At 66.9% G+C, this 115,343-nt stretch carries 76 protein-coding genes and 2 pseudogenes (2 of these 78 only partly in view); 33 read left to right on the top strand and 45 right to left on the bottom strand.

Annotation, left to right across the window (positions count from 1 at the left end):
- The 4 genes and pseudogenes from ACRXBZ_RS02800 to ACRXBZ_RS02815 all read right to left on the bottom strand — a co-directional run.
- Nucleotides 1-498: the 5' portion of an HAD family hydrolase gene (locus ACRXBZ_RS02800; RefSeq protein WP_433877629.1), read on the bottom strand. Its footprint begins 174 nt before the window's first position; only the first 498 of its 672 coding nucleotides appear in the window; it begins with the start codon at nucleotides 496-498; its stop codon lies off the left edge, out of view.
- The gene (locus tag ACRXBZ_RS02805; protein WP_433883787.1) at nucleotides 495-1,166 is read right to left on the bottom strand and encodes an ATP-grasp domain-containing protein; all 672 of its coding nucleotides are present in this window, start codon (nucleotides 1,164-1,166) and stop codon (nucleotides 495-497) included. The genes ACRXBZ_RS02800 and ACRXBZ_RS02805 overlap by 4 nt, the downstream gene beginning before the upstream one ends.
- Before the next feature lie 60 nt (nucleotides 1,167-1,226).
- Nucleotides 1,227-1,468, bottom strand: a pseudogene (locus tag ACRXBZ_RS02810) (hypothetical protein); the annotation flags it as partial.
- Complete coding sequence (locus ACRXBZ_RS02815) at nucleotides 1,465-1,641, bottom strand: VOC family protein (protein WP_433877630.1); 177 nt, start codon at nucleotides 1,639-1,641, stop codon at nucleotides 1,465-1,467. The gene ACRXBZ_RS02815 and the pseudogene ACRXBZ_RS02810, both read right to left, overlap by 4 nt.
- A gap of 328 nt (nucleotides 1,642-1,969) precedes the next feature.
- Here ACRXBZ_RS02815 and ACRXBZ_RS02820 point away from each other — a divergent pair, with 328 nt between their 5' ends.
- From ACRXBZ_RS02820 to ACRXBZ_RS02835, 4 genes are all read left to right on the top strand, one after another.
- Nucleotides 1,970-2,650 (top strand): DUF1326 domain-containing protein, encoded by a 681-nt coding sequence (locus ACRXBZ_RS02820; RefSeq protein ID WP_433877631.1) that lies wholly within the window; start codon nucleotides 1,970-1,972, stop codon nucleotides 2,648-2,650.
- 3 nt (nucleotides 2,651-2,653) lie between these two features.
- Nucleotides 2,654-3,487: a DUF2182 domain-containing protein gene (locus ACRXBZ_RS02825; RefSeq protein ID WP_433877632.1), complete on the top strand. Its 834-nt coding sequence runs from the start codon at nucleotides 2,654-2,656 to the stop codon at nucleotides 3,485-3,487.
- A gap of 10 nt (nucleotides 3,488-3,497) precedes the next feature.
- On the top strand, nucleotides 3,498-3,710 hold the full coding sequence (locus tag ACRXBZ_RS02830) for a hypothetical protein (protein WP_433877633.1): 213 nt from the start codon (nucleotides 3,498-3,500) through the stop codon (nucleotides 3,708-3,710).
- A 1,165-nt stretch (nucleotides 3,711-4,875) separates the two neighbouring features.
- Nucleotides 4,876-5,049, top strand: coding sequence for a hypothetical protein (locus tag ACRXBZ_RS02835; protein ID WP_433877634.1), 174 nt, complete (start codon nucleotides 4,876-4,878; stop codon nucleotides 5,047-5,049).
- Nucleotides 5,050-5,127: 78 nt separating this feature from the next.
- On the opposite strand, the gene ACRXBZ_RS02840 is transcribed toward ACRXBZ_RS02835, so the two are convergent.
- The 3 genes from ACRXBZ_RS02840 to ACRXBZ_RS02850 form a co-directional block, all read right to left on the bottom strand.
- Nucleotides 5,128-5,259, bottom strand: a complete 132-nt coding sequence (locus tag ACRXBZ_RS02840) for a hypothetical protein (protein ID WP_433877635.1) — start codon at nucleotides 5,257-5,259, stop codon at nucleotides 5,128-5,130.
- Nucleotides 5,260-6,086: 827 nt separating this feature from the next.
- Nucleotides 6,087-38,576 (bottom strand): DUF8616 domain-containing protein, encoded by a 32,490-nt coding sequence (locus ACRXBZ_RS02845; RefSeq protein WP_433877636.1) that lies wholly within the window; start codon nucleotides 38,574-38,576, stop codon nucleotides 6,087-6,089.
- A gap of 296 nt (nucleotides 38,577-38,872) precedes the next feature.
- On the bottom strand, nucleotides 38,873-40,147 hold the full coding sequence (locus ACRXBZ_RS02850) for a YrhB domain-containing protein (RefSeq protein WP_433877637.1): 1,275 nt from the start codon (nucleotides 40,145-40,147) through the stop codon (nucleotides 38,873-38,875).
- 432 nt (nucleotides 40,148-40,579) lie between these two features.
- Between ACRXBZ_RS02850 and ACRXBZ_RS02855 the strand changes: the two genes are divergently transcribed.
- On the top strand, nucleotides 40,580-40,894 hold the full coding sequence (locus tag ACRXBZ_RS02855; protein ID WP_433877638.1) for a hypothetical protein: 315 nt from the start codon (nucleotides 40,580-40,582) through the stop codon (nucleotides 40,892-40,894).
- Nucleotides 40,895-41,292: 398 nt separating this feature from the next.
- On the opposite strand, the gene ACRXBZ_RS02860 is transcribed toward ACRXBZ_RS02855, so the two are convergent.
- Genes ACRXBZ_RS02860 through ACRXBZ_RS02905 form a run of 10 tightly spaced genes read right to left on the bottom strand, consistent with a single transcriptional unit; the run spans nucleotide 41,293 to nucleotide 53,365 of the window.
- Nucleotides 41,293-41,949 carry a GntR family transcriptional regulator gene (locus ACRXBZ_RS02860; RefSeq protein WP_433877639.1) on the bottom strand — a complete coding sequence of 219 codons (657 nt, stop codon included), beginning with the start codon at nucleotides 41,947-41,949 and terminating at the stop codon, nucleotides 41,293-41,295.
- Between the two features lie 4 nt (nucleotides 41,950-41,953).
- Nucleotides 41,954-43,669 carry a thiamine pyrophosphate-binding protein gene (locus ACRXBZ_RS02865; RefSeq protein WP_433877640.1) on the bottom strand — a complete coding sequence of 572 codons (1,716 nt, stop codon included), beginning with the start codon at nucleotides 43,667-43,669 and terminating at the stop codon, nucleotides 41,954-41,956.
- A complete protein-coding gene (locus ACRXBZ_RS02870) occupies nucleotides 43,666-44,829 on the bottom strand; it encodes a M20 metallopeptidase family protein (RefSeq protein WP_433877641.1) in 1,164 nt (387 codons plus the stop codon). Before ACRXBZ_RS02870 ends, ACRXBZ_RS02865 begins: the two co-directional genes overlap by 4 nt.
- Nucleotides 44,826-45,734 (bottom strand): LLM class flavin-dependent oxidoreductase, encoded by a 909-nt coding sequence (locus ACRXBZ_RS02875; protein WP_433877642.1) that lies wholly within the window; start codon nucleotides 45,732-45,734, stop codon nucleotides 44,826-44,828. Before ACRXBZ_RS02875 ends, ACRXBZ_RS02870 begins: the two co-directional genes overlap by 4 nt.
- Complete coding sequence (locus tag ACRXBZ_RS02880) at nucleotides 45,731-47,545, bottom strand: hydantoinase B/oxoprolinase family protein (protein WP_433877643.1); 1,815 nt, start codon at nucleotides 47,543-47,545, stop codon at nucleotides 45,731-45,733. Before ACRXBZ_RS02880 ends, ACRXBZ_RS02875 begins: the two co-directional genes overlap by 4 nt.
- The gene (locus ACRXBZ_RS02885) at nucleotides 47,538-49,574 is read right to left on the bottom strand and encodes a hydantoinase/oxoprolinase family protein (protein ID WP_433877644.1); all 2,037 of its coding nucleotides are present in this window, start codon (nucleotides 49,572-49,574) and stop codon (nucleotides 47,538-47,540) included. The genes ACRXBZ_RS02880 and ACRXBZ_RS02885 overlap by 8 nt, the downstream gene beginning before the upstream one ends.
- Entirely contained in the window at nucleotides 49,571-50,374 is an 804-nt protein-coding gene (locus tag ACRXBZ_RS02890) for an ABC transporter permease (RefSeq protein WP_433877645.1), read from the bottom strand. The genes ACRXBZ_RS02885 and ACRXBZ_RS02890 overlap by 4 nt, the downstream gene beginning before the upstream one ends.
- Nucleotides 50,371-51,201 carry an ABC transporter permease gene (locus tag ACRXBZ_RS02895; RefSeq protein WP_433877646.1) on the bottom strand — a complete coding sequence of 277 codons (831 nt, stop codon included), beginning with the start codon at nucleotides 51,199-51,201 and terminating at the stop codon, nucleotides 50,371-50,373. Before ACRXBZ_RS02895 ends, ACRXBZ_RS02890 begins: the two co-directional genes overlap by 4 nt.
- Nucleotides 51,198-52,262, bottom strand: a complete 1,065-nt coding sequence (locus ACRXBZ_RS02900; RefSeq protein WP_433877647.1) for an ABC transporter ATP-binding protein — start codon at nucleotides 52,260-52,262, stop codon at nucleotides 51,198-51,200. Before ACRXBZ_RS02900 ends, ACRXBZ_RS02895 begins: the two co-directional genes overlap by 4 nt.
- A complete protein-coding gene (locus ACRXBZ_RS02905; protein WP_433877648.1) occupies nucleotides 52,262-53,365 on the bottom strand; it encodes an ABC transporter substrate-binding protein in 1,104 nt (367 codons plus the stop codon). The genes ACRXBZ_RS02900 and ACRXBZ_RS02905 overlap by 1 nt, the downstream gene beginning before the upstream one ends.
- 306 nt (nucleotides 53,366-53,671) lie before the next feature.
- Here ACRXBZ_RS02905 and ACRXBZ_RS02910 point away from each other — a divergent pair, with 306 nt between their 5' ends.
- The 6 genes and pseudogenes from ACRXBZ_RS02910 (at nucleotide 53,672) to ACRXBZ_RS02930 (ending at nucleotide 58,239) form a co-directional block, all read left to right on the top strand.
- Nucleotides 53,672-53,893: a hypothetical protein gene (locus ACRXBZ_RS02910; protein ID WP_433877649.1), complete on the top strand. Its 222-nt coding sequence runs from the start codon at nucleotides 53,672-53,674 to the stop codon at nucleotides 53,891-53,893.
- A gap of 450 nt (nucleotides 53,894-54,343) precedes the next feature.
- Entirely contained in the window at nucleotides 54,344-54,469 is a 126-nt protein-coding gene (locus tag ACRXBZ_RS02915) for a hypothetical protein (RefSeq protein WP_433877650.1), read from the top strand.
- 32 nt (nucleotides 54,470-54,501) lie between these two features.
- On the top strand, nucleotides 54,502-55,029 hold the full coding sequence (locus tag ACRXBZ_RS02920; protein WP_433877651.1) for a hypothetical protein: 528 nt from the start codon (nucleotides 54,502-54,504) through the stop codon (nucleotides 55,027-55,029).
- Nucleotides 54,995-55,147: pseudogene (locus ACRXBZ_RS42135) on the top strand (hypothetical protein); the annotation flags it as partial. The gene ACRXBZ_RS02920 and the pseudogene ACRXBZ_RS42135, both read left to right, overlap by 35 nt.
- A gap of 175 nt (nucleotides 55,148-55,322) precedes the next feature.
- Entirely contained in the window at nucleotides 55,323-55,829 is a 507-nt protein-coding gene (locus ACRXBZ_RS02925; RefSeq protein WP_490885419.1) for a response regulator transcription factor, read from the top strand.
- 97 nt (nucleotides 55,830-55,926) lie between these two features.
- Nucleotides 55,927-58,239 (top strand): LuxR C-terminal-related transcriptional regulator, encoded by a 2,313-nt coding sequence (locus tag ACRXBZ_RS02930; protein ID WP_433883788.1) that lies wholly within the window; start codon nucleotides 55,927-55,929, stop codon nucleotides 58,237-58,239.
- 80 nt (nucleotides 58,240-58,319) lie between these two features.
- Here ACRXBZ_RS02930 and ACRXBZ_RS02935 read toward each other — a convergent pair whose 3' ends face one another.
- The 4 genes from ACRXBZ_RS02935 to ACRXBZ_RS02950 all read right to left on the bottom strand — a co-directional run bounded on the left by ACRXBZ_RS02935 (nucleotide 58,320) and on the right by ACRXBZ_RS02950 (nucleotide 62,789).
- The gene (locus ACRXBZ_RS02935) at nucleotides 58,320-59,036 is read right to left on the bottom strand and encodes a GntR family transcriptional regulator (protein WP_433877652.1); all 717 of its coding nucleotides are present in this window, start codon (nucleotides 59,034-59,036) and stop codon (nucleotides 58,320-58,322) included.
- A 104-nt stretch (nucleotides 59,037-59,140) separates the two neighbouring features.
- Complete coding sequence (locus ACRXBZ_RS02940) at nucleotides 59,141-60,835, bottom strand: dihydroxy-acid dehydratase (RefSeq protein ID WP_433877653.1); 1,695 nt, start codon at nucleotides 60,833-60,835, stop codon at nucleotides 59,141-59,143.
- A gap of 40 nt (nucleotides 60,836-60,875) precedes the next feature.
- On the bottom strand, nucleotides 60,876-61,739 hold the full coding sequence (locus tag ACRXBZ_RS02945; RefSeq protein ID WP_433877654.1) for a cyclase family protein: 864 nt from the start codon (nucleotides 61,737-61,739) through the stop codon (nucleotides 60,876-60,878).
- 126 nt (nucleotides 61,740-61,865) lie between these two features.
- Complete coding sequence (locus ACRXBZ_RS02950) at nucleotides 61,866-62,789, bottom strand: carbon-nitrogen hydrolase family protein (RefSeq protein ID WP_433877655.1); 924 nt, start codon at nucleotides 62,787-62,789, stop codon at nucleotides 61,866-61,868.
- Nucleotides 62,790-62,920: 131 nt separating this feature from the next.
- Here ACRXBZ_RS02950 and ACRXBZ_RS02955 point away from each other — a divergent pair, with 131 nt between their 5' ends.
- The 4 genes from ACRXBZ_RS02955 to ACRXBZ_RS02970 all read left to right on the top strand — a co-directional run bounded on the left by ACRXBZ_RS02955 (nucleotide 62,921) and on the right by ACRXBZ_RS02970 (nucleotide 68,488).
- Entirely contained in the window at nucleotides 62,921-63,676 is a 756-nt protein-coding gene (locus ACRXBZ_RS02955) for an SDR family NAD(P)-dependent oxidoreductase (RefSeq protein ID WP_433877656.1), read from the top strand.
- Nucleotides 63,677-63,707: 31 nt separating this feature from the next.
- Nucleotides 63,708-64,730 carry an ABC transporter permease gene (locus tag ACRXBZ_RS02960; RefSeq protein ID WP_433877657.1) on the top strand — a complete coding sequence of 341 codons (1,023 nt, stop codon included), beginning with the start codon at nucleotides 63,708-63,710 and terminating at the stop codon, nucleotides 64,728-64,730.
- A 49-nt stretch (nucleotides 64,731-64,779) separates the two neighbouring features.
- A complete protein-coding gene (locus tag ACRXBZ_RS02965; RefSeq protein WP_433877659.1) occupies nucleotides 64,780-65,934 on the top strand; it encodes a substrate-binding domain-containing protein in 1,155 nt (384 codons plus the stop codon).
- Between the two features lie 61 nt (nucleotides 65,935-65,995).
- A complete protein-coding gene (locus ACRXBZ_RS02970; protein WP_433877660.1) occupies nucleotides 65,996-68,488 on the top strand; it encodes an ATP-binding cassette domain-containing protein in 2,493 nt (830 codons plus the stop codon).
- A gap of 124 nt (nucleotides 68,489-68,612) precedes the next feature.
- On the opposite strand, the gene ACRXBZ_RS02975 is transcribed toward ACRXBZ_RS02970, so the two are convergent.
- Nucleotides 68,613-70,391 carry a reverse transcriptase/maturase family protein gene (locus ACRXBZ_RS02975; RefSeq protein ID WP_433877661.1) on the bottom strand — a complete coding sequence of 593 codons (1,779 nt, stop codon included), beginning with the start codon at nucleotides 70,389-70,391 and terminating at the stop codon, nucleotides 68,613-68,615.
- 911 nt (nucleotides 70,392-71,302) lie between these two features.
- Between ACRXBZ_RS02975 and ACRXBZ_RS02980 the strand changes: the two genes are divergently transcribed.
- Nucleotides 71,303-72,055, top strand: a complete 753-nt coding sequence (locus tag ACRXBZ_RS02980) for an aldo/keto reductase (protein ID WP_433877662.1) — start codon at nucleotides 71,303-71,305, stop codon at nucleotides 72,053-72,055.
- A 211-nt stretch (nucleotides 72,056-72,266) separates the two neighbouring features.
- Here the strand turns inward: ACRXBZ_RS02980 and ACRXBZ_RS02985 are convergent, their stop codons facing one another.
- From ACRXBZ_RS02985 to ACRXBZ_RS02995, 3 genes are all read right to left on the bottom strand, one after another.
- Nucleotides 72,267-73,043 carry a GntR family transcriptional regulator gene (locus ACRXBZ_RS02985; RefSeq protein WP_433877663.1) on the bottom strand — a complete coding sequence of 259 codons (777 nt, stop codon included), beginning with the start codon at nucleotides 73,041-73,043 and terminating at the stop codon, nucleotides 72,267-72,269.
- 17 nt (nucleotides 73,044-73,060) lie between these two features.
- Nucleotides 73,061-74,563 carry a tryptophan synthase subunit beta gene (gene trpB / locus ACRXBZ_RS02990; protein ID WP_433877664.1) on the bottom strand — a complete coding sequence of 501 codons (1,503 nt, stop codon included), beginning with the start codon at nucleotides 74,561-74,563 and terminating at the stop codon, nucleotides 73,061-73,063.
- A 74-nt stretch (nucleotides 74,564-74,637) separates the two neighbouring features.
- A complete protein-coding gene (locus ACRXBZ_RS02995; RefSeq protein WP_433877665.1) occupies nucleotides 74,638-74,907 on the bottom strand; it encodes a helix-turn-helix domain-containing protein in 270 nt (89 codons plus the stop codon).
- Nucleotides 74,908-74,994: 87 nt separating this feature from the next.
- Here ACRXBZ_RS02995 and map point away from each other — a divergent pair, with 87 nt between their 5' ends.
- Entirely contained in the window at nucleotides 74,995-75,819 is an 825-nt protein-coding gene (gene map, locus ACRXBZ_RS03000) for a type I methionyl aminopeptidase (protein ID WP_433877666.1), read from the top strand.
- 58 nt (nucleotides 75,820-75,877) lie between these two features.
- On the opposite strand, the gene ACRXBZ_RS03005 is transcribed toward map, so the two are convergent.
- A complete protein-coding gene (locus ACRXBZ_RS03005) occupies nucleotides 75,878-76,078 on the bottom strand; it encodes a cold-shock protein (RefSeq protein WP_168589343.1) in 201 nt (66 codons plus the stop codon).
- Nucleotides 76,079-76,752: 674 nt separating this feature from the next.
- On the opposite strand from ACRXBZ_RS03005, the gene ACRXBZ_RS03010 reads away from it, so the two are divergent.
- The 3 genes from ACRXBZ_RS03010 (at nucleotide 76,753) to ACRXBZ_RS03020 (ending at nucleotide 81,389) form a co-directional block, all read left to right on the top strand.
- Nucleotides 76,753-77,277, top strand: a complete 525-nt coding sequence (locus tag ACRXBZ_RS03010) for a hypothetical protein (protein WP_433877667.1) — start codon at nucleotides 76,753-76,755, stop codon at nucleotides 77,275-77,277.
- A gap of 6 nt (nucleotides 77,278-77,283) precedes the next feature.
- The gene (locus ACRXBZ_RS03015) at nucleotides 77,284-80,130 is read left to right on the top strand and encodes a M48 family metallopeptidase (RefSeq protein WP_433877668.1); all 2,847 of its coding nucleotides are present in this window, start codon (nucleotides 77,284-77,286) and stop codon (nucleotides 80,128-80,130) included.
- Nucleotides 80,131-80,558: 428 nt separating this feature from the next.
- On the top strand, nucleotides 80,559-81,389 hold the full coding sequence (locus ACRXBZ_RS03020; protein WP_433877669.1) for a helix-turn-helix transcriptional regulator: 831 nt from the start codon (nucleotides 80,559-80,561) through the stop codon (nucleotides 81,387-81,389).
- A 27-nt stretch (nucleotides 81,390-81,416) separates the two neighbouring features.
- Here the strand turns inward: ACRXBZ_RS03020 and ACRXBZ_RS03025 are convergent, their stop codons facing one another.
- The gene (locus tag ACRXBZ_RS03025; RefSeq protein ID WP_433877670.1) at nucleotides 81,417-82,091 is read right to left on the bottom strand and encodes a CE1 family esterase; all 675 of its coding nucleotides are present in this window, start codon (nucleotides 82,089-82,091) and stop codon (nucleotides 81,417-81,419) included.
- Between the two features lie 508 nt (nucleotides 82,092-82,599).
- Between ACRXBZ_RS03025 and ACRXBZ_RS03030 the strand changes: the two genes are divergently transcribed.
- Nucleotides 82,600-83,505 (top strand): FG-GAP repeat domain-containing protein, encoded by a 906-nt coding sequence (locus ACRXBZ_RS03030; RefSeq protein ID WP_433877671.1) that lies wholly within the window; start codon nucleotides 82,600-82,602, stop codon nucleotides 83,503-83,505.
- Nucleotides 83,506-83,847: 342 nt separating this feature from the next.
- On the opposite strand, the gene aroF is transcribed toward ACRXBZ_RS03030, so the two are convergent.
- The 5 genes from aroF to ACRXBZ_RS03055 all read right to left on the bottom strand — a co-directional run bounded on the left by aroF (nucleotide 83,848) and on the right by ACRXBZ_RS03055 (nucleotide 93,997).
- A complete protein-coding gene (gene aroF / locus ACRXBZ_RS03035; protein WP_433877672.1) occupies nucleotides 83,848-86,964 on the bottom strand; it encodes a 3-deoxy-7-phosphoheptulonate synthase in 3,117 nt (1,038 codons plus the stop codon).
- Nucleotides 86,964-87,899 (bottom strand): GHMP family kinase ATP-binding protein, encoded by a 936-nt coding sequence (locus ACRXBZ_RS03040; RefSeq protein ID WP_433877673.1) that lies wholly within the window; start codon nucleotides 87,897-87,899, stop codon nucleotides 86,964-86,966. Before ACRXBZ_RS03040 ends, aroF begins: the two co-directional genes overlap by 1 nt.
- Nucleotides 87,896-89,404, bottom strand: coding sequence for an argininosuccinate lyase (locus ACRXBZ_RS03045; RefSeq protein WP_433877674.1), 1,509 nt, complete (start codon nucleotides 89,402-89,404; stop codon nucleotides 87,896-87,898). The genes ACRXBZ_RS03040 and ACRXBZ_RS03045 overlap by 4 nt, the downstream gene beginning before the upstream one ends.
- Nucleotides 89,401-92,559, bottom strand: a complete 3,159-nt coding sequence (locus ACRXBZ_RS03050; RefSeq protein ID WP_433877675.1) for a non-ribosomal peptide synthetase — start codon at nucleotides 92,557-92,559, stop codon at nucleotides 89,401-89,403. The genes ACRXBZ_RS03045 and ACRXBZ_RS03050 overlap by 4 nt, the downstream gene beginning before the upstream one ends.
- 202 nt (nucleotides 92,560-92,761) lie before the next feature.
- Nucleotides 92,762-93,997: an MFS transporter gene (locus ACRXBZ_RS03055; RefSeq protein WP_433877676.1), complete on the bottom strand. Its 1,236-nt coding sequence runs from the start codon at nucleotides 93,995-93,997 to the stop codon at nucleotides 92,762-92,764.
- Nucleotides 93,998-94,144: 147 nt separating this feature from the next.
- On the opposite strand from ACRXBZ_RS03055, the gene ACRXBZ_RS03060 reads away from it, so the two are divergent.
- Nucleotides 94,145-94,729, top strand: coding sequence for a GNAT family N-acetyltransferase (locus ACRXBZ_RS03060; protein WP_433877677.1), 585 nt, complete (start codon nucleotides 94,145-94,147; stop codon nucleotides 94,727-94,729).
- 129 nt (nucleotides 94,730-94,858) lie between these two features.
- On the opposite strand, the gene ACRXBZ_RS03065 is transcribed toward ACRXBZ_RS03060, so the two are convergent.
- A complete protein-coding gene (locus tag ACRXBZ_RS03065; RefSeq protein ID WP_433877678.1) occupies nucleotides 94,859-95,497 on the bottom strand; it encodes an RNA-guided endonuclease TnpB family protein in 639 nt (212 codons plus the stop codon).
- Between the two features lie 455 nt (nucleotides 95,498-95,952).
- On the opposite strand from ACRXBZ_RS03065, the gene ACRXBZ_RS03070 reads away from it, so the two are divergent.
- Together ACRXBZ_RS03070 and ACRXBZ_RS03075 are read left to right on the top strand one after the other, a co-directional pair.
- A complete protein-coding gene (locus ACRXBZ_RS03070; protein ID WP_433877679.1) occupies nucleotides 95,953-96,249 on the top strand; it encodes a hypothetical protein in 297 nt (98 codons plus the stop codon).
- Entirely contained in the window at nucleotides 96,246-96,527 is a 282-nt protein-coding gene (locus ACRXBZ_RS03075; RefSeq protein WP_433877680.1) for a hypothetical protein, read from the top strand. The genes ACRXBZ_RS03070 and ACRXBZ_RS03075 overlap by 4 nt, the downstream gene beginning before the upstream one ends.
- Nucleotides 96,528-96,711: 184 nt before the next feature.
- Here ACRXBZ_RS03075 and ACRXBZ_RS03080 read toward each other — a convergent pair whose 3' ends face one another.
- From ACRXBZ_RS03080 to ACRXBZ_RS03120, 9 genes are all read right to left on the bottom strand, one after another.
- Nucleotides 96,712-97,137: an Imm1 family immunity protein gene (locus ACRXBZ_RS03080; protein WP_433877681.1), complete on the bottom strand. Its 426-nt coding sequence runs from the start codon at nucleotides 97,135-97,137 to the stop codon at nucleotides 96,712-96,714.
- Nucleotides 97,134-97,370 carry a DddA-like double-stranded DNA deaminase toxin gene (locus ACRXBZ_RS03085; RefSeq protein WP_433883789.1) on the bottom strand — a complete coding sequence of 79 codons (237 nt, stop codon included), beginning with the start codon at nucleotides 97,368-97,370 and terminating at the stop codon, nucleotides 97,134-97,136. The genes ACRXBZ_RS03080 and ACRXBZ_RS03085 overlap by 4 nt, the downstream gene beginning before the upstream one ends.
- 25 nt (nucleotides 97,371-97,395) lie before the next feature.
- Complete coding sequence (locus ACRXBZ_RS03090) at nucleotides 97,396-97,905, bottom strand: hypothetical protein (RefSeq protein ID WP_433877682.1); 510 nt, start codon at nucleotides 97,903-97,905, stop codon at nucleotides 97,396-97,398.
- A gap of 87 nt (nucleotides 97,906-97,992) precedes the next feature.
- A complete protein-coding gene (locus tag ACRXBZ_RS03095; protein WP_433877683.1) occupies nucleotides 97,993-98,823 on the bottom strand; it encodes a protein kinase family protein in 831 nt (276 codons plus the stop codon).
- A gap of 251 nt (nucleotides 98,824-99,074) precedes the next feature.
- Nucleotides 99,075-100,181, bottom strand: a complete 1,107-nt coding sequence (locus ACRXBZ_RS03100; protein WP_433877684.1) for a radical SAM protein — start codon at nucleotides 100,179-100,181, stop codon at nucleotides 99,075-99,077.
- Between the two features lie 432 nt (nucleotides 100,182-100,613).
- A complete protein-coding gene (locus ACRXBZ_RS03105; protein WP_433877685.1) occupies nucleotides 100,614-100,799 on the bottom strand; it encodes a helix-turn-helix domain-containing protein in 186 nt (61 codons plus the stop codon).
- Entirely contained in the window at nucleotides 100,799-101,365 is a 567-nt protein-coding gene (locus ACRXBZ_RS03110; protein WP_433877686.1) for a hypothetical protein, read from the bottom strand. The genes ACRXBZ_RS03105 and ACRXBZ_RS03110 overlap by 1 nt, the downstream gene beginning before the upstream one ends.
- Nucleotides 101,362-101,691: a hypothetical protein gene (locus ACRXBZ_RS03115; protein WP_433877687.1), complete on the bottom strand. Its 330-nt coding sequence runs from the start codon at nucleotides 101,689-101,691 to the stop codon at nucleotides 101,362-101,364. Before ACRXBZ_RS03115 ends, ACRXBZ_RS03110 begins: the two co-directional genes overlap by 4 nt.
- Nucleotides 101,684-101,896 (bottom strand): hypothetical protein, encoded by a 213-nt coding sequence (locus ACRXBZ_RS03120; protein ID WP_433877688.1) that lies wholly within the window; start codon nucleotides 101,894-101,896, stop codon nucleotides 101,684-101,686. Before ACRXBZ_RS03120 ends, ACRXBZ_RS03115 begins: the two co-directional genes overlap by 8 nt.
- 433 nt (nucleotides 101,897-102,329) lie before the next feature.
- Here ACRXBZ_RS03120 and ACRXBZ_RS03125 point away from each other — a divergent pair, with 433 nt between their 5' ends.
- Nucleotides 102,330-103,553 carry an NsdA family TPR-like regulatory protein gene (locus ACRXBZ_RS03125; RefSeq protein WP_490885438.1) on the top strand — a complete coding sequence of 408 codons (1,224 nt, stop codon included), beginning with the start codon at nucleotides 102,330-102,332 and terminating at the stop codon, nucleotides 103,551-103,553.
- Here the strand turns inward: ACRXBZ_RS03125 and cutA are convergent.
- On the bottom strand, nucleotides 103,544-103,861 hold the full coding sequence (gene cutA / locus ACRXBZ_RS03130; RefSeq protein ID WP_433877690.1) for a divalent-cation tolerance protein CutA: 318 nt from the start codon (nucleotides 103,859-103,861) through the stop codon (nucleotides 103,544-103,546). The genes ACRXBZ_RS03125 and cutA overlap by 10 nt on opposite strands.
- A gap of 481 nt (nucleotides 103,862-104,342) precedes the next feature.
- Here cutA and ACRXBZ_RS03135 point away from each other — a divergent pair, with 481 nt between their 5' ends.
- Nucleotides 104,343-104,609 carry a transposase gene (locus tag ACRXBZ_RS03135; RefSeq protein WP_433883790.1) on the top strand — a complete coding sequence of 89 codons (267 nt, stop codon included), beginning with the start codon at nucleotides 104,343-104,345 and terminating at the stop codon, nucleotides 104,607-104,609.
- A 26-nt stretch (nucleotides 104,610-104,635) separates the two neighbouring features.
- On the opposite strand, the gene ACRXBZ_RS03140 is transcribed toward ACRXBZ_RS03135, so the two are convergent.
- Together ACRXBZ_RS03140 and ACRXBZ_RS03145 are read right to left on the bottom strand one after the other, a co-directional pair.
- On the bottom strand, nucleotides 104,636-105,631 hold the full coding sequence (locus ACRXBZ_RS03140; protein WP_433877691.1) for an ATP-grasp domain-containing protein: 996 nt from the start codon (nucleotides 105,629-105,631) through the stop codon (nucleotides 104,636-104,638).
- Between the two features lie 2 nt (nucleotides 105,632-105,633).
- Nucleotides 105,634-107,322 (bottom strand): class I adenylate-forming enzyme family protein, encoded by a 1,689-nt coding sequence (locus tag ACRXBZ_RS03145; protein ID WP_433877692.1) that lies wholly within the window; start codon nucleotides 107,320-107,322, stop codon nucleotides 105,634-105,636.
- Nucleotides 107,323-107,532: 210 nt separating this feature from the next.
- Here ACRXBZ_RS03145 and ACRXBZ_RS03150 point away from each other — a divergent pair, with 210 nt between their 5' ends.
- From ACRXBZ_RS03150 to ACRXBZ_RS03180, 7 genes are all read left to right on the top strand, one after another.
- Nucleotides 107,533-108,903: a phenylacetate--CoA ligase family protein gene (locus ACRXBZ_RS03150; protein WP_433877693.1), complete on the top strand. Its 1,371-nt coding sequence runs from the start codon at nucleotides 107,533-107,535 to the stop codon at nucleotides 108,901-108,903.
- Nucleotides 108,904-109,203 carry a chorismate mutase family protein gene (locus ACRXBZ_RS03155; RefSeq protein WP_433877694.1) on the top strand — a complete coding sequence of 100 codons (300 nt, stop codon included), beginning with the start codon at nucleotides 108,904-108,906 and terminating at the stop codon, nucleotides 109,201-109,203.
- 129 nt (nucleotides 109,204-109,332) lie between these two features.
- Nucleotides 109,333-111,510, top strand: a complete 2,178-nt coding sequence (gene pabB / locus ACRXBZ_RS03160) for an aminodeoxychorismate synthase component I (RefSeq protein WP_433877695.1) — start codon at nucleotides 109,333-109,335, stop codon at nucleotides 111,508-111,510.
- Complete coding sequence (locus ACRXBZ_RS03165) at nucleotides 111,507-112,382, top strand: prephenate dehydrogenase/arogenate dehydrogenase family protein (RefSeq protein WP_433877696.1); 876 nt, start codon at nucleotides 111,507-111,509, stop codon at nucleotides 112,380-112,382. The genes pabB and ACRXBZ_RS03165 overlap by 4 nt, the downstream gene beginning before the upstream one ends.
- Nucleotides 112,379-113,623: an aminotransferase class I/II-fold pyridoxal phosphate-dependent enzyme gene (locus ACRXBZ_RS03170; RefSeq protein ID WP_433877697.1), complete on the top strand. Its 1,245-nt coding sequence runs from the start codon at nucleotides 112,379-112,381 to the stop codon at nucleotides 113,621-113,623. Before ACRXBZ_RS03165 ends, ACRXBZ_RS03170 begins: the two co-directional genes overlap by 4 nt.
- Nucleotides 113,620-114,486 carry a N5-glutamine methyltransferase family protein gene (locus tag ACRXBZ_RS03175; protein WP_433877698.1) on the top strand — a complete coding sequence of 289 codons (867 nt, stop codon included), beginning with the start codon at nucleotides 113,620-113,622 and terminating at the stop codon, nucleotides 114,484-114,486. Before ACRXBZ_RS03170 ends, ACRXBZ_RS03175 begins: the two co-directional genes overlap by 4 nt.
- A 356-nt stretch (nucleotides 114,487-114,842) precedes the next feature.
- Nucleotides 114,843-115,343, top strand: partial view of an amidohydrolase family protein gene (locus ACRXBZ_RS03180; protein WP_433877699.1) — the beginning only. 2,589 nt of this gene lie beyond the right edge of the window; 501 of the gene's 3,090 nt are visible here — the first part of the coding sequence; its start codon is at nucleotides 114,843-114,845; its stop codon lies off the right edge, out of view.

A 115,343-nucleotide genomic window follows, 5' to 3' on the forward strand; every position in this document is an offset into this window, starting at 1 on the left:
GACGTATCGCTCCGGTGGAAGGTTTGTCACGCGAGCGACCTCCTGGAACGCCCGGATGTGCGGCTTGCCGTACTCGGCACCCAGCGCTGCGGTCATGACGATCGTCGGGCACCAGTTGGCCAGACCGAGCGCGCCGGCTTTGGCGCGCTGGCTGCTGAGCGGTCCGTCGGTCACACAGGCTAGGCGGGTACCGGCATGGTGATGTTCCAGCCAGCCCAGGGCATCTGGGAGCAATCGGATGTCGGGTCGGTGTTCCCGATAGGTGCGGACCAGTTGCGGGACCAGCGCGGGATCCCGGTCCAGGCCGATAACGCGCAGGGCACGATCGATCGTGTCGCCCCGCACTCCGTCGAGGAACAGCTGCCACGCAGCCTCCGCGAATCCGCCCAGACCGGGCAGCCGTCCGATCGCGGCGAAACCACTTCTCACGTAGTCCCGTTCGAGATAGAGCGTGTCGTCGATGTCGAATACGACGCACAAATCGCGGTGATCGGTCACAGCCCGACCTCCGATGCCTTGACGAAAACCGCCTCGTCGTACCGGAACATGGCCAGCCCGGCGCTCGGCCGGGCTTCGGCCCAGGTCGGTGGCAGTCCCGCGACCTCCTCCACGGTCCACTTCGGAAAGTCCGCACCCGCCTGCCAGCTAAGCGGATACCCACCGCCGAAGCGCGGATTGATTTCGATCGCGGACATGGTGGGGCCGTCGACGGCCACCTGCACGTTCAACGCACCATATGCGCCAGGAAGCTGCTCGACCACCCGGCGTACCAGGTCCTGGAGCTCCGGGTTCTCGACCGTGACGGCCTTCTGCACCTCCCCGCCGCGGACTTCGAGCCGGCGGCGCGCCAACACGCACCGACAACGACCGCTGCGGTCCACCCAGGCGTCGACGGTGTGTTCGTGGCCCTGCGCCACGTCCTGGACGATGAGGTCCGGCTCGTGGTGGAGCGTCTCGAGCTCGCTCCACGAGTCGATCCGGCGCACCCGGCTGGAGGCCGATCCCGCCACGGGCTTAACGATCCACGGTGGTCGCCAGTGCTGAGGTGATCCGAGAACCTCGTCCAGCGAGGCGGTGCGGACGGTCGGCACCGAGTTCTCGGTGAACCACCGGAACGTCCGGAGCTTGTCGGCGGCGATTTCAATGGCCTGCGGTGCGGAAACCATCACGGTAGTTCCGATCGCGGCGAAGCGGTGTCGGTGCGCCGAGTAGACAGCCAGTTCCGGGTCGATCGTGGGCACGAGCAGGCCGATGTCGTACCTGCGGCACAGGTCGAGCATGTGCGGACGAATGCATCGCTGTCACATGGCGGTACGACTTCGAAGTGGTCGGCGAGCATCCCTGCTGCGGAAAGCGGTGATCGGTCCACCGCCACTACGGTTCCCGCACCGAACAGCGAGTGCAGCACCTCCTGGAAGATCTGCACCAGCGCACCACGCCGGCCGGCCGACGAGACGAGCACGTTCATGACGCACCCACCTCCCTTCGAATTGGTTCGAAGACCGTGTGGTGGAAACCGCCGGTCGTCTCGTCCTCGTCGAGCACGGGTTGCGCACCGAACAGGGCGATGTACCAGCGCGTGCTGCGGTCGAGGTCGGTCACAGTGATCGCCACGTGGGCGATCGACGGAAACGCAGGCATGGGCTTCCTCCTCGTACCAAGCTCATTGCGATGTCGGCGATTGTGTCCGCCGCCGCGCAGGTTCGCCGCCTCAGTGCTTGTCCCGCGCCCGGCCGTACCGAGTCCGTCGCATACGTGCCCAGAACGTGCTGGATCGGGGCGATGCCGGTGCTCGGTGTTCGGACAAGCGGGTGTTGAGGCCCCAGGGGGTGATGGGCGCACCACCCAGGGGGCAAGATCGCGGCATCGATATTCTCCGGATCGAGTACGACACGATCGTGGATCGTGGTGGGGCAGAAGGCCTCTGGCTGCCCCTGGTCGTGGGATTTTTAATTGAGGTGTCGCCGCGGTGGCGCCTTGTGACGTCGTCCTCGTTCATGAGTGGGTGTTGCTGCCCGCGGCGGGCGATTGGGTGCTGCGTCGGGAGGAGTGCGATATGGGATTCACCGTCGAGGGCGATTACTTCGAGGCTTGCAGCTGTGCGGTCAGCTGTCCCTGTGTCTTCCTCGGACCGGCGACGGAGGAGGCTTGTGATCTTTTCTGCGCCTGGCGGGTCGAGCGCGGCGAGAAAGACGGCGTCGATCTGGCGGGGTTGAACGCGGCGCTCGCGGTGCACACGCCGAAGCAGATGACCGACGGGAATTGGCGGGTGGCGCTTTACCTCGATGACCGCGCGTCCTCGGAGCAGCGGGAGGCGCTCGGAGCTATCTTCTCCGGGCAGGCTGGTGGTCATCTGGCGAATCTGGTACCCCTGATCGCCGAAGTAGCCGGCGTGGAGGCCGTTCCCATCGAGTTCGAGTCGTCGAACGGCAAGGGATCGGTCCGGGTCGGCAGTGTGCTCACGGTGCGGGCGGAGCAGAGCGTCGGCATGGACGGCGAGAAGCCGTCGGTGATCACCAATCCGCCATTCGGCGCCGTGACGCAACCCGTGCGGCAGGGACGGTCCACCGAGGTCCGATACGACGGCGCCTGGAGTTTCTCCACCCAGGGGCGAAACGCCTTCTTCACCGAATTCGCCTACTCGGGCTAGGCAATGGAGGCCGTACCCGGAACGGGACCGTTTCGGCCGCAGTCTTCCGGCGGCCAGACTCTGGTGCTGGGCTGGACGTGGGCAGCATTGCTTGTCGCGGCCACTCTTGCATGGGTGCTGACGGTCGGTCAGTCCTGGCGGATGGGAGTCGAGCTGGGAACCATGGGGCTGGCCCTGCCGGTGTTCCTCGTCATGTGGGTCCCGATGATGGCGGCGATGATGTTTCCCGCCCTGGCGCCCGTCGTCATCCTCTGGGGCAGGTCGATCAACCGAGTGGAGACGGGTACGCGCCGAGTCGTGCGGCAGGGCTCGTTCGTCGTCGGCTACATCGTGGTGTGGACCGTGTACGGGCTGGTGGCCTTCGGCCTGCTGCTGGGGGCGGAGCGGCTGGTAGGTCAGTCGCCCGGCGCCGCACGGTGGATTGGTGCGGGGGCCTACCTTGCTGCGGGGCTGTACCAGCTGACGCCGCTGAAGCGGGTGTGTCTGCGGCATTGCCGGTCTCCGCTAGGACAGTTCCTGCGCTTCGGGTCGCTGCGGGGACCAGGAGTCGACTTTCGGGTGGGCCTGCTCCACGGCGGGTACTGCGTGGGCTGCTGCTGGGCGCTGATGCTTATCCTGGTCGGCGTCGGCGTGATGAACCTGGTGGCCATGGTCGCGCTCACCGTGCTGATCTTTCTGGAAAAGGTGTGGCGACATGGAAACGCACTTGCCTGGGCAGCCTCGGCCGTTTTCGTCGTGCTGGCAATCCTCGCGCTGTTCCACCCCGGTCTGATCCCCGGTCTGATCCCCGGCCTGTCCGCAAGAGTCCCGGCCGCAGACATGACACCTGCTATGTGATGTGACGGGGGTGTTTGAGGTGCAGGACGAAGCGGTGACCGGCGAGCCGCTGGAGCCGGACGGGGCCGGCGAGGTGCGGGCAAACTTCCGCAGGCTCGAACCGGGGTTCGCCCAGGGCGTGTGCAAGGTTGATCTGAGGGTTGCGGGGGGGTTTCTGTCCAGGTGGGACGCGGGACGAGGGCGCGGTTTCCGGTGGGAGATCATCGGGTTGTCCAAGCCGTGACGGTCTATCCAGGAGCCGCGCTCTCGTGTTCTTGGCTTCCCTGATTCCAGTTGTGCTTGACCGGCCCACCCCTCACAGTCGAGTCCATGCGGGGTCGTGTGGACCGTCTCTGGCGGGCTCTGGAGGCGGTGGGCGGCGAATCCTGTATGGGTTTGCCGTTGCTGCCGTTGCTGCCGTTGCTGCCGGCCCCTGCCGACCCTGGCGGTGAACGCCGGTGCGAAGACGTTCATCGAGTCCGCCTCGACGGAGAGAACCCGCAAGTTCCATTGAAATCGAACCTTCGATTTCAATGGAACTTGCGGAACGTCGGCGTGTCGCACCCCGACACGCCGATGCCTGTGGACAACCTCCGCAATTTCAATGGAAATGGTGGGCGGGCACGGACGTGCCAGGACCCACAGCCTGGAAGGTCCCTGTTCTGGACGGAAACCTGCGAACCGATCTGCTCCGGATGGCGCTGGCGCCGCCCGAACGGCAAAGCCGCCGGTATCGAAACGGTCCACCACCTGACCAACCTGCCACCCACCCCTACCCGAAACTACCTAAACCGGACAGGTCAACCTTGCACACGCCCTGCGGGGTTCGCCTATGGGATTCGGTGGCGGGGGACGCCACCGAAGCACGTCGGCTAGGCACGCCGCCTGGACTCCCAGCCCGGGGAGCCGGGGCCGGACTTCGGGGGAAGAATCATGGATTTGCCCAGTTCTGGGCGATGTACTCGGGCTGATGAGACAGGTGTCAGTACAACTCTTGGATGCCGTCCCGTATAGGACCCGTGAGCGTTTTTGGGTGCCATAGCGCCCAAAAGTACTCACGGGATCAAGGAACGAAGGACGGGTGCTGGTACCGGATCAAGCCGGACGATCTCCGCAGGTCTATGTCTTCAGCGCGCAACAACCCGAGGAACATGCCGCATTGGTGCGGAAATCCGCCGCGATGCTGCGAGACGGCCTCGCCGGGAACTTCCGGGCACGGCTCACACGTACGTTGCCCGTCGTGCTGCCGGACGGGACCAAGGCGGGCCTGCCCCGGATCCTGCTCCAGTACTCCACCGACACTTACCCGATCCGCAATATCGACGCCGACAGCGAGGACGTTCAAAACCTCCTACGGGCGCTGGCCGAATGCCAGGCCACCACAAGGTGCGCGGTCCACGAGGTGTCACGTGGGCGGAACGCCGCGCCCCGAGCTGCGCGAGCTGGAAGAGCACCTGTGCAGCGGAAGCCTGTTGCGCGTGCTGTACGGATCGGGGCACGCCTGCGACGGGCGGACGTTTTTCCGCCGCAACATCGGCACTACGCCGTTCGCGAACATCGAGTTCGGCGACTTTAGCGGGTAGGCGATCGACGAGGAGAAACCCGCCGGGACGAACGATCAGCAGATCCACCGGAACATCGTGGAACACGGTGACACCTCGCTATTCGCCTGGGTCGTCGACCAGTGCCGATCCGGGTGGCTGCTGTGCGATGACGGCAACGGCGAGGTCGCCGACTTCCTGCACCTGACCGGCGGCGGGCACCGCGATCCACGTGAAGGCGTCAGGTTCCACGAGTACGGGTCGTCAGATCTCGCTGGTCCCCTTCGAGCAGCCGGTCAGCCAGGCGACGAAGAACAAGGGACTGATGGAGCGTGAGCCGCTGGTCGATCGGCTGCGGGAGCGGCTGGGCGACCGGAGCAGACCCTGGTCGGCGACGTGGCACGACGGTGCGCGAGCGACGGCGGCGGGTTTCCTGGACGCGCTCGATCGGCACCGGCACGACACACGCACCCATGTCAGGCTCGTCCAATCGCACCTGTCCGAAGCCGCGCACCGACGTGCGAAGGGGCACATCATCGCGGACCGTCGAACCGTGCAGGCGTACCGGCTGCGCCCGCGAAAAGGGCGAAACCGTCCGCTGGCAGCCCGTCTCCCCCCACTCTGACAACCCATCTCCAGCACCACACCGAACAACGCGGCGCCCCGCATGCCGGGCAGCTCCCTGCGATACCTCGACACGCAGCCTGACGTCGAGGGATTACATTCCCGGCAAGCACACAGCCGCAAGAGGCTGTTCGAAGCGGGAGTACTTCCGGGCCGCAAAGCAGAACGCGATCTTCAGAGCGCTTCGCTCAAGCACTGCAGACCTATCGGCAACGGCTGTGACACTCCAGGGTTCAACGGCATCTGATCTTGTCTCCCAAGCAATACCTTCGTCTCCTGGCACCGATGATGGCAACGACGGAAATGATCGCGGGGACTCCGGGTAGACCCCGACAGGTACCGACGAGCCATAACCACGCAGCAGCGATACGCCTCGGAATCGAGTTCAGGGGTCGATCCATCGCGTCCGGGGCCGTGTCATCCGGCTGGGCGCTGGGCCGCGCTGCCGCCGTGCTTCACTCGTCATCCGGAGCTCGCCTGGAGTCGCCGTCCCGCGCCAATCCCAGCAGGTAATTCCGCAAAAACTGCTCCATTTTTAGCATCCCCTCCAGCCTCGACGCGATCCTGTACACCTGCGCCAAGGACCAGCTCTCCTGCTCCGCCGCCGCCTTCGCAAGAGCGAACTGTTCACGCACCTCCGGAAGGGAATCCGCGGGCAACGCCGCCAAATGCCCGTCCAAAAGCCCGACCAACCTCTTCAACTCAACAACCACCTCCGCCGTAATCTTGTCTAACTGCCGTTGCAACTCCTCCCGCTCGTCCCGCATAGCCTCACCCAACGTCGGCAACTCCTGCCCCAACTGCAGAACAGAATCCCGATCCTGCAACTCAAACCAATCCTGCCGAGACTTAATCCCCTTCAGCGATGCCCGCACCTGCGCAGCCCACTCCGCCAACGCCAGCTGGTCCCGCTCCTCCTTCTTGCGCCTCTTTGCGTCCCGATCTTTCCGCCGTTTATCCTCTTTCTGCGCCTCGGTGAGCCCCGCCCGGTGACGTCTCATGGAAAGCCTGCTAAATTCCCGCCTTCGCTCTAGGCGCTCCTCTTTGGTCCGTTTCTCCCTACCCGTCCGCCTGATCACCGGAGTCAGGTGTGCTCCGTCGGTGTAGCTCGGCGGGGCCGTGCGGTCCGGCGCTACCGCGGCACCCAACGATTCCGAGTCCGCCTCGATCGCCGGAGCCGCTTCTTCGTCTAGGAGTATTCGCGAACTCGCCTCCTCCTGCAGGTCGTCTATCCCCCCCTGCCGATCTTCACTACGACCAAGCTCCGCCTCTCGAGCCGGATCGAGCTCCGGCAACGCCTTCGCCCCCTCAATCAGCTTGTCCCGCTCGCTCATGAGCGGGGCATACACCCGAGCGTCCGGGGCACCCCCAATAACCGACGGCACACCGTCAACACCACGCTCCGGCGGCCGGGAAGTAAGCCCCAAATCCGGCACGCCCCCCAAACCCGCCTCGCGCACCCTATCCGCCAGCACTTCAGCACGCGTCCGCGCGGCCGCAACGGCCTGTAGCTCGGACAGACCAACCAGCGAGGCTTGATGCAGCGTGAATGCAACCTGATCCACCACCAAATCAAACGCCACCCTCTCCGGCGACTCCACACCCTCCACACCCACAGACTGCGGAGCGAACAAAAACGGACTCACCAGCTCCGCAGCATCCGACCGCAACCTCGCCACTTCGCCCTCGGCAAACCCCGCCCAATCCACCGGCAACAAATGCAGATCGCCAGCAACATCCCTCTCATCTATACCGTCGAACCCCTCCCACGGGAATGGATTCTCATCCCCAAAAACAGTAGACCAGTCATTTAAAACCCCACGATCACGCCACGCCTTCCCCCAAGCGTTTTTCCCAACCTCGACCCCCTGTCCACGCACCCATTCCAGTCCTGCCGCAGCCGTCCTGGCCCCTCCCTCCTCGTGAGCCCGCACAACCCACTCATTCAACAGCTTCTTATCTTTCCCAACCTGCTTCTCCTTCCCGCCCTCAACACGCCACGCCTTCCCCCAAGCGTTTTTGTTAACCTCGAGCCCCTGTTCATGCGCCCATCTCAGTCCTGCCACAGCCGTCTCGGCCTTTCCCTCCTTTTTAGCCCGCACAACCCACTCATTCAACAGCTTTTCATCTATCCTGGGCCGCCGAACTCGCTTCTCCTTCCCGCTGTCAGCACGCCACGCATCCAGCCAAACTTCTGCTTTAACCCCGACCTCCTGTGTACGCACCCATTCCAGTCCTTTCTCAGCCGTCTCGGCCTTTCCTTCCTTTTTAGCCCGCACAACCCACTCACCCAACTTCTCCGGAGGGATCCCGGTCCGCTGAACGCGCTTCTGCTTCCCGCCGTCAGCACGCCACGCATCCAGCCAAGCGCTTGCGTCAACCCCGAATTCCTGTGTACGCACCCATTCCTGTCCTTCCTCAGCCGTCTTGGCCCCTCCCTCCTTTTTAGCCCGCACAACCCACTCACCCAACTCCTCCCGAGGGATCCCGGGCCGCCGAACCCGCTTCACCTTTCCCGCCTCAGCATCCTGCTGCCCAGAGGGCCCAGAGGCCCCCGCACCAATCGGGCCGGCGGCGGCCTTTCGCTTGCGACCCATCCATCTGATCACCGGGGTGGGGTGGGTTCCGTCGGTGTAGCGCGGCGGGGCGGTGCCGTCCGGTGCGACCGCGGCAGCCAGGTCCGGTCCGGCCGTCCGCAGTGGTTGGCCTTCGGGGTCTAGCAGGTCCCAGTGGCCGGTGCCCTGCCCGTTTTTGAACTGCGGCAGCAACGTGCCGTTCCCGGTGACGGTGACCTGGGTGGCGTGCACACGCTTGTCCGTGGTTTGAACCACATCGTCGGTTGTTGTCCACACCCGTGTGCGCAGTGCTCGGGCGAGCCGCTGCGCGAACGTGGGTTGGCCCGGTTCTAGTTCTCGGTTGGCGGCGCAGCCCAGCAGCGCGATGGTCAGTCCCGGGAGGAAGCGCGGGTGTTGTCGTACCTCGTCGGCGAAGGCTTCGGGTGTCACCTCCCGGCCATCGGGCAGCACGGCCAGTCCGTCGGGTGTCACGTGCACGCCGACGGGTTGGGTGTCCGCGGGCAGGTGGGGTGCCGTCCGCTCGGCCTGTGCGATCGTCGCGGGGGAATCCTCGGGCCCGGCGAACAGCAGGGGTTGCGGTCGTGGCGTGTGGGTCGCTTCGGCCAGCGGATCGACCGGCCACGGCCAGCTTCCGTCCTGAGCAGCTGTCCTGGCCCCTCCCTCATCTATAGCTCGCTCCGGATACACCTGCCACGACCCCCACTCCGAGGACCCACCCCAAAACGGCCCGCGCTCCCCCACACCCTCAACAACCGACGGCACACCCTCAACACCACGCACCGGCGGAGGAGCAGTAAGCCCCAAATCCGGCACGCCCCCCAAACCCGCCTCGCGCACCCTATCCGCCAGCTCTTCAGCACGCGTCCGCGCGGCCGCAACGGCCTGTGACTTGGACAGACCAACCAGCGAGGCTTGATGCAGCGTGAATGCAACCTGATCCACCACCAAATCAAACGCCACCTTCTCCGGCGGCCTCACACCCACAAACTGCGGAGCGAACAAGTACGGACTCACCAGCTCCGTAGCAGCCAACTGCAACCTCTCGACCTCCGGCCAACCCTCCGACCCGGCAAACCCAGCCCAATCTATCGGCAACAAACTCAGATCGCCTGCAACATCCCTCTCACCAATACCGTCAAACCCCGTCCACCCGAGTGGATCCTCATCCTCAAGATCAGTAGACCAGTTATCCAAAAACGCACGACCACGCCACATCTCCCCCCAAAGATTTTTGTCAACCCCGACCCCCAGCCCATTCACCCATTCCAGCCCTTGCTCAACCGTCCTGGCCCCTCCCACCTTTTCAGCCAGCACAACCAACTCATGCAACCGATTCTTATCCACCCCAGGCCGCTGAAACCGCTTCTCCTTCCCAAGCACCTCACGCCACACCTCCCCCCAAAGATTTTTGTTAACCCTGACCCCCAGCTCATTCACCCATTCCAGACCTGCCTTAGCCGTCTTGGCCTCTTTCACCACGTGAGCCAGCACAACCCACTCCTTCACCAGCTTCTCATCACTCACAGAGCCCTGACCCCGCTTCTCCTTCCCAGCCTCCTCACGCCACATATCCCCCCAAACGTTCTTCCCAACCCAGAACCCCTGCCCATTCGCCCACGTCAGACCAGCCTGAGCCGTCTTGGCCACCGCTTGAGCCTTCCTAACCCACTCCTTCAACAGCTTCTTATCTCTCGCAGACCCCTGCCCCCGCTTCGACTTCCCAAACACCTCATTCCACATTGCCCCCCAAATGTTTTTCCCAATCCGGAACCCCTGTTCGTTCGCCCACTGCAGTCCTTGCTTAGCCGTATCGGCGGCTCCCTCGTTTTTAGCCTGCAGAACCAACTTCTTCAACAGCTCCTTATCTCTCCCAGGCTGCTGAACCCGCTTCGTCTTTTTCGCATCAGCATGCGGCTGCCCAGAGGCCGCCACACCACCCGCAGCCGACCCCTGGTGGGCGGCGGCCTGGACCGTCGACGGCCCAGCCTGCGACTCACCCGGATACCCCTCCCCCGACCCCCGCTCCGAGTCCTCACCCCCCACCAGTTCGCGCTGCCCAACACCCCCAACAACCGACGGCACACCGTCAACACCACGCTCCGGCGGCCGGAAAGTAAGCCCCAAATCCGGCACGCCCCCCAAACCCGCCTCGCGCACCTTACCCGCCAGCTCCTCAGCACGCGTCCGCGCGGCCGCAACGGCCTGTGACTTGGACAGACCAACCAGCGAGGCTTGATGCAGCGTGAATGCAACCTGATCCACCACCAAATCAAACGCCACCTTCTCCGGCGGCCTCACACCCACAAACTGCGGAGCGAACAAGTACGGACTCACCAGCTCCGTAGCAGCCAACTGCAACCTCTCGACCTCCGGCCAACCCTCCGACCCGGCAAACCCAGCCCAATCTATCGGCAACAAACTCAGATCGCCTGCAACATCCCTCTCACCAATACCGTCAAACCCCGTCCACCCGAGTGGATCCTCATCCTCAAGATCAGTAGACCAGTTATCCAAAAACGCACGACCACGCCACATCTCCCCCCAAAGATTTTTGTCAACCCCGACCCCCAGCCCATTCACCCATTCCAGCCCTTGCTCAACCGTCCTGGCCCCTCCCACCTTTTCAGCCAGCACAACCAACTCAGACATCTTATCTACCCTACGCCGCTGAAACCGCTCCTCCTTCCCAAGTACCTCAAGCCACACCTTCCCCCAAAGATTTTTGTTAACCCTGACCCCCAGCTTATTCACCCATTCCAGACCTGCCTTAGCCGTCTTGGCCTCTCCCACCACGTGAGCCAGCACAACCCACTCCTCCACCAGCTTCTCATCGCGCACAGAGCCCTGACCCCGCTTCTCCTTCCCAGCCTCCTCTCGCCACATATCCCCCCAAACATTCTTCCCAACCCAGAACCCCTGCCCATTCGCCCACGTCAGCCCAGCCTGAGCCGTCTTGGCCACCGCTTGAGCTTTCCTAACCCACTCCTTCAACAGCTCCTCTTGCCGCCGTTTCTCCGCTTTCTGCTCCTCGGTGAACTCCTCCCTGAGAAGTCTCTCGTATTCCCTTCTTTCTTTTAGCATTTCCTCTTTCTTGTCCGGGGGGAGCTCCGCCCTGCGAAGTCTCTCGTATTCCCTTCTTTCTTGTAGCATTTCCTCTTTCTTGTCCGGGGGGAGCTCCGCCCTGCGAAGTCTCTTGTATTCCCTTCTTTCTTGTAGCATTTCCTCTTTCTTGTCCGGGGGGAGCTCCGCCCAGTAACGTCTGTTCACTTCCTTCCGTCTCTGTTTGCGTTCCTCGTCCCACTTACCCACCTCCTCCGGAGGGATCCCGGTCCGCGGAACCCGCTTCTGCTTCCCGCCGTCAGCACGCCACGCATCCAGCCAAGCTTCTTTCTTAACCCCGAATTCCTGTCTATTCACCCATTCCAGTCCTTCCTCAGCCGACTCGGCCTTTCCCTCCGTTTTAGCCCGCACAACCCACTCGCCCAACTTCTCCGGAGGAATCCCGGGCCGCCGAACCCGCTTCACCTTCCCCGCCTCAGCATCCTGCTGCCCAGAGGGCCCAGAGGCCCCCGCACCAACCGGGCCGGCGGCGGCCTTTCGCTTGCGACCCATCCATCTGATCACCGGGGTTGGGTGTGCTTCGTCGGTGTAGCGCGGCGGTGCGGTGCCGTCCGGTGCGACCGCGGCAGCCAGGTCCGGTCCGGCCGTCGACAGTGGTTGGCCTTCGGGGTCTAGCAGGTCCCAGTGGCCGGTGCCCTGCCCGTCTTTGAACTGCGGCAGCAACGTGCCGTCCCCGGTGACGGTGACCTGGGTGGCGTGCACACGCTTGTCCGTGGTTTGAACCACATCGTCGGTTGTTGTCCACACCCGTGTGCGCAGTGCTCGGGCGAGCCGTTGCGCGAACGTGGGTTGGCCTGGTTCTGGTTCTCGGTTGGCGGCGCAGCCCAGCAGTGCGATGGTCAGTCCCGGGAGGAAGCGCGGGTGTTGTCGTACCTCGTCGGCGAAGTCTTCGGGTGTCACCTCCCGGCCATCGGGCAGCACCGCCAGTCCGTCGGGTGTCACGTGCACGCCGACGGGCTGGGTGTCCGCGGGCAGGTGGGGTGCCGTCCGCTCGGCCTGTGCGATCGTCGCGGGGGAATCCTCGGGGCCGGCGAACAGCAGGGGTTGCGGTCGTGGTGTGGGGGTCACCTCGGTGGGGGGGTCGACCGGTCGGGGCCGGCTGCCGTCGGCGCGGTGCAGCATCCATTTCGGGCCCCGGCCCCGGTTGACCCGTGCCAGCACGTCCGCGCCGCTACGGTCGCGCCGGGTGGTGACCTCGGTGTTGGGGATGATGGTGTCGTCGTGCCCGAGGACCAGCAGTGGTTTGCTGCCCTCTGGGCGGGTGGCGGCGTGATACGGCGAGCGGGTCCAGGTGGTGTAGTCGGCGGTGTCGGTGGCCCCGTGGATCGCCAGACTTACCGGCGCGCTGCGTGCGCCCCAGCGGAAGTCGGATCGTGGCGCGGTTCCCGCTTGTGCCGGGGTGCCGGTACTGGCCAGTGCTGCGACGAGATCCGCGCCGGGAAGCCGGCGGGTGCCGCCCGCGGCCGCCAGCAGGTGCCAGTGCCCGGCGGTGGCGGAGCGGACCTCACCGCCGAGTATCGCTTCGGCCCGTTCGCTCCAGGTCGGCGCCCCACCGCGAACGAAAGACAAATTGCCGGTGACCACTCGGCCGTCGGCGGCATGCCAGACCTCGTGATCAGCCGCGATCACGTCGACACCGAGGGTGTCGCGCAGCCCGGCCGCATCGGAGAGGTCCAGCGTTCCCTCGGTTCCCACCAGCACGATCGGCCGTCTGGCCCAGCCCGGTAGCTGCTCGATCCGCGCGGCCAGTTCGGGCACGGTGAGGGTGCCGCCGGAGGCGGTCAGCCCGACCACCAGGTGGCCACGGATCTTGGGCAGCAGCCCGGCTGCGTGCTCATCGCCGGTGTGGGGTGTCCAGACCGCAGGCAGCGCGGCCGAGCCCAGGGCCGCGGCCGGGGCCGGTGCGGTAGCGGGTGTGGTCGGCTTGGGTGGGGGTCCGGGCAGGTTTTTCGCCGCGGCCTGTGTGGATTCCACCGCGAAGTACCCGCCGTTGGTGATGGTCACCTCGACCTCGGCCGGTTTTCCCGGCAGGGCAGCAGAACCGACGCGATGCTTGGTCAGGTCGGTGATCTTGTAGACCGCCTCGGCCCGGTAGACGTGGTAGAGGCCTTTCCTCTCGGTGGTGGCCTCCCGGCTAGTGCCGCGGAGGGAGTTCTGGCCACGCGGGTCCGACCAGGTGGCCGACACCCCGCCCGAGGGATCGAGCGTGCTGGTCTCGCCGGGAAAGAGCATGTCCCCGGTGAACTTGCCGTGTTCACCGCTGGCCCCGGGTCCGCCGCTATCGACCGTGGCCTGCCCGAGCACAGTCGCGCTGGTCTTGCCGCCTTCGGACTGGACGAGCTCCTGCTCGGTTTTCTGTTCCTGGGTCAGCTCGCCGGTCGCGGTGAAAGAATCGACGTACTCGATCCCGGTGAACCGCAGGCGCACCGCGAGACCGTGCTCGTCGTCCCAGACCATCCCGGTCTCGACCATGGCGGGGAAGACCACCGGGTCGGCCAGCAGGTCCGGCATCATCGCGGTCAAGCCTTCTTCCCCGCCCAGCTGCCACAGCATCCGCGCCGGCAGGGTGGCCGGGCGGACCCAGCCGTTACCGGCAGGCGCCCGCATCGACACCTCCGAGGCCTGCGGGTCGCCATCATCGGCCGGTTCGGGTGCGGGATGCGCCAGCACCGCGGCCAGCCACGGGAACAACCGCTCGCTTCCGGGCAGTGCCAGCGGGATCACGTCCACCCCCCGCAGATCCTGCGGCAGCGGCCCCAGCCGCTGCGCACCTCCGGCCGGCACGAGCCGGCCGCCGATGCGCACCGGGCGTGGGAGCGGCGGCGTGGTCGTGGTCAGGCCCCCCGGGATGATGTACCGGGCCGTGCCCTCGCTGGTGAACTCCCGCTGGAGCGGGGTCCGGGTGTCCTCCCGCATCGCCGCCCACATCTCGATACCCTGCCTCGGCTTGTAGAGCAGCAGGGTGTTCAGCATCGCGTCCGGGGTCCACGTCCGGTACATCTCCACCTGGAACCACGTCGGCCAGGTATAGGAGTAAGAGATCGCCTCGGTCCCCAGCACCCGCGACTTGAACGTGCCGCTTTCGGAGTCGCGTTGAGTCCGTGACCATTCCTTGTCGTAGCCCACCTGCGGGTGCGCGCCCGCCCGGCGCAGGTTCCCGCGGCCCTTACCAGCCACGAGCACACTCGCGCCGCCGCCGACGGCCCGCGACCGGGCCACAGTGTGCACCCGTTTCTCGGAATGCAGAAACGACGTGTCGGACTTGGTGTCCTTATCCGGGGTGGCCACCGCGTCCGGCGCGTACCGTGCGCGGATGACGAACTCGATCGTCTCGGTGCCGCCCCGATACGGCCGGGCCGCCAGCAACGGCACCCCGGACGTCGCTTCCTGCCCGAACCGGGCAGCCAAGGCGTTCACCGACGCCAGTGTGTCCACCGACCCCGCGATCCCGGTCGGTACCTCCAGCCAGCGACCCGAACCGAAACCGGGAGCATGCTCGAAGAGCATGCTCTTGATCAGCGGAGCGACCTCGTGTGCGTTGGAGATCTCGGTAACGAGGGTCGGCCCCAGCGCGGCACCGGAGAACACGAACTCCGGCGGATACCGCACCTCGGTCACCGGTGCCGGTTTCGGCTCCACCCCCGCGGGCAACTCAAGGCGCCGGGTCCGCGGGGGCCGTCCCTGCACTGCCGGTTCCCGGACCGGGTGCGTGCGCAGCCGCTGCGCGACGACGTCGGAAAGCAGGAACTCCACACCACCACCGACCACGACCGTCTCGGTGCTCCCCGCAGCCCCGGACCCGGACTCCCCGTAACTGGTGATCTCGAACACCCCATGCGCCCGGTACAGATGCGTGGCCCCGGTCGTCCGGCCGACCCGCCGGCGTTGGGTGCCACGACCGAACGTGGCTCCTTCCTCCTCACCGAACCTGCCCCGCCCGGTCAACGACGGAGCCACATACGCCCGGCTCGATCTACCCCCGAACAACATCCACGCCGAACCACGGAAACGCCCCTCGAAACCTCTGCCCCACATCTCCTGACCGTCCAGCTTCAGCCCACCCTCAGTACCCACCTCCAGATTCAGCTTTTTCGCAGCCGTCCCCACCGGATGAACATCGAACAGCCGCAACCGCACCCGGCTCCCCGCGATCACCACCCCACCCGGCGACACCAACTGGTCGAATTGCGCTTCCAGCGAATCCGGCGAGTTCTCACCAGCCGTGGTCAAGTCCTGCCGCTGCCCACCCGCACGATCGTCCAGGATCGCTTCGACAGGCTCACCCAACACCGTGGACGGCGTCGCCACACCCTGCGGCATCACGAACTCCACGTGCACCCGGAACGGGTTACCGTCCTGGTCGTCGTAGTCGAAGTCCCTGATGACCGTACCCAGATTCCTCAGATCACCTTGCTCGGTGATGGGTGCCAACGGCTCCGGAACCAGCACCCGCGTCCAGCCATCCACCGTGGAACCACTGACCGTCGTGGCACTGCTGGACACCGTGGCACTGCTGGACGCCGAAGCACCACCAAAACTCCCCACACTGTCCGAGTCACTCCCCGCCGTCACGGTATCCCCGGACAACGTGTCAAGCTCGATACCACCGCTATCAGCCTCATCAGACCGCCTCCCCCACCCCCCCAACAGACCCAGTCCCCGGTACCACGACCCCTGCTGCCCGGACTGCGACACCGGCTGCCCGGTCTGCGACGGCTCTGGCTGCTCGGTGTCGGCGGGGATGGTCTTCGTCGACACGGAAATCGACCAGGTCACCCGCCGGTCGAAGGTGACCGCGGGCCCCACGAACCTCGCGCGCCGGTGGACCTTGTGACTCTGCCCGACAGTGCCGATATAGCTGTGCGAGAACTGGACCGACCCGGTGGCGAGGAAACCCAGGGTGCGCCAGAAATCCTTGCGTTTGGTGCCGACCGTGGCACCCGACTCGACACCGATCCGCTGCTTCGTGCCCGCTTTCGCCTTGCCCTCGCCACGGATCGCGTTCCTCGCGGTGACATCCACATTGGCCTTCTCCACCCGACCGGTCCCGACCAGCGCACCCAGTCGCGGCCGGACCTCGATCGTCACCAACCGGTCACCGACCCGGATCGTCTCGCTCGCCCCACGCAACTCGCCACTGAACGCCCGGAACAACCCCGGCGCACCGAAAGCCGAGGACAACACGCTCTCCACGACCGACCGCACGTCATGGTCCAGCGACGCCAGCTCCTCACCCACCGACTCACGCAGCAACCGCCGCACTTCCGGAAGCACCCGCTCGATCCCCGGCGCCCGATCCACCACACCACCACCGGTGCTCTTACCCGCCGCCAGCATGTCGGGCTGCCGGCGCCCACCCACCGGAATCGTGATCTCCGGACGCTTACCGTAATCAGCCAAGACCGACAAAGCGAGCTGCTCGGCCCTGTCGTTTCCCAGCCGGGCATCCCCTCCCCCAGCTTCGGCTTCAGCTTCGGTTACGGCTTCGGCTTCGGTTACGGCATCGGTTTCGGTTTCGGCCGGCGTGCGGGTGACCTCGGGACGCACACGATCCACCAGGTCACGGAAGTTCTGGCTGTGCCGCAGCCCCTCCGGAACCGCTGGGGGTTCGTGCGGCCCGTCGTGCTCCTCGGCGACCCGCAGAGCGGAGTGTGCCGCGGAAATCTCCTCCAGCCGCGCGAATTCCTCCACCGGCATCCACAAAAACACCTTCTCCGCCACGGTATCCGAGCCTTCCAGCTCCGGATCCGTGGAATACCGCTGCACCCGCATGTCCAGCGTCGCCTCCACCAGAACGGAATCGCCCTCGATGCTCGCGACGGTCTTCTTCCCGGAACTGGTGCCCACCACCTGCGTCAGCGTCTCACCTGATTCCGCCGCACCGGACACCGTGAACGGTGTGATCACCGTATACGCGCCGAGACCGCGTTGTTGCTCCTTCAGTTCGGTGGCCAGTGCAGGCCCCACACTCGCCGAACCTTCGATACTCGCCGACTGTGTCACGCTCGTGTCGGACTTCGTGTCACCGGCGGCGATCTGCCGCAGGTTCACATCCGGGACAACACGGTCATCGACCCGCCGCACCGACCGCAGTGCCGCGGACACCTCCAACGACAACGTGTTCAGCGTCGCGCCCGGCAACCGCAACGGACTCGACCGGTAACCACCACCGGTGATCTCCCCGAACTTCACGATCGCGGCGTCTTCCGCCAACTCACGCGACACCGCATCACGGACTTCCACACCCACCTTCGGCAACGGCAACCCGGCCAGAACCCGCTGACGGATCCGCCGCACCGCCGCGGCTTGCGGCACCACGAACACCTCATGCAAGGCGGAAGCGGGAAGCGGCAGGACCGGCCCACCCGGGCCCGGGTTGATGGTCGCCGGTGGCACATCCTCCCCGTAAAAACGGACCAATGCCACATCACGGATCACGTCGCTGCGGTACGTCCGCGGCGGGGCATCCCCCACCCGCACATCGATCACGAAACGACCATCGACGACGAAATGCCGCTCCGGAACCTGGGTACTATGCCGCTCCGCGGGCCGGCTGTTGATCCCGCGGGAAAACTCGGTCGTCGACACCAGGTTGCGTTGCTCGTTGGTCCCCCACGACGGCCGCACCGACGGATGCAACAGCCAGCTACGAGCCACCCCTTCGGTCGCCGCACCCAGCATGTTCGGGATGACAGCGGGCAGACTGTATTGCGGGCCCCCTTCCTGCGTGATAGTCCGGCTCGCATCGGCCGAGCGAATACCCCACTCCGTGAAACCCTCACCCTTGGGCACCTGCACCGGCGTCGCCGCGGTCCGTTCGAACTTCACATGCAGCTCACGGGAATCGACCTCGACCCGGATACCTTCATCGGCAAGACGCCGCAGCGTGTCCCCGATCTTGGCCTCGGAGAACAACTCCTCGACCACCGCCCGGGCGCCCTCGCGCACACCTACCGGCAACGCCGCAAGAACCTGCTCCGGATCGATCTCGCCGGGCCTCCAGATCTTCCCGCTGCCCATCGCACCATCGCCCGTATACGACGGCAGATCGACCTGCCGGACCGTCACATCCGCGCGATCCGCCGCGATACGGGCCCCGGCCACCGCCTTGGTAGCGGTCCTGGCCGCGTCCACAGTGGCACCACGCTCGGATTCCACCCGGGCATCCGCCACAGCGATATGTTCACCCGCTTCCCGATCCGCCCTGGCCAGCCGATCAACCCGCTCCTGCACAGCGGTCAGCGCCGCTTCAGCGGTCTTCACCCGCGCTGCCGCGGCAGCGTGCTGGACACGCAACTTCTCCCGCACAACCCCCTGGTCCTCGTCCTCGTTTCCCAGCAACTCCACCCGCTCCCGGGCCACCCTCTCCTCCGCCCATGTCTGAACCAGGTCCTTCCATGGCGCATCAAGATCCTGCCGTGCCGCCTTGAGTTCGGCACGCACTTCGTCCTGCCGCTGCGTGGCCGCCGTCAACTCTTGCTGCGCGGCCGTCCACTTCCCGGCTTGCCGCGCAGCACGCTCGACACTCGCCGCGGCCGAGGTAGTGACATCCGTCGCCGCCTTGACCAACACGTCGGTCTCGGCGGAACCGGCCGCCGTGACAGTCGTGGCCGACTCCTCCGGCACCGGCGCATCCACCATGCTGTAAACCCGGGTGAGCCGGTCATCAGCCGCCGTGATCGTGCTGCGAGCCTGAACCACCTTCGCGGTCTGACCGGACTCCCGCAGCCACGCCAGATCCGACTGCGGCCCCGTCCGGAACCGCGCCGTCTCCGCACGCAAATGCACCCAGCGAGGACTCAACCCGCGCCGGTTCGACGGCAAGGAAACATCAGACGGGGACTGCCCCGGTAGCCAAGCCTCCGGCCGGGTCGTAACCCAGGCGCCCTCCCTAACGTGCAGACGCAAGTTCTCATCCAAATAGGAACCAACCACCATGGAGGAAAGCCCTTTGGTATCCGGACCGAACACCACAAGGTCCCCCGTCCAGATCACCTCAACACCCGACGCCCCATCCAGCGTCGTCGCGAACCCCTCCGAGACCTCACAGGCATACAACCGGATCTTGCTCTTCCCCCACCCCCACCTGCGAATCAAATTAGCCAACCGCTGAGCATCCACACTCTCACCGCCGAGAAGCACTCCACCGTGCCCATCACCTTTCGCCACCACCGCCAACACGCCATCCTCAACCGGCAAACCACGCGCTACAGCAACAAGATCCTCCCCCAAATCCGACGGCGACACCATAATCCCCGCCGGAATCTCCGCAATACCCGAACCCAACACCTGCCCAGACACAGACGAAGGAACCCGCTCCGGCGCCTCTGGCCGTTCCCCATCGCGATCGTTGTTATCCTCAGCGAACTCCGACTGCATGTCCTCATCGGTCTCCGCCCGCGCATCGTCAGCGGACGGCATCGGCATGTCCCCATCCTGCTCCGGATTCGCGACCGTACTGCCAGCCGTTATCGCTGCCGAAATTTCGGCCAGCTCCCCCCGAAACGCGTCGACAGACTTCTCGCGTTCACTCGGTGGCAAATCAGGAGACAACGTGCTCAAGTAATCGGCCATCACGTTCAAGAATTCCGGATCGGAATTCAGGGGCCACCCCAACTTCCTAGACGCGTCCTCCAAGAAACGGAGCTCGGCTTCATCACCCAGCTTCTTCAACCGCGATGCGGCCGCCTTGCTCCTTTCCCGCAGTTCCTTCAACGCCACAGCGCGAGGGTCAACAGTCGCAGCAACGGAAGCCGGAGCACCAGCAGACGAAGGGCCTTCCCCACCAGACGATTCCGCAACGCGCCCCTCGGCAGCCGAAATCTCAGCCAACACCCACGCCCGTTCGACAGCGGCATTGTCCGGCAAACCACTCAGCGCCTTGCCCACCGCCACGCGCCGGTAATACATCTGTTGCTCTGTAGACCGAGCCTCGTCCGGTCCAGGGGCCGGGGCCACCGTGGCGGAAAGCAGGGCGTGGGCAGCACTCGGGTCCGCGCCGCCGCTTGTGTCACCAGCCAGGTAACGGACCAGTTCCCACCGCAACTGCTGCAACTGCTGATCGCCCTGCGGGTTCGTCATCAACTGCTGCAACTGCTGCTCATCCCGCAGGTTCTTCAGTCTCTTCAGCAACTCGTGTGCCATCGCATCCCGGAAGGACGGCGACTTCTTAAGAGACCCCAAGACCTTCTCCGCCGGAGCATACAACCGGTCCACGGCATTTTGACCCTGTTCGTCGGCCAACTGCCGCAACGCCTGACCGGCTTCCTCGAATGTCCGCCGTATCGAGCTAATCTGAGAAATAATGCGCAGCGCTGGATCATCATCGACCCCGCGCACCATCGGGGCAGCAGCCTCCGCCGGGTTCGCAGCACGATCTGCCTGCCAACGCGCCTCTCCCGCTCTCACCTCCTCGATCGCGTCGTGAGGCACACCACTCACCACCACGCCAAGGTCACCAAGGTCACCAAGGTCAGCGAGGTCATCGGCCAGGTAATCGGCCATTTCCCACCGCACCGCCTCAGCACCGCGCGCGTCGCCCGGATGCTCACCCAACCAGTGCGCCAGCACAACCCGGAACCGCGCCGATACCCTCAACGGCCCCAAAATCCCGTCCGCATCAGCCAACAACCGGTCCACAGCATCACGACCCACGATCCCGGCCCACTCACGCAACTGCGCCTCGGCCCGCCCATATCGCTCGCCCCAGTCCCGCACCGCCAACTCACGTAGTTCTTGATACAACTGCGGGTCCTTCACCACCCGCTCACGTAGTTCTTCATGCAACTCCACGATGCTCTTGCCATTCTCCGGAGGACTCAGCATGTAGTGCGCCATCACATGCCGCAGTCCTGCATGGACCCCAAGAGCTCCCATGCCCGGCTTCACCGCATCGATCAGACCGTCTACGCCTACATCCACCCCGCCTACGGGAACTTCTCGCCCCTCATCGCGCATCCTCTGCAACCCAGCCTCCGCGTCAGCGATCAACTCGCTCAGCCTGACCGCCGCAAAAGACTCCCCTGAGCCTTCCGCCTGAACCTCCACTTGCGTCTCCGGCGGATCCTCCTCTCCCCTCAAGCCATGAAGCCGCAGCTGGTCCCTCTCGAACTGTGCTCTCTCGTCGAAGACGCTCCCGGCGTCACCGGTCGCCGCATTTCCCGACACATCCTCGGTGACCTCCGGCTGCATGTCCCTAACCGGCCCCTGCTCGGGCCCCGCGCCCTCAATCACGGCCGATGCCTCGAGCCTCAGACTCTGCAGTCGCACCAGGAACTGCTGCGCATCCCTTATCCGATCCTCCTGACCTGCATTCGTCAGCAGCCGATGCGCGATCGCATCCCGCAATTCATGATCATCAACCGGTATTTCTTTGAAGTGCCGGTCGACCTCATAGACCACAACATCATGGTTTTGACCGGGCAGAACGTGCAGCTTCGCTAACGTGCCGCCTGCTTCCGCGAAAACCTTCTGCAATTCCCGGTTCGCGTTCTCTCCGCGCAGCACCCGAACAGCATCGGCAGCCTCCTTTGCCTGGACGCGGATCTCGGCGTAATCCAACCCATTTGTAGCCAACCACTCCGCGATCTTGGGTTCATATTCGTCCCGCAGGTCAGTGCTTGTCTCCGCCTCCGCCAAAACCTGCCGCAGAGACCCCACCGCATCTTGCAAATCGCGGGTCGCAAAAATGACGGCGCCCCAGGACTTAGCTCTGTAGAATCGCTTCCCCAAAGTGGCGAAGGAGTATTCCTCGCGACGCACGTCCTCAAGCGCCGCATCTCGCAACACTCGGTTGACAGCCTCATCGTCCCGCAACCCACTCAGCGCCGTGCCAATCGTCGCGCGCCGGTGACGCATCTGATTTTTTTTAGATTGTAGGGCGCTAGGCAACAACGGCCCCATCCCGGCGGAAAGCAAGTTGTCGGCCGTATCCGGGTCCGCACCGCCGGTCAGGTCACCAGCCAGGTAACGGGCCAATTCCCACCGCAACTGCCGCAACTGCGGATCATCCTGCGGGTTCGTCATCAACTGCTGCAACTGCTGCTCATCCCGCAGGTTATTCCGCCTCATCAGCAACTCGTGTGCCATCACATCCCGGAAGGACGGCGACTCCTTAAGAGGCCCCAAGACCTTGTCCGCCTGAGCACGCAAAAGGTCCACGGCATCTTGATCTTCGGCGGCGTGGGTCCACTGCCGCAACTCCTGACCGGCCTTCTCGAATTTATGCTGTATCGAGCTAATCCGGGAAATAACGTCCAGCGCTGGATCATCAGCGACCCCGCGCACCATCGGGGCATCAGCCTCCGCCGGGTTCGCAGCAGGATCTGCCTGCCAACGCGCCTCTTCCGCTTTCGCCGTCTCGAACTCGTCGGGAGTCAAACCACTGACCGCCACGCCAAGGTCAGGATCACCCGCCAGGTAACCGGCCATTATCCCGCGCACCGCCTGAGCACCACGACGGTCACCCGGATGCTCACCCAACCACTTCGCCAGCACAGTCCGGAACCGCAACGACACACTTAGCGGCCCCAAGACCCCGTCCGCATTAGCCAACAACCTGTCCACAGCATCACGACCCACGATCCCGGCCCACTTATCCAACCGCGTCGCGTCCCGCTCGTACCATTCATCCCAGTCCCGCACCGCCTTCAACCCATGTAGTTTTCGCTCGAACTCCCGGGGGTCCACTTGATTCCCCGTATTTTTCAGGATGTGATACGCCATCACATCCCGGAGATCGTTATGGCCCTCAAAAGCTTCCATGCGCGGCTTCACTGCATCTATCAGTTGGTCTACTGGTAGCCCCTGCCCGCGCATGCTGTCCAGCCCAGCGTTCGCTTCAGCGATCAACGCACTCAGCTTGGCCGCCGCAGAAGACTCCCCGGACCGTCCCGCTACCCGAGCGGACTCACCAGCAGACGAAGCCCCTCCCGCGCCCAACAGCGCAGCCCGCGACTTACGCTGATTCTCCCTCCACCTACGAAGGCGTCCCATGGCCTGGGCATGCTTTCGCTTAGCCTCCTCCGTATGCTCGTCGTACTCCTTCTGCATCGGCGCGATACGCTGCTGCAGCTCCTTCAGCTGCTCCTTCAGCTGCTTCTCCCGCTGCGTCCGCAAATCCGCATCCGCCGCATCCGCCCACCCCGGCGGCTCCTCCATCGAAGCCTGTTCAGCCTTAAGCAGCTCCAGCGACTTCTCCAACGAAGCCTGTTCAGCATTAAGCAGCTCCAGCGACTCCTCCAACTCCACAATCTTCGCACGCCGCGCCGCCGTCCTGTCGGCCCGACGCTTGTTGGAACGTACATTCCGCAGTCTCCTCCTTTCCTGCGCCGTCTCGATCCGCTTGTCCGGCCGATTGGTCACCCCGGCCGGGTGTCCCTCCACATTGGGCGGTACAGCAGCCGACGAAGAGCCCGGCGCACCGCCGCCCGCTGTGTGCCCCTCCGGACCGGCTCCGGCGTGGATGACCGGTTCGCTGCGCCGCGTACGCAGCCTGTCCGCCAGCGCCCGGGAAAACTCCACCACCTGGTGATCCTGGTGGTCATCGACGAGGTCACGGCGCTTGGCCGCGACCAGCGCCACCACATCCTCCAGCGGCACGACAGCATCCCCACGAGCCAACGCCGCGACGTCATGCGCGAGCCACACAATCTGCCCCGCCGTCTCCTTTTCGTCGCTGGACAGGACCAGCTTCTGCGCCTCGACGATCGCGTGGTTCAGTTCCTCCAGCGTCCACTGCCCCACCGGTATCCGACTGATATCCCGCACCGCGCCCGCCCCATCCGCGGGGAACACCATGAACCGCGGCTCGCGCCCGGCCGCACCACCGCTGGAGTCCACGACGGACCTGGACGTGTCAGTCTCCGGGCGCGCGGGATCCGCAGGCACATCAACGGCCGATGCCTCGCTCCTCAGATGCTGCAGCCGCTCCAGGAACTGGTGCGCATCCCCTATCCGATCCTCCTGACCTGCATTCGTCAGCAGCCGATGCGCGACCGCATCCCACAATTCCTGATCATCAACCGGTATTATTTCCACGAAGTGCTGGTAGACCTCATCGACCACATCATGATTTTGATCGGGCAGAAAGAGCAGCTGCGTTAACGTGCCGCCTGCTTCCGCGAAAACCTTCCGCAATTCCCGGTTCGCGTTCTCTCGGCGGCGCAGCAACCGAACAGCATCGGCAACTTCCCTTGCCCGGCTGCGGATCTCGGCGTCATCCAACACACTTATAGCCAACCACTCCGCGATCTTGGGTTCATATTCGTCCCGCAGGTCAGTGTTTGTCTCCGCCTCCGCCAAAACCTGCCGCAGAGACCCCACCTCATCTTGCAAATCGCGGATCGCAAAAATGACGGCGCCCCAGGACTTAGTTCTGAAGAATCGCTTCCCTAAAGTGGTGGGGTGGGAGTATTTCTCGCGACGCAGGTCCTCAAGTCCCGCGGCTCGCAACACTCGGTTGACAGCCTCATCGTCCCGCAACCCACTCAGCGCCATGCCAATCGTCAGGCGCCGCCAATGCATCCGGTTTGCTTTAGATCGCTTTTCCTCAGGCAACGGCCCCATCCCGGCGGAAAGCAAGTTGTCGGCCGTATCCGGGTCCGCACCGCCGGTCAGGTCACCAGCCAGGTAACGGGCCAATTCCCACCGCAACTGCCGCAACTGCGGATCATCCTGCGGGTTCGTCATCAACTGCTGCAACTGCTGCTCATCCCGCAGGTTATTCCGCCTCATCAGCAACTCGTGTGCCATCACATCCCGGAAGGACGGCGACTCCTTAAGAGGCCCCAAGACCTTGTCCGCCTGAGCACGCAAAAGGTCCACGGCATCTTGATCTTCGGCGGCGTGGGTCCACTGCCGCAACTCCTGACCGGCCTTCTCGAATTTATGCTGTATCGAGCTAATCCGGGAAATAACGTCCAGCGCTGGATCATCAGCGACCCCGCGCACCATCGGGGCATCAGCCTCCGCCGGGTTCGCAGCAGGATCTGCCTGCCAACGCGCCTCTTCCGCTTTCGCCGTCTCGAACTCGTCGGGAGTCAAACCACTGACCGCCACGCCAAGGTCAGGATCACCCGCCAGGTAACCGGCCATTATCCCGCGCACCGCCTGAGCACCACGACGGTCACCCGGATGCTCACCCAACCACTTCGCCAGCACAGTCCGGAACCGCAACGACACACTTAGCGGCCCCAAGACCCCGTCCGCATTAGCCAACAACCTGTCCACAGCATCACGACCCACGATCCCGGCCCACTTATCCAACCGCGTCGCGTCCCGCTCGTACCATTCATCCCAGTCCCGCACCGCCTTCAACCCATGTAGTTTTCGCTCGAACTCCCGGGGGTCCACTTGATTCCCCGTATTTTTCAGCATGTGATACGCCATCACATCCCGGAGATCGTTATGGCCCTCAAAAGCTTCCATGCGCGGCTTCACGGCATCTATCAGTTGGTCTACTGGTAGCCCCTGCCCGCGCATGCTGTCCAGCCCAGCGTTCGCTTCAGCGATCAACGCACTCAGCTTGGCCGCCGCAGAAGACTCCCCGGACCGTCCCGCTACCTGAGCGGACTCACCAGCAGACGAAGCCCCTCCCGCGCCCAACAGCGCAGCCCGCGACTTGCGCTGATTCTCCCTCCACTTACGACCGCGTTTCGCGACCACGGCACGCAATCGCTTAGCCTCCTCCGTATGCTCGTCGTACTCCTTCTGCATCGGCGCGATACGCTGCTGCAGCTTCTTCAGCTGCTCCTTCAGCTGCTTCTCCCGCTGCGTCCGCAAATCCGCATCCGCCCACCCCGGCGGCTCCTCCAACGAAGCCTGTTCAGCCTTAAGCAGCTCCAGCGACTTCTCCAACGAAGCCTGTCTAGCTTTAAGCGGCTCCAGCGACTTCTCCAACTCCGAAATCTTCGCACGCCGCGCCGCCGTCCTGTCGGCCCGACGCTTGTTGGAACGTACATTCCGCAGTCTCCTCCTTTCCTGCGCCGTCTCGATCCGCTTGTCCGGCCGATTGGTCACCCCGGCCGGGTGTCCCTCCACATTGGGCGGTACAGCAGCCGACGAAGATCCCGGCGCACCGCCGCCCGCGCCATCCTCAACCGGCAAATCATGCGCTACAGCAACGAGATCCTCCCCCAAATCCGACGGCGACACCATAATCCCCGCCGGAATCTCCTCAATACCCGAACCCAACACCTGCCCAGACACAGACGAAGGAACCCGCTCCGGCGCCTCTGACCGTTGCTCATCGGAATCGCGACCGTTGTTACCATCAGCGAACTCCGGCTGCATGTCCTCATCGGTCTCCGCCCGCGCATCGTCAGCGGACGGCGTCGGCATGTCCCCATCCTGCTCCGGACTCGCGACCGTACTGCCAGCCGTCATCGCTGCCGAAATTTCAGCCAGCTCCCCCCACAACGCGTCGACAGACTTCTCGCGTTCACTCGGTGGCAAATCAGGAGACAACGTGCTCAAGTAATCGGCCATCACGTTCACGAATTCCGGATTGGAATTCAGGGGCCACCCCAACTTCTCAGACGCGTCCTCCAAGAAACGGAGCTCGGATTCATCACCCAGCTTCTTCAACCGCTCTGCGGCCGCACCGCTCCATTCCCCCAGTTTCTCCGATCCCGCAACGCGCCCCTCGGCAGCCGAAATCTCAGCCAACACCCGCACCCGTTCGACAGCGGCATTGTCCGGCAAACCACTCAGCGCCTTGCCCACCGCCACGCGCCGGTAATACATCTGTTGCTCTTTAGACCCATCCTCGTCCCGTCCAGGGGCCGGGGCCACCGTGGCGGAAAGCAGGGCGTGGGCAGCACTCGGGTCCGCGCCGCCGGTTGTGTCACCATCCAGGTAACGGACCAGTTTCCACCGCGACTCCTGCAACTGCTGATCACTCTGCGGGTTCGTCATCAACTGCTGCGACTGCTGCTCATCCCGCAGGTTCTTCAGTTTCTTCAGCAACTCGTGTGCCATCGCATCCCGGAAGGACGGCGACTTCTTAAGAGACCCCAAGACCGTCTCCGCCGGACCATACAACCCGTCCACGGCCTCTTGACCTTGTTCGTCGGCCAACTGCCGCAACGCCTGACCGGCCTCCTCGAATGCCTGCCGTATCGAGCTAACCTGAGAAATAATGCGCAGCGCTGGATCAGCATCGACCCCGCGCACCATCAGGGCAGCAACGGCCCCAGCCTCCGCCGGGTTCGCAGCACGATCTGCCTGCCAACGCGCCTCTCCCGCTCTCACCCCCTCGATCGCGTCGTGAGGCACACCACTCACCACCACGCCAAGGTCACCCAGGTCACGGGCCAGGTAATCGGCCATTTCCCCCCGCACCGCCTCAGCACCGCGCGCGTCGCCCGGATGCTCACCCAACCAGTGCGCCAGCACAACCCGGAACCGCGCCGATACCCTCAACGGCCCCAAAATCCCGTCCGCATCAGCCAACAACCGGTCCACAGCATCACGACCCACGATCCCGGCCCACTCACGCAACTGCGCCTCGGCCCGCCCATATCGCTCGCCCCAGTCCCGCACCGCCAACTCACGTAGTTCTTGATACAACTGCGGGTCCTTCACCACCCGCTCACGTAGTTCTTCATGCAACTCCACGATGCTCTTGCCATTCTCCGGAGGACTCAGCATGTAGTGCGCCATCACATGCCGCAGTCCTGCATGGACCCCAAGAGCTCCCATGCCCGGCTTCACCGCATCGATCAGACCGTCTACGCCTACATCCACCCCGCCTACGGGAACTTCTCGCCCCTCATCGCGCATCCTCTGCAACCCAGCCTCCGCGTCAGCGATCAACTCGCTCAGCCTGGCCGCCGCAGAAGACTCCCCTGAGCCGTCCGCCTTATCCACCACTTGCGTCTCCGGCGGATCCTCCACTTGCGGCTCCCACGGATCCTCCTCTCCCCTCAAGCCTTGAAGCCGCGCCAGCAGCTGGTCCCTCTCGAGCTGTTCTCTCTCGTCGAAGACGCTCCTGGCGTCATCGGTCGCCGCATTTCCCGGCACATCCTCGGTGGACTCCGGCTGCATGTCCCTAACCGGCCCCTGCTCCGGCCCCGCGCCCTCAATCACGCCCGATACCACGCCCCTCAGATGCTGCAGTCGCTTCAGGAACTGCTGCGCATCCGCTATCCGATCCTCCTGACCTGCATTTTTCAGCAGCCGATGCGCGATCGCATCCCGCAATTCATGATCATCAACCGGTATTTCCCTGAAGTGCTGGTCGACCTCATAGACCACAACATCATGGTTTTGACCGGGCAGAACGTGCAGCTTCGCTAACGTGCCGCCTGCTTCCTTGAAAACCTTCTGAAGTTCCCGGTTCGCGTTCTCTCGGCGCAGCACCCGAACAGCATCGGCAGCCTCCTTTGCCCGCCTGCGGATCTCGGCGTCAGCGACCCCCCTTATAGCCAACCACTGCGCGATCTTGGGTTCATATTCGTCCCGCCGGTCAGTGCTTGTCTCCGCCTCCGCCAAAACCTTCCGCAGAGACCCCACCGCATCTTGCAAATCGCGGATCGCAAAAACGGTGGCACCCCAGGTCCGACCTCTGCAGAACCATTCCCCCAAACCTTCGTAGGAGTAGAATTCGCGACGCAGGTCCTCAAGTGCCACATTTCTCAGCACCTCGTTGAGATCCCCATAGTCCCTCAACCCACTCAGCGCCTTGCCAATCATCACGCGCCGGTTATACACCCACATTGCTGCTTTAGTTCGATCGCCGCTAAGCAACGGCCCCATCCCGACGGAAAGCAAGTCGTCGGCCGTATCCGTATCCGGTTTCGCACCGCCGCTCAGGTCACCAGCCAGGTAACGGACCAGTTTAAACCGCAACTCCTGCAACTGCTGATCATCCCGCGGTTTCTTCAGCAACTCGCGTGCCATCACATCCCGGAAGGGCTTCACCTCCTTAAGAGGCCCCAAAGCCTGGTCCGCCTGATCATACAAAAGGTCCACGGCATCTTGAGGTTCGGCGCGGGTCAACTGCCGCAACTCCTGAGCGGCATCCTCGAATTCGCGCTGTATCGAACTAACCTTAGAAGTAACGCGCAGCGCTGGATCATCATCGACCCCGCGCACCGTCGGGGCAGCAGCCTCCGCCGGGTCCGCAGCACGATCTGCCTGCCAACGCGCCTCTTCCGCTTTCGCCTTCTCGAACGCGTCGCGAGTCAAATCACTGACCGCCACGCCAAGGTCAGGGTCGCCACCCAGGTAACCGGCCATTATCCCCCGCACCGCCTGAGCACCGTGCCGGTCACCCGGATGCTCACCCAACCACTGCGCCAGCACAGTCCGGAACCGCAACGACACACTTAACGGCCCCAAGACCACGTCCGCATTAGCCAACAACCTGTCCACAGCATCACGACCCACGATTCCGGCCCAATTCTCCAACTGCGTCGCGGCCCACTCGTATCGTGCTTCCCAGTCCAACTTCTGTAGTTTTCGATCAAACTCCTTGACGTCCTCGTCATCCCTCGGCTGACTCAGCTTGTGATACGCCATCACATCCGGGAGACCGTCACGGACCCCAAGAGCTCCCATGCCCGACTGCTGCTGCTTCACTTTCTCTGCATCGATCAGACCGTCTACGCCTACATCCACCCCGCCTACGTCTCCCCCCTGCCCACCGCGCATCCTCTTCAGCCCAGCGTCCGCGTTAGTGATCAACGCACTCAGCTCGGCCGCCGCAGAAGACTCCCCGGACCGCCCCGCTACCTGATCAGACTTACCAGCAGACGAAGCCCCTCGCGCGCCCAACTGCGCAGCCCGCAACTTACGCTGGTTCTGCCTCCACCTACGATTGGCTTCCACGTTCACGACACGCTGTCGCTTATCATCCGCCTTAAACGCGTCGAGCTCCCTCTGTTCAACCTCAGACAGCGACGCCTTCCCCTCCAACTCCGCAATCCTCGCACGCCGCTCGGCGAAACGTTTCCTTTTCTTCCTTTCATTCGCCGTCCCGCCCGCGGTGTGTTCCGCGGGCCCGGCTCCGGCGTGGATGACCGGTTCGCTGCGCCGCGTACGCAGCCTGTCCGCCAGATCCCGGGAAAACTTCACCACCTGATCCTGGTGATCATCGCCGAGATCGCGGCGCATGGCCTCGACCAGCGCCACCACATCCCTCAGCGGCACGACCGCATCCGCACGAGCCAACCCCGCGACGTCATGCGCGAGCGACACAATCCGCCCCGCCGCGTCCTTTTCGTCGCTGGACAAGTCCAGCTTCCTCGCCTCGACGATCGCGTGGTTCAGTTCCTCCTGCGTCCACTGCCCCACCGGTATCCGACTGGTATCCCGTACCGCGCCCGCCCCATCCGCGGGGAACACCGTTAACTGCGGCTCGCGCCCGGCCGCACCACCGCTGGAGTCCACGACGGACCTGGACGTGTCAGTCTCCGGGCGCGCGGGATCCGCAGGCACATCAACGGCCGATGCCTCGCTCCTCAGATGCTGCAGCCACTCCAGGAACTGGTGCGCATCCCCTATCCGATCCTCCTGACCTGCATTCGTCAGCAGCCGATGCGCGACCGCATCCCACAATTCCTGATCCTCAACCGGTATTATTCCCAGGAAGTGCCGGTAGACCTCATCGACCACATCATGATTTTGATCGGGCAGAACGAGCAGCTCCATTAACGTGCCGCCTGCTTCCGCGAAAACCTTCTGCAATTCCCGGTTCGCGTTCTCTTGGCGCAGCAACCGAACAGCATCGGCGACTTCCGTTGCCCGGCTGCGGATCGCGGTGTCATGGAACCCCCTTATATCCAACCACTCCGCGATCTTGAGTTCATATTCGTCCCGCCGGTCAGTGCTTGTCTCCGCCTCCTCCAAAATCTGCCGCAGAGACCCCACCGCATCTTGCAAATCGCGGATCGCAAAAACGGTCTCGCCCCAGGTCTTAAGTCTGTAGAATCGCTTCGCCAAAGTGGCGAAGGAGTATGCCCCGCGACGCAGGTCCTCAAGTGCCGCATCTCGCAACACTCGGTTGACAGCCTTATCGTCTTGCAACCCGCTCAGCGCCTTGCCAATCGTCAGGCGCCGCAAATGCATCCGCAAGGCTTTAGATCGATTTTCTTCAGGCAACGGCCCCATCCCGGCGGAAAGCAAGTTGTCGGCCGTATCCGGGTCCGCACCGCCGGTCAAGTCACCAGCCAGGTAACGGGCCAGTTCCCACCGCAACTGCCGCAACTGCGGATCATCCTGCGGGTTCGTCATAAACCGCTGCAGCTGCTGATCATTCCGCGGGGTATTCCGCAACTCGTGTGCCATCACATCCCGGAAGGGCTCCGACTCCTTAAGAGGCCCCAAGACCTGGTCCGCCTGATCATACAAACGGTCCACAGCATCTTGATCTTCGGCGTGGGTCCACTGCCGCAACTCCTGACCGGCCTTCTCGAATTTATGCTGTATCGAGCTAATCCGGGAAATAACGTCCAACGCTGGATCATCAGCGACCCCGCGCACCATCGGGGCATCAGCCTCCGCCGGGTTCGCAGCACGATCTTCCTGCCAACGCGCCTCTTCCGCTTTCGCCGTCTCGAACTCGTCGCGAGTCAAACCGCTGACCGCCACGCCAAGGTCAGGGTCGCCGTCCAGGTAACCGGCCATTATCCCCCGCACCGCCTGAGCACCACGACGGTCACCCGGATGCTCACCCAACCACTTCGCCAGCACAGTCCGGAACCGCAACGACACACTTAGCGGCCCCAAGACCCCGTCCGCATCGGCCAACAACCTGTCCACAGCATCACGACCCACGATCCCGGCCCACTTATCCAACCGCGTCGCGTCCCGCTCGTACCATTCATCCCAGTCCCGCACCGCCTTCAACCCATGTAGTTTTCGCTCGAACTCTCGGGGGTCCACTTGATTCCCCGGATTTTTCAGCATGTGATACGCCATCACATCCCGGAGACCGTTATGGCCCTCAAAAGCTTCCATGCGCGGCTTCACTGCATCCATCAGTTGGTCTACTGGTAGCCCCTGCCCGCGCATGCTCTCCAGCCCAGCGTTCGCTTCAGCGATCAACGCACTCAGCTTGTCCGCCGCAGAAGACTCCCCGGACCGCCCCGGGCCCGACCGCGCAGCCTGCGACCTACCCTGCTTCTCCCTCCACTTACGACTGCGTTTCGCGTCCAACGCGCGCAATCGCTTAGCCTCCTCCGTATGCTCGTTGTACTCCTTCTGCATCGGCGCGATACGCTGCTGCTGCAGCTCCTTCAGCTGCTGCATTGACGCGATACTCTGCTGCAGCTCCTCCAGCCGCTTCTCCCGCTGCGTCCGCAAATCCGCATCCGCCGCATCCGCCCACCCCGGCGGCTCCTCCAACGAAGCCTGTTCAGCCTTAAGCAGCTCCAGCGACTCCTCCAACGAAGCCTGTTCAGCCTTAAGCGCCTCCAGCGACTCCTCCAACTCCGCAATCTTCGCACGCTGCGCCGCCGTCCTGTCGGCCCGACGCTGGTTGGAACGTAAATTCCGCGTTTTCTTCCTTTCCTTAGCCGTCTCGGGCGGGCGTCCTCGCTTGCCCGTCTGCTTGGTCGGCAAACCACGCGCTACATCAACGAGATCCTCCCTCAAATCCGACGGCGACACCATAATCCCCGCCGGAATCTCCTCAACACCCGAACCCAACACCTGCCCAGACACAGACGAAGGAACCCGCTCCATCGACTCTGGCCGTTGCTCACCGAAGTCGCGATCGTTGTTATCCTCAGCGAACTCCGACTGCATGTCCTCATCGGTCTCCGCCCGCGCATCGTCAGCGACCGGCGTCGGCATGCCCCCATCCTGCTCCGGATTCGCGACCGTACTGCCAGCCGTTATCGCTGCCGAAATTTCGGCCAGCTTTCCCCGAAACGCGTCGACAGACTTCTCGCGTTCACTCGGTGGCAAATCAGGAGACAACGTGCTCAAGTAATCGGCCATCACGATCACGAATTCCGGATTAGAATTCAGGGGCAACCCCAACTTCTTAGACGCGTCCTCCAAGAAACGGACCTCGTCTTCATCAGTCAGGTTATTCAACCGCGATGTGGCCGCCTTCCTCAATTCCCCCAGTTCCTTCAACGCCACAGTGCCAGGGTCAACAGTCGCGGTAACAACAGCCCGCCCACCAGCAGACGAAGCGTCTTCCCCACCAGACGATCCCGCAACGCGCCCCTGATCCTCCGGCAATCCACCGGAGCCTTGCGGCTCCCACGGATCCTCGTCTCCCCTCAAGTCATGAAGCCGCGCCAGCAGCCGATCCCTTTCGAGCTGTGCTCTCCCGCCGAAGACGCTCTCGGCGTCACCGGTCGCCGCATTTCCCGACACATCCTCGATAGACTCCGGCTGCGCCCGCAATCGATGATCACCAACCTGTATTCCCCCGAAGTGCCGGGAGTCGACCTCACTGGCCACATCACGATTTTGACCGGGCAGAACGTGCAGCCGCTCGAACGTGCCGCCTTCTTCCCTCGGCGATTCCCGGTTCGCGTTCTCTCGCAGCAACCGAACGGCATCTTCGGCTTCCCTTGCCCGGCCGCGGATCACGGCGTGATCGAATTCCCTTATATCCAACCACCCCTCGATCTTGCGTTCATATCCCTTCCGCAGGTCAGAGTTTGCCTCCGCCTCCTCCAAAACCTGTCGCAGAGACCCCACCGCATCTTGCAAATCGCGGATCGCAAAAACGGTGGCGCCCCAGTGCCGAGATCTGTAGAACCGCTCCCCCAAAGTGTCGCGGGTGTATTTCCCGCGACGCAGGTCCTCAAGTGCCGCATCTCGCAGCACCCCACTGAGAGCCCCATCGTCCTGCAACCCACTCAGCGCCCCACCAATCGTCAGGCGGCGGTTATTAATCTGAACGAGTTTAGATCGTTCAGACAACGGCCCCATCCCGGCGGAAAGCAAGTTGTCGGCCGCATCCGTATCCGTATCCGGTTCCGCTCCGCCGCTCAGGTCACCAGCCAGGTAACGGACCAGTTTAAACCGCAACTCCTGCAACTGCTGATCACTCTGCGGGTCCGTCATCAACCGCTGCAACTGCTGATCATCCCGCCGTTTCTTCAGCAACTCGTGTGCCATCACATCCCGGAAGGACTTCGACTCCTTAAGAGGCCCCAAGACCTTCTCCACCGGACCATACAAACGGTTCACGGCATCTTGACCTTCGGCGCGGGCCAACTGTCGCAACGCCTGAGCGGCATCCTCGAATTCGCGCTGTATCGAACTAACCTTAGAAATAACGCGCAGCGCTGGATCATCATCGACCCCGCGCACCGTCGGGGCAGCAGCCTCCGCCGGATTCGCAGCACGATCTGCCTGCCAACGCGCCTCTTCCGCTTTCGCGTTCTTGAACGCGACGCGAGTTAAACCACTCACCGCCATGCCAAGGTCAGGATTCCTGGCCAGGTAAGCGACCATTTCCACTCGCAGGTTCTGAGCCCCGTGCCGGTCACCCGGATGCTCACCCAACCACTGCGCCAGCACAGTCCGGAACCGATTTGACCTCCTCAGCGGCCCCAAAATCCCGTCCGCATTAGCCAACAACCGGTTTACAGCATCACGACCCACGATCCTGGCCCACTTATCCAACTGCGTCGCGGCCCACTCGTATCGTTCACCCCAGTCCAACTTCTGTAGTTTTCGATCAAACTCCCTGACGTCCTCCGTCGGCTTACTCAGCATGTGATACGCCATCACATCCGGGAGACCGTCACGGACCCCATGAGCTCCCATGCCCGACTGCTGCTGCTTCTGCTTCACTGCATCGATCAGACCGTCTACGCCTACATCCACCCCGCCTACGCGAACTTCTCGCCCCTCATCGCGCATCCTCTTCAGCCCAGCGTCCGCGTTAGTGATCAACGCACTCAGCTCGGCCGCCGCAGAAGACTCCCCGGACCGTCCCGCTACCTGCTTCTTCCTCCACCTACGATGGCGTTCCACGTTCACGGCACGCTGTCGCTTATCCTCCTCCCTAATCGCCTCGAGCTCCTTGTGTTCAGCATTAGGCAGCGGCCTTGGCATCCCCTCCAACTCCGCAATCCTCGCATGCCGATTCTGCCTAGCTTCGATCCTTAGCTGTTTGTCACGTGCAATCTTCCTTTTCTTCCTTTCCGTCCTTTCCTCATCCGTCTCGATCCGGCCTCGCTTGCGCGTCTGCTTGGTCACCTGGGCCGGGGGGTGTCCCTCCGCATTGGGCGGTACGGCATCCGACGAAGATCCCGACGGACCGCCGCCCGCGGTGTGTTCTGCCGGACCGGCTCCGGCGTGGATGACCGGTTTGCTGCGCCGCGTACGCAGCCTGTCCGCCAGTGCCTGGGAAAACTCCACCACCTGGTGATCCTGGTGGTCATCGCCGAGCTCGCGGCGCTTGGCGGCGACCAGCGCCACCACATCCTCCAGCGGCACGACAGCATCCCCACGAGCCAACCCCGCGACGTCATGCGCGAGCCACACAATCTGCCCCGCCGTCTCCTTTTCGTCGCTGGACAGGTCCAGCTTCTGCGCCTGGTCGATCGCGTGGTTCAGTTCCTCCTGCGTCCACTGCCCCACCGGTATCCGACTGGTATCCCGCACCGTGCCCGCCCCAGCACCGGGCGTGGTCGCCGCGGGCTGTACCTCCCCAGCCACCGACCTCTCCTGGACAGACCCCGTCCCGGTAGCCGGTGCCTCACCCCGGGCCACCGTCTTGTCACCGGAGGCCGGGACCGTTGCCGAGGCATCCGCCAGACCGGCCACGCCCCCGCGCCCCCCGGCCAGCACCGCAGCACCAGGCCCGGCCAGCGGCTTGGGACGAGAACCATCCGCGGGGAACACCATGAACCGCGGCTCGCGCCCGGCCTGTCCCGGCATCATCGCGACAACGTTGCGGCCCAAATCCCGCGCCAGTGCCAACCCCTGGTCCCGCGTCACCACCACACCCGCGTTCGGATCGCTGGGGGACGACACCAGCAGCACAGGCCCGCCCGGGAAATCCGCGACACCGTCCGGCATGAAATCCGCCAACCTGCCACCAGCAACCACCTCCGCGGGCACCGGCACCCTCACCGTGTCCGCCGGCAAGCCCGCCAGCAGCACCGCCGGATCCCGATGCAGAGACGGCGCCGCCAGCGACCCCTCCCCCGGCAACGTCACCGAATCCGGCAACACCACCGCCCCGTCCTGGCGATGCGAATCCCCACGCCCCGCAACCGAGTCCACACCGGGATCCCCATCGCGGCCGGTCACCCCACCCGACGCCCCCGGATGCCCCCCGGCCACACCACGACCGGAATCCGCAGCAAACCCGGACCCGACAACCTCCGGGCGCGAGGGATCCCCAGGCACACTATCGGGGCCCACGACAGACCCGGACCCGACAGTCTCCGGACGCGCGGCATCCGCAGGCACACCACCCTCGGGGCCCACGACAGACCCGGGCCTGACAGTCTCCGGGCGCGCGGCATCCGCAGGCACACCACCCTCGGGGCCCACGACAGACCCGGGCCTGACAGTCTCCGGGCGCGCGGCATCCGCGGGCACATCGGAAGCATGTGGGGTCACCGTCGGGGAGTCCGGTGTCTTCGAGGCAGACACCTCCAGCGGCCGCTTCCCGGGCACGGCCTGATCGCCACCGGGATCCGGACTGTACGGCGGTGGTGGTGTGCCCGGCCGGTCCGGACCAACACCCGGTACCCCACCGGAATACGCGGGTGGTGGTGTGCCCGGCCGGTGCTGCCCGGAACCGGGCACCACCGGAACATCACGAGCCGGGGTCCCGCCTGTCACACCGCCATCAGCACCCCGCTTACCGTCCGTGCCGTCCTTACCGTCTGTGCCGCCCACAACAACGGCAGACACCACAGCGGAACCGGGCACCACCAGGTCATCATCAGAAGGCACCGACACCGCAGCCGAATCCACCGACCTGGTATCCGAGAACACAGAGTCCACATCAGACACACTCGAGGAATCCGAGCCGGCCCCGGAATCCGAGCCGGCCCAGCGATCCGATTGCGACGCATCCGAGGAATCGGAGGCATCGGATGGGATGAACGTGCTGTCGTCCTTGTCTGGGGTGCCAGGGATATCCCCTGTCTGCGACCCGGACCCTGCCCCCGGCAGCGGGGCCTTTTCCCCACCGGACCCGCCACCATCGTCGCTGCCGTCCCCGCCCCCGCCGGTGCTCTCGAGGTATGGGCTCGGGCCTTCCGGGTGCAGCTTGCCCCGCAACGCCAAACCCGCCAGGTTGCCCACACCGCTGAACACCGTCTCGAACAAACCCGCCGTCAAACTAAACGGGTTCCAGGTCACCTCCTGGCCCGTGGCCGCCAAATATCCCGCCTCCCCGAAAAACTCCGACAACGCGTTCTCCAACGCCTCCCCCACGCTATGCCCGAACCGCGCCAGCCACATCGCCCCCACCGACATCCCCGCATAGTCATCCAGACTCTTGCCCACCGCGTCCGCGAACTTCGCCATCGCCGACACCGGATACAACTCCGCGTGCTCGGCCACCGCTTTCTTCGCCGCCGCCTCCAGGATCGCCGCGTCCACGTCATCGCCCAGTCCCTTCACCAGCACCTTCGTCAACGCGTTGCTGACCAGACCGCCCACCGCCGACATCGGCAGCGCCACCAACGCCGAGAACGCCCCCATCCCCGCCGCCTGCTCGGTCAGCGTCCCATCCCACTTCTCAGCCGATTTCTCACCCAGCATCTGCACCTGGGCCTGCAGATCCGGCACCACGTTGAAGACCACACCACCAGCCGCCATCATCGCCAACCGCATGAACAACTGCCTCCACCAGCTCGTCAACAAAAACCGCATCACCGCCATCCGCGCCGCCAGCCACGCCAGCGTCGCGCCAGCGGTCGCCCCCGCAAAATACATCGCCCACGCCATCTCCACCGCCAGCAATTGCAAACCATAAATCGTCACCAGCTTCAGATACCGCACCTGCTGCGACGTCTTCCGCACGAACGCCGCTAAATCCAGTAACCCCGCCTGGCCCGAGGACAACAATCCATCAAAAATCCCCAACCCGTCCGCAAACCGGTCCGCCGCTTTCCCCGAAAACTCCGTCCGCACCTTCCCCACCAGCTCCGCCACCAACGCCCGCACCTCGCCCAGCCCCGCCGCACCGGACTCCAACACGTCCGCCACCGCGAACAACGCACCCTCATCCGCATCCGTCATATCCTCACCGGTCAACACCTGAAAAAGCCGCCGCACCCCCTCCGGCACCATGATCGACGAAAACATCACACCCACCCCACCCCAACGCCGCCCCAACCCAAGGCAGCAACGATGTATGCGGGAACCAGCCCTTCCGCCCCGCTGGGAACCAGCCCCGTGACCTGCCGGCGCGGTGACGCGTCAAAGCCCGTTAGCCGGGCGGCCTCAGCCGCCCGGCACCCGAACCACAACACGTCTCTCACAACGAACACACGGCTCCTTCAAGCAGCAAGGTTCACCCCCGCCACTCATATTCATGAAGATGTCACTCTCAACGGATACGCTCGCGAGCGAAAAAGGGGACCTGCAGCACGTATCCGTACTCACGAGCCAAAGCGCATGACACGGAACTCGAACGATGCGGTTTCGATGAGCGGCTGAGCACGCCCGTCCATCGGGTCAAACAGCTGAACACCCTCGGTCTCGTTCACGGCCACCAACAGATGCCCGACGCTCTCCCGACCCCGGGGATCCCTCCTCCGCAGCCACACCAGTGCCTGGGTTCGCGCGGGAAAAGAAGCGATCTCCTCCAGAACCCCGAACCAATGCTCATGAACGCTGCTACCGGCCACAGGTCCAAGCTGAGCCACCATAGGACCGAACCACGCAGCCTGCGCGGGCTCCGGCGGCGGCATCAACCCCGGCTTCCCGGCGTTCCAGTCATCCAGCCACGTCCACGGATCACGGTTGGGCAAACCGAACGGCTCTTCACCGGCCGCTTTCGGGACCACCACAGCAGCATCCAGCATCTGGTCACGCCAGTCGCCACTACGCTGGAAACTCCGGGTGGTACAGGCGAACAACCAGCCACGCTCGGTCTCATCGGCCGGATCAGGACCGACTAGCTCCACCTCGCCGTCATAGCGGTACGCCAGCCACGCCTGCGCCTTCTCGACAGCCCCGGCGAATTCGTCCGCCGCGGCCTCCGACGGCAGCAGCCCGCCGACCGACTCATCTTGCCGGCGGCGGAAACGCGCCACCACAAGCTCAGCCACCTCGGAGTCGTTCTGCTCGGCGACAGTCCCACGTAGACCGTCGAGAAAGACCACAGCGTCATCCGCGTAGTCCGCATACAGCAGGTGACCGGCCAGTTCACGCCCACCGAGCTGACGACGCAACCACACCACGGCCCGAGTCCCCACGCCCCCGTCCACAATGGCCCTGCTCGCATCCGCCCACGTCGAGCAGATCAACACCTCGGCATCGGGGAAATACGCCGCCAGCATCCGATCCCACCAGCCCGGCGTCTCGCCAGCCGGATCCCACGGCAGCGCCGAGGCAGGCCGGCAATTCACCGCGGCATCGGTCGCGATCACACAGTTACGCGCGTTGACCCGCCAACGCCACGCCCCCGGCTCGGGCCGTGACACATTGAGAGCCTCATCCAGCGGGCCGGCATTAGACGCGGGAAACGGATCCGCCCCGTCCCGCGGCACGCAGATCGTCGCCGCCAACATCGGCTCATCAGACTCCACATAGCGGCAACCGAAGAACGCCACCCGCTCCGTCGAGAGGATCGCCTCCTCATCCCTCAGCGCCACACGCTGCCCATAGGTGTCGTGCAACCAGGTGCGCGCCCGCTCCGCGACCTCGTTCATGCCGCTCCACCCCTCACTCGCAAAACCATTTCCAGCGCAGTATGAGCCCCACCACACCCAGTCCCCAAACCCCTTACCCGGCCTTACCCGAACGTCAGGCACCACCTGCCCGCCCGGACTACTGTCTCCCTGGTGGCGTAAACGAGAGATTCCTCTCCGTGACAGCCTCCGACGCCCGACCGGTGACCAGCTCTCGCACAACGCGAAGTACCTGGTGTATGACCAGCACACATGGCGTGTTCCTCGACCTGGACGTCGGCACGGGCGACCACCACGCCGCAGGCCTGGACCCGACCGGAAAAAGCCCACACCGGGCGAGCTCGCGTGCCGTGGCCCGTACACCATCACCGGCTACTACCGGGCGCCCGAACACAACGCGTCAACATTCACCTCGGACGGTTCTACCGCACTGGCGACCTGGTCACCTGGCACGTGCTGGATGGGCGCGCGTACTACGCGATCGACGGCCGGATCAAAGACGCCATCAACCGCGGTGCAGAGAAGATCCATTCCGATGAGGTCGAGGAATTGCTCGTACGTCACCCCGACGTGCGCAACGCCGCGATCGTCGCCATGCCCGAGCGAGTCGAGGTCGTCGAGACCTTGCCGCTGACGAACGTCGGCAAGGTCTCCAAAAAGGATCTGCGGGCGGACATCAAAAAGAAGACCGGGCAATCTTTGGTGCTGATGTTGCCTGGGTGCCGATGGCCACCTTCGCAAACCCGTGAGTGTTTTTGGGTGCCATAGCACCCAATAGCGCTCACGATAGCGCGGATTGCCCTGGTGAGCTGGGGCAGAGAACCAAGGTGCTGTCCCACCAGAGTCAGCACCTACTCATCGACAGCCGACACCCGGAGACGATCGCGGACACGCGCCCCTGGATGGCGCGGCCGCGGTGACCGGCACAGCGATCAGCCGAAGCTTTCCTCGTGCCACCGCCTCACCCCTCACCTCACCTCTCACGCGCTGCCGGACAAGAGCACCCTCGCGGCACTGGCGCTGCGAGGACACCCGCGCATACAACACCACGCCCACAACAGGCGGTACCGATCCACGCCTGCGGCGGACATCCTCCAACTCCGTCACCGAGAACACCCGGCGACCGCGATCCACTGTCCACAAAAGCCGGCAAGCGGGCCCGGCGCTCAGTACAGCTTGCGCAGCACGAGCTGCATTGAGAACTCGACGTGCTCCAGCGCGACTTCAGCCGCCTCGGCCGGCCTGGCACCGACCACGGCATCGATGAGCGCGCCGTGCTGGCGCGAAGAGCGGTTCAGATCCTCCGCGGTGTAGACGGAGGCGACGCGCGCGTTGAAGTGAAACAGCCGCTGTTCGCGAAGGTCCTTCAACAGCCGGCTGTTGCCGGACGCGGCGGTGATCAGATCATGAAAGATGTCGTTCGTCTTGGCCCGTTCCGCGAGCACGGAGGCGTCCTCGGTGGTCATCAGCTCCCGCTGTGCCTCGATCTCCGCGCGCTGCGCATCGCTCGCGTTCAGCGCGGCAAGCCGGGCGGCGTGCGACTCGAGCGCCGCCCGTACGCCGTAGATCTCCACGACCTCCTCGGCGGAGTAGGCGCGCACGACCCACCGGCGGCGCCGCGATTCAGCGAGGCCGTCGGCCGCGAGCCGCTGGATGCTCTCCCGCACGGGGGTCCGGGATACGCCGAGCCGCTCGGCGATCTCGTCCTCCACGAGCGGGGAGCCGGCCAGGATCACGCCGTCGATGATGTCGGCCCGAAGCCTGCGGTAAACCTCTTCGGAAAGCCGGGCGCGGCCTCCGGGGACAGGAGCGCTGGTCGGCATGAGATCAGTACACCGGCCGTTCGCCGTGACCGGCCAGGCCCGCGTCCCACGCCGGAACCGGCGGGGTGTACTCGATGAGGTGCGGCACCACGACGTCGGCATAGCAGGGCCGCGGGTTCGCGGCGAACTCTCCGGCGAGCTTTTCGAGCTCCTCGATCGAAGTCACGGCGGCGCCGTCGATCCCGTTGGCGGCGGCCACCATCACCGCGTCGGTCGGGCCGGGGTCCACGCCGAAGTACCGGCCGCCCGTGTAGAGGTGCTGCAGCATCTTGATCCAGCCCATGCTGTGGTTGGTCAGCTGCACGAACAGGATCGGCAGCGCGAACCTGGCCGCGGTCTCCAGCTCACCGCACGCCATCGCAAAGCTTCCGTCTGCGGTCACGGCGACGACCGGGCGCCCCGGCCGGGCCTTCGCGATGCCGATCGCCGCCGGGATCGCGTAACCCATCGGCCCGTGCCCGCGTGGAATCACGACCCCGCGGCCAGGTCGCGGCTGAGTCCAGAAGGCGGCGACGTTCGGGGTCGGCGTGCCCGGGTCGGCGACGACCGTCGTGCCTTCGCCCAGCAGGCCTCGTACCGTTTCCACCACGGCGCGTGGATAGAGCAACCCGGGCGCGTACTCGGCGGAGGCAGTCGACGGGGTGGCGTTCGCGCGGGCCGACGCCACCGCCTCCAGCCGCCGCGCCCGCTGTCCGGGCTCCAGCGGTGTCACGGCTCGGCGTAGCTGAGCCAGAACCGTGCGGCAGTCTCCGACGAGCGGGAGCGAGCCGGGGAAGTTACGGCCCGCCCTGGCCTTGTCGATGTCGATCTGGATCACCGTCTGACCGTATCGTGCCGGGGCCGTCCAGCTGTTGGTGTCCGTCGCGTTGGCCCGGGTACCCACGAGCAGCACGACGTCGGCAGCGGCGATGTGGGCGTTGGTGCCAGGCTGGCCCGAGTTGTTGCCCACGATCCCGAGCCGCCACGGATCGCCGGTGCCTACGGCGCCGACGCCGTGGATCGTGGTCGCGATACCCGCGCCGAGTGTTTCGGCCAGCTCGCGCAATTCCTGGTAGGCGCCCGAAATGTGCACGCCGCCGCCCGCGACGAGCACCGGGTGCCGTGCTCCCGCCAGCGCCCGCGCGGCGATCTCGACGGCGGCTTCGTCGGCGTGCTCCCGCCGGGCCGGGGCGGCGATCACACTGGTTCGTGCGGTCGCGGACGTGTGCTCGTCCAGCACATTTTCGGGCACGATCAGCACGACCGGCGCCGGACGGCCAGTGATCGCGGTCGTCAATGCCTCCTCGATCGCCGCGGGTAGCTCGTCGGCTCGTTCGACAACGAGCTGTGCCTTGGTGACGGCCGAAAAGAGCCCGCGCTGGTCGATTTCGGTGAGCGCCCCGCTGCCACGGCTCGCGGCGTGGATGTCCGAGCTAATCACGAGCACCGGCAGGCCCGAGGCGAACGCGTCTCCCAGCCCGCCGACCGCGTAGGTCGCGCCCCCGCCGCTGGACACCTCGACGACGCCGACCCGGTTGGTGACACGGGCATACGCGTCGGCCATGTACGCGGCGTGCCGCTCGTCGCGGGCCAGGACGTGCTCGATCTCGCCCGACCGGTGGTAGAACGCGTCGTAGAGCACAACCCCGGTATCACCCGGCACGCCGAACACTGTGGTCACGCCACTGCGGATCAGCGCGTCGACGATCACGTCGGCGCCGCGGGTACATCGTTCGGTCATGACTTGGCCTTCCTCGCGGGGTTCAGGTGATGACGGGCCAGACCGGCCAGCAGCGCCGCGGCATCGGGCAGGACGCTGTCGTCGAACCGGGCGCGGGGCGAGTGGTTGCCCGCGGTCGCACCGGGCTCCGCCGCGCCCAGGTATCCGTATGCACCCGGGATTTCCCGCAGTACCAGGGAGAAATCCTCCGAGCCGGCGCGCGGATGCTCGAGGTCGCGGTACCGGCCGGGACCGAACAGCCGGATCGCGGTGTCGGCGAACACGGCCGCCGCGACGGGGTCGTTCACGGTCGGCGCCATTACCGGACGGACGCTGGTGCGGGCGGTGAGCCCGTGCGCGGCGGCCACCGAGCCCGCCACCGCGGGCAGCTCGGCCGCGATCCGGGCGGTCGCCGGTTCGGAGAACGTGCGCACCCCGGCTTTCAGGAAACCGTTGTCGGGTATCACATTCGGCGCCGATCCGGCATGCATCTCGCCGACGGTGAGCACCACGGGGTCGAAGGAATCGAACCGGCGGGCGACATACGTGTACAGCGCGGTCACGATCTCGGCCAGCGCTGGGACCGGGTCATGGGCCTCGTGCGGGCGACCGCCGTGCCCGCCGCGGCCCTCGACGGTCACCTCCAGTACCGAGTATGCGGCCATGACCGGCCCGGGACGGCACAGCACCAGTCCACGCGGCCGGTCGGCGAGGACGTGCAGCGCGTAGGCGAAGTCGGGCCTGGCGCCGGCCACGTCGAGCAGGCCTTCGTCGAGCATCAGCTGGGCGCCGCCGTGGCCTTCCTCGCCGGGCTGGAACATGAACACGACCTTGCCCGCCAACACTTCGCGCTCCGCGGACAGCAACCGGGCGGCGCCGACGAGAGCCGCGGTGTGCAGATCGTGCCCGCACGCATGCATGGCGGCGCCCGTGGCGGCGAAGTCGAGCCCGGTGTCCTCGCGAACTGGCAGGGCGTCCATGTCGCCCCGCAACAGCACTGCCGGCCCCGGCCGGGCGCCTTCCAGGACCGCGGTCACCGACGTGCACCGGATCCCCGTGGTGATCTTCAGCGGAAGGCCGTCGAGCGCGTCCAGCACTTTCTGCTGGGTCCGGGGCAGGTGCAACCCGACCTCGGGAGCGGCGTGCAGGCTCCGTCGCAGCGCGATCAGGTCGTCGTTCACGGCCGCTCCCCCTTCCGCAGCCGAGGCAGTACGGACTCCACGACCTCGGCAAAGACCTCCAGATCATGCTTGCCCTGTAAGGGAAACGGGAACATGAACTCGGTGATCCCGAGCTCCGCGTAGCGGCCGATCGTGTCGCGGAAGTGCTGCACCGACAGCCAGGGCGTGTCCTGGGTGAACGCGAGCATGAACGACCGGCGCACCGAAGCCGGATCGCGGCCGAGGAGCTCGCATTCGGCGTCGAGCAACCGCGAACGCCGCGCGGTCGCGGCAAGGCTCTCGTCTGGCGTCAGCGAGATGCCTCGGGCTAGTTGGCTGAACAGGGTTCCGTAGGTGCTCCAGACATCCGCGTAGCGCGCTGCCACCTTGATCGACGCGGGCAGGTGTGCGGCGATCAGCAGCGAAATCCGGTCCGCGACCGGCCCGGGCGCGGAGAAACCCCGGGCCCGGTAATAGGTCCCTCCGACCTCGACCGCACCGCCGTCGAGCATCGCGCGCACGACCGCGCAGTACTCGGCCAGGCGTGGCCCTCGTTCGGCCGCCGGCCACGGGTCGAGCCCGGCGGCGGCGAGGTCCTTCGGGTTACCGCCCAGGCCGATCCCGGCTACCGCACGCCCGCCGGACATATGGTCCAGCGTCACGGCCTGTTTCGCCAGCACGGACGGGTTCCGCAGGCCGATGGCGCTCACCAGCGTGCCGACGGCCGCGGTCGAGGTCGCGTTCGCGATCCCGGCGGCCAGCAGCCATGCCTCGAACCGGGGTTTCGCCGTATCGCCGCCGCTCCACAGGTGATCGCCCGCCCACAACGCGTCCCACCCCGCGGCCTCGAAGCCTCGCCAGCGCTCGGCGAGTTCGGGCCACGGTGCCGATTCGTGGGTCATCAAGCCGAAACGCAAGGCGGTCACAACGCTCCCTCCAGTACCGCGTGCACGATCTCTTCGGTCACCGCACCGTCCGCGGCGCGCCGCTCCGCCTCCAGGTACAGCGTCCGGTAGGTAGTGGCCTGGCGTGCCGGCGGAACACGGCCGAGTACGGCGTCGATCAGCGCACGCTGGCTGGCGCCTGGCCAGCGGCGGTCGTGGGTTTCCCTGGCTTCGCCGAGCGTGAACAGGCCTTCGCCGGGCGGCCGTTCGCCGAGCCCTCCTCCGCCCGGAGTCTCGACCCGCAGCACGTCTCCCCGGTTCAGGGTGATCGTGCGAACCCGGCCCAGGTCGCGTTCGTCCGGCGTGCCAGGGTTCAGGGTCGCGCGGCCCCGCTGCCCCGGCCCCCCGCCGCGTACGCCCCAGGGCTGGTAGACCAGCCTTTCCAGCCCCCGCACCGCGAAGGTCACGTTGTCGTCCAGGCTGCGCAGCTCCACGATCAGCCCGTCCCCGCCCGGAAACGCACCCGCGCCGCCGGAATTCCGGCGGTAGCGGTACTGCTCGACGAGCACGGGCACCTCGGCTTCGAGCACCTCGTTGGGCACGTTGCGCAGCCAGCCGCCCATGTAGCTGGTACCGCGCAGCCCTGGCAGCCCCGGGCGCCCGCCCGAACCGCCGGTCAGCGGCTGCCCGACCGACACGTGCCGACGCCCGGTGACCGGGTCGCGATGCGAGATCGCCGCGATGGCGACGGCTCCGGCACCGGCGGCCATCGCCGCGTCCGGCGCGGCCTGGGCGAGACATCCGAGGACGCAGTCCATGATCCGGAAGAACACCGCCGCGCGGACCCCGCAGGTCGCCCCGGCATGCGGGTTGACCACCGAACCCGGCGGCAGCGTCGCGGTCAGCGGACGGACCAGGCCGGAGTTGTACGGCACCGACTTGTCCTGGGAGTAGAACCAGTTCACCAGCGCGAAGGCCAGCATGTAGTGTCCCGGCTCGCCCCCGGTATGCAGGTTGATCGCTTCGACGACCTGCGGCGACGTCCCTTCGAACGACAGATGCGCTGTGCGGCCGGAAATCGTGAGCGCCAGCCGCAGCCGGGTCGGCGGCACACTTGCCGCGCCTTCGAGATAGTCGACGAACTCGTAGGTCCCGTCGGCGAGTTCGCCGAGCATGTCCCCCGCTCGGCTTTCGGCGGTGTCCAGCAGATCGGCGACGGCGTCTTTCATCGCCTGCGCACCAAAGGTTTCGTGGATCTCCCCGATTCGCCGCTGGGCCGTGCGCAACGCGGCGATCTGGGCCTCGATATCGCCGATGTTCTCCCGCGGAACCCGGGAATTGCGGGCGATCAGGGCGAACAGCGCGTCGTTGCGGCGGCCGTCGTCGATCAGCCGCACCGGCGGGATGAGCAGACCCTCCTGGTGCTGGTCGGTCAGGCCCCAGTCGATCGAGCTCGGCACGCTGCCGCCGATGTCCGATGAATGCACGAAACTCAGCGCGAACGCGATGAGCTCGTCGCCGGCGTAGAGCGGGCACCAGGTCCACAGGTCGGGCAGATGCGTGACCAGTCCACCGGTCGCGTCCGGATCGTTGCTGATCCCGACATCGCCGGGCCGGTACTCGCCGAGCGAACGGATCGCGGCACCCGCGGGCACGCCGATCATGGTGTTTCCCGAAATCCGCCGGGGCGCCGCGAAAAGCTCGCCTTCGGGAGTCACCAGGCAGGTGCCGAAATCGGCGGTCTGCTTGACGAACGTGCTGAAGCTCGTGCGGCGGATCGTCTCCGCCATCTCCTCCACCACCGCGGAGAACCGGTGCGCCAGGATTTCGAGCCGGACCGGGGAACTACGCATTGGCTTCTCCTCGCAGCCTCAGGTTGCCCAACCCGTCCACCGTCGCCCGGAACCCGGACGGGACGAACACCGTGGTGTCGGGTGCGGAAATGACGGCGGGGCCCTGGATTTCCGTGCCTGCGGCTATGCCGGGCCGCCGGTGTACCTCCCCTTTCACGGCACGTCCGTTCTCGACGACGAGGTGCGGTCGCACCTGCGGCGGCTCCGCGGTCTGCCGCCGCGCGAGGGGCAGGTTCCCCGCGGCGGCCAGGGTGATCCGCAGGGTCCGCACGTCGATTCCGGCGTCGCCCGGATCCACGGCGTAGGCCCGCCGGTAGTCCGCGGCGAAGGCTTCGCGCAGCGCGGCGACGGTCGCGGGCACGCCGTCGGCGAGCGCGACCGGCAGGGTGAAGGACTGGCCGTCGAGCTGGACGTCGGCCCAGCGGGTGAGCTGGACGTCGGGATGCAGCGTGTACTCCTGCGCGAGGTACCAGGCGCGCGCCTTGGCGGTCAGCTCGTCCCAGGTCCTGGCGAGCACTTCGTCGGCGACGCGCCAGCCGATCGGTGCGACCAGATCGGCGCGCAGTTCGGTGGAGAGGGCTCCCAGCGCGCACAGCGTGCCGGGCGAGGCGGGGATGAGCACCTCGGCTGTGTGTAGCGCCCGCGCGAGGAGCGCGGCCTGGACCGGCCCCGCCCCGCCGTAGGCGACCAGGACCAGGTCCGCGGTGTCGATACCGCGCTGGGCGCACAGCGGGACGAGTTGGGCGTGCATCATCGCCGTGGCAACGGATACCGCCGACTCGGCGGTCTCCTCCAGGCCCAGTCCGAGCCGGTTCGCGACGGGTTCCAGCGCGGCGCGCGCCGCCGCCACGTCGATCGGCACGGTGCCGGCCGCGAAGTCCTCCGGATCGAGATAGCCGCACACGACGTACGCGTCGGTCAGCGTGGGTTCGGTACCACCGCGGCCATAGCACGCGGGACCGGGCCACGCGCCCGCACTGCGCGGGCCGACCTTGAGCACCCCGGCCGGATCGACCCGGATGACCGAGCTGCCACCTGCACCGATCGAGCTCACCTCGACCGACGGGAGGATCAACGGGAACTCGCCGATCCGGCTCTGCGTCGAGTACGGGATCGCGCCGTCGACCACCGCGCAGTCCACGCTCGTCCCGCCCATGTCCATCGTGATCATCCGGTGTACCCCGGCGGCCGCGGCCAGCCGGATCGCACCCGCGACACCGGATGCGGGGCCGGACAACAGCGTTTCCACTGCGGCGAGCAGGTTTTCGCCTGGGCGCTCGTCGACCGCGGCCACCCCGCCGTTCGACTTGGTGATGTGCAACGGGCACGACAGGCCCAGTTCGCGGAGCGCTCCCGCCAGGTGGGCGAGGTAAGCACCCAGCGCGCCGCCGACATGCGCGGCGAGCACCGCGACCGTGGCGCGTTCGTACTCCTTTTCTTCGGGCCACAACTGGGCCGAGCACGCGACCGGCAGCTTCGGGAACTCCTCGGCGATCGCCGATGCGGCCGCGCGCTCGTGTTCGGGATGCAGGTGGGCATGCAAGAACGCGACCGCCACGGCCTCGACCCCGCTCGCGACCAGTTCCCGCACCGCACGGCGCACCTCGTCCGGGTCCAGCGCCCGCACCACCACGCCACCGACGGTCACCCGTTCGCTGATCTCACGGACATCGGCCTCGGCGACGAGCGGGGTGCGCTCGGCGGTGAACAGGTCGATCGGATCATCCAGGCGAAGGCGGCCGATGCTGAGTAGATCCGGGAACCCGCGAGTCACGAGCAGACCGACCCGAGCCCCCGACCGCTGCAGAACGGTGTTGAGCGCGAAGGTCTGGCCGTGGGAGAAGTACTCGATCTGCTCCGGCGAGATGCCCGTGCGGTCCAGCACCCGGCGGACTCCGTGCAGGACCGCACGGGCGGGCTGCTCGGCATCGGAGGGAACCTTGTCGGTGACCAGTTCGCCGGTGACGGCGTCGGCGAGCACGACATCGGTGAACGTGCCGCCCACGTCGACGCCCAATCGGTAACTCACATGCGCTCCTTCCGGGTCGCGAACAGCCCGGCGCGGCGCGCGGCGAGGGCGACGAGCCCGGTGAGCGCGAGCGACCCGACGATCATCAGGCTCGACACGGCCGACGTGACCGGATCCTGGTTCTGCTGCAGGCGGAGGAAGATCGCGACCGGCAGCGTCGTGGTATCCGCGGGCATCAGGAATACCGACAGGTCCACCTCGTCGAATGACGTGAGGAACCCGAACACGGCGGCGATGATCATCGACACGCGGATCCGTGGCAGGGTCACGCGCAGGAACGCCTGCCACGGCGTGGCGCCCAGATCGCGTGCGGCCTCCTCCAGCTCGGGGTCGAGGTTGGCCAGGCCCGCGCCGACCAGCGACACCACGAACGGAAGCAGGAGCAGGACATGCGCGAACGCGACCCCTCCGACAGTCCCGTATGCCGCCGGGACCAGCGACGCGTACAGCACGAAGAAGCAGAAGCCGGCCACGACGCGCGGCAGACTCAGCGGGGCGATGAAAACCGCACGCAGCAAGGATTTCCCCGGCACATCGAACCGGTGGATCGCGTAGGCGGCACTCGTGCCCAGCACGACGGCCCAGGCGGTGGCGATGGCGGCGACGCGGATCGAATATGCGAAACCTACCTGGAACTGGTCGTTGGCAAGGGCATCGCTGAGCCAGCGGGTGGTGAACCCGGACGGCAGGCCACTGAGCACCTCGTCCGTGCTCACCGACGCGACGAGGATGACGATGAGCGGCGCGACGATGAAAAGTCCGACCAGGGTAAGGAAAACTGTGCGCAGCAAACGGTTCACAACGGCCTCCTCGGTCCGGCCAGCCGGCCCACGAGCCCGAAGATCGCGAGGACGGCCAGGGTGAGCACGAGAAGGACCACGGCCTGCACCGCCGCGTGCGGCCACTGCAGCTGCTGGATGTCGGAGTAGATGCTCTGCGCTAGCACGGTCACACGCCCGCCACCGAGCAGCGCGGGTGTGGCGAACGCGCTGATCGTCAGCGTGAACGTCAGCTGCGCACCACTGAGCAGGCCTGGCGTGGTGAGCGGCAGCTGCACCTGCCAGAACCGCCGGGCGCGCCGCGCGCCCAGGTCGGCCGCGGCCTCGCTCAGTTCAGCGGGGAGCGCGCGCACGGCGGCCAGGATCGGGAAGAACGCGAACGGCAGCTCGACGTGCACCAGCGCGAGGACCACCCCCGGTTCGTGGTATAGCCAGCCGCCAAGGACACCGCCCAGCGGCCCGCCGGGGCGCAGCAGCATCGCCCACCCGTAGCTGCGGACGACGACGCTGACCAGGATCGGCGAGAAGATCAAGAACAGCATCGCCCCGACCTGCCACGGTCGGCGCAGCCCGCGCACGCACCACGCCAGCGGATAGCCGATCAGGACACAAAGGACGGTCACGAGCAGGCCGAACCGGAGCGTTGTGCCGACCGTCGACCACAGGTATCCGTCACCGAGCGCGGCCCGCCAGGTGGCGAGATCGAAGGGCGCGAAGAGGGTCGACTTCTGCTCGGTGCGGACGCTGTAGGAGACGAGCAGTAGCGCGAGAGATACGAAGGCGAGGACGAGATACGCCGTTCCGGGCGCCAGCAGGAGCAGGCCGAGCCTGCGGCGCGTGGCCGTCATGCGGGCACCTGGCCGGGAACCCAGCCCAGCCGCCGCACCGCTTCGGCCGGGAACGCAATGCCGACCTGCTGCCCGGGAAAGAGCTCGCCGTGCGACGGGGCGAGTTCCGCGAGTAGTTCGCGGCCCGTGCTCGTGGTCACCGCGACGCGTATCGACTTGCCGGTAAAGCTCGCGGTCTGCACGATAGCTTCGCCGCGGGCGCCGCCCTCTTTCATGCCGACCAGGCGAACATCTTCGGGGCGCACGGCGAAAGCTTCCACACCGGTGTTGTCGATGTCCGGAAAGGCGATGCCGTCAACGGAGTCGGCGGCGTCGAAGATGTTGTTCTCGCCGATGAAGCCGGCGACGAACCGGCTGCGGGGCGACTCGTACAGCTCGCGGCCGGTGCCGGCCTGCTCGATCCGGCCCGCGTTCAGCACCGCGATCCGGTCGCCCAGCTCCATCGCCTCGGCCTGGTTGTGCGTCACGCAGACGAACGTCGTGCCGGTCTCCTGCTGCCAGGTCCGCAGCTCGCGGCGCATCCGCAGCTGCAGGCTCAGATCCAGTGCGCTCAGTGGCTCGTCGAGCAGCAGCACGTCCGGGCGGCGGACCAGCGAGCGGGCGATCGCGACGCGCTGCCGTTGCCCGCCGGAAAGCGTTGCCAGGGAACGGTTTTCATACCCATCCATCGCGACCAGCTCGAGCATCTCGCCGACCCGGCGGCGTATTTCGGCCTTCGGCGTCTTCCGCGTGCGAAGGCCGAAGGCGATGTTCTCGGCCACGTTCAGATGCGGGAACAGTGCCCCGCTCTGGAAGACCAGGTTGGTGGGCCGGCGATGCGTCGGCGTGCGGGTGTGGTCCGACCCTCCGATGTGGAGTGTGCCCGAGTCGGGCAGGTCGAGTCCGGCGATGATCCGCAGCAGCGTTGTCTTCCCGCAGCCCGACGGCCCGAGCAGGCAGAAGAAGCTACTGGACGGGATCGTGAGGTCGACCGCGTCGAGCACCGTGTGCTCGCCGAAGCGGCGGGTCACGCCACGCGCCTCGACGGAGCTGGCGGCGAACCCGGTTGCTGGATGTGCCATCAGATATGGGCCTTGACCTGCTCGTTCCACACCTTGGTCGCGGCCGGGATTGCGGCGACGAGCGCATTCCAGTCGAGGCGGATGGCGTTTTCCACGGTCGAGAGCTGGAAACTGGGCCGGTCGGCGTATTTCGCGTCGAGCTTCGCGCCCTGGACGAGCGGAAGTGTTCCCGTCGCGTTGCAGTAAGCACTGACGTTTTCGGGGGAGAAAATCTGGTTCATGAGCTTCGCCGTAGCGTCGACCTGGGCGTCGCTGGAGCCTTTGACAATCTGGAAACCCTCCGGGAACGCCATCACACCCTCGGTCGGCACGGCGAAGCCGATCGGGTCCCCGGCCTGGATCCACGGCTCGGCCACGCCCTGGAACCCGGGCGCGATCACCACCTCACCGGAGTTGAGCTGCTGGCGCAGGGCGTCCAGAGAGGCGATGAAACCGCGGAACTGGCCCGCCTTCGCCGCGTTCTCGAAGACATCGAGCCCGGGCTGGAGGTTCGATTCACTGCCCCCGTTGAGCTTCGCGATCACCGGTAACGCGTTCACGCCGAACGACGGCGCGTCCCACGTGGTGACCTTGCCGCGGTTGGCGGCGGCGAACAGGTCCATCCACGATTTCGGTGGGGTCGGGAATGCCTTCTTGCTGTAGACCAGCCCCATCGCGTCCATCACCAGGTAGGCCCCCCGGCGGTCGGGGACTCGGTACTCCGGCAGGACCTGATCGATCGCGGTGACCGAATCCGGCACCGGCAGCCACAGATTTTGGCCGTTGCCCTGCGAAAAGCTCTGCGCATTGAAGAAACCGAGGTTGACCAGCGGTTTCGAGGCGTTGATCTGAACCGACGAGACGAGCTTCGGGAACGTGTCGGCGTTGGTGCCCTCGATGTACTTGACGGTCACCCCGCTCGATGCGGCGAAAGCCTTCCCGACCTGTTCGGGCACCGTCCCCTGGGCTCCGGCCCAGTGGAACATCGTGATCTCGGTGCCCGCCGGGCCGCCCCCGGACGAGGACGTCCCACCCGGCGTGCCGCAGGCGGCGAGCACGGTCGCCGCGCCGGCGAGTCCCGTCGCGCGGAGGAAACCGCGCCGGGTCAGGGAGAAGTTGGTCATGGGAGCTCTCCTGGGCGGGCGAATCGGCCGGATCCGGCTGCGGACCCGTTTTCAGTGCCGTGAACTTCGCATACGAAGTCGCATACGACAAGTTTTCCCACGATGCGGAAACTCCGGAACGCCCTGCTTGGAAGCTGAGGGCCCAGGGCGTGTGCAAGGTCGATCTGAGGGCTGCGGCGGGTTTCTGTCCAGGTGGGATGCGAGACGAGGACGCGGTTTCCGGTGGGGAGATCATCGGGTTGTCCAAGCCGTGACGGTCTATCCAGGAGCCGCACTCTTGTGTTCTTGGCTTCCCAGGTTCGGGTTGTGCTTGACCGGCCCACCCTCACAGTCGAGTCCTCGCGGGGTCGTGTGGATGGACTCTGGCGGGCTCTGGAGGCGGTGGGCGATCCCCGCGGTGGGCGGGGAATCCTGTATGGGTTGCCGTCGCTGCCGGCCCTGCCGGCCATGGCGGTGCTGGCGGTGACCGCCGGTGCGAAGACGTTCATCGAGTCCGCCTCGGCGGAGAGAACCCGCAAGTTCCATTGAAATCGAACCTTCGATTTCAATGGAACTTGCGGACCGTCGGCGTGTCGCACCCCGACACGCCGATGCCTGTGGACAACCTCCGCAATTTCAATGGAAATCGTGGACGGGTACGGACGTGCCAGGACCCGCAGCCTGAAAGGTCCTTGTTCTGGACGGAAACATGCGAACCGATCTGCTCGGGGGACCCGGCAGGGCATCCGAATATGGCGCTGGCCCGAACGGCAAAGTCGCCGGTATCGAAACGGTCCACCACCTGGCCAACCTGCCACCCACCTCCCTACCCGATTACCTGAACCGGACAGGTCAACCTTGCACACGCCCTGGCTGAGGGCCCGTGAGTGTTTTTGGGTGCCATAGCACCCAAAAACACTCACGGACCCCGACGCAGCCCGAGCCAGGCTCGCGCAGTGGGGTGGGCAAGACCCGGCTGGCCGTGCATGTGGCCCGGGAATGCAGCGCGCTTTCCCGGGTGGGGTGTGGCTGGTGGAACTGGCCAAGGTGCAGGGCCCGGGGATGTTAGTGCACGCGGTGGCGACGACGTTGCACCTGCCGGATCAGTCGGCGCGATATCCCTGACGGCGCTGCTGAAGTTCCTGGCAGAGAAGCGGTTGCTGATCGTGCTGGACAACTGCGAGCACCTGGTGACAGCGGCCGCGCAGATGGTGAATGCGGTGTTGCCAGCGGCGCCCGGGGTGCGGGTGCTGGCTACCAGCCGGGAGCCCTTGAACGTTCCCGGCGAACAGGTGTTTCCCGTGCCGCCGCTGGGAGTTCCCCGGCTGGATACGTCGGGCGGCGGCGTCGGTCAGTACGAGGCGGTGACACTGTTCGCGGAGCGTGGTGCGGCCGCGTTGCCGGGATTTCGGGTGGACCGCGAGAACGAGCCGGCGGTGGCGCGGCTGTGCCAGCGGTTGGATGGGCTGCCGCTGGCGATCGACACTGGCAGCACGGCGGCTGCGGGGGCTGTCCGTGGAACAGATCCTGCAACGTCTGGAGAACCGGTTCCAGCTGCTGACCGCCGGGCCGCGGGGCGGGCTGCCGCGACATCAGATGCTGCAGGCGGCGATAGAATGGAGCTTCGATCTGTGCTCACCCAACGAGCAGATGCTTTGGGCGCGGCTGTCGGTGTTCGCCGGTGAGTTCGACCTCGAAGCCGCCGAACAGGTGTGCGCCGGGTCCGACGTCGCCGAGGGCGACGTCCTGGACACGATATTCGGCCTGGTGGACAAGTCGATCCTGAGCCGCGCGGAGAACGACACCACGACGCGGTACCGGATGCTGGAGACCATCCGCCAGTACGGGCGGCAGCGGCTTGCCGCTCAGGGGTTACTGACAGTTCCGAACAGGCCGACGCGCAGTGGCTGGGGGTGCGGCAGCGGCAGTGGTGGCAGCGGCAGTGGTGGCAGCGGTTCCAGGGGCAGGGCCCAAACCTGTGGGCGGCACTCGACTTCTGCTGCACGCAGCCGGGCGAGGCCCGGGCCGGGCCGGGCTGCGGCTGGCCAGCGTGCTGTGGTTCTACTGGGTGGCCTGCGGTTTCGTCCGCGACGGCCGGTACTGGCTGGACCGGGTGCTGGCACTGCCCGACGGGGCGAGCCGGGAACGGGCCAGGGCACTGTGGGCGGCCTACCAGCAGGGCAAGCAGCTGGACGTTGACCAGGCCGTGGCCTACGCGCTGCGTGAACAGGCTCCGCTCCCGCCCCCAGGCAAGGTCCCCGCTGCGGGTGGGTCTGTGCTGACGCGGCGGGAGCGGGAGGTCGCCGAGCTCGTGGCGCAGGGGCTGTCGAACAAGGACATCGCCAGCCGCCTGGTGATCTCGCAGCGCACCGCGGAAACCCACGTTGAGCACATCTTGATCAAGCTGGGCGCCACCTCGCGCACGCAGATCGCCGCCTGGGCCGTCGGCAGCAAGCACAACGAGGGACATAGCAGGACGCCGTAATAACGTCGCCTACGACGTGCGGCTGTGGGCCGCTTCCATGGCGCAGGTACCATTTAGACACTGTTGCGTCAAGCGAAACCAGCGTGGATGGGCATCCATGGCACTCGTCTCTGCAGAGGGCCTGCAACCAGTCGCAGTGACCTCTTTCGTCGGGCGACGCGCGGAGCTGAGCGAGATCAGGCGCGGGTTGTCGGCTTCCCGGATGTTGACCCTCACCGGTGTGGGCGGGGTGGGCAAGACACGGCTGGCCATGCGCGCCGCATGGGAATTGCGGCGTTCGTTTCCCGACGGCGTCTACTGGACGGAGCTTGCGAGCCTGGACGACGGACGCCTGCTGCCTCAGACCGTCGCTACGGCGATGGCGATTCGGGACTCGTTCACGGCATGGACCGCGGACACGCTGGCGGACCGGTTGCGGGAGCGCCGAGTGCTGCTGGTGCTGGACAACTTCGAACACCTGTTGGATTCGTGTGCCGAACTCGTGGCGACGCTGCTGACCCGGTGCCCTGGACTGCGGATTCTCGGCACCAGCCGCGAACCGTTGCGCATCCAGGGAGAGCGCGTGCTGCCCGTACAGGCTCTCGATGTGCCCCCCGGCGACACCCGGCGTCCGGTCCAGGAACTGCGTCGATTCGAGGCCATCCGGCTCTTCGAGGACCGCGCGGCGGCAGCAGTACCGCACTTCGAAGTTGATGACCGCAACGGGCCAGCAGTGGCAGGACTGTGTCGGCGGCTGGATGGGATCCCGCTGGCCGTCGAACTTGCCGCGGCGAGTCTGCGGGTGCTCTCGCCTGACGAGCTCCTGCGGCGTCTCGACGACCGGTTCCGTGTGTTGATCTCGGGCAATCGGGCCGCGCTGCCGCGGCACCAGACCCTGCGAGCGTCAATCGATTGGAGTTTTGGTCTTTGCACCGAGCACGAACGAGCTCTCTGGGCTCGGATGTCGATCTTTCCGGGGAGTTGTGACGTGGCTGCGGTGGAAGCCGTGTGCGCGGATGCCGCATTGCCGCACGGCGAGATACTGACAGCACTGACCGGGTTGGTGGACAAGTCCGTCGTCATCCGCGATGCGCGGGAAACCGGTGTTTGTTATCGGTTGCTGGAAACGATCCGGCAATATGGCCGCGAGGTGCTGCACACGACCGGGCAAGAGCAGGAGCTTCGGAAGCGGCATCGGGATTGGTACGTGAAAATCGCGGAGGAAACGCGGCGCCAGTGGTTCGGTCCCGCCCAACTGGAATTGGTCCAGCAGGCACGTCTGAATGACGCCAACGTCCGCGCTGCGCTTGACTTCTGCCTCACCGTATCCGATGAATCCCACCAAGGACTGCGCCTGGCCGACGCCTACCGCGACTTGTGGCGGGTCGGTGGACTCACCAGTGAGGGGCGAAGCTGGTTCGCCCGCCTGCTGGACAACGATGTCGAACCCAGCGTGCCGAGGATCCGCGCGCTCGCCAGCGCCAGCTACCTCGCGCTGATGCAAAACGACCTGGCCACGGCGAAGGGCAGTCTTGAAGAAAGCCGGAAGCTGGCCGCGGACTTTGGCCAGGAGCAGTCCGCAACTCTGTACCAGGTGTGCGAAGCAGTCGCGGCCATGCAGGAAAACGACTTTTCCAAGGCTATTGTGCTGCTTGAGGAATTCGTGGCGCGGCACCAGGACACCGAAGAGCTCGACTGGCTCGCCTCTGCTCTGCTGAACCTCGGCATCTGTCACTCGGTCCTCAGCGACGGCGAACGCGCAATGGCCAACTGGAACAAGATGCTGGATCTGTGCGTGCACCACGGCGAGACTTGGCGCCGGACCTGGGCCCTGTGGGGCCTCGGATTCGCGGCATGGCGCGAAGGTGATTGGGACCGGGCAGAAGCTTTTGAGCTCCAGTGCATGGATGCGCAACGCGTCTTCGACGACACGACCTGCGCGGCCAACTGCCTTGAGACGATGAGCTGGATCGCGGCGAGTACGCAGCGGAGTGAGCAAGCCGCCCAGCTGGCCGGAGCCGCCCACACCCTCCGCCGGGACCGCAGCGGCCCACTTTCACAATTCCCTTTCCTCACCGAGTACCAGGACCGCACGCAAGCGCAGGCGCGGCAATCCCTCGGCGAGGAGAGATACGCCCGGGCCTTCAAGAAAGGTACCCACCTGACGTTCGATCAGGTAGCGACCCAACTACTCGGAGAACCCGCCGCACGAACGAAATCCGACCGAGCGGAAACGGCTGAACACCTACTGACGAAACGCGAACAGGAAGTCGCCAACCTCGTGGCGCAGGGAATGAGCAACAAGCAGATCGCGGAAACGCTCGTCATCTCGCAGCGCACCGCCGAAACCCACGTCGAACACATCCTCACCAAGCTCGGCTTCACCTCGCGCAGCCAGATCGCCGCGCTGGTGGCACAAGGCAAAAAATAAGGAGCGGTTAGCACCCAGCCGCAGTTTTTGATCTTGGCTGGCGAGGGGCCGGAGGACTGGTGCGGCCAACCACCGCTGAATCAAGGTTGAGGAAGCAATTTCAACCGCGCGACCGGGGGCTGATAGTCCTCGCCGGCCTCGGTTGAGTCGAGTGACTGTTTCACCAGCACCTCAAGCGTGCCGATGAGATGGTCCTGCACCGCCTCGCCGGCACCGGACGCATCGTTGGCGAGAACGGCGTCGTAAATCTTTTCGTGGGCGGCGAGGATGTCGGCGAGCGTTCGCGTCTTGATCGTGGAAAGGCCCAGTGCGTGCATCTGCGAGCGCGTGTTGGCCACCACTTGGACGACGCGCTCGTTGCCCGCCGCCCGGACAATTGTCTCGTGAAAGACCATATCGTGCTTCTGAAAGAGGCGTTCGTCGCCGGCATCGCTCGCCTTGCGCATTCCGGCGAACGCCTTCTTGAAGACCACGCGATCGCGATCGTTCATTTGCGTCGCCGCGCGATAGGCGGAAGGCGCCTCGAGTAGCAGCCGCAGCGAATAGATCTCCTCGATGTCCTTGACCGACAGTTCGAGGATGCGCACGCCACGGCTGCGTTCGAACCGGACCATGCCGTTGGCCGCGAACTGCAGGAGTGCCTCGCGCACGGGTGTGCGTGACACGCCTAGCTGGCTCGCGATCTCCACGACCGAGTACAGCGAGCCGGGCGCCAATTCCCCGGAAAGGATGGCGGTTCTGATCTGCTCGAAAACCCGCTCGGTCAAGGAGGCGTTGTCGCCCGACAGTGGCTTCACGCGTTCTTACCCTTTCTGTTGACAAGCGAGGAACCAGCTTTGCCCGCGCTATTTCGCCGGCATGTCAAAAGCGCCATCGGTCCCGTACCCCCTTTTCGATCAGCCTACAAGAACGACAGGTCAGCGCCTTGACTGGCCGGTAGGACCGTCTCGGCATAGAGCCGCCGCCAGCCACGAGCCGGCAGCGGCGCTGGCGTGAACTCGCGCAGGCGCCGTGCCAGCTCGTCCTCGTCCACAAGAAGGTCGAGCCGCCGTGCCGGGACGTCCAGCCGGATGAGGTCGCCGTTGCGCACCGCGGCGAGCGGCCCGCCCGCCGCGGCCTCGGGATCGCAGTGCAGCACCACGGTTCCGTAGGAGGTGCCGCTCATCCTCCCGTCGGAAACCCTGACCATGTCGCGAACTCCCTGGCGCGCCAGTTTCGCCGGAATCGGCAGCGCCCCGGCCTCGGGCATGCCGGCGGCGATCGGGCCGGCCAGGCGTAGCACGAGTACGTGATCCGGGGTGATGTCAAGGTCGGGGTCGTCGAGCACCGCGGCGATGTCCTGCCCGGCATCGAGGACGAAGGCCGGGCCGGTGTGCTGCAGCAGTTCCGGGCTCGCGGCCGACGTCTTGATCACCGCGCCGTCCGGGCAGAGCGAACCGGTCAGCACCGCGAGCGCACCGGGCGGACCGAGCGGATCGTCGAGCGGCCGGATGACGTGTTGCGTGTCGTCGTGGGGCCGGACGTCGCTAAGCAGTTCGGCCAGGGAACGTCCGGTGACGCCGACCGTCGACGTTTCCAGGTGCGGTTCGAGCTCGTTGAGTAGTACCGGGACCCCACCGGACTGATGGAAGTCCGGCAGGTAGTTGGCGCCGGACGGTTTGCAGTCCACGAGAAGCGGAACCTTCGCGCCGATAATGTCGAAGTCGGCGAGCGACAGCTCGACACCCGCTCGCCGAGCCACGGCGATCAGGTGGACTAGCGCGTTGGTGGAACCGCCGAGGGCGGCCAGGACCTTGATGGCGTTCTCGAACGCGGCGCTGGTGAGGACATCCCGGGGCTTCGGCGTGCCCAGGCGGGCCAGTTCAACGGCGCGCCGCCCGGTGGCGACGCCGTGCCGTAGCCGTGCGCCGGTCGACGCGCCAGGGGTGGCTCCGCCCGGGAGCATCATGCCGAGTGTCTCGGTCAGGCAGGCCATCGTCGATGCGGTGCCCATGACCGCACAGGTGCCTGCGGTAGTCACCAGCTCGCTGCGCGCCTCGGTGATCTCCGCGGTGTCCAGCTCGCCAGCGCGGTGGCTCGCCCACAGCCGGCGGCAGTCGGTGCAGGCGCCCAGCCGTTCCCCGCGCCAACTGCCCGTCATCATCGGCCCCACGACTTCCAGCAGCACCGGCTTGTCCGACGACGCCGCGGCCATCAGCTGCGCCGGCACGGTCTTATCGCATCCGCCGAGCAGCACGGCCGCGTCCATCGGCAGCGCCTGGATCATTTCTTCAGTGTCCATCGCCATGAGGTTCCGGAACAGCATGGAGGTCGGCGAGGTGAGGATCTCGCCGAGCGAGATCGTGGGAAACTCCATGGGGAGTCCGCCGGCTTCGAGGACCCCCCGCCGAACCGCCTGCAGGAGGGCCGGCATATCGCGGTGACACGTGTTGTAGTCAGACGAGGTCACCGCGATCCCGATCACGGGCCGGTCGAGATCGACGTCGTCGAATCCGCGGGAGGCGAGAAACGCGCGGCGCAGGAACCGGCTGAACCCCTCGTCGCCGTACGAGGTCCGGCTGTGGTCGACCGCGGACGTGAAATCATTCTCAGACATGGTGGAACTCGCCTCACTTGTGGATAACGGGTCGCGGTCCTCAGCGGGTTAGCGGCATCGCGATTGGTCGCATCGGCGCGCCGGTCGCGCCTCGGATCTTCAGTCCGGCGCCGATGAAGGCGAACTCGTGGATCGACTCCGCGGCGAGCCGTTCGCAGTCGACGAGCTCCATGATCGGCACCCCGGCCTCCCCGAGAAGGTAGGTATGGACCACTTGCCAGTTCTCGGGATCGTCGGCCGGCATCTGCTCGAGCGCGGAGTTATCGCCGCCGATCAGCGCAGCCCCGGCCCTGGCCAGGAACCGTGCGCCCTCCAGGTTCAGGCCCGGACTGTTGTCGATATAGCGCGCCGGATCCGGCCATTGGGTCATCCGTCCGGTCCTGACCAGTGCGATGTCCCCGGGCAGGAACGTGGTGCCCTGCCGTTTCAGCGCAGCGCGCAGGTCGTCGGCACCGATCCCGTAATTGGCGGGGAGCACATCCAGCCCGTGCAGTCCGGCCACGTCGAAGAGCACGCCGCGGCCGATAAGGGGCGGGATCTTGTCAGCGCCGCACTTGGTCCAATGCCGCGAGCTCAGATGCTGCGCCGCGGAGAACCCGTTCCATATTTCGCCGTGGTAGCCGAAATGATTGAGCGTGTCGATATGCGTTCCGGTATGGGTGTACATCGACACCGCGTCGCCGGAATAGGACACCAGCCGGTTTTGCACATCCCCGGCCCCGGTCAGGTCGTCGAGGATCGTGCCCTTGGGCGTGTGGGTCATCCACTGCTGGAAGGCCGGGTCGCCGGCCTTGACCCACGACGGCATGCCCACGAACATGTCGACGGACAAGTCGATCGCGGCACCGCCATCCGCCCGCCGGATCACCTCACGCGCCGATTCCGGCGACAGCAGGTTGAGCATGCCGATCTCGTCATCGGCGCCGAACGGGCTCTTGGTCACCTTCCGGAACTCGGCGGCGTACGCCGCGATCTTGCGGCGCGTCGCCTCGCTGATCAGCTCAGGTCCACACACGACCAATCTCCTTTCCTACCGTGCCTCGCTGGTCGACGACTCGACTGGACGCGTGATCTCCGTGTACTGATCGGGTTTGCGCTCCGCGAAGATCCCGAGCTCATATTCGCCGGGAATCATCACGAGCTTCTTCCGGCGCGCCTGGGCGAGGTCTACCTCGGTGCCGAAGACTCCGTGATCATTTCCGGCGTTGATCAACACCTCTCCGGCGGGCGAAACCACCTGGCTCTGGCCTAGGAAAGCCGTGCCGTTCTCGTCGCCGGCTCGGTCGGCGACCGCGAGGTAGACGAGATTCTCCAGAGCGCGGACCCGGGTGACGTGGTCGGCGAGAAACACGGCGTCCTGCGGCCAGGCGGTCGGCATCGCGATGACGTCCGCTCCCTGCAGGGCGAGCACCCGCGCCGATTCGGGAAAGCGGAGGTCGAAGCAGATCATCACGCCGATGCGCCCGATCGGGGTCGTCACGACGCGCGGGGCCTCACCGCGACCGGGCTCGACGAAGCGATCGGCGCCGAGGTAGGGCAGGTGCTGCTTGCGGTAGGTCCCGAGCACGCCGTCGGGTCCAAGCGTCACCGCACAGTTGTAGAGCGCGTCGCCGTCGGTTTCGAGAAACCCGACCACCGCGACGGTCGACGCGCGGCGGCATGCCCGCACGAGGTGCTCGATCCGCTGGTCGCCCAGGCCGATGGCCACCTGTTCGGCCTCAGCGCGCGAGGCGAACATGTAACCGCTGAGCGTGCATTCCGGAAACACGACGAGATCGTTGCCCGCCGCCCCCGCCAGTTCGATCGCGTCGATCGTGGCACCGAGGTTGACGTCGAGCTTCGGTCCCGCCGAAGGTAGTTGGGCAACCGCGATCCGTACCGCTTCATCCGTCCGGCTCAACTCCAGAACACCGCCCTTCTTACTCCGCTCCGGGCCGATATTGGCATGCCGCATGCCGCATATCAACTCCTTGACATGCTGCATGCAGCATGTCACTCTCATCGCCATCCTGGAAGTCATTGACGCAGGTCAGGGATCTGCCGGCTGGACAATTTCGCCGAACGACGGGATCGAGGGACATACCCATGAGTAACGCCGCCGTGGTCACCGGCGCCGGCAGCGGGATCGGGGCCGCCGTGGCGCGCTCCATCGCCTCCACCGGTAAACCCGTCTTGCTGGTGGATCGGAACGCGGAGGGCATCGAACGACTGGCGGCCGAGCTGCGATCCGAAGGGCGGCAGGCGCGCGCCGAACTTGCCGACGTCACCGACGAGGCCGCGGTAGAGGGCGCTGTCGACGCGGCGCTCAGCGAGTGGGGAAGGATCGACGGCCTGGTCAACTGCGCCGCCACGATGGTCTCGCGCCCTCTCACCGAGACCACGCTCGCGGACTGGACGTGGGTGCTCAGCGTGAACGCGACGGGAACCTTTCTCACCTGCAAACATGTCGTCCGGACGCTGGTCAGGCAGGGATCGGGCGGCTCCATCGTCAACCTTTCGTCGATCTCGGGGAGAGTGGGGCTGCACAACCAGCCCGCATACTGCGCGTCCAAGGGCGCGGTGCTCCAGTTGAGCCGTCAGATTGCTGCCGACTACGCGCGCCAGAAAGTCCGCTGCAACGTGGTGAGCCCGGGCTCGGTGCGGACCGACCAGCTGCGCACCTACCTTGCCGCGCAACGAGATCCGGCGGCAGCCGAACGTGAGCTCGTCGAATCCCATCCGCTACGGCGGATCGCGGACGTCGCCGAGATCGCCTCGGTCATCGTGTTCCTGCTGAGTCCCCAGGCGAGCTTCATCACCGGCGCCGATGTGCCCGTCGACGGCGGATACACCGCTGTGTGACCGCCTTCCGGCCCAACAGAAAGGATTAGCGATGTCCCTCGGCCTACACGAATCCGTGCAACGGGCCGCGCAGGCCCGGCGGCCACGACCGAGGCTGCCCCGTGGTCCGTTCGTGCCGGTGTGGGCGATGACCGCGGTGCTGTTCGCGATCAGCCCACTGATCGCGCCTGGCAGCCTTTCCGGGGCCGCGTTGAGCTCGATGCTTCCCTTCGCCTCGATCCTGGTCCTCGCCGCGCTCGGGCAAGCCTTCGTGATCACTCAGCGCGGCATCGACCTCTCCGTGCCGGGTGCGATGGCGCTGGCGGCCCTGTTCGCCACCAAGGTGCCCGAGCTGACCGGACTTCCGCTGGCCGTCTCGGCGGTACTCGGACTGCTCGCCGGGGCGGCCGGCGGACTGGTCATCGGCGTGCTGGTGGTGCGGTTCGGGATCGCCGCGTTCGTGGCGACCCTGGCCATGAACACGATCCTCATCGGTGTCGTGCTAGAGATATCGAAGGGATTTCCGGCCTCCGCGAACCCGGCCGTCAGCGCGTTCGCGACCGGTTCCGTGTGGACGGTGCCCAACCTGCTGATCGTCGCGGTGATCCTGGTCGCCATCACCCAGTGGCTCCGGCGGCGCTCGGTGCCCGGGCGGCGCTTCCTGAGCGTGGGCGCCAACCCGGCCGCCGCACGGTTGCTCGGCATCCGAGCCGAGGGATACCAGGTCTCCGCCTATGCCATAGGCGGGCTCTTGTATGCGTTGGCGGGACTTCTGCTGGCGGCGTACCTGCGTACGCCCGACATCCTGCTCGGCAACACCTACCAGCTGTCGTCCATTGCCGCGGTCGTCCTCGGGGGAAGCCTGCTGACCGGCGGCATGAGCAGCGCGGTCGCCACCGGCGTGGCGGCACTGTTCCTGACCCAGCTCAACCAGGTCGTGCTCGCCGCCGGTGCCGCGACCTCGATTCAACTGCTCGTGCAAGCGGCCGTTCTCGCCCTGGCCGTTGTCTTGCGCCGCGTGCCGCTGAGCGCGATCCCCCGTCGGTTGAGCGGGAACCGGGCCACGTCTCGGTAGTCGGCAGGCATTTCCCACCACATCCAGTAACCCTCACAATGGAGTGACAATGGTCAACAAGCGACGCCCTGTGCTGGCAGGCGGGTCGATCGTCGTCGCGGCACTCATCGCCGTCACCGGATGCGCGAGCCCGAAGGGCGGTTCCACCTCGAACGTCAACGAGGTGTACAGCGACAAAGGCAAGATCGGTGAAGTCTCCCAACTAAAATCGATCAACGAGTTCTGCGGCACCAAACCGCTGAAGGTCGCGCTGGCCGACGGTACCGGGGACAACGCCTGGCGCAAGACGGCACGGGCCGAGTTCGAGGATGAGGCGAGCAAGTGCCCGAACCTCACCGTCATGCCGTATTCCGACGCCCAGAACAATCCGCAAAAGGCGATCAGCGACATCAAGGCGCTCGTCGCGCAGGGCGCCGACGCCATCGTCGTGTTCCCCGACGCGGGCCAAGCGCTCCTCCCAACGCTGCGGGAGGCGTTCCAGAACGGCGTAGCGATCGTGCCGTGGACCGCCAACCCGGGTGGCACCGCCGGTACTGACTACACCACGTTCGTCGGCCACAACACGGTCAACGACGGGCACACCTGGGCCCGCTGGACCTGCGAGCACCTGGGGGATGCCGGTGGCAACGTCCTGTTCCTGGGCGGCACGCCGGGCAACACCCAGAGCACCACGGAGATCAAGGGCATCGAGGATGAGTTCACGAGCAACCCGGCCTGCAAGAACGCCAAGTTGCTGAACGAACCGGGCAAACCGATCGACACGAACTGGAACCCGGCCCAGACGCAGCGGGTCGTCGCGGGCCTGCTGACCAAGTACGACAAGATCGACGCGATTATCTCGGACTCGGGCGACGGCTCGGTCGGTGGCGTTCGCGCCTTCGAATCGGCCGGCCGCAAGCTTCCGCTGTGGACGGCGAACGACAACAACGGCCTGGCGTGCGAATGGCAGAAGGCCAGGGCACAGCAGCCCGGCTTCAACCTCGTGACCGTCTCGAGCCGGACCTGGCTCGTCCGCCTCGCGCTGCGCAAAGCCGTCGCCGCGAAGGAGGGCATCAACAACGACGAGCCCGACATCATCAACATCCCGGTCTACGAAGACAGTTTCGACAGCGGCAAGCAGCCGAAGTGCGAGTCGGCGCTGCCGACCAGCGCCATCCTCTCGGCCGAACTCGCGCCCGAGAAGCTCAAGAGCATCTACAACTGATCGATCTGTGCGCTGGTCCGCGGTCGGCGGCCGCGGACCAGCACCGGAAGGGACTCACACGATGGACGAATCGAGCGCCCGCCTGGTGATGCGCGGTGTGACCAAACGTTTTCCCGGTGTACTCGCCCTGGACGGGGTCGACTTCGAGGCCCAGGCGGGTGAAATCCACGCGCTCGTCGGCGGCAATGGCGCGGGCAAGTCGACCCTCATGGCAGTCGCTTCGGGCGCGGTGAAACCGGACAGTGGGCATATCGCGATCGCGGGCCGACCACTGGCCGAGATCTCCCCGGTGGCCGCGCGCGAGCAGGGCCTCGCGATCGCCTTTCAGCACCCGACACTGCTCCCGGACCTCACAGTGACCGAGAACCTCATGCTGTCGGTGCCCGCGGCGAAGCGTCCGCGCTTCGGCGAGGCGACGCGGTGGGCGACGGAGAAGTTGCGGGCGATGGGCATGCCGATCGACGCCACCGTCCCGGTTCGCGCGCTCACCCTCGCCGAGAAACAGGCGGTCGAGATCTGCGGCGCACTCGCGTGCGACCCGAGCGTCGTCATCTTCGACGAGCCGACCGAGCCGTTCATGTCCGCCGAGACCGAGCGGCTGTTCGAGCGGATTCGTGAGCTCGCCGCCCGCGGTGTCGCCGTCGTGTACATCAGCCATCGGCTGCCCGACGTGTTCGCCCTCGCCGACCGCATCACGGTGCTACGCGACGGCCAGATACGCGGCACCTTCAACCGGGCCGAGGTGAGCGAACAGGAGGTCATCACGCGCGTCGCCGGGCGAGAGGTCACCTCGCTGTTCCCCGATCGCGCCGCCGATCCGGGCGAACCGGTCCTGCAGGTGCGGGACCTGACATCCGATCGGCTGGGCGGGGTGAGCGTCGCCCTGGCCCGGCGGGAGATCCTCGGTCTCGCCGGCGTCGAGGGCAACGGGCAGCGCGAATTCATCCGGGCATTGGGCGGTGCCGCGCCGAGCCGGGGGCGAGTGCTGATCGAAGGCCGACCGGTCGACGTGTCGAGCCCTCGCCGGGCGCGCGAGTCGGGTGTCGTGCTCATGCCACAGGAACGTCATGTCGAAGGTGTCGCGACCATTCACTCCGTCCGCGAGAACCTGGCCGTCGCGGCGACCGACCGGACATCGCGCGCCGGAATCATCGCTGTCCAACGCGAAGATCAGCTCGTCGCAAGGGAAGTAGCCGACCTCGGCGTCAAGCTCGCGTCCCCGGACGTCGCCGTCGGGACGCTTTCGGGAGGCAACCAGCAGAAGGTGGTGCTGGGTCGTTCGCTGCTGTCCGATCCCAAGGTCCTGCTGTGCGATGAACCCACCCAGGGCATCGACGTCGGCGTCCGCTCGGACATCTACCACCGGCTGCGGGACACGGCGGACAGCGGCGTGCCCGTCGTCGTGCTCAGCTCCGACAACGTGGAACTCGCCGGACTGTGCGACCGCGTCCTGGTCTTCTCGAAGGGCCGGGTGGTCGCCGAACTGGTCGGCGATGCGATCACCGATAACGCGATCACCGAGGCCGCACTGACCGGCTCGCCCGCCGAGCAAGAGGAGCGGCTCGCGTCGCGGGAGAAAGCACCGGGACGCCGCTGGCGAAAGCTGCTGTCCAGCGAGCAAGGACCGAGCACGTTCCTGATCGCCGCCATCATCGCGCTGACCATCGTCGGGACCACCCAGAACGACCGGTTTCTGTCCAGCTTCAACATCGCCAGCATGCTGGAGCTCCTTGGCCCGCTGCTGTTCCTGTCCGCCGGTCAGCTGATCGTGATGCTGACGGGCGGAATCGATCTCTCGGTGGGGCCGCTGAGCGGAGCGCTCGTCGTCGTCGCGTCGTTCTATGTCAGTGACGACTACGCCATGGGCTGGTGGGTCGTGGGGTTCGTGATGATGGTGTTGGTAGCCGGTGGAATCGGCTTGGTGAACGGCACCTTGGTGAAGTTCGCCCGCGTCACGCCCGTGGTGGCCACACTCGTGACCTATATGGCGCTGCAGGGTTTTTCGCTGTTCATGCGCGATGTCCCCGGCGGCTTGATCGCCGAACCGGTAACCTCGCTGCTCAAGGTCAAGATCGGCCCCGTCCCGTGGCCCGTGATCGCCGGGGCAGTAATTCTGGTCGTTCTCGAACTCGCGTCGCGCCGCACCATGGCCGGTTTGTGCCTGCGTGGCACTGGTTCCGCCGACCAGGCCGCGTACAAGCGGGGCATCCCCGTCACTCGCGTCTACGTGCTGGCTTACGTGGCGGGCTCGATGTGCACGCTGTCCGGCGCGTTCTTGCTGGCGGCACAGACCGGCATCGGTGACCCGACGGCCGGCATCTCCTACACTCTCGCCAGCATCACCGCGGTGGTCCTTGGTGGTGCTTCCATTTTCGGCGGCCGCGGAAGCTTCATCGGAGTTCTCTTCGGGGTCCTGCTACTTCAGGTGACACAGAACACCGCCTCGTTCGCCGGTCTCTCCCAGGCTTGGCAGTACTGGCTTCCTGGCCTGATGGCACTGGTCGCGACCGGACTGTTCGCCCAGGTACAACACCGCACCAAGCGTGTCCGTTGACGCCGCACCGTCCAGTGGACAGGGTGGGCCGCGCGGCGAGGTTCCTGCTGAGCAGGTCCTTTTCCGGCGCGGCCTCCCTCCGAACCACGCGGACTAGTTTCCCAGTACGTGGCTCTCCAGCGATCTATGCCGCGTTCGCGGCGGGGTGCCCGTGATGGATGGCCTGGTGGCAGGGATGGCAGACCACGAGGGTCTTGCGGCGCATCCTGGTCATGAGTGCCGCCCAGACGGGCTGATCTGGGCCGGGTTCCCCGAGTTGTGTGAGTTTGCGGACTTGGTGCACGAGCACCTTGGCCGCATCGCCACACAACTCACACCGCCGCTTCAGGAGCCGGGAGACCAGCTCCTTACGGGGATGAGGAACCGGCATGGGGACGCGGTCGTGTAGCTTTGCGTCCCTGTTCCGTGCAAGGGGTATCCCGCCGAACCGTGCGACCAGTGGCTGCTTGCCGTCGCGTTCGACGCGGGCTTCAAAGCAGGTGCGCAGCCCTCGCGGTGTGGAGATCTTGGCCTTGTGACGGGCCGCCATCTTGCTCACCGTGGAGTTGTGCTTTGCCGCCAGCGTCTTGAGCATCGACGTCTCGGCGACCCAGCGGAGCCGGGAGAGCCGCCAGACGTCGATGGCGAGCAGGTAGTACTGGACGATGCCCCGGTATTCGTTCCCGTAGGTCTTGACGATGTCGTAGTCGTCGAGATTCTGCATGGGACTGCGGTGCCACGGTGTGCCGTGTCGCAGGTAGGGGGCGCTCTTGGCCGTGATCACATCGAGTGGCACCCGCAGCGCGATCTGTCCGTTGGCCGTTCGACGACCACCGGTGATGCGGGTGTCGTTATGTTGGGTGATGATCTCATAGCCGAGGTATCGCGCTGCCCGGGTCCGGGCGTGCGTGATCAGTGTCTTGTCGGCGGATAGTTCCAGATTGAGTTCGTCACGCAGGAACGTCTCCAGCTGATCTTTGATTCTCTCGGCTTCGACCTTGGGTCCGGTGAAACCCAACAGGTGATCATCCGCGTAGCGCGAATAGCGCAGCCGCCGATAGCCAGAATCATGGGGATCCCCGGCCGGTAGGCGGCGAAGCTGGCCACGCAGTGTTCGGGCCTTGGCCCGATCGCCGCGTCGTCGCGCTTCCTTCAGACCGTCCTTGATTTTCTGGTAGGCAGGATTGCGAGCCCTGCGCTGCCCTTGGGTGTGTTGCGGGATAAGAACGGTCTCGACAAACTTGTCCAACTTGTCCAGGTAAATATTCGAGAGGATGGGCGAGGCGGTCCCACCCTGTGGCGCACCGCTGAGGGTGGTGTTGTATACCCAGTCCTCCAGGTATCCGGCCCGTAACATGTTGCGTATCAGCCGCAGGAACCGTCCATCATGGATCTTTTCCGCCAGGATCTTGATCATTATTTGGTGATCAAGACTTCCGTAGCAGTCGAAGATGTCTCCCTCGATGAACCAGACCGTGCCGGTCCAGGTGTTGGTGATCTGCCGCAACGCGGTGTGGCAGCCCCGGCCGGGACGGTACCCGTGCGATCGGTCGGAGAACTGTGGCTCGTAGTAGGCCTCCAGAAGCAGGCGCACCACTTCGCCAACAAGTTTGTCCGACCAGGTGGGCAGCCCAAGCGGACGTAGCTTCCCGTTCTTTTTCGGGATGTAGGTCCGCCGTGCGGGAGAGAATCGGTAGCGTTCGTGACGCGTTGCTTCGATGATGGCGTTGATTTTCTCCAGCGACATGCCGTCCGCGGTTTCCTGGCCGACCCCGGGCGTCATCGCACCTTGGTTGGCGTAGATGCGTCCGTAGGCCAGCAGATACAGATCCTTGTTGAACAGTTGTCGATACAACTCGTTGCACGGCAGACCTTTCCTGCCGCGTTCACGGAGGACACCCAGCACCGTTTCAGCACTCTGCATTTCGCATCCTTCCCGGTCTCGATGGTGTCCGATCACCTGTGCCCCTTCGCCCTGCGGACGGCCTTCCCGTCCTCCTTGGCAGGTCGTCACTCCTGCGACTACTACGGGCACTCTGTCGCCGTAGGGCTCGCGCCCCGTAGGCGATCCCACGTTCGTCCTTGAATACGGTTCTAGCGTGACGTAGGCGACCCACTCATCTCCTTGAATGTCCTCATTGGACATCGCTTCGCCTCAGAAGGTTGCAGCAGGTGGATTGACACCCTGCCGCATGAGACGACACCGGTTTCAGGCGTTTTCTTCCGGCGGGCGTTCAGTTGCACCAACTGGAGATTGGGCTTCAGGCAATCCAGCTTTCGCCATATCACGCCGGGTCCCCCAGCGCGCCGCCCCACACGCCTGGGCACGACCGCTGGTTTTCTGGCATGCTATTTTCCCTTGCGCTCTTTCGGGCTCCGGTCAGCCATCAGACCCAGAAATCCACCTCCAATCTCTCCCTGCTGAGCAGGGCATATATCCAAGGCGCCTCGTGGCGCAGCAATCCCCTGAAACCGTAGCGGGTTGACTTGTATTGAATTAGACAAGTCATGGCCTACATCTCATGGCCTACAGCGAGAAACGCGGGAGGCGTTGGCGGGCCAGTACCCGAGACCGGACGGATCCGTCGGGCCCGTTTCCCGGTTCCACACGAAAACGTCGGCCCTTCACTAAGCCCAATACCAAAGCCTCACCCGCAACCACATCATCCGAGACGGCGAGGTGGCCGGGGCAATCCTGACCACGACGACAGCGTCCGGATCATCCACCGGGCGCTCGACGCCGGCACCAACCTGATCGACACCGCGGATGCGTACTCGTAGGGCGAGTCGGAGGAGATCGTCGGCAAGGCGCTGGCGGGGCGGCGGGACAACGTGGTGCTCGCTACCAAGTTCCACCTCCAGATCGGCGAGGAGGTCAACCAATGCGGCAACTCGCGGCGGTGGATCTTCCAGGAGGTGGAGAACAGCCTCCGGCGGCTGCGAACCGACTGGATCGACCTGTACCAAGTGCACCGCCCGGACCCGGACACGGACTTCGACGAGACCCTGGGCGCGCTGTCCGATCTGATGCACCAGGGCAAGATCCGCTACATCGGCACCTCCACGTTCGAACCGTCGGCGATCGTCGAGGGCCAGTGGATCGCCGAGAGGCGTGGCCGAGAGCGCGTGGTGTGCGAGCAACCGCCTTACTCGATCCTTGGGCGAGTAGCCGAACGCGAGGTGCTTCCGGTCGCGCAACGCTACGGACTGGCGGTGATCTCGTGGGGTCCGCTGGCCGGCGGATGGCTTTCCGGTGCGTACCGCAAGGGTGGCCCGCAGCCGGCATCGAGCCGGTCCGGCCTCCAGTCGGCACGGTTCGACATCACGAACCCGGACAACGCGGCCAAACTGGTCGCGGCCGACGCGCTCGCGGCGCTGGCCGCCGAGGCAGGAATCTCCCTGATCCACCTCGCACTGGCTTTCGTGCTGGAACACCCCGCAGTGACCTCAGCGATCATCGGCCCACGCACGTTGGAGCACTTGGAAAGCCAGCTCGGCGCGGACGAGATCCGCCTGTCCTCTGACGTGCTGGACCGGATCGACGAGATCGTCCCACCCAGCACCACACTGTCCACAAAGGATCCCTGATACCAGTCGTCCGCGCTGACCGATGCTTCAGCCCGGCGCCGCGGGACAACCATGGCGAGGCGATGAAGAGTCGTACATTTCCGGGCACGACATTTCCATCGGCGGAGTCCGCGACGACCCGGCAGCCGAACAGACAGCGAACACCGAACTGGTGGCGGAGTTGCGTCGCCACCGGGCCCGATCTGCAGTTCGATCGGAGCCAGGCGCGGGCCTACGCCGACGTTTCCTGCCCGGCACGGGTCCACCGAACGGATACCGCGGACGCGGCACGATCGGTCCGGACCTCAATGAACTCGCCCAGGATCGTCGCGCGGTCGAAGAGCACCGGCTCGTCGCCTGCGGAATAGGTCACCCGGTCGCTGAGGAACACCGGAACGCCGGTCGGCTTTTCCAGGATCTTGCCCAGACGAGCCGAGAGCACGCCGGGGTTGAGGCGTTCGGTAGCCCGTTCCACCACGGCGCCGGTTTCGGCCAAGGCGCCGTAGAGCGAGGTGCTGGTGAAATCGACGTGCGCCAGCGGTCCGGCGACGGCTTCCGGAAGCCAGGACACCTGGTGGATCGCGGGTACACCACCGACTCGACGCAACCGTTCGACCCGCACCGCCGGTGCACCGGCTTCCCGGCCAAGCCGGACCGCCACCCATCCAGGTAGCTTGCGCCTGGTCCGGCTCAGCAAGACGGTATCGATCGGGTGCCCTTGCGCGCGGAGCTCGTCGGACAAGCTTTGCAGCGATCCGATGTTGTAGACGGCTTTCGACGCCGTCACGAAGGTGCCCCGACCGGCCTCCTGGGTCACCAGCCCGCGTTCGGCGAGCACCTGCAGCGCCTGCCGCAAGGTCATCAAAGTGACGCCGTATGCGGCGCTGAGCTCACGCTGCGCTGGCAGCGCCTGGCCGGACTCATACATCCCTGCCTTGATCTTGGCCTCGAGGTCCGCGGCGATCACCGCGTACTTCGGCGTGCGTGGCCCGCGATCACTGCCCAACACCCCGTCCGCTCCTCAGCTCACCCGTCGGCCGTGTCCAGCGCCGCCCGCAGCGACGCAACACTGGCGCCGAGCTGTTCAGGACCGGCACCGTCGAGAACTTTAAGCATCAGCGCCGAGCCGACGACGACGCCGTCCGCATACCGCGCTGCCTTGGCGGCATGGTGCGGGGACGACACCCCGAAACCGGCAAGCACGGGCAGGTCGGTGCGGCGTCGAAGGGACGTGGCGAGCTCCCGTCCGGAACCCGCCAGTTCCAGTCGCTCGCCGGTGGTGCCCATCAGGCTCACGGCGTAGACGAACCCCCAGCTGCGCTCGACGATCACCTGCTGCCGTTGCGGAGGGGTGACCGGCGTCGACTCCATGAGGGTTGGCATGTCCTTGTCACCGCGGCCCGACAGGGTCAGCAGCACGGTCGCGCCTGGGGGAATCTCACCTTGCTCGACCGCGCGGAGCACCCAGGCGACGGCGTGCGCGAACTCGAGCGCGCAGAAAATCCCCTCGGATCCCCCGAGCTTGCGCAGAGCCTTGACGACCTCGTGATCGTCCACCGTCACATAGCGGGCGCGGCCGAGATCGGCGAGGTACGCGTGCTCGGAACCGATGCCCGGATAGTCCAGCCCCGCCGCGATCGAATGCGCCTCGCTGATCTGCCCGTGCGAATCCTGCAGCACCTTCGTCCTGAAGCCGTGCAGCACCCCGGTGGTACCGGCGTTGACCGCGGCACCACCTGCCGCCTCGACCCCGACCAACTGGGCGGGGGTGTCAAGGAAACCGGCGAACGTGCCGGCCGCGTTCGAGCCGCCGCCGATACATGCGACGACGAAGTCCGGCGTGCCCGTACGCAGCTCAGCCGCGCACTGCGTCCGCGCCTCGTCGCCGATCACCCGCTGGAACTCCCGAACCATCCAGGGATACGGATGTGGCCCCATCACCGAGCCGATGCAGTAGTAACTGTCATCCACCGAAGAAACCCAATGCCGCAGGGCCTCGCTGATCGCGTCCTTCAACGTCCGGCTGCCCGTGCTAACCGGCACCACTTCGGCGCCGAGCATGCGCATGCGGAAAACGTTGAGTTCCTGACGCTCGATGTCCCGTTCCCCCATGAACACCGTGGCCGCAAAGCCCAGCCACGCGGCCGCGGTCGCAGTGGCCACCCCGTGCTGTCCCGCCCCGGTCTCGGCGATCAGCCGACGTTTCCCCATCCGCTGTGCGAGCAACGCCTGACCAAGCGCGCTATTGATCTTGTGCGAGCCGGTGTGCAGGAGATCTTCCAGCTTGAGCAGCAATGTGATCCCTAGCTCGGCCGACAGTCGCCAGGCCGGCGTCACCGGGGTCGGCCGCCCCGCATAAACCGACAAAACGCGCTCGAGCCGGCTCCGAAACGACGGATCACCCCATGCCGCGCGAAACTCGCGCTCGACCTCGTCGCAGGCCGGCACCAACGACTCCGGCACGAACCGACCCCCGTACTCGCCGAACCGGCCAAGCCCGCTCGGCGGCCGCGCATAATCGAAGAACACCCGTGAGTGTTTTTGGGTGCTATGGCACCCACAAACGCTCACGGGTGTAGCTCCGTGGACGGGTGGAGCAGCGGCTACAAGACGGCTTCCAGCGGTAGGTCGCTGCCGCGCCAGGTGGCTGCCAACTCCTGCACCGGCAGGTTGAGCGCCTCACCGAGGCAGATGATCGTGCCGAATCCGGGAGAAGGTAGTCGTCCGGTCTCGATCTTGCGCAGGGTTTCCGGCGAGATGCCAGCCGCGTGCGCGACTTCCGCTAGGTCGCGTCCCGCTCGCGCGTGGCGCAGCAGGGCGCCGAGACGCCTGCCTGCTTCGATCTGATCAGGTGTTAGCGGTTGGCGGACCATGCGCCCAGGATATGACTGGTATTACTATACCGGCAAGTGTTAGGGTGCCGGTATAGTAATACCAGCATCCTGTGACGCGAGGTATCCGTGATTGAACTGAAGACGCCTGCGGAGATCCGACGCATGCAGGTGGCCGGGCGTTTCGTCGCCGAAATACTCTCCGAGGTCGGCCAGCTCGCCGACGTGGGCATCAATCTCCTGGACCTGGAGCACCACGTGCGCGGCATGATCAAACGGCGCGGGGCGGAGTCGTGCTACTGGGATTACGCGCCGTCCTTCGGACGCGGCCCGTTCCGCAACGTCATCTGCCTGTCGGTCAACGACGCCGTCCTGCACGGCCTGCCCCACGACTACACGCTGCGTGACGGCGACGTACTCAGCGCGGACCTCGCGGTCAGCCTCGACGGCTGGGTGGCCGATTCGGCGCGCACGGTCGTCGTCGGGACCGCCGCCGAGGAGGACTTGCGGATCATCCGCGCCACCGAGGAAGCGTTGGAGGCGGCGATCGAGATGGCGCGTCCGGGCAACCGCCTGGGCGACATTTCGGCGGCCATCTGGGCGGTAGCCCACGACTACGGTTACCCGGTCAACACCGAGTTCGGCGGCCACGGCCTCGGCCGCACCATGCACGAGGGACCCCACGTTTCGAACAAGGGCCAGGCAGGGCGCGGCCTCACGCTCCGGCCGGGCCTGACCCTCGCGCTCGAACCCTGGTTCGCCCGCACGACCGACCAGATCGTCTATGACGCCGACGGCTGGACCATCCGGTCGGCCGACGGCTCACGCACGGCCCACTCCGAGCACACGGTCGCCATCACCGAGGACGCCCCCTTGGTGCTCACCCGGCGTGAACCGGAGGACGCCGTAACGAGGGGTGATTCCGCCAGTCGCCTATCCACAAAAGACGCCTAGCACAGACACCGGTGGCTCCCAGCCCAGGTCGGACAGGGAGCCACCGGAGAGAGGCAGGTCAGACGCGCACGCTGGCGGCCTGCGGACCCTTAGGGCCCTGGGTGACCTCGTAGGTAACGTGCTGGTCCTCGGACAACTCGCGGAAGCCCGAGGCCTCGATGGCCGAGAAGTGCACGAACACGTCCGGGCCACCGTCGTCGGGGGCGATGAAGCCGAAGCCCTTTTCCGCGTTGAACCACTTCACGGTTCCCTGTGCCATGACGATCTCCTTAGGACCTAGAGCTAGAACCGGCGCGACACCTTGCGTGCCTGCCAGGGCCGGCGGGATTTCAGACGGCTGCTAACTCCAGCTTGACCAAAGAGAGCGGCTCGCCCGCATCGATATCCTGCGAGCGTGCACGAAACACGATCCAGAACTACTGCGACCACAACAGACACTACACCACCATGAGCTTCGTCAACAGGCGGACCGCCCCGGGCGTGTCGCAACTCTAGGCGAGTGGGTCCTCTCCCGATCACCCTCCGCCATGGAGGACGAGGGCTGCGCCGGCATCACTGGCGATTCGGGGCGGAGAAAATATCTATCCGCGTGAAATCGAGGAGTTCCGCTACCCGCAAGGGCATGACCAGCCATACCTATGGACCCGTTAATCCACAGTGGACCTTAGGGTCGCCACTGCGTGGGCTCACCCACGACCTATCGCTCCGGCAGCATGCGGGTTTAACAACCCTGCGATGCCACGTGAGCTGAGGGTCTCGCTCATGGAATGCCACGAACACGGCGATCCGCGGCCTGCAGAGCACGACATCAGCAGGCGTTGAGCCATTGGAGTGGTTTTTCGGCATGGCCCGTCGGCCGTGATCGGGAATCTGGACACTGGTTGGGCACGGTGGATACGACTCGCTGGGAGTGCTATGAGCTCTGGATCAGCCTTGCCAGATAGGCAAACCGATGCTTCGGGCGGGGCCAGGGTGCGCGATGTGGTCCACGATGTGGTGGCCGAGGTCGCATCGGACGAACTGCCTTTGGTGGCCGGACTGGCGCGGTCCGACGACGCCACGGTCGTGAGGCGGTTGAGCCGCTGGGGCCAGCGGCGGGAGCCGTTGGGTTTCGGCTTGGCCGAGATCGCGGCGATGGTGACTCCCGTGGTGTGGCTGGCGGTCGACGAGGTAGCGCAGCGGCTCGCCGGCGCCGCCGTGGACGGCGCGGCGAAGGGCGCAAAGGGCTTGCTGGGCAAGATCTTCCGCCGGAAGAAGACGCCCGCAGTCGTCCCGCCGCTAGCCCCCGAGCAGCTCGCCGAGGTGCGGCAACGGGTACTGGAGCTGGCCGCGCAACGCGGCCTGGAGCCAGAACACGCGATCACGATCGCCGACGCGGTGGTGGCTCGGCTGGCGCTGCCCCGCGGTCCAGCGCAGGGCCCCACCGATCCGGACGCCAGCACCCCGGCCCAGGGCTAACGCCCGATGACCAAGACGACTCATCAACCGCAAACCGACGAGCGGGCGATTGTGGCGGGCACGACCATACGCTTCGTGCTCCTGGTGGCGCTGCTGCTGGTGAGCAGCGGCCGGATGATGCTGGATGTCGCGCTCGGGTTCTACGGCGAAGGCGACATGAGCTGCGTGCTGGCGGCCGGAGGAGATCCCAGCCAGAACTCCAGCCTGTACATCGGCGCCATCGTCCACGCGCCCGCGTTCGAGGCATGCACCGCTAGCTACCAGTCATCGCCGCCGTGGTGGCTGACCCTCGTCGTGTGGCCCACGCTGCTGCTGATCGGTGCGGGCCTGCTGTTCTGGGGCCTGCCGGCCTGGCGGACGCGGCGGGGACGGGTCGTCCCGCTGGAGGCGATCGACCGCGATGGCGCGCTGCATCGGCTGCTGGGCGAGTTGGCGGCGGTGGCGGGCCTGACCCGTGTGCCGCGTGTCGTCGTCGATCCGGCGGCCCCCTCGACCGGTGCGGTGGTGTTCGGCCGCAATGGCCGGCCGACCGTCTGCCTGGACGGTGGTCTGCTCGCCCGCAGGCGCACCGACTTCCCCGGCTTTCGGGCGGTGCTGCTGCACGAGTTGGCCCACATCCGCAATGGCGATGTCACCATCACCTACGTCACTGTCAGCCTGTGGCGGGTGTTCCTGGGTTTGGTGCTGCTGCCTTTCGTGGCCCGCTACATCACGATGTTCGCCCACGAACTGGGATCGACGATCGGCCCCAACGAGGAGCCGGTGGCCACGCGTGGCCTCCTGCTCACGGTATTCCTGGTCGTGCTGGTCTACCTGGCGCGCGCGGATGTGTTGCGCAGCCGGGAGATGTACGCCGACCTGGCGGCCGTGCGATGGGGCGCGGACCCCCGAACCTGGGCCGCCAGGACACCCGACGCAGCCGGAGGCGCACCGCGGCCGGCGTTCGGTTCGTTTGCCGAACTGTGGCGCACCCATCCGCGATGGGATCTGCGCCGGGATGCCCTGACCAATCCGGCGGCACTGTTCGCTGTGCCGGCGTTGCCGATGTTTCTGGCCGGGGCCGCCGCCGCGCTGATCAACGCACATTTGTGGTCCTTGGCCCAGCAGTACGCCCAGAACAACAAGTGGGCCGAGCAGGCGGCGGCGCTGACGGCGGCGGCGCTGGTTTCGGGTGTTGCTGGAATCGCCCTGTGGCGTGCAGTGGCCCATGCCAGGATCACCGCTCGGCGTGCACCATCCGGTGTGCGGGCGGGGCTGTGGCTGGGAGCCGGGATGGCGGCTGCGGAACTGTTCGTCAACCGCGCTGTCCTCTTCGGGTGGCTTCCCGCGCAGCCCGCGGTCCTGGTGCTGGTGGTGCTCGCAGGAGTGGTCTTCGCTTGGTGGACAACACAATGCGCCCAACTGTGGAGCGGAGTGTGGCCGGGGCGTCGGATCTGGACGGCGATGCTGCCGGGCCTGGCAGCCGGATGCGTGGCGTTGTCAGCGTGGTTCGCGTGGTGGCAGGGCGTGGGGGCGATCATCGGGCACGGGTGGCAGGTCAACCCGGACGGCGTCCGCCAACTGTTGATGCAGGGACTGTCGCCGGACCAGGTCGCGGAGCACTACACGGCGTTGTCCGCGATTGCCTTTGGGTGGCCACAACTGCAGACGATCACCTACTTGCCCGTTGTGCTGTCTGCGGTTGCGGTGTTGTGGCTCATGCCGCTGCTGGCCTGGGTGATGCCTCCGGCCCCTGTCTCGCCCCGCTGGGTGCGCGACGCCGTGAGGGCGTCCGGTGGCGTGCCACCGCACGGGGAGGGGTTGCCGCCGCTGCGACGGGCGTTGCTGCCGGGCCTGCTGGGCGGGGTGCTGAGCTGGGCAGTCGTCGTGTGCGTGATGGCGTACATGCACACGTGGCAGCCGCCGCTCGGGCAACGAGACGTCACCACCTTGCTCTACCAGGCATGGGTGTTCTTGGCCCTGTTAGCGGCGGTGGTCACCGCCGCCGTAATCGCGAGCGTGCTGGCGAGTCGCTACCGGCTTCTCATTGCGCTCATCGCGGCCGAGACCGCGGCTTTGGCGGGTTTCGCAGGGGTTTTCGCGCTCGCCGACATGGACGGCTGTGTCCAGCCGCTGAACACACTCCAGTCGTCCTGCGTGGTGAGTCCCGCCTCGATCTGGGTTGGCTTCCAGCACATCCTGGGAGTCATCCTGGTGCTTGGTGCGCTGGTGGCAGTCTTTGCGGCCGCAGCCGTGTCGGTGATCCGCAGAGCGTGGCCGCCAGCGACGCAAGGGCCCCGGGCGGGGCGGGATGGTTTGCTCGCCCGCCGGACTTGCGTAGGCGCGTTGTGCGCAGTGGCGGTGGTGATCACGTTGGCCCAGGAGATACCGCGGGTCTTGAAACGCCCACTGGAACACGCACCGGCCGTGGGAAGAATCGTTCCCGGCGACAACACAGCGGTTTCCGCCCACACGCGTGCGATGCAGGTGATCGCCTGGAGCCGAGTCGGGGGATGGGCACTGATGGACCGCTTTGCCGCCGACGCACGCAGCCTGTCCGAGGTCCTGCGCGAGGCCGCGACCGTCACGAAAGGCGCCATCGATCCGGCCCGCGTTCGCCCCTTCTGCGATGACCTCGCCCAGATCGCGCGAGACGCCGATCGCTTCTTCCCGGTACCCGAGCCGCAGGCGCAATCCCGCTGGCAGGAATTCATCGCGCAGGCGAGGGAGAGCAGCGCGGACTGCGGACAGGCCCTGGACCAGGAAAACGGCCGCCTCTTCCTCGTGGCGGTACGCGAAATGACCGAGGCGGGAGACACCCTCAAGGCGGTGAAGGACCGGATCGGCACGGTGGCGCACGACGGCGGTTTCTAGCGCTTCCCGAGCCGCTCCCCCTGGCAAACGCCGACATCGGGTAATGACCTTGATCGGCAGGTCACCACGCGTGCGCACTGCAAGCGCTGGGGGCCGTAGCTCACTGGGCTCGCCACCGTAGCTTGGTGCCCCGGATCCGAACGGTCTCCATGTGCACCGAAAAGGCCAGGCGACTAAGGATATTCGCTTTCGGCGGGAACGCCACATCCGGAAAACTCAACATCGTGACACCAGACATGGACCGCCTGGGGCGTGACCTCTGTTCAGCGGCCGGGGACGGCCTGACCTCAGACGAGATGGGTGAGGTCATCTCCCGCACCATCGTCGGCCTGGTCGCACACGACTCCCTCCACGTGTGCTGGCGGAACCCGGATACGAACATGGCCTCATTCGGATTCTGGCATCGGCTTACCGCGAAGATCGGCCGAATGCAGATGATCAACCTGTACTCGGGCCAGGAGCCGGCCCATCCTGCCGAGCAGGCACACCGAGGCGTACTGGCGCAGGTGGTGAATGCGCGCGACCGGCTTGCGTACAAGATCCTGCTGGACAACGGGTTCGGCAGCGAGTTGCGTCTGCTCCTGCGGGGCTCCCACGGGTCGTGGGGAACACTCGTGCTGTTCCGGGAACAGGGCGGCAGACCCTTCGAACAATGCGATGTGGACCGCGTCGCGCAGCTTGTCAAACCCCTGGTGGCGGCGTCGCGGAGCTACATCAGGGCAACCCCACTGCGTCCACCGGACCAGGACCTGCCCCCAGGAGTCATCATGGTGGGCGCCGATCACGCGGTACGCGGGATCACTCCTGAGGGGCACGCGTGGCTACGTGAAATACGCCTGCCAGGGTCACTGGCGAAGCCCGAGTGGGCAGCGACAGCTCTCTCGAGCGAGGTGGCGATGGCCAGCCGGAGGTTCGTACGTGACCCAACAACATCGCGCCCGGTGGCCTGTTTGCCCTCGGCATACGCCGGACGTTGGGTCAGCATCCAAGGCCAGCCTCTCAACGCGGATGGCACGGGCGACGTGGCAGTGATCATCCAGGCGGCTGGTGTGGAACTGCTGCCCGCTCTGTCGGCCTGGTACGACATCACTGGCAGAGAACGCACCATCATCGACCAACTCCGCGAGGGCATACCCGCCAAGCAAATCGCCCGACGGCTCGACTTGTCGGTGCACACCGTGAACGATCACCTCAAGTCGATCTACCGGAAAATCAGCATCACCAGCCGCGAGGAGATCATGGCTGTGCTGTCTCGTTGAGGTCGCCTGGTCAAGCACCTCAGCACCTCACGGGAGCCGATTACGCAGGAAGAAGTTCCACATACGGTTGGCGATATCAGTACGGTTGTCGTCCCCGGGCCAGAAGTGAGTGCCCCGATAGACGCGCCACACCACCTGAACGCCCGCACGGCACGGGCCGTACACGGCGGCCTCCACCGGTACACCCGGTTCCGTGGCCGGGGTCGCCGGGCAGTCGTTTCGTCGGAGCCATTCATCGCGATGCGCGACGGCGAGCGGGGGAAGGCTGATGAGGTCACCATCGCTGTGGAACAGACCCACCGCGATCGGGCGATCCGGTACACAGGGGCTGCCGGTGAACGAAGGGGAAACGCCACCGTAGGCGGCAACCGAGGCGAACACCGTGGAGGCGTCGCACGCGAGCCTGGCCGACATGTTGGCGCCGCTGGAGAAGCCCTCCACGTGGATTCGGCGCGGATCGACACACCAGGTTCTGGAGATGTCCTTGACCACCTCACGCAGGTAGGTGACGTCACCGGACCGCTGGGCTGCGTCCCACACCAGTCCTGCCCCTGCCGACGGGTAAGCGACGATGAAGTACCTGGTAGCGGCGGCAGTTGACCAACGAGTCTCCCTCTCGTGCAAGAAGTACGGCTGGAGTGCGCCGTGGAGGCTGAGCAGCAACGGCACCGAAGGTCCGGACAGACCCGGTGGCACGTTCACGTGGTAGGTCCTGCCCGCGGCCTCACGGCTGACGGTTCCCGAGGTTGGGACTAGCGTGCAGCCTGCTCCCCCCGTCGCGGTTGCCGAAGCGGAGGGGGTGCCGGTGATCAGAAGTCCCATGCACATCGAGACGGCGAGCAACCGGGCGGTGAGCCGTCTGGCGACGGTAGCGCGTGACAGTCTTCGGGGGCGGGTAGCTGCGTGCACCCTGTTTCTCCTTGTCGGCGGTGTGATCAGCGGGCGTTACACGGTACTGCGCGGCCTGGCCGCCCACACGGCCGCATGGCCACATCCGCGCGTTACAGGCAACACGTGCTCTTGTCACCCCCCAAAGCTTGGGATTCACGAATTTCCCGCGCCGAACGATCCTCGAAGTTGCGCGCTGGTAGTTGGCTGACGGCCCAATCGACCGACAGACCCTTACCTAGCGCGTCAGGGATCAAGGGCTATGAATAGGCTATGAATACGATCGGGAGAACACATGCGATCTGCTGAGCTGACAAAACCAATGCTAGGCAGGAAAATCGGCGCCGCACTCGCGGCGACTGCGGCAGCACTCGCGTTCACCGCCGCGCCTGCCCAGGCCGCTGCGGGCAACGCGGACCTGCTGTGGCACAACCCGAGGACCGGCGACGTGGGCGCTTGGCTCACCGACGGTCACGGCACGGTGCTCGGGGACAACAGGCTGTCCTGGAAGTGCGGGCCCGACTGCGCCAACCAGTGGCGCGTGGTCGGCGGCGGTGACTTCAACAACGACTTCACCTCCGACGTGCTGTGGCACAACGCCACGACGGGCGAGCTGTCCGCGTGGATCCTGGACGGCAAGGGCACCGTCACGAAGGCGTTGAGCCTCGACTGGAAGTGCGGCCCCGAGTGCGCGAACCAGTGGAAGGCCGTCGCCATCGGCGACTTCAACGCCGACAACAAGTCGGACATCGTGTGGCACAACGCGTCCACCGGCGAGGTGGGCACGTGGCTGCTCGACGGCAAGGGACACGTGACCGGCAACCCGAACCTGTCCTGGCCGTGCGGGCCCGACTGCGCGAACCAGTGGAAGGCCGTCGGTGCCGGTGACTTCAACGAGGACAACCTCGACGACCTGTTGTGGCACAACGCCACCACCGGTGAGGTGTCGGCGTGGCTCACCAACGGCAAGCAGACGGTGACCGGTGACCTGAAGCTGTCCTGGAAGTGCGGGCCCGACTGCGCGAACCAGTGGAAGATCGTCGGTGTCAACGACTTCAACAACGACTTCAAGAACGACGTGGTGTGGCACAACGCCACCACGGGTGAGGTCGCGACGTGGACGTTGAACGGCAACGGCGCCGTGACCGGAGACCCGCGCCTGTCGTGGAAGTGCGGCCCCGGCTGCGCGAACGACTGGAAGGCCGTCGCCACCGGCAACTTCGGCTGACGCCGACGAGCCCGGCGCTTCCCCGGCGACGACTGGGGGAAGCGCCGGGCTCGTACCGGATCAGCCCGGACCGCCGCTGCGTACCGAGCTGCAACGAGCATGCTCTGCTCGGGTTCGACGCGGAGGAGATCCAGCGCCATCTCGTACAACCTGCGGGAGCATCTGGGCGGTCAACCGGTCACGTTGATCTGGGATGGGCTGCCCGCATATCGGTCGGCGGATATGACGGCATGTCCGGCCACCCAGCGGCGGTGAATGTCCGTCCTTAGTGGACAGAATCACGCACCGGCGTTCCACCGCGGACACACACCCCGCGCCCGGCCCCCACCAGGCTCGGCCGGATCAGCGCAGCGCGGCCGACTCGGAGCCGAGTAACTCCTGCGGCAGGCGTCCGGCCAGCGTGGCCCAGTCCCGCATCGCCCCGGCCAGGCCGGCCACCTCCGGCTCGCCGAGCGCCTGCGGGCCGTCGCACAGCGCCGCGGCCGGGTCCGGGTGGACGTCGATCATCACCCCGTCGGCCCCGGCCGCCACGGCCGCGCGGGCCAGTGGCAGCACCAGCTCTCGCCGCCCGGCCGCGTGGGACGGATCGACCACCACCGGCAGGTGGGACCGGGCCTGCGCGACCAGCACCGCCGAGAGGTCCAGCGTGTTGCGGGTGGCGGGTTCGAAGGTGCGGATGCCGCGCTCGCACAGCACGATGCGGGTGTTGCCGCGCAGCGCGATGTACTCCGCAGCCAGCAGCCACTCCTCGACCGTCGCGCTCATGCCTCGCTTCAGCAGCACGGGCTTCCCGCTGTCCCCCACCGCTTCCAGCAGACCGAAGTTCTGCATGTTCCGCGTGCCGACCTGGAGCATGTCCGCCCAGCCGGCGACCAACTCCACGTCTCGGCTATCGACCACCTCGGTGACCACCGGCATCCCTGTCTCGGCACGAACCTCGGCCAGGATGCGCAACGCCTCCGCGCGCAGGCCCCGGAAACCGTACGGCGAGCTGCGCGGTTTGAACGCGCCGGCCCGTAACAGTGAAGCCCCCGCGGCCTTGGCGAGCCGGGCAGCGGCAAAAGTCTGCTCCGGCGTCTCGACCGCGCAGGGTCCGGCTATCAGGGTGAACGTGTCCGGGCCGATGGCGACGCCACCGACCTCCACCACCGAACGGCTCTCGCGCGCCTCTCTGCTCACCAGCGGATACGCCGACGCCACGCGGGCAGACCCCGGCCGCAACCGAAAGCCGATCAGCGCGCGAGCCCGGTCCAGGATCTCGACCAGCTCCCCGCGGTTGGCCGCCGTGGCGATCACATAACCGGCGCGGCCGTACGCGTCGACCGGCGGGGCGACGCGCTGCCCGGGTTTCGCGGTGACCGTCACGGCCCGCACGCCGGGTAGCGCCCTGGTCTGCTCCACGCCGGTCACCTCTTCGAGCACGCCTTCCTCGGGCGGCAGCAGGAACTGGATGCCGGCATAGCCCTCGAACGACTCCGGCAGGTCGATCTCCGCGCCCGCGGCGAAGCGAACCTGGGCCTCCAGCAGGTCGACCCCGGTGCCCAGCCGGAAGAGCTCGGGAATCATTCCCCCGGCCAGGCGCGGGTTGATCTCGACGATGGCGGTGCCGTCCGGGCCGTGCTTGACCTCGGTGTGACTGGGGCCGAACTCCAGCGACACGGCGGAAAGTGCCGCACGGACCGCCGCGGCCATCTCCTCGGCGACCGTGGCGGGCAGATCCGCGGGCACGATGTGCCTGCTCTCCACGAAGTTCGGGCCTGGCGTCACGGTTTTCTCGACGATGCCGAGCAGCCGTTGCTCCTTGCCGGTGCCGAACATCTCCACGCTGTACTCGGGCTGGTCGAGGAACTGCTCGACCAGCGCGGCGCGGCGGGTCGCCTGGCCTCGGCCGTTCTCGGTGACGGCCAAGACCCGGTTCACCTGGGCGATCGCCTCCCCGACGGTGGCGCACAGCAGCACGTTGGTCGAACCCGAGTCGTCCACCGGCTTCACCACACAGGGCAGGCCGACCCCGGCGACCGCTTCCCAAGCGGACGCGGCGTCGGTGACGACGGTGTACACCGGCTGCCGCAGACCGGCCTCGGCCAGCGCGGCCCGGAGCGCGCCTTTGTCACGGCAGCGTCCGACGGCCTCGGCGTCGGCCGCGGGCAGGCCCAGCCCGGCGGCCAGGCGGGCGGCCGTGGCCAGGTAGAACTCGCTAGTCGTGGTCACCGCGGCGATCGGGGCTCGACCGGCCACCCTGCCGACCGCCTGGTTCAGCGCGTCGAAGTCGTTGGTGTCGCAGGTGACCACCGTGGCCCCGGTATCGGCCAGGCCCAGGTACCGCTCGGGCCAGTTGGTCATCAGCACGGCCCGGTAACCGAGCTCCCTGGCCACGCCGAGCGCCCGCATGCCAGTGCCGGTGGTGTTCGACTCGACGAAGACGAACAGCGGTGGGCGGTTGCCGTCGGCGACCCGGTAGGACCAGCTGGACACCGTGGTGCCGGCGCGAACCTGCCGTGGAATTTCCGCGAGCGGCAGCTCGGCGAGGCCGCGTTCGGCCCAGTACCCCTCGTGGTGCACGGTCTCGGCGTACCGGTCACCGCGGTCGGGGAAGATGCCGACGATCCGCGTGCCCGGCGGGGCGGTGGCGGCGAGCCAGGTGAGCACCCGGTACACCGACCCCGAGGTGTTGCCGGTGAACAGCTTCTCCTCGCGAGCCAGCGCCCGGGTGGCATCGAACGCCTCCCGGTCGTTGAGCCAGTGCACCTCGTCGATCAGCGAGTGGTCGAGGTTCGGCGGGTGCAGGCTGTTGCCCAGCCCGCTCTGCAGCCGCTGCGGCCAGTCCGGCTGTCCGAACAGGACACTGCCGACGCAGTCCACCCCGATCACCCGCACGTCGGGCAGCCGCTCCCGCAGCGCGCGCGACGTGCCGCACAGCGACCCGCCGCTGCCCACCGAGCCGACCAGCACGTCGACGCCCCCCAGGTCGGTGACCAGCTCATCAGCCAGCGCGCGGTAGGCGGCGGGATTCTCCGGGTTGGCGTACTGCCGCGGCCAGAAGGCGCCGGGCAGGGTGTTCATCAGCTCGTTCAGCTTGGTCAGCCGGGCGCCCTGCCATCCGTGTTCGTCCATTTCGGACACGATATGCACCTGGCAGCCGAGGCCGGTGAGCTTGGCCAGGGTGATCCGGTCGATACGAGGATCGGTGACGATGTGCACCGAGTGCCCCAGCAGGGTGCCGACCAGCGCCACGCCGAGCGCCATGGTGCCCGATGAGCTTTCAACGATCGGCGCGCCCTCGGCGAGTTCGCCGGACTCGCGGGCGCGCGTGATGATCTGCTTGGCCACCCTGTCCTTCATCGCGAACAGGTTCTGCAACTCCAGCTTGGCATGGATCTCCACGCCGCGGTCCGCTCCGGCCCGCAACCGCACCAGCGGAGTGCCGCCAATGACGTCGATCAGGCTGTGACTCAGCATCAGCGCCGTCCCATTCCCATTCCGTCGAAGCTCAAACACCGGTACACCGCGACGTTTCCCGCGATGGACGAACATGCGCCGGCCGCCGCGGCGACCTGGTCCGGGTAACCGGGCACGGCCGGGTCCAGCAGCACGCCGAGGCTGGTCCCGCTATGCGCGGCGACCACCCCGAGCCCGCCGACGTCCGCGCAGACACCGAGCATCCGCTCCAGCGTGGTCTTGGGCCGCAGGACCTGGTTCATCAGCGCGCTGCGGGTGGCCACCCGGCCCACCTCGGCGAGGTCCCGCCGCCCCACCGCTTCCGCCATCCGCGCCAGCAGTCCGGCGTATTCGCGCCGGTCGGCCGCGGTGAACGGCTTGGGGATGCGGTTGAACTCCACGGTGTCGATCTCGCCGCCCTCGTCCACGCCGACCACGGTCATCGGCGGCAGCGAGCCGAGCACCGAGTGCAGGGCGACCCGGCGGTGGTAGAAGGCGACCACCGCGGGGTAGAGCACGCCGTCGGTGGGCTCGATGCGGGCCAGGAAGTTCTCGATCCGCCGGGGCGGCAGGTTGATGCCGAGTGCGTTGGCCACGGCCCGCGCGGTAGCCACCAGGTCCGCCGAGGAACTGGCCATGCCCTTCCCCTCGGGCAGGCCACTGTCGATGGTGATCTCCCCTCCGATCGGCCGCCCGGCGTCGGCCAGGATCATCCGGGCCAGCCGGAGCGCCTTGGTCTTGCGGCGCGGCCACACCGTCAGCTCGCCGGTGTCCGCGCTGCCCCGGAAGGTCGCCACCGACCAGCGCGCGATCGGCAAGGTGACCAGGAAATCGCCCTCCGGCTCCGGCAGCACCCCTTGCAGCAGTTCACCGAACACTCCGAAGGCGGTGCCGACGCCGGTCACCCCGCGATAGAACGGCCGGGGCCCGGCGAGACTGCCGGTGGCTCCGCTCACGCCCGCGCTCCGGCGGCCTCGGCCAGCACGGCGGCCAGCTCGGCATCGGCGTCGGCGAGCCGGGTGCGCCGCGCGGCCCAGGCCGAAGCCACCTGGTCGAACTCGGCCTCCTGCGTGGCGAGCAGCTCGCGCATCGGCTCGGGCCCGGTCGACCCGGTGGTGCGCTTGGCGGGCAGTGCGGCCGTGACGTCCATGGCTTCGCGCAGCAGGGTTTCCGCGAGCGGTGTCGCATATCCGTGCTCTGCCAGCACTTTTTCCAGCAGGGCCGGCTCGGGCTCGGCGGGAGGCAGCCCCTTCGCCACCGCGGCGACGATGTAGCGGCCGGTGACCACCTGGGCCGTCCGCCACGGCACCCCCGCTCGCAGCGTCAGCTGGTTGGCGAGGGTGAATCCGCCGAAGTACTCCGCCTCGCAGGCACGGGCGAGGCGTTCCTCGTTGAACTTCAGGCGGTCCAGCACGCCGGTGAGCAGGCGCGAGATCGAGGCGAGCGTGTCGAACGCGGCGGGCACCTGGGCACTGGCCTCTTTGGACACCTCCACGGAGTTGCTGTAGGAGGTGGCGCGCTGCGCGGTCGCGATGCCGTGATAGGCCGCGTGCAGATGCGCGGTGCGGCCGCGAATCCTCTCCAGCACAGGGAAGTTCTTCTTCTGCGGCATCGCCGACGAGATGCCCGACCAGTCGTCGGGCAGGTCGAGGTAGCCGTAGCCGGTGCCGCCCCAGGTCATCAGGTCGGTGACAAACCGGCTCAGCGCCACGCCCAGCATGGAGAACTCGGCGCAGGCCTCCAGCGCCCAGTCCCGCTGCGATACCGCGCGCAACGCGTGCCGCTGAACACTCTCGCAGCCCAGCAGCCGGGCCATGCGTTCGCGATCCCAGCCCAGCTCCTGACCGGCCATCGCGCCCGCGCCCATGGGGCAGGCGCTGGCGGTCAGGTAGACCGGCTCCAGCCGCGAGAGCGTGTGGAGCAGTTGCTCGGCCAGCGCGGAGAAGTAGAACGCCGGGCTGACCAGCTGGGCGGCCTGCATGTGCGTGTAGCCGGGCATCATCAGCCCGCCGGTGCGGGCGGCCAGCCGCCCGGCGGCGCGGCCCAACTCGATCAGCAGCTCGGCAGTGTCCAGCAGTCGCGCCCGGCCATACAGCACCTGCGCGGAGGCCTGGAGGTCGTTGCGGCTGCGGTCGACGTGCCAGGCGGGCGGCACCTCGGGCAACCGCTGGCTGATGAAGCGTTCTAGCGAAAACACCAGGTCGCTCATCGCCTCGCGCGCGGACCGCTCCACCGCGTCCGGGGTGGCGCGATCGAGCAGCCCGGAGATCAGCCCCACCTGTTCGCCGGTCAGCAGGCCCATCCTGGCGTACTCGGCGAGCAGCACTTTCTCCAAGCGCACGTAGTGCGGCAGCAGGCAGGCCAGCTCGAACCGGAGCTGCGGTTCCAGGATCTCCGTGCGCAGCAGGCCGTCGGGCCCGGCCGAGATCCGGCCGGTCAGGTTGGTGTGGTCGATGCTCAAACCGGGCTCCTCGTTCGGGACAGGTGTGGGCAGGCGCCGAGCACCACGCCGGCGACTTCGGTGGCTCTGCTGCCCGGAAAGTAGTGGCCGCCCTCGGCGAGCTCGCGCAGGCTCAGTCGGCGGGTCAGCCCGGCCCAGGCGGGCAGGTGACGCGCGGCCTCACTGGTGTGCGGATCGTCGGCGGCGACGACCAACTCCACCGGGGTGCCGACCCGGTGCGCGAGCGGCGAGCGCAGTGCGCCGCGGAAGAACTCACCGGCGCTGCGCACGTCGTGGCGGTAGGCGGCCCCGACGACGCGGGCCCGCTCCGGTTTGAGGCCGTCGACCTCGATGTAGCCGCTGTCCTCCAGCATGGCCGTCACGAGTTCGCGATCACCCAGCACGGTCACCCGGTTGTCCTCGGCCCGCAGCTGGTCCTCGGTGGCGGGCCGGATCGCGCCGAGGAACACGTGGTGCGCCGGTGCGCCCTCGTCCTCCAGCAGCCGGGCCAGTGCCAATGCGGGAGCGGCGCCGGTGCTGTGTCCCCACACCAGCAGGGGCGCGCGCCGGTGATCACGCAGTTCCGTGCGCACCGCCTCGGCAATCGCGTCCACCGTGGCCAGTTCGGCCGGTTCGGCGCCGAGATCATGCCCCGGCGGCTCGACGCCGAGCACCTGGACGCCGGGTGCCCGCAGCTCCCGTGCCAACCGCTGGAAGTTGACCGAGTTCCCGCCCGCGTGCGGGAAGCAGACCAACGTCGCAACGGGATCGGAGTCCACTTCGGACAGAGAGTGGAGCAGGCGCTGGGGCGGGAGCGGACGGCGTTCGTCGATCACCGCGGCGAGCTCGGAGAGCACCGGGTGCGCCAGCACCTGCCGCAGTGACAGCAGCCCGTCCAGTTTAACCAGCAGCCGCACCACCGACAGGGAAGTGCCGCCGAGGCGGAAGAAGTCGTCCGCGTGCCCGATCCGCTCCAACGGCACGTGCAGCACTTCGGCCCAGGCGGTGGCCAGCGCCCGTTCGGTGGGCGTGGCCGGAGCGGCGTACGGCCCGTCGGCGTGCCCAAGCGTGGCCGCCAGCGCGGCCAGTACCGCTTTGTCGGTCTTCCCGTTGGCGTTGAGCGGCAGGCGGTCCAGCCGGTGCACGTAGGTGGGCACCAGCTGGCCGGGCAGTTGCGCGGCCAGCCGCGCGCGCACCTCTCCCCCATCGAGCTCCCCGGAGCCGGTGAAAAACGCCACCAGGATGGCTTCCCGGCCCTCGCCGCTGTCCACCACGACCGCCGCCGAGTCGACTCCGTCGATATCGGCCAGCCCGTGCTCGACCTCGCCGATCTCCACCCGTGCGCCCCGGATGCGGATCTGCTCGTCACGGCGGCCGAGGAACTCCAGCCGCCCGCCAGGCAGCCAGCGGCCGAGGTCCCCGGTGCGGTAGAGCCGTTGTCCCGGCCGGTGCGGGTCGGGCCGGAAGGCCCGCGCGGTCTGCTCCTCGTCACCGAGATACCCGCGGCCCACACAGACCCCGGAGAAGGCGATCTCCCCCGGCGCGCCGAGCGGCAGCAGCGAGAGGTCGTCACCGATCAACGAGACGTCGACGTTGCGCACCGCGCGCCCGAGCGTCACCGGCTCGTCCGGATGCCGCAGCACCGCGTGCGTGGTGTCGTCGGACAACTCGGTGGCGCCGTAGGCGTTGACCAGCGTGATGCCCGGACAGCAGGCGAACCACCGGCGCACCAGATCCGGGCGCAGCACCTCGCCTGTCACCGACATCGCCCGCAGCCGCCCCAGCCCGCCCGGCCGGCTCTCCAGCCGGGCGACCAGCACCTCGAAGTAGGACGGCACAAGCTGCGCGACCCGCACTCCGGAAGCGGCCAGCTCGTCGCGGAAGGCGTCCACGTCCAGCAGCACCTCGGAATCCACGATTCGCGAGCTGCCACCGCACAGCAGCGGCGCGAGTAGCTGCCACAGCGAGATGTCGAAGCACTGGAAGGCCGTCTGCGCCACCACCTCCCCCGGCGTCAGCTCCATGTCGGCGACCTTGGCCAGCAAGTGATTAAGCAGGCCCGCGTGCTCGCACATCACGCCCTTCGGCGTCCCGGTGGAGCCCGAGGTGAAGTAGACGTACGCAAGCGCGTCCGCCGCCACGGCGACCGTGGTGGCGGACGCGCCGGTGCCGAGCAATTCGTCAATGGTGAGCACACAACGCCCGGCACCCACCGTTGCGCCGTCGATGTGCACTCCGGCCAGCACCATCGAGCAGCCGGCCTGGTCCAGCGCCCCGGCGATCCGGCTCGTGGCCGCGCCCGGGTCCACCGGGAGATAGGCGCCACCCGCCCGGAGCACACCGAGCACCGCCGCGGCCCAACCGAGATCCCGCGCCGTAACCACGGCGACGATCTGACCGGTGGCGAGACCGCGGTCCAGTAGGGCGGCAGCCACCTCGGTGGAACGCTCGTCCAGTTCGCGGTAGGTCCAGCTGCGGTCGCGATGTGAAACCGCGATGTCGTCGGGACGTCGGCGGGCCTGCTCCGTGAATAGCTCGGCGAACATCCGCTCGCCCAGCGGCTCGCGCGGCCCAGCGAGATCCCGAAGCTGATGACGAATTTCCTGCTCGCTCAAGAGATCCTCGACGCGGTGCACCGCGTCGAGGTCGTCGGCAAGCAGGCGCAACGCGCTCAGGTGATACCCGGCCATGCGGGTCACCGCCTCGGCATCGAGCAAGTCGGATCGTGAAGTCACCGACAGCGCGCCGTCGGCGAACCGGACACCGAGCACCCCATCGTGCACAACACCGCCGGGAGAAAGATCGAGAACGGATTCGGTTTTCGAGGCCGCGCGCACCTCCACGACGCCCGCCGCCAGCTCCCGCCAGCTCCGGCCGCCGACCTCCGCACGCACCGGTCGGATAGCCGATTCGGTAATCAACCCGGCAACCGGCGCGGGTTCACCGGTGACGGCGGAGAGCACGGCCAGGTGCGCCGCGAGCAGGAAAGAATCGACAGCCCCGTGCCGCGCGGTCGGGGTCGCGTGGAGCCGGTCCAGTAACGCCGCCGGTATCTCCAAGCGGCAGCCGACCGGCGTGGCCGCGCCCGGCGCCGGCCAGCGCGGGACCACCGTGGCGGCACGCCTTGACGGGCCGGTGCTCACCACACGCGCGACGGTCGGATCGGGCGAATTCATCTACACGCAACTCCCGGGCCACCACACGGCCTGAACTCGAAATGGCGAAGAAACCGAAATGGCAGAGGAAACCCGCACTTTCCTGGCTTTCCCGGTCAACATTAGGCAACTCGCGGCACGCACCAGACCGGCTTTGTTGCTACGAACACGGCAATTATTGCGGGCAGGTGGCATTTGTTGCGCGACATGCCGCGCGAGGCGGTCAGCTCGCGACAGCTGAACCGAGCTGCCGCGAAGCGGCGTCCATCTGCCGCCACACCTTGAAGACGAACGGGCACCCGGCGGCGATCACGCACAGGCCGCAGAGCGCGTACGCCGCGCCGTGCGGACCGATCCCGTCGAGCAGCACCCCGGCGGTAACCGAACCGAGTGGCATCGCCGCGCTGCCCACCGCGTGCAGGGCACTGAACACCCTGCCGCGCAACGGTTCCGGCACCCGGTCGTACTTGACCGCGGCGATCACCGGGTTCAGCGCGCCGTTGGCCACCATGCTCAGCGAAACCAGCCCCACCAACAGCACTGGTGGGGGGCCGAGCGCCACCACGAGGTACACCGGAGGACCGGAGAGCAGCCCGCAGACGGCGAAGGTGCGCCAGCGGTGCCGTCCCGTGCCACGGAGCGCGTAGAGCGCGGTGCCGAGTACGCTGCCGCCGCTGGCAGCCCCGATGAGCACCCCTACCAGCGTGCTGTTGTGCCAGACCAGCATGCCGAACGCCGGGAGCAGCACGGAAAGCAGCCCGGTGGTCAGCGCGTTGCTGCTGGCGTTGCTCGCGCCCAGCACTACCAGCAGCCGATCCCGCCGCAGGTAACCCAGTGCCTCCCGCAGCTCCTGCAGGTAACCGGCGGCGCTGGGGCCACCGGACACGGGACGCACCCGCACGAACATGCCGACCAGCACCGCCGCCAGCAGCAGCGCAGCGCCGTCGGCCAGCAGCACGGTGGCCGGGCTGAACAACGCGATCAGCAGGCCGCCGAGCATGGCCCCGAACAGGTCACCCGCCCGTTGCGAAGCCTCCTCCGCGCTGGTGCCACGGGAAACCCGGGTCCCGGTGACAGCCAGCACCGCGGGCAGCAGCACCTGCTTGGCGCTGCGGGACGGGGCCCGGCCCGCGCCGATGCCCAGCGCCAGCACCACAAGCAGCGGGAGCGACACGCCCACCGTGTTGTGCGCCAACGGAATCAGCACCACCGCACCACAGGTGAACAGGTCCGCGACCAAGCTGGCGCGCCGGGCACCGTACCGGTCGACCAGCGTGCCGGCGAGCACCACCGACAGCACCAGTCCGAGCGTCTCGGCGGCGGCCACCAGCCCGGTGCTAACCCCGCTGCCGGTGGTCTGCAGCACGAACCACGGAATGGCGATCAGCGTCATCGTCGATCCCACCGTGGCGATGCCGCCCGCCGCGACCAGCGCGACCAATGGCGTCGTGCGCGTCACCGGCCGACCACCCGGAACGGGGTGGATTCCGGCGGAGATGCGGGACAGTCGTATTCCGGGCTGCTATTGTTGCCGCGCCGTCCGACCGGAAAATCCGCGCGACGGAATTCATCGATCCGAGAACCCGATCCGGAGCGGCCCTCACTCATGCGACCCGTTGTCACCGAACGTCTCCTGCTCCGCTCGTTCACCAAATCCGATCTGGACGACCTGTACGACATCCAGCGCCGCCCCGACGTCGCACGTTACCTGTTCTGGAACGCCCGCACCCTGGAGGAAACCAGGGAGGCGCTGGCGGTGCGCATCACCCAGACGGAGCTGGCCGCCGAGGGCGAGAACCTGGCGATCGCCGTGGAACTGCGCGAGACCGGCCGCCTGATCGCGGACTTCAACCTGGAGTGGCTCAGCGCCGAGCTTGGCCGCGCCGAGATCGGGTTCGTGATGAATCCCGACCACTCCGGCCACGGCTATGCCACCGAGGCCGGGGCCGAGGTGCTGCGAATGGCGTTCGAGAGCTACGGGTTCCACCGTGTGGTCGGCCTGTGCAACGGGAACAACCACAGCTCGCAGCGCCTGATGGAGCGCCTCGGCATGCGACGCGAAGCCTTCTTCGTCCAGGGCGAGATGCTCAAGGGCGAGCGCGCCGATCTCGCCGTCTACGCGATGCTGGCCACCGACTGGGAGCAGGGCGCCGGGGCGGCTCGCTCCGGGGAGCGGACCGCGCGCGGGTAAACAACTCGGCCCTTAAGGACCGAGCTTTTAAGCGGCTTGGTCCATAGGGGCTTTGCTTGCGCTCCCGTCTCACCGCTGGCTGTGACGAGACGGGTCGCATACACACCTAGCCGCTGCGATCGGGCATGTTTACAAATACCCACGCCGTGCGTGCGCGGTCGCGCACGTTGACCCCGGCGACGAAGTCAGCGGGTCCAGCGAGACCACACCGACGACAAGAGAAAAAGTCCCGATTGGGCCTGTTGGCCCGCTCGGTGTGACCACACAGCGCGGACAGTGCTGCGAGGTGTAGTGCGCGTCCACCTCGATCACGAGAACCCCTACACGCCGGGCTTTGTAGGCGACGTAGTCCCCGAGCCGGGCGAACGGCCAGGAGGATTGCGTGGCCCGCTGGTCGCGTCGAACCGTGACCCGCTCGCGGATACCACCGAGTGCTTCGAGGGCGATTCCGCGTTCGGTGCGTTGGGCGACGGCCACAACATCCTTCGCGATCTTATGGTTCATGTGCGCAGCGTGCCGCGCTTCCCGCTTCGCACGCTTTTTCAGCAGGCGAGCTGCCGAACGGGTGTTTTTGGCCTGGATCTCTGCCTTCTTCTTAGCCTGCCAACGCCGGTAACGATTCAGGCGACGACCGGAACAGTTCGCGGCGTCGCTGGTGGTGGCCAGGTTGTTAATGCCCCGGTCCACCCCGATCCCCTCCACCGGCTCAAACCGTGGTTCTCCCGCAACGTCGCAGGTGGCGATGATGAACCACTTGCCGTCCCGCAACAGCAGGCTCGACTCACCCTGCCGGTGATCCACCAGGGTTTTCAGGCCGCCTTTCCGAGCCGGTGAACGCAACGTCGCGCATCCGCCCGTGCACGGTCCAGACCGACACCGTGCGCAATTCAGGCACACGAGTGGTGCCGCCCGGTGCGCTCGTCTGGGGCGCCGGGCTCGTCTGGGTCGGCTGCGGGGAATCCCGGTGGTCTGTGGGGGTGTTCTTGTTCCGCCCGGTGCTCTTCGTTACGGGTTTCGGCTTCGATGTCGGCCGAGGTGCCAGACCGTGTAGGCACCGCCGCCGCCTTCGGCGTGCCGGCCCGTTGACAACGCGATGACTCTTGCGGGTAGCTGGGTGGTGAGCATGGCGAGAATCAGCAGGGCCAGCAGGTTGAACAGGACGAACGTGCTGGATCCGGGACATCGGTGGTTCTCCTTCGGTTGGGCCGCCGATCGACGGCCTCATGGACGGCAACGCCGTCGGGTTCCGTAACGAGGCCAAACTCGCCGCGGTCGAGCAGCGCCTCGCGGCGCTCGACGCGACGGCGAACAAGCTCGCCGAACTCCTGGCCACCGACCGCGCCCTCGACGTCGAGACCATCAGGACCGAAGTCGGCAACGCCGTCGCGACCGCCCTGCAGGAGAACACCGTCGCCGTCGAGGTGCGCGGGTTCACGCCTGCCGATCCGGCCGACGCCGATGCCGGGGCGGTCGCCATCGGCGAGGTCCGCGACGAGATGCAGACCGAGGGGGCGTCGTGAGCGAACCCGCACACCGAGCCCAACCCGGCTCGCCGACGCAGACCGAACCGGCCGCGATCGCCGAGGCGGTGCGCGTCATCCTGGTCGCCCTCGTCGGCGCCGGGTGGCTCGCCCTCGACGACGCGACCCTCGCCTCGATCGTGTCCGTGGTCGGCGTGCTGGCCTCGGTCGCGTTGACCTGGTGGACGCGCCGGAAGGTGACCAGCCTCGCCCGGCCCCGCGCCACCGACGGCACCCCGCTCGTGCCCGCCGCGCCACCGACCCGGCCCACCGAATAGCCCCCTGAATGGCCCGGTGCGCTACCGCCGGGCACAGAAACGCCCCCGCCTGCACCTCGGTTGTGTGCCTGCAACCGGACGCGGGCGGGGGCGTTTCGTCATGTCCACAGGCAGGCCGTCGACCTGCAGCTCGTCACGCTGTGCTCGCGCCGGCCAGCGCGGAGCGTGACCGCCGTCGAGCGGGTTACACGCCCGCGGCCTCGTCGCGCCACGTCACCGAGGCGGGCCGGTCAGCGCTGTTGAGGAACTCGACGAGGACCTCGGTAAACCGCTCGACCGGCAGGCCCGAACCCGGTGGAAAGTCATCGTCGTCGAACTCGCAGCCTTCCGAGGCGGGGTCGCCCTCGGGGTACGCCTTGTCTCGGGTGGGTCCTGGTAGGAGAGGTAGCCGAACCCGTCGCGGACGGTGGCGTAGACGTCGTGGTCGAAGAACCCGCGCTCGGTGTCCCACAGCGGCCGGTCGCGGTGGATCAACCGTGCCACGTCGGCGGCCTCGTCGGCGAGCAGCTCGACGAGCTCGCGCACCTGGTCGCGGTCCTTCACGAGCAGGTTCGCGCCGCGTTCCGCACCAATCTTCGGTGAACACGGCCCAACGGGCGTCGATGGTCATCGGTCCCCTTCCTTGCCTCGGTAGAGCCTCCCGTTCGGGCTGCTCCCGTCCTTAACTCTCAGTGTGGTTCCCGGTGGCAGGAACCGTTCAAGCCACTTGTCGCAGGTGTCCGGTAGGTCATCATCCCTATCCGGCGTCGTGCCACACACCCGGCGGTTGATCTCGATCTCGGCGTCGGCGATGTTCTGGTCATTCATCCGCATCACGAACTGCACCTCAACATGCCGGGAGATGGCGGCCTCGGCGTTCGGGCGACCGTTAGGTCAACCCGAGTTCGACGGCGCGCTGCCGGGCTGCCTGGTAGTACTCGCCGCCATTGCCGCTTTCCAGCATCACCGCGTCGCCGTCGCTGTTGACCCACCGGCCGTGCGTCTTCCCCGCTCGAGGCGGACGCGGTAGCTCCGAGCGCGCCGGGGTCGACGGCGCCGAACCGGATGCCGTCGAGCTGGACGCGGGCGCAGCGGGGGCCGCCGTCGTGGTGCTCGGCGGTGAGCCCGAGGGAATCCCGTTTCTTTGCCGGTAGACGTGCAGCTGCGCCGCGATGGCCTGCACCTGTTGACGCAGGGCCGCGAGTTCCTGCGGCATGGTCTGCTGGGCTTGCGCTGCGGCGAGCACATCGTCGTCAGTGGCGCCCTGCAGCGCTGTCGCGAGGTACCCGTTTCCCTCTTCGCACCGGTCGATCGCTTCGGTGAGAGAACCGGCCGCCGCCTCGATCTTGCTCAGCGCGGTCGCGATCGCCTGGCCGAGCTGTTCAACTGCGGATGCCAACGGCGCCCCCTCGGACAGGCGGACAGTGACGAGCGCCGATCATGCCCGCCACCACCGACACCCCGCCGGTACGCGCCTGCCGAACCGCTACCTCGATGTTCTGGCGGTTCCGCGTCGGCTCTCAGACCACTCGCGGGTGACCTCGGACATCTTCTGTTTCCACCGGTCCTCGGGCGCCTCGGCAGCGAGCTCATCCCACACGCGGGCGTTGGCGCGGGCGAAGACGTCGATCGCCTCGGCCGACGCGGTTGCCCACGCCGGGGTGTCGCGCACCCACGCCTCGGCGGTGGCGGGCGTGTGCCCGTCGGCGATCAGCCGGTACACCAGCACGCACGGGTCGATGAACGCGGCGCCTCGTGTGGGCCACGCCCAGTCGATCAGGTACGCCGTTCCCGCGCTGTCGATCAACACGTTCGCCGGGTTGTAGTCGGTGTGCAGCAGCGTCGAGCCGGTGAGCACCTCAAGCTCGGCCGGGTCGTCGACGTACTTGCGCCACCGCTTCTCAGGCCGCTTGACCTCCGGCAGGTCCGGGCACGGGATGCTGCTGAGCCGCTGCATCACCTCGACGACGGCCGGGAGGTCCGGCGAACCGGGCCGGTAGTCGGCGTGCCGCCCCTCGACGTATTCGAAGCCAAGCAGATCCCACCCGTCGGCCTCGACCCACCACAGCAGGCGCGGCGACACAGCCCCCACGAACGGCGCGATGACCGCTTCGCGCGCCTGCGTCATGATCCCTGCGTGATCGGTACGGAGTCCCTTGACGAATACCCGCCCGTTGGCCGTGTCCAGTAGCAGCGCAACCGCGGAATTCTTCCCGGCCGACACCGTCCGCGCCGACCGAACAGGGCCGGTCCGCGATTCGATGACCTCGCGAACGCGCGAGGACAGGTCTTGCCAGTCGACGCGAGCTAGCGCCATGCGTTCTGTTCCCTTGCTTCCGTGGTTGCCCGTCGGCGGAGAGGCTAACGAGACGACCGAACGGGCCTGCACACGGCGCGGCGTGCAGACCCGTTCGGGTGGCGGCGTTGTTGATCAGTACGGGTTGTCATCACTTGAGGTGCACGAGCACCGGTTCGACTCGGAAAGTGCGTCCAGATCCGCGACGAATTCGATCGCTTCCGGCTCCTTTGACGGAGGCTCGAGTGTCACCAGGACGGCGGTCATATGGTTCACCTCCTTCCGTGCTGGCAGTAGCTAGCCAAGGGCGCGTTTGCCTCTTGGTAGCGCTTCGCGAGCGGCCTGCAGACCCCACACGAGCCCTGCAGGGCACACCCCGAACACCCGCCGGTGCGGAGCATCAACTTGTCCGCGATCGGCGGGAGCTGTGAGAGACCCTCGACGCCCTCGGCGATCAGGTCGACCTGCTCGTCTCGGCCGACCTTGCAGATCGACGCCCGGCCGAACGGGTCGGCGTGGAAGTGGGTCACCCCGGCATTGCACCCGGTGAAGGGTGTGCGGGCGCGGAGGTGCTCGGTCGACTGCGACGTCAGGCTCTCCGGCCCGCTGTGGATCGTCGGCGAGATGTTGCTGTAGACGTGGTGGTCGTCGCCGAATTCGTCGGCGAGCGCTCGCATTTCGGCTTCCTCGTGCTTGTTGTCCTCGACCACGATCACGTTGAACCGCAACGGCAAACCCGCCTCGCGCGCGGCGGCGAGGCCGCGCCGGAACAGCTTGAAGGTTCCGCGGCGCTGCGTCACGCCGTCGTAAGTGGCTTCCGTGGCGCCGTAGATGCTCACGACGACCCGGTAGGGCCGGTAGCGCGTGAGCAGGTCGAGAATCATCGAGTTGTGCAGGCGCGAGCCGTTCGAGCTGATCGTCAGCATCATTCCGAGCTCGTAGGCCAAGGCGTAGACCTCGGGAAACAGTGGGTCGATCAGCGGTTCACCGCCGGTGAGCTGCAGCCACACGACCCCGGCGTCACGCATGATGTGGAGCAGGCGCGCCCGATCCTGCCATCCGAGCCCCTCGAACCGCTTTTTGCCGAGGTAGCAGAACGGGCAATCGTAGTTGCAGCCGAGATTCAGCTCGTAGGACGCGCGAGCGTAGCCGTAGACCGAGGGCTGCCGGACGAGCACCGCCTCACCCGTCCGGCGCTCACTCAGGTCAAGCCCCCACGCCTGATGGGTAGCGTCGACCAGCCACGAGGGGCACGGCTGGTCGACGCTCGTCTGCTGCAGTTCCCGGTACCTGCGCGTCGGAATCTTGAATCCATGCTGTTTGCCCGGCCGCAACAGAAGGTGATGATCCAGAAACGGCGATGCGATCAGTTCGTGCACGGCGATCCTCCTAGGTGTCCACTACGGACTCACTTTCAGACTCGAGACAAGCCATCGAACACGGCGCACAGCACATCGCGAGACCTTGCGGTGCGGGTGAACGCGACCGCAGTCGCGGCGCGGCGCTCGGCATCGAGCGATTTCTCATCCGCCGGTAAGGAAGCGGCCGGGCTGGGTTCGGCAGACACGACGGGGGTGAACCAATCGCGGCGGGGTTCTTCGGAAAGGTCGCCCGACCACGTGATCAGCAGCCCCGCGCTGACGATCCCGCGACAGTGTTTCCCTGCCATTCCTGCGTTTTCCTCTCATGTGGTCGCGCTTCTTGTGGTCGTTGAACTGGCTCGGTGGGCACCCATCCGCCCGGCGGCTCGAAGGTTCGCCACTGCAGGACGAGGTCGGGTGGCGGTTCCGGGTGAGGTAACGGGCTCGGCATCAGCTCGCCGACTTGCGTTGGCTTCCCGCGGGGCGCATCGTCACGTTCGCCTCGGTGAGCGCGGTGTGCATCGTCGTGTAAGACACGCGGAACTTGCGGGCAAGCTCGCGGATCGACGGGCCGTTTCCGTTGTCGTACAAGCGAATGGCGTCGTCGAGGATCTTGCCGGAGATCAGACGTTGCACTAAATGATTCCTTTCCGAATGAGTTGGGTTCGAAGTTCGCTCACGGAGATACCGAGCGCGATCTCGACGCACTCGCCACACAACGGCCACTGCTCGGCGGGAACGGGCAACGGGCCCCACGCGAGGTGACAGCACAGCGTTTGAGCGACGCTGTGGCCATCGAGCTTGCTGCGGATGGCATCGGGCTCGACCAAGTGCGAAGCCTCGTCGCCGATCATCGCGATGCCGTAGGAGTACGCGCCGCCGGACTCGGCTGCTGCGGATTCGCGCTTGAGGTCGACGACGGGCGACAGCATCGCCGCAAGCGTGTCCGGCAGATCGGGCGCAGGCGTGGCTGCGTCGGCAGCTCGGTCGGCACGGCCGAACGCCACGATCAGGCACGCCTGACAGGGCATCCCTACGAAGCGGTCGACCTGTTCGGCGTCCTTGACGGCGAGCCGGTGCCCGCAGGCAGCAAGCAAGATCGTCGGCGGGTCGCTGTCAAAGTCGAGGGGGTAGGCGTGCACCTCCCGCTGATCGAGGCTCGGCGCATTCCGATTCCGGGCGAGCATCACCATCTGCGTCATGCCGGTCGCCTCCGTAGCCGGTGCCGCCCGGATTGGTGACCAGCAGCGGGCACGGGAACAGGACACGTGCCCGCTGCTGGCATGTCTCGCCGAACTCGACGGGGGAAGCCGTTCGGCGAGGTCCCGTGCACCCGTGCGGATTCGGGGTGTCGGGCGCGATCGCCACGCGCCCGTACCGCACGGTGAGCGCTGCGCGCTGCGCCGCGCTGCTGCTGCTCGTGCACGGGGGAAAGGTCGGCGAACTCTTCAGCGAGTCCGATTACGGTCGGCGCGTACATCGCGACGTTGCACACCAGCAGGAACAGCCACATCACGATTTCAGCCACGTCGGGCACCGCCTCGGTGCGCCGAGTTCCGCAGCCGGGCCCACCGCCCGCTTGCGAGGCCGCGAGCGATCACCCACCAGTCCGATAGGTGGTCAGCGATCGACCCGTGCCGCCGTGGGGCGATCGAGGCGACCGCGCAGACGACGGCGGCCAGCACGAGCGGCACCAGCACGGCGACCAGCACGAGCAGATTCAGATCGGACATGGCTGCCCCCAAGGGTTGAGGCTTCGTGGTCGGGCTATCCCGGCGTCGGGCTCATCGCGATCGACTATGAGCGCTGGGCGATCAGGTCTCGAAACCCTCGAATGCATAGCCGTATGCAAGCAATATGCATCCGATCCATAAATGCAGGCTGCGCCCGCCGGGACTCCGATAAACTCCCCGTGACTGGTCCACTACGGGGTGATGTATGGGATTCTGCGAAAGCTGCGGATGCAAGATCGCCAGTGATCACGCGGGCAGGGTGTGCACACCGTGTGCCCGCAAGACCCCATCCGGCGCCCCTGAAGGCCCACCGCCGCCGCCGGCCGGTTTCTGGCAGCGCGACGACGTCCGCGACGCCCTCGCCGAGCAGCACATCGGCAAGGTCATCCGCGCATACAGACGCGCGTACAGCCCACCGATCAACCAGGGGGACATGGCCGATTGGCTCGGTGTTGGGCAGAGTCAAGTCAGCCGGATCGAACGAGGTCGGCCAACTACCAACCTCGCTAGGCTCACCCAGTGGGCGCAGGTTCTCAAGGCGCCTGCATCACTTCTGTGGTTCCAGCTTCCGGCGGCGGATGCCTCGGATGCATCGCCACACGCTGAATCAACGCCTAGCCTCGCGCCGTATCAGCATCACGACCGAGGAGACGACGTGCATCGCCGGGACGTTCTGAAACTGGCGGGCGCCGCCGCCATCATGAGCGCCGCTCCGTGGCAGCGGCTCGCCGACACAATCGAGCACGGACGGGCGCCGGATTCCTCTGCCATCAGCCTTGTCGAGGACCGCACGACTGAGTTCTTCCACCTGGAAGAGACCACCCCGTCACGCACGATCCTCGCCTCGTTAACGGAGCACGGCGCCACGCTGCGTCGCCTGCTCGAAGCGACCACCCGTGAGCAAGACCGCCGCCGGTTGCTGTCCGCGGCCGGGGAAACCGAGGCGCTTGCCGGATGGCTCGCTTTCGACCTGTCACGGCCGCGCGAAGCGGTGAGCCGGTACAGGCGGGCGCTTGAGCTCGCCGACGAGGCAGGCGACGGCCCGCTGACCGCCTGCACCTTGAACTACTGGTCATACCTGCTCGCCTCACAGGACAAGTCCGCCGAGGCCGTGCAGCTTCTCGGCGAAGCGGGCGAGCACGTCAGAGGCTCGGCAGCCACAACGCAGGCGTGGGTCGCGGCGCGGCAAGCGGAAGAGGCTGCCCGGATCGGCGACGGTGAAACGGCCGAACGTGCGCTTGAACGTGCTTTCACCGCGTTCGACTACGCCCGCCCGCACCACGAGCGCTCGTGGACGAGCTTCTTCGGCGCGAGCAGGCTCGGCAGCCTCGCCGTTTCGTCGTACGGGCGATTGGGCCACCGCGAGACCGACTCTCTCGCCGGGTCGCTGCTCTCCGCGCTATCGCCGACCGAGACCAAGGTTCGAGCGCTCGTGGTCGCCGACCTCGCCCTTTCGGCCGCAACACGGTCGGACGTCGACCGGGCTGACCAGCTGGCGACCGAAGCCTTGCCGCTCGCCGTCCGAACCGAGGCGAGCCTCGCGCAAGATCGGCTGTGGGAACTAACCGAGGTGCTGCCGCAGGACAGCGGACGAGGCACGGCCGAGGCCCTGCGGCAGCGGGTTACGTCGGGGCTGCTCGCGAGTTCTCAGGCTTGAGTTTCCTCGTCGACCCACGACAGGTAGGCATCACTGCCGCCGGTGATCGGCGTCGCGATGATCTCGGGCACGTCGTAGGTGTGGTGCTCGTTGATGTGCTTGATCAGCGCGTCGAGCCGCCCGGCCGAAGTCTTGATCTGAAGCTGCCATTCGGGGTCGTCCTGAACGGCGTTCTCCCACCGGTAGAAGCTGCGGATCGGCACCACCTGCACACAGGCTCCGGCCTTCGCTTCCACGATGCTCCGCGCCAAGGTGGCCGCTGCCTCTTCTGAGTCCGTCGTCGTCACAACCTGCACGTGTTCAGCCATGCGATCAGGGTATCGACCAGGGCACCCGAGCAGACCGGGCGGAACCGCACCTGCGCCGCCCGGCGCGACTGCATCCGCGGCTGCAGGTGTGGGGCAGCCGGGCCTGTGAGTGTGTGTGCAGGTGTGGGTGCAGGGGGTCGTGAGATGGCCGGTAAGGGGGTGTCAGTGAAAGCCAGTGATAGGCTAGTGCTACCCGTAACGCCTGGTGAGGGCGCTACGAGCAGCATTTCACCTAGTCACCGCGCCGCGTGTTCATTAACGCGAGAAATTGGCGTTCACCCGGGTGACGGTCAATTTCTCGCGAAATTGCGCCGTCCTCGGGTGACCACAGACGGGTGGTGAGGGTGTGCCGGCAGCGCATACGGGTGTCCTCGCGGATCCAGTCCGCTTCGGGCCGGTCGCGCAAGCTCCGCCGCGTTCGGCTGGGGTGGTGTGGACCCGCAAGGCGGTGGCCGGGTTGATCCGGGTGCGGCACGGCGTCGTGTTGAGTTTGCCCACCGTCGGTAACTGGCTGCGTTCCCTCCGCAAATACCTGTGGGGGAGCCACTTCTGGTCCCCGTCCTACATTGCGGGTTCCTGCGACGGAGCACCGCTGGAGATCGTCAAGGAGTACATCACCAACCATCAACCAGAAACGCCCCAGTTAAAACGGTGTCCCCGGCGCGCAGCGCGCCGGGGAGACCGTGCTCTAGGGATCGCATTCCTCCCGGCCGTGAACGACCGGGGTTCCTGCGATCAGTTTCGCTGAAACGGGCACAACCTCCTCAGCCGCTCCTAACCCCGGCCCCGCTGCTCCAGCAGCCGCCCGGCCCAGTGGAAAAACGCGTCGGCCAACTCGGACCGAGCCGGCTCGGGGAACTGCGAGAAGTTGGCCATGACCGTGCACCACTCGCCGAACACCGGGCCCTGTTCGGTGATCAGGAAGTCCACGCACAGATAGTCGGCGCCGAGCGTGCGGACCACGCGCAGGCAGTCGTCGAGCACCGCCGAGAAGTCGGCGCTTGGACTCGCGTTCCCGCCCTGGGCGATGTTGGACAGGTAGCGGCCGATCACTTGCTCGCGCAGCATGCTGGTGACCACCTCGCCCTCCACCAGCGCGACCCGGAGGTCGCCGGAGTTGGGCAGGAACTCCTGCACCAGGTAGCCCTTGCCGGTCTGGGCGGCGATGTCCACCGCGGAACGCAGCTGTTCGAAGGTGTCCACTTTGAGCACGCCGAACCCCGTGCCGGACTCGCGCGCCTTGAGGATGTAAGGGCCGCCGCCGATCTCGCGACGCACCACCTCCAGGCCCTCCCGCGCGTGGCGGCGGAACGGTAGCGCGACGGTCTTGGGCACCTTCAGACCGAGCTGCGCCGCCCGGCCGATCATCGCCAGCTTGTCGCGCTCCAGCCATTCCGGCGCAGCCATCGCGTGGTTGAGCACGAACGAGTCGCTGGCGTCGATGATCCGGGAGATGCCGTGCAGGTAGGACACGGCCTGCTGGTCGTTGCCGATGTCGTCGACGATGTAGCACTGCCGGGTCTCCAGCAGGTCCACCCCGCCACGCCACAGCCGCGGCCGGTCCACGCAGGTCGGGGTGAGCTCGCTGGCCGGGATGAACTGGAAGCCGAAGCCGTGCCGGGCACCCTGCGCGGTCCACCGGTCGGTGATATCGGCGATGATCTTGCCGAGATGGCTGGGGTTGAAATCGTCCGGGTTGTAGATCCAGTTGACCATCCGCTCGGCCGGTTTGGCCGAGGGAGTGACGACCTCTCGAACCGCTGAGTACACGGTCAGAACTCCTCAAGGGTGGTGGCGGTCTTCGAACGCTCGCCGGCAGCCAGGAAGTCTTCCAGCGCGGAGTACTTCTCGCGCAGCAGCCGTTTGAGCACCTTGCCGGTGGTCCCCTGGGGGAAGTCGGCCTCGGTCCGGGCCAGCTCCAGCACGGCCAGCTCCAGCAGCCCGGCCGAGCGCAGCGCCTGGTTCGCCGTGGCCAGCAGCACGTCCGGCGTCATGCGCTGGTCGGCCGTGGTGACCACGGCCACCGGCACGGTCCGGCCGCGGTGGCATCCGGCGACCACCGCGCAGTCGGCGATCGCCGGCAGCTCGTTGAGCAGAAACTCCTCCAGCTGCACCGAGTGCCCGGTGCCGGTCTCCGTCTCGATGGCGTCCACTTCCCGGTCCACCTGGTAGAAGTCGCCGTTGGCGTCCTGGTAGGCGAGGTCACCGGAAAGCCAGAACCCGGCCAGGCGGCTGCGGTAGGTGGCGTCCGAGTCGTTCCAGTACCCGGCGGTGATGGTCGGGCCCTTGGCCGCGAACAGGCCGATCTCGCCGGGTTCGGCGCGGGTGCCGTCCTCGCGCAGCACCGCCACCTCGGCGACGGCGTCGGGGCGGCCGACGCAGCGATCGTTGCGCTGCGAGGTCAGGGACCGGGGCTGCACCATGATTCCCCATCCCAGTTCGGTCGCGCCGAACCGGTCGTAGAACACCGCCGAGGGCAGTTGCGGGTTCCGTTTGGCCAGGATGGATTTCAGGTGCGCCTCGTGGATCGCGTCGCCCATGGTCACCCAGCCGTCCACCGAGTCCAGCGCGCCGTCGGCGACCTCCACCTCGGCCAGCTCGGCGTATGCATGCGCGAAGGCCATCACCGTGGTGGGCCGGTGCTTCGCGATCGCCTCGGCCAGCTCGGCACCGGTCGGGTCGTACAGCGGCACCAGCGGGGTGCCGGCCAGGATGGCGTAGTTGGCGTACATCACCGAGCCGAGGTGGGACTGCGGCTGCGCGGCCATCATCGTCGCGTCGGGCCCGTCGATGAAGTCGGTGAGCCGGAACCGAGGCCCGGCGATGCTCGAATGGTGGGTCTGCACCACCGGTTTGGGAAAGCCCGTGGTGCCCGAGGAGTGCAGGATCGACACCGGGTCCTCCGGTGCGTGCCGGTACCGGGCCGACTCGGGCAACTCGGCGGCCGGCGGGGCGGGCAGCTCCTCCGCGATGATCAGCCAGCCCACACTGCCGACTTCGGACAATTCCGCGCCGAGCGCGGCCAGTCGGGAGCGCGTGGTGCAGATGCCGACCGGCGCGGTGCGGCGGCACAGCTCCAGCGAGGTGGCCCGGGGCGCTTTGCTGTTGACCAGCACCCCGATGGCACCGATCTGGGCGAGCGCGTGGAAGTGCACCGAATAGGCGAACGAGTCCTCCAGGTAGACCAGCACCCGGTCGCGCGGGCGCACACCGAGGCCCAGGTAGTGCACCGACCAGCTCTGCGCCAGCTTGTCCAGCTCCAGCAGGCTGAAATCGGTGCGCCACTCGCCACCGGGGGTGGCCAGCGGTCGGCCCGAGCTGATGAACGGCAGGTCGGGATGCGCGGCGACGGTCAGCGCCGACCGCAGCACGTTCCCGCCGCCCAGTCCGGGATCGGCCGCCAGCTTCGCGCGGCCCTCCGGGGACAGCAAGGTTCGGCCAGACAGAGCCATCGCAGCCATCGTCGCGCCTTTCGGGTCCGGGTACTCAAGCACTGATCGTGCTCAGCCGCCCCGGGCCGCCGCGACGGATTTGTTGCGGTTGTGGACCTTCCTTGCCGCGCCACACCGCGTTTGTTGCCGGTAACCGCCGAACCGGGGTCCGGCGCGACAACGACGCGGTATATCTGGGCAATCCCCCGACCACCAGCCATCACAGCACTGGAGCGGAGCATGCCCCTGAACGCGGCCGGCGACCCTGATCGCCCAGTGGCGTCGAAGATCCGGCTCGCGGCGGACCCGGACCGGCTGGACCGCGCGGAGCTGGAGCGGCTGCGGGAGCGCAACTTCGCCGCGATGGTCGACGCCGCGCTGGCCACCCCCGCGGTCCGCCGCCGCTGGCCGGACCTCGCGCCAGGCATGACCACCGCCGACCTCGCCCGCCTCCCCCTGCTCAGCAGCCGCGAACTGGCCGACGGCAGCCCGCCGCACTCGCCGGAGTTCCAGCTAGGCGGCGACGGTCCCGGAATGGTGCTGCGCTCTAGCGGCACGGCCAGCAAGCCCAAGATGATGTACCACTCCTGGGACTTCAACCTCCAGGTCGGGCGGCTGGGTGCCCGCGGGTTACTCGCGGCCACCCGCTCGGCCCCGGCCCGGCGCGTGGCCAACTGCTTTTACCCGGCCGAGCTCAGCGGCGGCGCTTTCCTGTTCACGCAGGAGGTGATCCGGCTCGCCGGCGCCCGCTCCTACCCGCTGGCCAGTCAGACGAGCCCGGCCGAGAGCGCGGCGGTCATCGCCGAGCACCGCGTGGACGCGCTGGCGGCCAACCCCGGTTACGGCGTCGAGCTGCTGACCGGGTCCCCGCCGGGGCAGATCGCCGCACTGCGGTACTTCTTCTACATCGGCGAACTGCTTGGCAAGGCCCGCACTCAGGCGATCGCGGAGGCCGCGCCCCAGGTCGCCGTGCGCTCGCTGGCCTACTCGACCTCGGAGACCGGGCCGATCGGCTACCAGTGCGAGCAGCTCTCCGGTGCCACCCACCACGTGCACGAGGACGCGGTGGTGGTGGAGATCGTCGACGAGCAGACCGGCGTGCCAGTGCCGGACGGGGACACCGGTGAGGTGATCGTCACCGCGCTGAGCGACACCGGGATGGCACTGTTCCGCTACCGCATCGGCGATGCCGGCTCCTTCGGCACCGCCCCCTGCCCGTGCGGCAGCCCCGCGCGGCTGCTCACCCTGCACGGTCGCACCGCGACCTCGCTCAACATAGACACCGAGGTGGTGTCCTCGGACCTGCTGCTCGGCCAGCTCGGCCGGCTCGGCGTCACCGAACCCGCTGACTGCCAGCTCCAGGTGCTGCCCGAGCAGCACGGCCACCGGCTGCGGCTGCTGCTGTCCAGCCGGACGCCCGAATGGATCACCACCCAGGCGGTGGTCGACTGCCTCAGCCGCGCCCAGCAATTGCGCACGGTGCTGAACAGCGCGCAGTGCCTCGGCTTCAGCGTGGAGCGCGTCACGCCCGAGGTGTTCGCGCGCACCGATCGCGGCAAGGTCCCCGTTCTTTACGCGCCCGACAGCCGAATGACGCCGAAGGAGCAGTGAATGACCTCGCCGGAGACGAAGCTGGAAGCCCTGCGGGCCGACCTCGACGGCATCGACCTGCGCCTGCTCGACGTGCTGCGGGAACGCATCGAGCTATGCGTGCGCATAGCCGAGCACAAGCGCGAGCACGGCGTGCCGATGATGCAGCCGCACCGCATCGGCGTGGTGCAGCAGCGCGCCGCCGACTACGGCGCCGAGCACGGCATCGACCAGGCATTCCTGCGTGCGCTCTACGACCTGGTCATCGGCGAGACATGCCGGGTCGAGGACCTGGTCATCGGCACGCCGGCGGCACCGTAGAGCCTGCTGTCTCAGAACCCGCCGATGGTCGTCTTGGCAAGGTGAATGCAAGCGGCTACGCCGCTTCCAAAGGCGCGGACGGCATTCGCCGACAGGCTCTTAGGCAAGGACCAGCTGGAGGACGGGCCAATGCGGACCCTTTTGATCGACAACTACGACTCGTTCACCTACAACCTGCACCAGCTGCTCGGTGAGGTGACGGGGCGGGCCCCGGTGGTCATGCGCAACGACCAGGAGCTGCCGGCCCGACTGGCCGCCGAGTTCGACGCCGTGGTGATCTCTCCCGGGCCTGGGCGGCCCGATCGCAGCCGCGACGTCGGCACCAGCGCGAAGGCCATCCGGGACTCGGGACTGCCGGTGCTCGGGGTCTGCCTGGGGCACCAGGGCATCGCACACCTCCTCGGCGGCACGGTGGACCTGGCGCCGGAGCCGATGCACGGCCGCAGCTCGCCCGTCTACCACACCGGCAGCGGAGTGTTCGCCGGTCTGCCGTCGCCGTTCTCGGTAGTGCGCTACCACTCCCTGACCGTCACCCTGCTGCCGGCGGAGCTGGAGGCCGTGGCGTGGACCGAGGACGGCGTGCTGATGGGGCTGCGGCACCGCACCGCGCCGCTTTGGGGCGTGCAGTTCCACCCCGAGTCGATCAGCAGCGAGTACGGCAGGCAGCTGCTGGCGAACTTCCGTGACCTGGCGCTGGGGGTTGATGCGGTCGCACGCGTCGTGAGTGCGCAGCCGGGCTGGAGCCCGGTTGCGCACTCACGAGTGGATCAGCTCGACCGCGCTCTCCCGGGCGCCGTGGCGCCGCCACTGGCCGCCAGACCGTCCACATCGGACACCAAGGCCCTGCGGGTGCACGTCCGGGAGATCGAGTGCGAACCGGACACCGCCACCGCGCACCGTGAGCTGTTCGCCGGCGCGACGCACAGCTTCTGGCTGGACACCAGCGAAGTCCGGCCGGGCCAGTCCCGGTTCTCCTTCCTGGGCGACGATCGGGGCCCGCTGGCCGAGCACCTCACCTACCGGGTCGCGGAGCGGACCGTGCGGGTCCGCCGCTGCGACGGCACCGAGCAGCGGATCCGGCAGGACTTCTTCGGTTATCTCGACGAGCAGCTCAGGCGACGCGCCGTGCCGACGCCGCCGGGCTTGCCGTTCGAGTTCGATCTCGGTTACGTCGGCTACCTCGGTTACGAGCTGAAGGCGGAGACCTCGGGCTCGGCCGTGCACCGGTCCGAGACCCCGGACGCGGCGATGATCTTCGTCGATCGGATGCTCGCGATCGATCACGTCCAGCACCGCTCGTACTTGCTCGCGCTGAGCACCGAGCAGACCGAGGCCGCCGCCATCGCTTGGCTGGACGAGACCGCGCTGCGGCTACTCGCCCTGCCATCGTCTGATGTGGACGGACAAGCACGGGTGCTGGACCCCGGCACGGCCACCGACCTGGACCAACTGGACACCGCGCGGCCGCGGCACGACCGGGCCGCCTATCTCGCCCGGGTGGCCACCTGCCTGGAAGAGATCAAGCATGGCGAGTCCTACGAGATCTGCCTGACCAACACGGTCACCGTGGACGAGCGGATCGACCCGCTGCACACCTACCAGGCCCTGCGGCGGATCAGCCCGGTGCCCTACGGCGCGTTTCTGGACTTCGACGGGCTGGCGGTGCTCAGCGCTTCCCCGGAGCGATTCCTGTCCATCGGCGCGGACGGCGTGGTGGAGTCCAAACCGATCAAGGGCACCCGCCCGCGCGGTGCTACCCCGGAGGAGGACGAGAGGCTCAAGCTCGACCTGTCCGCCCGGGAGAAGGACCGCGCGGAGAACCTGATGATCGTCGACCTGGTGCGCAACGATCTGAACAGGGTGTGCGAGATCGGCTCGGTGCACGTGCCGACGCTGTTCGACGTCGAGACCTACGCGCCGGTGCACCAGCTCGTCTCCACCATCCGCGGCACGCTGCGCGCCGGGGAGTCGGCGGTGAGCTGTGTGCGGGCGGCGTTTCCCGGCGGCTCCATGACCGGCGCGCCGAAGGTGCGCACCATGGAGATAATCGACCGCTTGGAGGAGGGGCCGCGCGGGGTCTACTCGGGGGCCATCGGCTGGTTCTCCCTGTCCGGCGCGGCGGATCTGAGTATCGTGATCCGCACGCTGGTCGCCGACGGGGAACGGCTGAGCTTCGGCGTCGGCGGCGCGATCGTCGCGCTGTCGGATCCGGTGGAGGAGTTCGAGGAGACCGTGGTCAAGTCCCGTGCCGTGCTCACCGCGGTCGCGCGGACTGCGATGCGCCCCGCGATGGGTGGCGCGCTGTGACCGGCGTGCGGTCGCTGCGCCGCTGCCTGGTGCTCGGCGGTGCGGGCGCGGTGGGTGAACTGTTCGCGCGTGCTCTCCGGGATTCCGGCGCCGAGGTGGTAATCGCCGACCCAGCGGCCGGTAGCGGGGACGCCACCGCCCCGGACGCGGCGCTGCGCGCCGAGGTGGCCGCAGCAGACCTGGTACTGCTGGCGATGCCCGAGCGCACCGCACTCGCCGCACTCCCGGTGCTGGCAACGCATCTGCGTCCGGGCGCGCTGGTCGCCGACACCCTGTCGGTGAAAGGCACCGTCGCGACGGCGCTGCGGGAGATGCGCGGGATCGAGGCGGTGAGCCTCAACCCGATGTTCGCCCCCTCGCTGGGCTTCGCCGGCAAGCCGGTCGCCGCCGTGATCATCCACAATGGACCTAAGGTGGCGGAGCTGCTGGCCCTGCTGCGGGACTGGGGCGGCCACGCGGTGCTTTGCGAGGCGGGCGACCACGATCGCCTCGCCGCCGCCACCCAGGCGCTCACCCACGCCACCGTGCTGGGTTTCGGCCTGGCGCTGACCACGCTCGCCGACGGCGTCCGCGAGGTGGCGCCCCTGGCCCCGCCGCCCCATCGCGCCCTGCTCGCGCTGCTCGCCCGCATCGCCTCGGGAACGCCGGAGGTCTACTGGGACGTCCAGGCGGCCAATCCGGACGCACCCGGCGCCCGCGCCGCCCTGGCAGCCGGTATCCGGCAGATCGCCGATCTGGTCGACGCTGGCGACGAAGCCGGTTTCGAAGCAGCACTGGCCAGGCTGCGGGCGTTCTTCGGCGACGAGCTGCCCCGGCACGCGAGCGTGTGCGCCCAGCTGTTCGACGGCCTACCCGCAAGCGAGGAAGCATGATCCAGCCGCAGGAAACCCAGCCGGTCAACTGGGTCAAGTCCCGGATCAGCCGGACCTCCGACTCCCTCGACCGCGCCTTCGAGCAAGGGCTGACCGGACACACCATCACCGCCCGCGAAGGCAAGAAGGTGCGGCTGGCCGACGGGAGTGCGGCGCTGGAGTTCGTCTCGTGCTCGTATCTCGGCCTCGAAGAACATCCGGCGCTGATCGACGCCGCCGAGACGGCGCTGCGCCGGTTCGGGGTGCACTTCTCCTCCTCCCGCAACCGGATGCGGCCGCACTACCTGCCTGAGCTGGAGGAGCTGCTGGCCACGGTCTACCGGGGCAACCGAGCGGTTGCCTTCACCTCGGTGGGCACCGTGCACCTGGGGCTGCTGCCGCTGCTGGGTAGCGGCGCGCTGCCCAGCTACCGGATCGCGCCCGCCGGAACCGCCTTCCTGGTGGAGAAGACCGCGCATTCGTCGATGCAGATCCTGCGTGGCCTGCTGGGGCAGATCGGCCCCACGCACCGGTTCGACCTGGACTCCGCCGATTCGCTGGAGACCGCGCTGCGCGAGATCGGCGAGACCGGGCGCACTCCGATCGCGCTGGTCGACGGGGTGGGCTCGATGGGCGGGCTGATCGACGTGGCCGGCGTCCTGGAGGCGTTGCGGCCCTACGGCGGCCACCTCTACATCGACGACGCGCACGGCATCTCCATCGCCGGCGCGATGGGCGCCGGGTACGCCTTCGAGAGCCTCGGCGACCAGTTGCCGGAGAACGTGGTGATCGCCGGCTCGCTGTCCAAGGCGTTCGGTGGTTCCGGCGGGTTCGCGCTGGTGCCGGGCGAGGCCGACGTCCGGGTGCTGCGGAAGTTCGCCAACCCACTGGTGTTCGGGCACTCGATCATGCTGCCGCTGCTGGCCGCGAACGTGGCCGCCGCCGAGCTGCACGTGAACGGGGAGGTGGCCGCGCTCCAGGAGAAGTTGTGGCGCAACGTCACCGACTTCGACGATCTGACCGGCGGGCGACTGGTCAACTCCGGCCTGTGGTCCCCGGTGCGCGGCGCGCACTTCGCCACCGAGGAGGATGCGTTCCAGACCACGGCCGCACTGAAACACGCCGGGGTGCTGGTCCTTCCCGCGTTCTTCCCCACCGTCGCGAAGGGCACCGGCCTGGTCCGCTTCGCGCTGTCGTCCCTTCACGAACGCGGCGATCTGGAGACCGCGGCAAAGATCCTGGAAGGAACCCGATTCGGATGAGCGCTCCCCGAACGCTGGGCGAGGTGCTGGACGACGCCGAGAAGACGCTGGCCGTCGCCGGCGCCTGGGCACCCCGGCAAGACGCCGAGACCCTGGCCGCGCACGTGCTTGGCCGACCGGCCCAGGAGCTCCCGGTGGACGAGCCGCTCGGGGCGGCCGCGACCGGCCGGCTCCAGGAGCTGCTGGCCGACCGGGCCCGGCGGGTGCCGGTGGAGTACCTGACTGGGCGTGCCCGCCTCGGTGGCATCGACATCGAGGTGGGGCCCGGGGTCTTCGTGCCGCGCAAGCACACCGAGCCGCTGCTGGCCTGGGGCCTGAAGGTGCTCGAAAACGTCGAGAACCCGGTGGTGGTCGACCTGTGCACCGGTTCCGCGGCGATCGCGCTGGCCGTGGCCCACGCCCGCCCGGACGCCACGGTGCACGCCGTCGAGCTGGCGCCGGACGCGCTGAGCTGGGCCCGCCGCAACGTCGCCGCGCGGGCCGCCGCCGGGGACACGCCGATCTCGCTGCACGAGGGCGACGTCACCGCACCCGACCTGTTCTCCGGGCTCCGCGGCGGTGTCGACCTGCTGCTGGCGAACCCGCCGTTCGTGGTGGAGGGCCGGGTACTTCCGCCCGAGTGGGAGGAGCACCAGCCGCACCCGGCGCTGTTCTCCGGGCGCGACGGCCTGGCTGTCATCCGCGCGGTCACCGGCGCGGCGGCGCGGCTGCTGCGGCCCGGCGGCGGAGTCGCCATCGAACACGACGACGAGCAGGCGGAGGCCGTGATGTCGTTGCTGGGCGAGCTCCAGGCGTTCGAGGACATCGCCGACCACACCGATCACAACGACCTGCCCCGGTACACCACGGCACAAAGGATTTAGAGGGTGCGCGGATTGGCGCCTCACCTCGGACAAGGATCGCGGCGATTTCGCGCGAAAACGCCACCCCCCACGCCTGCCACGCGGCGATTTCGCGCGAAATCGCCATCGCGGGCTCTTTGCTTAGGACGTTTTTTTATCAGCGGCGGGAGCCGCTTGCGGTGTGCGATTCAACTGGCACCGCCGCGGGTTCTCAGGGGCTGTGCCCGCCGGAGGGCTCTCGGCGAGGCCAGTCCCCGACGCGGTGAATTGGGCATTCATGATGTCGGGGAACACATGCGTGAGAAGGCCTCTGAGGTTCCGCTACCCGCACCGCTACGCAAACAACTTTCGAAACAGACCTTAGGATTAGGACGCAGATGGAGATCTCACGACGCGGCGCACTGAGACTGGGTGGCATCGCCGCGGGAACCGGTGCGGTTTGTCTGGCATCGTGGCCGGTCCCGGCACTGGCCCAAGAAGGCACGCCGGAGGCCCTCTCGGTGACCGTCCGGGAAAGCGCGAACCTGGGTGTCACGGCGTCCCCGGACGGCCGCACGCTGGCCATCGACGTGGCGGGCGGAATTTGGGTGCTGCCCGTCGCCGGCGGCGCGGCGCGGCTGATCACCCCGCTCGACCACGACGCCTGCCGCCCGCAGTTCTCCCCCGATGGGCGGCGGATCCTGTTCCAGTCTTTCCGTGACGGGGTGTACGACGCCTGGACCGTCGCCCCGGACGGCAGTGCGCTGACCCAGCTGACCACCGGACCCGGCTACAACACCGAGCCCCGTCTCTCCCCCGACGGCAAGCGGCTCGCCTTCTCCTCCGATCGCGACCACCTCAGCCGCATCTGGGTGCTGGAGCTGGATTCCGGGGCGCTC

This window comes from Saccharopolyspora hattusasensis (genome assembly GCF_050972075.1).
Classification (GTDB): Bacteria; Actinomycetota; Actinomycetes; order Mycobacteriales; family Pseudonocardiaceae; genus Saccharopolyspora; species Saccharopolyspora hattusasensis.

Bases quoted from the DNA above. Each gene is read 5' to 3' on its own strand.
- ACRXBZ_RS02965 (WP_433877659.1), top strand. From the start codon at position 64,780: ATGGTCAACAAGCGACGCCCTGTGCTGGCAGGCGGGTCGATCGTCGTC.
- ACRXBZ_RS02860 (WP_433877639.1), bottom strand. From the start codon at position 41,949: ATGCCGACCAGCGCTCCTGTCCCCGGAGGCCGCGCCCGGCTTTCCGAA.
- ACRXBZ_RS02950 (WP_433877655.1), bottom strand. From the start codon at position 62,789: ATGCGGCATGCCAATATCGGCCCGGAGCGGAGTAAGAAGGGCGGTGTT.
- ACRXBZ_RS02880 (WP_433877643.1), bottom strand. From the start codon at position 47,545: ATGCGTAGTTCCCCGGTCCGGCTCGAAATCCTGGCGCACCGGTTCTCC.
- ACRXBZ_RS03015 (WP_433877668.1), top strand. From the start codon at position 77,284: ATGACCAAGACGACTCATCAACCGCAAACCGACGAGCGGGCGATTGTG.
- ACRXBZ_RS02895 (WP_433877646.1), bottom strand. From the start codon at position 51,201: ATGACGGCCACGCGCCGCAGGCTCGGCCTGCTCCTGCTGGCGCCCGGA.
- ACRXBZ_RS02970 (WP_433877660.1), top strand. From the start codon at position 65,996: ATGGACGAATCGAGCGCCCGCCTGGTGATGCGCGGTGTGACCAAACGT.
- ACRXBZ_RS02825 (WP_433877632.1), top strand. From the start codon at position 2,654: ATGGAGGCCGTACCCGGAACGGGACCGTTTCGGCCGCAGTCTTCCGGC.
- ACRXBZ_RS02850 (WP_433877637.1), bottom strand. From the start codon at position 40,147: ATGAACGAGGTCGCGGAGCGGGCGCGCACCTGGTTGCACGACACCTAT.
- ACRXBZ_RS02995 (WP_433877665.1), bottom strand. From the start codon at position 74,907: ATGGTCCGCCAACCGCTAACACCTGATCAGATCGAAGCAGGCAGGCGT.
- ACRXBZ_RS02905 (WP_433877648.1), bottom strand. From the start codon at position 53,365: ATGACCAACTTCTCCCTGACCCGGCGCGGTTTCCTCCGCGCGACGGGA.
- ACRXBZ_RS03125 (WP_490885438.1), top strand. From the start codon at position 102,330: ATGGCCGATTGGCTCGGTGTTGGGCAGAGTCAAGTCAGCCGGATCGAA.
- ACRXBZ_RS03005 (WP_168589343.1), bottom strand. From the start codon at position 76,078: ATGGCACAGGGAACCGTGAAGTGGTTCAACGCGGAAAAGGGCTTCGGC.
- ACRXBZ_RS03120 (WP_433877688.1), bottom strand. From the start codon at position 101,896: ATGTCCGATCTGAATCTGCTCGTGCTGGTCGCCGTGCTGGTGCCGCTC.
- cutA (WP_433877690.1), bottom strand. From the start codon at position 103,861: ATGGCTGAACACGTGCAGGTTGTGACGACGACGGACTCAGAAGAGGCA.
- ACRXBZ_RS02940 (WP_433877653.1), bottom strand. From the start codon at position 60,835: ATGTCTGAGAATGATTTCACGTCCGCGGTCGACCACAGCCGGACCTCG.
- ACRXBZ_RS02945 (WP_433877654.1), bottom strand. From the start codon at position 61,739: ATGCTCAACCTGCTGTCGCCGGAATCGGCGCGTGAGGTGATCCGGCGG.
- ACRXBZ_RS02900 (WP_433877647.1), bottom strand. From the start codon at position 52,262: ATGGCACATCCAGCAACCGGGTTCGCCGCCAGCTCCGTCGAGGCGCGT.
- ACRXBZ_RS03030 (WP_433877671.1), top strand. From the start codon at position 82,600: ATGCTAGGCAGGAAAATCGGCGCCGCACTCGCGGCGACTGCGGCAGCA.
- ACRXBZ_RS02960 (WP_433877657.1), top strand. From the start codon at position 63,708: ATGTCCCTCGGCCTACACGAATCCGTGCAACGGGCCGCGCAGGCCCGG.
- aroF (WP_433877672.1), bottom strand. From the start codon at position 86,964: ATGCTGAGTCACAGCCTGATCGACGTCATTGGCGGCACTCCGCTGGTG.
- ACRXBZ_RS03155 (WP_433877694.1), top strand. From the start codon at position 108,904: ATGACCTCGCCGGAGACGAAGCTGGAAGCCCTGCGGGCCGACCTCGAC.
- ACRXBZ_RS02845 (WP_433877636.1), bottom strand. From the start codon at position 38,576: ATGTTTTCGTCGATCATGGTGCCGGAGGGGGTGCGGCGGCTTTTTCAG.
- ACRXBZ_RS03170 (WP_433877697.1), top strand. From the start codon at position 112,379: ATGATCCAGCCGCAGGAAACCCAGCCGGTCAACTGGGTCAAGTCCCGG.
- ACRXBZ_RS03150 (WP_433877693.1), top strand. From the start codon at position 107,533: ATGCCCCTGAACGCGGCCGGCGACCCTGATCGCCCAGTGGCGTCGAAG.
- ACRXBZ_RS02865 (WP_433877640.1), bottom strand. From the start codon at position 43,669: ATGACCGAACGATGTACCCGCGGCGCCGACGTGATCGTCGACGCGCTG.
- ACRXBZ_RS03050 (WP_433877675.1), bottom strand. From the start codon at position 92,559: ATGAATTCGCCCGATCCGACCGTCGCGCGTGTGGTGAGCACCGGCCCG.
- ACRXBZ_RS02975 (WP_433877661.1), bottom strand. From the start codon at position 70,391: ATGCAGAGTGCTGAAACGGTGCTGGGTGTCCTCCGTGAACGCGGCAGG.
- ACRXBZ_RS02930 (WP_433883788.1), top strand. From the start codon at position 55,927: ATGGCACTCGTCTCTGCAGAGGGCCTGCAACCAGTCGCAGTGACCTCT.
- ACRXBZ_RS03020 (WP_433877669.1), top strand. From the start codon at position 80,559: ATGCAGATGATCAACCTGTACTCGGGCCAGGAGCCGGCCCATCCTGCC.
- ACRXBZ_RS03070 (WP_433877679.1), top strand. From the start codon at position 95,953: ATGGACGGCAACGCCGTCGGGTTCCGTAACGAGGCCAAACTCGCCGCG.
- ACRXBZ_RS03110 (WP_433877686.1), bottom strand. From the start codon at position 101,365: ATGACGCAGATGGTGATGCTCGCCCGGAATCGGAATGCGCCGAGCCTC.
- ACRXBZ_RS03175 (WP_433877698.1), top strand. From the start codon at position 113,620: ATGAGCGCTCCCCGAACGCTGGGCGAGGTGCTGGACGACGCCGAGAAG.
- ACRXBZ_RS02805 (WP_433883787.1), bottom strand. From the start codon at position 1,166: ATGGTTTCCGCACCGCAGGCCATTGAAATCGCCGCCGACAAGCTCCGG.
- ACRXBZ_RS03080 (WP_433877681.1), bottom strand. From the start codon at position 97,137: ATGACCATCGACGCCCGTTGGGCCGTGTTCACCGAAGATTGGTGCGGA.
- ACRXBZ_RS03095 (WP_433877683.1), bottom strand. From the start codon at position 98,823: ATGGCGCTAGCTCGCGTCGACTGGCAAGACCTGTCCTCGCGCGTTCGC.
- ACRXBZ_RS02915 (WP_433877650.1), top strand. From the start codon at position 54,344: ATGCAGCGCGCTTTCCCGGGTGGGGTGTGGCTGGTGGAACTGGCCAAG.
- pabB (WP_433877695.1), top strand. From the start codon at position 109,333: ATGCGGACCCTTTTGATCGACAACTACGACTCGTTCACCTACAACCTG.
- ACRXBZ_RS02815 (WP_433877630.1), bottom strand. From the start codon at position 1,641: ATGCCTGCGTTTCCGTCGATCGCCCACGTGGCGATCACTGTGACCGAC.
- ACRXBZ_RS03145 (WP_433877692.1), bottom strand. From the start codon at position 107,322: ATGGCTGCGATGGCTCTGTCTGGCCGAACCTTGCTGTCCCCGGAGGGC.
- ACRXBZ_RS02955 (WP_433877656.1), top strand. From the start codon at position 62,921: ATGAGTAACGCCGCCGTGGTCACCGGCGCCGGCAGCGGGATCGGGGCC.
- ACRXBZ_RS03060 (WP_433877677.1), top strand. From the start codon at position 94,145: ATGCGACCCGTTGTCACCGAACGTCTCCTGCTCCGCTCGTTCACCAAA.